100 protein-coding genes (1 of these 100 running past the window's edge) are annotated in these 115343 nt (G+C 73.0%); 50 read left to right on the plus strand and 50 right to left on the minus strand.

Annotated features, from left to right (window positions below):
• The coding region (locus QUV83_RS11285) for an endo-1,4-beta-xylanase (protein WP_289564617.1) at nt 1–989 on the minus strand (989 nt) is incomplete at its 3' end.
• A 1152-nt stretch (nt 990–2141) separates the two neighbouring features.
• Between QUV83_RS11285 and QUV83_RS11290 the strand changes: the two genes are divergently transcribed.
• Entirely contained in the window at nt 2142–3341 is a 1200-nt protein-coding gene (locus QUV83_RS11290) for a class-III pyridoxal-phosphate-dependent aminotransferase (protein WP_289564618.1), read from the plus strand.
• A 49-nt stretch (nt 3342–3390) separates the two neighbouring features.
• On the opposite strand, the gene QUV83_RS11295 is transcribed toward QUV83_RS11290, so the two are convergent.
• The 4 genes from QUV83_RS11295 to QUV83_RS11310 form a co-directional block, all read right to left on the minus strand.
• Nucleotides 3391–3903 carry a hypothetical protein gene (locus QUV83_RS11295; RefSeq protein WP_289564619.1) on the minus strand — a complete coding sequence of 171 codons (513 nt, stop codon included), beginning with the start codon at nt 3901–3903 and terminating at the stop codon, nt 3391–3393.
• Nucleotides 3904–3918: 15 nt separating this feature from the next.
• Nucleotides 3919–4416: a GNAT family N-acetyltransferase gene (locus QUV83_RS11300; protein ID WP_289564620.1), complete on the minus strand. Its 498-nt coding sequence runs from the start codon at nt 4414–4416 to the stop codon at nt 3919–3921.
• A 361-nt stretch (nt 4417–4777) separates the two neighbouring features.
• Nucleotides 4778–5440 (minus strand): MBL fold metallo-hydrolase, encoded by a 663-nt coding sequence (locus tag QUV83_RS11305; protein WP_289564621.1) that lies wholly within the window; start codon nt 5438–5440, stop codon nt 4778–4780.
• 73 nt (nt 5441–5513) lie between these two features.
• A complete protein-coding gene (locus tag QUV83_RS11310; RefSeq protein ID WP_289564622.1) occupies nt 5514–8915 on the minus strand; it encodes a pyruvate carboxylase in 3402 nt (1133 codons plus the stop codon).
• A gap of 169 nt (nt 8916–9084) precedes the next feature.
• Here QUV83_RS11310 and QUV83_RS11315 point away from each other — a divergent pair, with 169 nt between their 5' ends.
• Nucleotides 9085–9861: a ParA family protein gene (locus QUV83_RS11315; protein ID WP_289564623.1), complete on the plus strand. Its 777-nt coding sequence runs from the start codon at nt 9085–9087 to the stop codon at nt 9859–9861.
• Nucleotides 9862–9905: 44 nt separating this feature from the next.
• Here the strand turns inward: QUV83_RS11315 and QUV83_RS11320 are convergent, their stop codons facing one another.
• The 8 genes from QUV83_RS11320 to QUV83_RS11355 form a co-directional block, all read right to left on the minus strand.
• Nucleotides 9906–10487 carry a MerR family transcriptional regulator gene (locus tag QUV83_RS11320; RefSeq protein WP_289564624.1) on the minus strand — a complete coding sequence of 194 codons (582 nt, stop codon included), beginning with the start codon at nt 10485–10487 and terminating at the stop codon, nt 9906–9908.
• Between the two features lie 185 nt (nt 10488–10672).
• Complete coding sequence (locus QUV83_RS11325; RefSeq protein ID WP_289564625.1) at nt 10673–11185, minus strand: bifunctional nuclease family protein; 513 nt, start codon at nt 11183–11185, stop codon at nt 10673–10675.
• 77 nt (nt 11186–11262) lie between these two features.
• The gene (gene ftsR, locus QUV83_RS11330; protein ID WP_289564626.1) at nt 11263–12075 is read right to left on the minus strand and encodes a transcriptional regulator FtsR; all 813 of its coding nucleotides are present in this window, start codon (nt 12073–12075) and stop codon (nt 11263–11265) included.
• 14 nt (nt 12076–12089) lie between these two features.
• A complete protein-coding gene (locus QUV83_RS11335) occupies nt 12090–12611 on the minus strand; it encodes an FHA domain-containing protein (RefSeq protein WP_289564627.1) in 522 nt (173 codons plus the stop codon).
• Nucleotides 12612–12732: 121 nt separating this feature from the next.
• The gene (locus tag QUV83_RS11340) at nt 12733–13590 is read right to left on the minus strand and encodes a DUF881 domain-containing protein (RefSeq protein ID WP_289564628.1); all 858 of its coding nucleotides are present in this window, start codon (nt 13588–13590) and stop codon (nt 12733–12735) included.
• Nucleotides 13587–13919, minus strand: a complete 333-nt coding sequence (locus QUV83_RS11345; protein ID WP_289564629.1) for a small basic family protein — start codon at nt 13917–13919, stop codon at nt 13587–13589. Before QUV83_RS11345 ends, QUV83_RS11340 begins: the two co-directional genes overlap by 4 nt.
• Nucleotides 13916–14956, minus strand: coding sequence for a DUF881 domain-containing protein (locus QUV83_RS11350; protein WP_289564630.1), 1041 nt, complete (start codon nt 14954–14956; stop codon nt 13916–13918). Before QUV83_RS11350 ends, QUV83_RS11345 begins: the two co-directional genes overlap by 4 nt.
• A complete protein-coding gene (locus tag QUV83_RS11355) occupies nt 14953–15579 on the minus strand; it encodes a CDP-alcohol phosphatidyltransferase family protein (RefSeq protein WP_289564631.1) in 627 nt (208 codons plus the stop codon). Before QUV83_RS11355 ends, QUV83_RS11350 begins: the two co-directional genes overlap by 4 nt.
• A gap of 144 nt (nt 15580–15723) precedes the next feature.
• On the opposite strand from QUV83_RS11355, the gene QUV83_RS11360 reads away from it, so the two are divergent.
• The 3 genes from QUV83_RS11360 to QUV83_RS11370 all read left to right on the plus strand — a co-directional run bounded on the left by QUV83_RS11360 (nt 15724) and on the right by QUV83_RS11370 (nt 18433).
• On the plus strand, nt 15724–15897 hold the full coding sequence (locus QUV83_RS11360; protein ID WP_289564632.1) for a CsbD family protein: 174 nt from the start codon (nt 15724–15726) through the stop codon (nt 15895–15897).
• Between the two features lie 44 nt (nt 15898–15941).
• A complete protein-coding gene (locus QUV83_RS11365; RefSeq protein WP_289564633.1) occupies nt 15942–16361 on the plus strand; it encodes a CoA-binding protein in 420 nt (139 codons plus the stop codon).
• Nucleotides 16362–16594: 233 nt separating this feature from the next.
• The gene (locus tag QUV83_RS11370) at nt 16595–18433 is read left to right on the plus strand and encodes a DEAD/DEAH box helicase (protein ID WP_289564634.1); all 1839 of its coding nucleotides are present in this window, start codon (nt 16595–16597) and stop codon (nt 18431–18433) included.
• Nucleotides 18434–18482: 49 nt separating this feature from the next.
• Here the strand turns inward: QUV83_RS11370 and QUV83_RS11375 are convergent, their stop codons facing one another.
• Nucleotides 18483–21125: a substrate-binding domain-containing protein gene (locus tag QUV83_RS11375; RefSeq protein WP_289564635.1), complete on the minus strand. Its 2643-nt coding sequence runs from the start codon at nt 21123–21125 to the stop codon at nt 18483–18485.
• Nucleotides 21126–21255: 130 nt separating this feature from the next.
• Between QUV83_RS11375 and QUV83_RS11380 the strand changes: the two genes are divergently transcribed.
• Complete coding sequence (locus tag QUV83_RS11380) at nt 21256–22302, plus strand: LacI family DNA-binding transcriptional regulator (protein WP_289564636.1); 1047 nt, start codon at nt 21256–21258, stop codon at nt 22300–22302.
• A 207-nt stretch (nt 22303–22509) separates the two neighbouring features.
• Nucleotides 22510–24282, plus strand: a complete 1773-nt coding sequence (locus QUV83_RS11385) for a glycoside hydrolase family 6 protein (RefSeq protein ID WP_436231907.1) — start codon at nt 22510–22512, stop codon at nt 24280–24282.
• Between the two features lie 144 nt (nt 24283–24426).
• On the opposite strand, the gene QUV83_RS11390 is transcribed toward QUV83_RS11385, so the two are convergent.
• From QUV83_RS11390 to QUV83_RS11410, 5 genes are all read right to left on the minus strand, one after another.
• Nucleotides 24427–25485 carry a threonine aldolase family protein gene (locus tag QUV83_RS11390; RefSeq protein WP_289564637.1) on the minus strand — a complete coding sequence of 353 codons (1059 nt, stop codon included), beginning with the start codon at nt 25483–25485 and terminating at the stop codon, nt 24427–24429.
• A 38-nt stretch (nt 25486–25523) separates the two neighbouring features.
• Complete coding sequence (locus tag QUV83_RS11395; protein WP_289564638.1) at nt 25524–25973, minus strand: Fur family transcriptional regulator; 450 nt, start codon at nt 25971–25973, stop codon at nt 25524–25526.
• Nucleotides 25974–26199: 226 nt separating this feature from the next.
• Nucleotides 26200–26484, minus strand: a complete 285-nt coding sequence (locus tag QUV83_RS11400) for an HU family DNA-binding protein (protein ID WP_066588874.1) — start codon at nt 26482–26484, stop codon at nt 26200–26202.
• 166 nt (nt 26485–26650) lie between these two features.
• On the minus strand, nt 26651–27700 hold the full coding sequence (locus QUV83_RS11405; RefSeq protein WP_289564639.1) for a PHP domain-containing protein: 1050 nt from the start codon (nt 27698–27700) through the stop codon (nt 26651–26653).
• 6 nt (nt 27701–27706) lie between these two features.
• On the minus strand, nt 27707–28795 hold the full coding sequence (locus QUV83_RS11410) for a Ku protein (protein ID WP_289564640.1): 1089 nt from the start codon (nt 28793–28795) through the stop codon (nt 27707–27709).
• 99 nt (nt 28796–28894) lie between these two features.
• On the opposite strand from QUV83_RS11410, the gene QUV83_RS11415 reads away from it, so the two are divergent.
• From QUV83_RS11415 to QUV83_RS11430, 4 genes are read left to right on the plus strand one after another with little or no spacing between them, the layout of a single operon-like run.
• Nucleotides 28895–29821, plus strand: coding sequence for an ATP-dependent DNA ligase (locus QUV83_RS11415; protein ID WP_354003943.1), 927 nt, complete (start codon nt 28895–28897; stop codon nt 29819–29821).
• On the plus strand, nt 29818–30702 hold the full coding sequence (gene ligD, locus QUV83_RS11420) for a non-homologous end-joining DNA ligase (RefSeq protein WP_289564642.1): 885 nt from the start codon (nt 29818–29820) through the stop codon (nt 30700–30702). Before QUV83_RS11415 ends, ligD begins: the two co-directional genes overlap by 4 nt.
• A gap of 54 nt (nt 30703–30756) precedes the next feature.
• The gene (locus tag QUV83_RS11425; protein WP_289564643.1) at nt 30757–31413 is read left to right on the plus strand and encodes a DUF4126 domain-containing protein; all 657 of its coding nucleotides are present in this window, start codon (nt 30757–30759) and stop codon (nt 31411–31413) included.
• 35 nt (nt 31414–31448) lie between these two features.
• Nucleotides 31449–32021: a Dps family protein gene (locus QUV83_RS11430; protein ID WP_289564644.1), complete on the plus strand. Its 573-nt coding sequence runs from the start codon at nt 31449–31451 to the stop codon at nt 32019–32021.
• Nucleotides 32022–32140: 119 nt separating this feature from the next.
• On the opposite strand, the gene QUV83_RS11435 is transcribed toward QUV83_RS11430, so the two are convergent.
• Nucleotides 32141–32350, minus strand: a complete 210-nt coding sequence (locus QUV83_RS11435; RefSeq protein WP_289564645.1) for a hypothetical protein — start codon at nt 32348–32350, stop codon at nt 32141–32143.
• A gap of 184 nt (nt 32351–32534) precedes the next feature.
• On the opposite strand from QUV83_RS11435, the gene QUV83_RS11440 reads away from it, so the two are divergent.
• Entirely contained in the window at nt 32535–35279 is a 2745-nt protein-coding gene (locus QUV83_RS11440; RefSeq protein WP_289564646.1) for a cellulose binding domain-containing protein, read from the plus strand.
• Between the two features lie 110 nt (nt 35280–35389).
• On the plus strand, nt 35390–36358 hold the full coding sequence (locus tag QUV83_RS11445; RefSeq protein WP_436231908.1) for a pirin family protein: 969 nt from the start codon (nt 35390–35392) through the stop codon (nt 36356–36358).
• Nucleotides 36359–36400: 42 nt separating this feature from the next.
• Here the strand turns inward: QUV83_RS11445 and QUV83_RS11450 are convergent, their stop codons facing one another.
• From QUV83_RS11450 to QUV83_RS11465, 4 genes are all read right to left on the minus strand, one after another.
• Nucleotides 36401–37477, minus strand: a complete 1077-nt coding sequence (locus QUV83_RS11450; protein ID WP_289564647.1) for a sulfate/molybdate ABC transporter ATP-binding protein — start codon at nt 37475–37477, stop codon at nt 36401–36403.
• Entirely contained in the window at nt 37474–38340 is an 867-nt protein-coding gene (locus QUV83_RS11455) for an ABC transporter permease (protein WP_289564648.1), read from the minus strand. Before QUV83_RS11455 ends, QUV83_RS11450 begins: the two co-directional genes overlap by 4 nt.
• On the minus strand, nt 38337–39203 hold the full coding sequence (gene modA / locus QUV83_RS11460) for a molybdate ABC transporter substrate-binding protein (protein ID WP_289564649.1): 867 nt from the start codon (nt 39201–39203) through the stop codon (nt 38337–38339). The genes QUV83_RS11455 and modA overlap by 4 nt, the downstream gene beginning before the upstream one ends.
• Before the next feature lie 125 nt (nt 39204–39328).
• Nucleotides 39329–40507 (minus strand): glycosyltransferase family 4 protein, encoded by a 1179-nt coding sequence (locus QUV83_RS11465; protein ID WP_289564650.1) that lies wholly within the window; start codon nt 40505–40507, stop codon nt 39329–39331.
• A gap of 141 nt (nt 40508–40648) precedes the next feature.
• On the opposite strand from QUV83_RS11465, the gene glgX reads away from it, so the two are divergent.
• The 3 genes from glgX to treZ are packed head-to-tail and all read left to right on the plus strand — an operon-like array spanning nt 40649 to nt 47231.
• A complete protein-coding gene (gene glgX, locus QUV83_RS11470) occupies nt 40649–42841 on the plus strand; it encodes a glycogen debranching protein GlgX (RefSeq protein WP_289564651.1) in 2193 nt (730 codons plus the stop codon).
• Nucleotides 42838–45438, plus strand: a complete 2601-nt coding sequence (treY, locus tag QUV83_RS11475) for a malto-oligosyltrehalose synthase (protein ID WP_289564652.1) — start codon at nt 42838–42840, stop codon at nt 45436–45438. Before glgX ends, treY begins: the two co-directional genes overlap by 4 nt.
• A complete protein-coding gene (gene treZ, locus QUV83_RS11480) occupies nt 45438–47231 on the plus strand; it encodes a malto-oligosyltrehalose trehalohydrolase (protein WP_289564653.1) in 1794 nt (597 codons plus the stop codon). The genes treY and treZ overlap by 1 nt, the downstream gene beginning before the upstream one ends.
• Nucleotides 47232–47283: 52 nt before the next feature.
• Here treZ and zapE read toward each other — a convergent pair whose 3' ends face one another.
• Nucleotides 47284–48318: a cell division protein ZapE gene (gene zapE / locus QUV83_RS11485; protein ID WP_289564654.1), complete on the minus strand. Its 1035-nt coding sequence runs from the start codon at nt 48316–48318 to the stop codon at nt 47284–47286.
• 376 nt (nt 48319–48694) lie between these two features.
• On the opposite strand from zapE, the gene QUV83_RS11490 reads away from it, so the two are divergent.
• The 11 genes from QUV83_RS11490 to QUV83_RS11540 all read left to right on the plus strand — a co-directional run bounded on the left by QUV83_RS11490 (nt 48695) and on the right by QUV83_RS11540 (nt 59025).
• Nucleotides 48695–50353 (plus strand): nitrite/sulfite reductase, encoded by a 1659-nt coding sequence (locus QUV83_RS11490; protein WP_289564655.1) that lies wholly within the window; start codon nt 48695–48697, stop codon nt 50351–50353.
• Entirely contained in the window at nt 50350–50514 is a 165-nt protein-coding gene (locus QUV83_RS11495) for a hypothetical protein (RefSeq protein ID WP_289564656.1), read from the plus strand. Before QUV83_RS11490 ends, QUV83_RS11495 begins: the two co-directional genes overlap by 4 nt.
• Nucleotides 50511–51236: a phosphoadenylyl-sulfate reductase gene (locus tag QUV83_RS11500; protein ID WP_289564657.1), complete on the plus strand. Its 726-nt coding sequence runs from the start codon at nt 50511–50513 to the stop codon at nt 51234–51236. Before QUV83_RS11495 ends, QUV83_RS11500 begins: the two co-directional genes overlap by 4 nt.
• Nucleotides 51233–52186, plus strand: coding sequence for a sulfate adenylyltransferase subunit CysD (gene cysD / locus QUV83_RS11505; RefSeq protein WP_289564658.1), 954 nt, complete (start codon nt 51233–51235; stop codon nt 52184–52186). Before QUV83_RS11500 ends, cysD begins: the two co-directional genes overlap by 4 nt.
• Nucleotides 52186–53544, plus strand: a complete 1359-nt coding sequence (locus tag QUV83_RS11510) for a sulfate adenylyltransferase subunit 1 (RefSeq protein ID WP_289564659.1) — start codon at nt 52186–52188, stop codon at nt 53542–53544. Before cysD ends, QUV83_RS11510 begins: the two co-directional genes overlap by 1 nt.
• Before the next feature lie 36 nt (nt 53545–53580).
• The gene (locus QUV83_RS11515) at nt 53581–54705 is read left to right on the plus strand and encodes an ABC transporter substrate-binding protein (protein ID WP_289564660.1); all 1125 of its coding nucleotides are present in this window, start codon (nt 53581–53583) and stop codon (nt 54703–54705) included.
• Nucleotides 54706–54776: 71 nt separating this feature from the next.
• Nucleotides 54777–55508 (plus strand): ABC transporter ATP-binding protein, encoded by a 732-nt coding sequence (locus QUV83_RS11520; protein WP_436231911.1) that lies wholly within the window; start codon nt 54777–54779, stop codon nt 55506–55508.
• Complete coding sequence (locus QUV83_RS11525; protein ID WP_289564661.1) at nt 55498–56418, plus strand: ABC transporter permease; 921 nt, start codon at nt 55498–55500, stop codon at nt 56416–56418. Before QUV83_RS11520 ends, QUV83_RS11525 begins: the two co-directional genes overlap by 11 nt.
• Before the next feature lie 4 nt (nt 56419–56422).
• Nucleotides 56423–57718 carry a uroporphyrinogen-III C-methyltransferase gene (gene cobA, locus QUV83_RS11530; protein WP_289564662.1) on the plus strand — a complete coding sequence of 432 codons (1296 nt, stop codon included), beginning with the start codon at nt 56423–56425 and terminating at the stop codon, nt 57716–57718.
• Between the two features lie 9 nt (nt 57719–57727).
• Nucleotides 57728–58540 carry a dihydrofolate reductase family protein gene (locus tag QUV83_RS11535; RefSeq protein ID WP_289564663.1) on the plus strand — a complete coding sequence of 271 codons (813 nt, stop codon included), beginning with the start codon at nt 57728–57730 and terminating at the stop codon, nt 58538–58540.
• Nucleotides 58537–59025, plus strand: a complete 489-nt coding sequence (locus tag QUV83_RS11540; protein ID WP_289564664.1) for a hypothetical protein — start codon at nt 58537–58539, stop codon at nt 59023–59025. The genes QUV83_RS11535 and QUV83_RS11540 overlap by 4 nt, the downstream gene beginning before the upstream one ends.
• A gap of 66 nt (nt 59026–59091) precedes the next feature.
• Here QUV83_RS11540 and QUV83_RS11545 read toward each other — a convergent pair whose 3' ends face one another.
• Entirely contained in the window at nt 59092–60330 is a 1239-nt protein-coding gene (locus QUV83_RS11545) for a carboxylate--amine ligase (RefSeq protein ID WP_289564665.1), read from the minus strand.
• On the minus strand, nt 60327–61784 hold the full coding sequence (gndA, locus tag QUV83_RS11550; protein ID WP_289564666.1) for an NADP-dependent phosphogluconate dehydrogenase: 1458 nt from the start codon (nt 61782–61784) through the stop codon (nt 60327–60329). The genes QUV83_RS11545 and gndA overlap by 4 nt, the downstream gene beginning before the upstream one ends.
• A gap of 152 nt (nt 61785–61936) precedes the next feature.
• On the opposite strand from gndA, the gene QUV83_RS11555 reads away from it, so the two are divergent.
• From QUV83_RS11555 to QUV83_RS11575, 5 genes are all read left to right on the plus strand, one after another.
• Nucleotides 61937–62521, plus strand: a complete 585-nt coding sequence (locus QUV83_RS11555; RefSeq protein WP_289564667.1) for a DUF3000 domain-containing protein — start codon at nt 61937–61939, stop codon at nt 62519–62521.
• 168 nt (nt 62522–62689) lie between these two features.
• Complete coding sequence (locus QUV83_RS11560) at nt 62690–63217, plus strand: helix-turn-helix transcriptional regulator (protein ID WP_289564668.1); 528 nt, start codon at nt 62690–62692, stop codon at nt 63215–63217.
• A 92-nt stretch (nt 63218–63309) separates the two neighbouring features.
• Nucleotides 63310–64626 carry a ribonuclease D gene (locus QUV83_RS11565; protein WP_289564669.1) on the plus strand — a complete coding sequence of 439 codons (1317 nt, stop codon included), beginning with the start codon at nt 63310–63312 and terminating at the stop codon, nt 64624–64626.
• A gap of 128 nt (nt 64627–64754) precedes the next feature.
• Nucleotides 64755–66002, plus strand: a complete 1248-nt coding sequence (locus QUV83_RS11570) for a thiolase family protein (protein WP_289564670.1) — start codon at nt 64755–64757, stop codon at nt 66000–66002.
• Nucleotides 65999–68119 carry a 3-hydroxyacyl-CoA dehydrogenase NAD-binding domain-containing protein gene (locus QUV83_RS11575; protein WP_289564671.1) on the plus strand — a complete coding sequence of 707 codons (2121 nt, stop codon included), beginning with the start codon at nt 65999–66001 and terminating at the stop codon, nt 68117–68119. Before QUV83_RS11570 ends, QUV83_RS11575 begins: the two co-directional genes overlap by 4 nt.
• A gap of 102 nt (nt 68120–68221) precedes the next feature.
• Here the strand turns inward: QUV83_RS11575 and pflA are convergent, their stop codons facing one another.
• From pflA to dxs, 3 genes are all read right to left on the minus strand, one after another.
• Nucleotides 68222–69115, minus strand: coding sequence for a pyruvate formate-lyase-activating protein (gene pflA / locus QUV83_RS11580; protein WP_289564672.1), 894 nt, complete (start codon nt 69113–69115; stop codon nt 68222–68224).
• Between the two features lie 85 nt (nt 69116–69200).
• Nucleotides 69201–71468: a formate C-acetyltransferase gene (pflB, locus tag QUV83_RS11585; RefSeq protein ID WP_289564673.1), complete on the minus strand. Its 2268-nt coding sequence runs from the start codon at nt 71466–71468 to the stop codon at nt 69201–69203.
• 158 nt (nt 71469–71626) lie between these two features.
• Complete coding sequence (dxs, locus tag QUV83_RS11590) at nt 71627–73510, minus strand: 1-deoxy-D-xylulose-5-phosphate synthase (protein ID WP_289564674.1); 1884 nt, start codon at nt 73508–73510, stop codon at nt 71627–71629.
• Between the two features lie 171 nt (nt 73511–73681).
• Between dxs and QUV83_RS11595 the strand changes: the two genes are divergently transcribed.
• The 7 genes from QUV83_RS11595 (at nt 73682) to QUV83_RS11625 (ending at nt 80640) form a co-directional block, all read left to right on the plus strand.
• The gene (locus QUV83_RS11595; RefSeq protein ID WP_289564744.1) at nt 73682–75136 is read left to right on the plus strand and encodes a GuaB1 family IMP dehydrogenase-related protein; all 1455 of its coding nucleotides are present in this window, start codon (nt 73682–73684) and stop codon (nt 75134–75136) included.
• 38 nt (nt 75137–75174) lie between these two features.
• The gene (locus QUV83_RS11600) at nt 75175–75855 is read left to right on the plus strand and encodes an NUDIX hydrolase (protein WP_289564675.1); all 681 of its coding nucleotides are present in this window, start codon (nt 75175–75177) and stop codon (nt 75853–75855) included.
• A gap of 70 nt (nt 75856–75925) precedes the next feature.
• A complete protein-coding gene (locus QUV83_RS11605; RefSeq protein ID WP_289564676.1) occupies nt 75926–76822 on the plus strand; it encodes an aminoglycoside phosphotransferase family protein in 897 nt (298 codons plus the stop codon).
• A complete protein-coding gene (locus QUV83_RS11610) occupies nt 76761–77360 on the plus strand; it encodes an NADH:flavin oxidoreductase/NADH oxidase (RefSeq protein ID WP_289564677.1) in 600 nt (199 codons plus the stop codon). Before QUV83_RS11605 ends, QUV83_RS11610 begins: the two co-directional genes overlap by 62 nt.
• Nucleotides 77361–77644: 284 nt before the next feature.
• Nucleotides 77645–78526, plus strand: a complete 882-nt coding sequence (locus QUV83_RS11615; protein ID WP_289564678.1) for a site-specific integrase — start codon at nt 77645–77647, stop codon at nt 78524–78526.
• A 231-nt stretch (nt 78527–78757) separates the two neighbouring features.
• Nucleotides 78758–79393: a hypothetical protein gene (locus tag QUV83_RS11620; protein WP_289564679.1), complete on the plus strand. Its 636-nt coding sequence runs from the start codon at nt 78758–78760 to the stop codon at nt 79391–79393.
• A 68-nt stretch (nt 79394–79461) separates the two neighbouring features.
• Nucleotides 79462–80640: an RtcB family protein gene (locus QUV83_RS11625; protein ID WP_289564680.1), complete on the plus strand. Its 1179-nt coding sequence runs from the start codon at nt 79462–79464 to the stop codon at nt 80638–80640.
• Nucleotides 80641–80694: 54 nt separating this feature from the next.
• On the opposite strand, the gene QUV83_RS11630 is transcribed toward QUV83_RS11625, so the two are convergent.
• Both QUV83_RS11630 and QUV83_RS11635 read right to left on the minus strand, forming a co-directional pair.
• Nucleotides 80695–83514 (minus strand): aconitate hydratase, encoded by a 2820-nt coding sequence (locus QUV83_RS11630; protein WP_289564681.1) that lies wholly within the window; start codon nt 83512–83514, stop codon nt 80695–80697.
• A 203-nt stretch (nt 83515–83717) separates the two neighbouring features.
• Complete coding sequence (locus tag QUV83_RS11635; protein ID WP_289564682.1) at nt 83718–83897, minus strand: translation initiation factor 2; 180 nt, start codon at nt 83895–83897, stop codon at nt 83718–83720.
• Nucleotides 83898–84071: 174 nt separating this feature from the next.
• On the opposite strand from QUV83_RS11635, the gene QUV83_RS11640 reads away from it, so the two are divergent.
• Nucleotides 84072–85019 (plus strand): DUF4349 domain-containing protein, encoded by a 948-nt coding sequence (locus QUV83_RS11640; RefSeq protein ID WP_289564683.1) that lies wholly within the window; start codon nt 84072–84074, stop codon nt 85017–85019.
• A gap of 142 nt (nt 85020–85161) precedes the next feature.
• A complete protein-coding gene (locus QUV83_RS11645; RefSeq protein ID WP_289564684.1) occupies nt 85162–87081 on the plus strand; it encodes a glycoside hydrolase family 127 protein in 1920 nt (639 codons plus the stop codon).
• Here QUV83_RS11645 and QUV83_RS11650 read toward each other — a convergent pair.
• The gene (locus tag QUV83_RS11650) at nt 87078–87779 is read right to left on the minus strand and encodes a helix-turn-helix transcriptional regulator (protein ID WP_289564685.1); all 702 of its coding nucleotides are present in this window, start codon (nt 87777–87779) and stop codon (nt 87078–87080) included. The two genes, QUV83_RS11645 and QUV83_RS11650, sit on opposite strands and share 4 nt — an antisense overlap.
• 187 nt (nt 87780–87966) lie before the next feature.
• Here QUV83_RS11650 and QUV83_RS11655 point away from each other — a divergent pair, with 187 nt between their 5' ends.
• The 3 genes from QUV83_RS11655 (at nt 87967) to QUV83_RS11665 (ending at nt 91534) form a co-directional block, all read left to right on the plus strand.
• Entirely contained in the window at nt 87967–89343 is a 1377-nt protein-coding gene (locus QUV83_RS11655; protein ID WP_289564686.1) for a tryptophanase, read from the plus strand.
• 110 nt (nt 89344–89453) lie between these two features.
• A complete protein-coding gene (locus QUV83_RS11660) occupies nt 89454–90899 on the plus strand; it encodes an amino acid permease (RefSeq protein ID WP_289564687.1) in 1446 nt (481 codons plus the stop codon).
• 101 nt (nt 90900–91000) lie between these two features.
• Nucleotides 91001–91534, plus strand: coding sequence for a RidA family protein (locus QUV83_RS11665; RefSeq protein WP_289564688.1), 534 nt, complete (start codon nt 91001–91003; stop codon nt 91532–91534).
• A gap of 60 nt (nt 91535–91594) precedes the next feature.
• Here the strand turns inward: QUV83_RS11665 and QUV83_RS11670 are convergent, their stop codons facing one another.
• The gene (locus QUV83_RS11670; protein ID WP_289564745.1) at nt 91595–92842 is read right to left on the minus strand and encodes a class I SAM-dependent RNA methyltransferase; all 1248 of its coding nucleotides are present in this window, start codon (nt 92840–92842) and stop codon (nt 91595–91597) included.
• A 10-nt stretch (nt 92843–92852) separates the two neighbouring features.
• Nucleotides 92853–94856: an APC family permease gene (locus tag QUV83_RS11675; RefSeq protein ID WP_289564689.1), complete on the minus strand. Its 2004-nt coding sequence runs from the start codon at nt 94854–94856 to the stop codon at nt 92853–92855.
• A gap of 135 nt (nt 94857–94991) precedes the next feature.
• On the opposite strand from QUV83_RS11675, the gene QUV83_RS11680 reads away from it, so the two are divergent.
• The gene (locus QUV83_RS11680; RefSeq protein WP_289564746.1) at nt 94992–95642 is read left to right on the plus strand and encodes a potassium channel family protein; all 651 of its coding nucleotides are present in this window, start codon (nt 94992–94994) and stop codon (nt 95640–95642) included.
• A complete protein-coding gene (locus tag QUV83_RS11685) occupies nt 95639–96313 on the plus strand; it encodes a potassium channel family protein (RefSeq protein WP_289564690.1) in 675 nt (224 codons plus the stop codon). Before QUV83_RS11680 ends, QUV83_RS11685 begins: the two co-directional genes overlap by 4 nt.
• Here QUV83_RS11685 and QUV83_RS11690 read toward each other — a convergent pair.
• From QUV83_RS11690 to dut, 4 genes are all read right to left on the minus strand, one after another.
• The gene (locus QUV83_RS11690) at nt 96246–96995 is read right to left on the minus strand and encodes a DUF3159 domain-containing protein (RefSeq protein ID WP_354003942.1); all 750 of its coding nucleotides are present in this window, start codon (nt 96993–96995) and stop codon (nt 96246–96248) included. The genes QUV83_RS11685 and QUV83_RS11690 overlap by 68 nt on opposite strands.
• Nucleotides 96988–97356, minus strand: coding sequence for an OB-fold nucleic acid binding domain-containing protein (locus QUV83_RS11695; RefSeq protein ID WP_289564691.1), 369 nt, complete (start codon nt 97354–97356; stop codon nt 96988–96990). The genes QUV83_RS11690 and QUV83_RS11695 overlap by 8 nt, the downstream gene beginning before the upstream one ends.
• The gene (locus QUV83_RS11700; protein ID WP_436231909.1) at nt 97353–98075 is read right to left on the minus strand and encodes a DUF3710 domain-containing protein; all 723 of its coding nucleotides are present in this window, start codon (nt 98073–98075) and stop codon (nt 97353–97355) included. The genes QUV83_RS11695 and QUV83_RS11700 overlap by 4 nt, the downstream gene beginning before the upstream one ends.
• Nucleotides 98076–98168: 93 nt before the next feature.
• Nucleotides 98169–98645 carry a dUTP diphosphatase gene (gene dut / locus QUV83_RS11705; protein ID WP_289564693.1) on the minus strand — a complete coding sequence of 159 codons (477 nt, stop codon included), beginning with the start codon at nt 98643–98645 and terminating at the stop codon, nt 98169–98171.
• Nucleotides 98646–98714: 69 nt separating this feature from the next.
• Here dut and QUV83_RS11710 point away from each other — a divergent pair, with 69 nt between their 5' ends.
• Nucleotides 98715–99182 carry a DUF3093 domain-containing protein gene (locus tag QUV83_RS11710; RefSeq protein WP_289564694.1) on the plus strand — a complete coding sequence of 156 codons (468 nt, stop codon included), beginning with the start codon at nt 98715–98717 and terminating at the stop codon, nt 99180–99182.
• Between the two features lie 172 nt (nt 99183–99354).
• Here the strand turns inward: QUV83_RS11710 and QUV83_RS11715 are convergent, their stop codons facing one another.
• The 3 genes from QUV83_RS11715 to QUV83_RS11725 all read right to left on the minus strand — a co-directional run bounded on the left by QUV83_RS11715 (nt 99355) and on the right by QUV83_RS11725 (nt 101356).
• Complete coding sequence (locus QUV83_RS11715) at nt 99355–99654, minus strand: DUF4193 domain-containing protein (protein ID WP_066589715.1); 300 nt, start codon at nt 99652–99654, stop codon at nt 99355–99357.
• A 160-nt stretch (nt 99655–99814) separates the two neighbouring features.
• Nucleotides 99815–100624: an inositol monophosphatase family protein gene (locus QUV83_RS11720; RefSeq protein ID WP_289564748.1), complete on the minus strand. Its 810-nt coding sequence runs from the start codon at nt 100622–100624 to the stop codon at nt 99815–99817.
• A gap of 93 nt (nt 100625–100717) precedes the next feature.
• Nucleotides 100718–101356 carry a trimeric intracellular cation channel family protein gene (locus QUV83_RS11725; RefSeq protein WP_289564695.1) on the minus strand — a complete coding sequence of 213 codons (639 nt, stop codon included), beginning with the start codon at nt 101354–101356 and terminating at the stop codon, nt 100718–100720.
• A gap of 110 nt (nt 101357–101466) precedes the next feature.
• Here QUV83_RS11725 and sepH point away from each other — a divergent pair, with 110 nt between their 5' ends.
• Nucleotides 101467–102639, plus strand: a complete 1173-nt coding sequence (gene sepH, locus QUV83_RS11730; RefSeq protein WP_289564696.1) for a septation protein SepH — start codon at nt 101467–101469, stop codon at nt 102637–102639.
• A gap of 8 nt (nt 102640–102647) precedes the next feature.
• Here the strand turns inward: sepH and QUV83_RS11735 are convergent, their stop codons facing one another.
• Genes QUV83_RS11735 through QUV83_RS11750 form a run of 4 tightly spaced genes read right to left on the minus strand, consistent with a single transcriptional unit; the run spans nt 102648 to nt 107896 of the window.
• A complete protein-coding gene (locus tag QUV83_RS11735) occupies nt 102648–103325 on the minus strand; it encodes a thymidine kinase (protein WP_289564697.1) in 678 nt (225 codons plus the stop codon).
• Nucleotides 103326–103344: 19 nt separating this feature from the next.
• A complete protein-coding gene (locus tag QUV83_RS11740) occupies nt 103345–104559 on the minus strand; it encodes an alkaline phosphatase family protein (RefSeq protein WP_289564698.1) in 1215 nt (404 codons plus the stop codon).
• Entirely contained in the window at nt 104556–105131 is a 576-nt protein-coding gene (locus tag QUV83_RS11745) for a DUF5998 family protein (protein ID WP_289564699.1), read from the minus strand. Before QUV83_RS11745 ends, QUV83_RS11740 begins: the two co-directional genes overlap by 4 nt.
• Nucleotides 105132–105160: 29 nt before the next feature.
• A complete protein-coding gene (locus QUV83_RS11750; protein WP_289564700.1) occupies nt 105161–107896 on the minus strand; it encodes a bifunctional acetate--CoA ligase family protein/GNAT family N-acetyltransferase in 2736 nt (911 codons plus the stop codon).
• Between the two features lie 180 nt (nt 107897–108076).
• On the opposite strand from QUV83_RS11750, the gene QUV83_RS11755 reads away from it, so the two are divergent.
• Nucleotides 108077–110542 (plus strand): DNA gyrase/topoisomerase IV subunit A, encoded by a 2466-nt coding sequence (locus tag QUV83_RS11755; protein ID WP_289564701.1) that lies wholly within the window; start codon nt 108077–108079, stop codon nt 110540–110542.
• A gap of 19 nt (nt 110543–110561) precedes the next feature.
• On the opposite strand, the gene QUV83_RS11760 is transcribed toward QUV83_RS11755, so the two are convergent.
• The 3 genes from QUV83_RS11760 to QUV83_RS11770 form a co-directional block, all read right to left on the minus strand.
• Complete coding sequence (locus QUV83_RS11760; RefSeq protein ID WP_289564702.1) at nt 110562–111317, minus strand: lysoplasmalogenase; 756 nt, start codon at nt 111315–111317, stop codon at nt 110562–110564.
• A gap of 86 nt (nt 111318–111403) precedes the next feature.
• On the minus strand, nt 111404–112435 hold the full coding sequence (locus tag QUV83_RS11765; protein WP_289564703.1) for a GNAT family N-acetyltransferase: 1032 nt from the start codon (nt 112433–112435) through the stop codon (nt 111404–111406).
• 51 nt (nt 112436–112486) lie between these two features.
• Nucleotides 112487–114613, minus strand: a complete 2127-nt coding sequence (locus tag QUV83_RS11770; protein ID WP_289564704.1) for a DNA gyrase/topoisomerase IV subunit B — start codon at nt 114611–114613, stop codon at nt 112487–112489.
• Between the two features lie 141 nt (nt 114614–114754).
• Between QUV83_RS11770 and QUV83_RS11775 the strand changes: the two genes are divergently transcribed.
• Nucleotides 114755–114976 (plus strand): DUF7455 domain-containing protein, encoded by a 222-nt coding sequence (locus QUV83_RS11775; protein WP_066589011.1) that lies wholly within the window; start codon nt 114755–114757, stop codon nt 114974–114976.
• A gap of 80 nt (nt 114977–115056) precedes the next feature.
• Here the strand turns inward: QUV83_RS11775 and QUV83_RS11780 are convergent, their stop codons facing one another.
• Nucleotides 115057–115343 carry the 3' portion of a hypothetical protein gene (locus QUV83_RS11780; RefSeq protein WP_289564705.1) on the minus strand. Its footprint extends 58 nt past the window's final position, so only the last 287 of its 345 coding nucleotides appear in the window; its start codon lies beyond the right edge, outside the window — the gene reads right to left on this strand; the stop codon is at nt 115057–115059.

Raw genomic sequence — 115343 nt, forward strand, 5'->3', positions numbered from 1 at the left:
GCCGCCTTCTTGTTGCCCGACCCGTCGAACAGCAGCGGCGTTCCCGAGGCGCGCCAGGAGTCGGTGTCGCGCACGCCCCACACCGTGACGCCGGTGCAGCGCGCCACCGAGAGGCAGGCCTGGATGACGCCCTGGTACTGCTGCGCTTGCGAGCTCCCAGAGCCCTCGATGTCGAGTTCGGTGATCTGCACGTCGACACCGAGGTCGGCGAAGTTCTGCAGGGTCGTGTGGTAGTTCGACGGCACCGGGTTGCCCGAGTTGAAGTGCGCCTGGAAGCCGACGCAGTCGATCGGCACGCCGCGGGCCTTGAAGTCGCGGACCATGTTGTAGACCCCTTGGGTCTTGGCGTGCGACCAGTTGTCGGTGTTGTAGTCGTTGTAGCAGAGCTTCGCGTTCGGGTCGGCGGCGCGGGCCGCGCGGAACGCGGCCTCGATCCAGTCGTTGCCAGTGCGCTGCAGGTTCGAGTCCCGGCGTCCACCCGACGAGCCGTCGGCGAACGCCTCGTTGACGACGTCCCACGAGTGGATCTTGCCCTTGTAGTACGTCGCCACCTGGGTGACGTGGTTGAGCATCGCGTTGCGCAGGGCCGTCCCGGACATGTTCTGCATCCAGCCGGGCTGCTGGGAGTGCCAGGCGAGGGCATGGCCGCGCACCTGCTTGCCGTTCTGCCGGGCCCAGTTGACGATCCGGTCGCCGTTCGCGTAGTTGAACTGATTCTGGGATGGCTCCAGAGCGTCCATCTTCATCTCGTTCTCGGCCGTGATCATGTTGAACTCGCGGTTCGCGATGGTCGTGTAGGCCGAGTCGCTCAACCGGCTGGCGGCGATCGCGGTGCCGAAATACCGCCCGGTCTCAGCGGCGGCGGCTTGCAGCGTGCTGCCCGCCGCAGTCGCCGGCACGGCGAGCGTCACAGCCAGGACAGCAGCGGACAGGCCGCCCGTCGCGGCGGCAAGGCGTCCGCGGCTGCTCCTCAGTCGTGGGGTCGTCATTGATCCCTCCTCATGATGGATATGTCGGCGTTCATCGCCGGCAAGCCACCCTCAGGTGACGCCACAACGGACGTCAAGACCTCTGGGGGTCCTGATAGTTTCGAAGGTGAATTCGAAACGTTTCACCACCTTTTCGGGGAGTTCCCCGCGGGTGGTCTGCACCATTCGGGCACCCTCCCGGAGGTCGCCTTGCCTGTCGCCAGCCGAGACTCATCGCAACTTTCGGTCGTGCGAGGGCGCCTGACCCTGAGATCATCCCGTCAGCGAAGAGCTGGGACGCGCCGGAAGCACAGCGGCTCAGGCAGCCGGGGGATCGATCGGGGCGGTCGTTTCTCACCAATGCCCGCGGCGAGCCTGACGGCGACGCGTGGCTGCATCCGGCGCGCTGATGTGTGCTCGATGCCGCCCATGACGATGCGACAAGTGACAGGCGACAGGCGGCGGAGGTCGATGCGCCGAGACGGGCATCGTGCCGCGAGGGCCACATGACGACGATTCCGCTCCAGGCGCCGCAGACGCAGACGCAGAGCCGGGCCCAAAACCCCTCGTCGCCACTGAACTCGCATCGCCGATAATGTACATTATGTCATTTCGTCGGAGCGAGAGGGTCGGTCGACGCTCCCCGCACCCTGCAGGCCTGCTGGTCGCCGCCCGACCGGCCAGCGCCACACAGCCCACACCGCCCCCGACGCACGCGACGCAGCGCTGCACGGGCGAGCGCCAGCCGCCGCGATTGGCTGATGAGCTCCAGAATCCGCAGCACATCTCGCGCATCGACCAATATCTATGCGATATACGACATGTCCGATCTGCGCCGACGGACGCTCCGATACGACGGCTCGTCACCGCGACGCCTGGGCCATAAGCACCGCCTCGACCTCAAGCCGACTCCCCTGCCTACGCCCTACTCCCCCACGCTCTCGTGCCGAGTTGTTGGCTCCCCAGCGCGCCAGCCCTTGAACGGCCCGCACCACGCGTCTGCGGACAGCGAAACCGCAGGTCACGTGCCGCTCCAGCCTCCTGACGACCAAGCCACGGGCGGGGACCGAGGTCCCCTGGGGGCGGGGTGCGGGCTGCCTACGGTGGGCGAGGACGCACGAGCCCGCTCGCCGGCGGCTTCCGGCCCGTATTCGAAGGTTCTGGGTGATTCAGATGGCAGCGATGCAGGCGCCGACCGCGGCGAGCCTCACCAGCCTCCGCGCGGAGGCTCCCATCACGTCGCGGATTCCGCTGTCGGGTCTGCCCGTGGAGGTCCCTGACGTGGTCGGGGCGTCCGGATGCGTGCTGCGGACGGTCGACGGCCGGGAGCTCATCGACTTCGAGTCGGGGGTGTGGTGCGCGAACCTCGGGCACGGGCACCCAGCGGTGACGGCCGCCCTGGTCAAGCAGGCTGTCGCGGTGACGCATGTGGGCTACCGCTGGGCCCATCCGGTGATCGCCGAGGCTCACGCGAGGCTGTGCGAGGTGACGGGGTTGGCGGACGGCCGGGCGGTGCTGCTCGCCTCCGGCAGCGAGGCAGTCGAGCTGGGCATCCGGATCGCGTCGTCGGTGACCGGCCGGGACGCTGTGCTGCGGTTCTCGGGTCACTACCTGTCCGCGTACGGGGCGGCCGGGGCGCCGGGAACAGGTCGGCAGGTCACTGTCGAGGAGCTCGACGCGATGGACAGCCGGCAACGGAGAGACGCGCTCGCGCGCATCGCCGCCGTCGTGCTCGAGCCGGGCAACGCCTCCGGCCTCGTCCGCCTCCCCGACGCCGAGCGGGTCGCCCGCGTCGTCGACGAGGTGCGAGCCGCCGGCGGGCTGCTCGTCGTGGACGAGGTGACGACCGGCTTCGGGCGGACCGGGCGATGGTTCGGGTTCCAGCACGTGGGCGTGCGGCCGGACATCGTCGCGGTGGGCAAGGGGGCAGGCAATGGCTACCCGGTCAGCGCTGTCGTCGTCGCTCGCGAGGTCGCGGATCGGACCACGCGGGCGGGACTGCGCTATGCGCAATCGCACCAGGACGACCCGCTCGGCGCCGCCGTCCTGCTCGCGGTCATCGAGGCCATCGAAGCCGAGGGTCTTCTCTCAGCCGCTGTCGCCCGCGGCGCGCAGTTGACTTCCGGACTGGCCGCGCTCGCCGCATCCGGCCTGGGTGTGCGGGCGGTGCGCGGCCGCGGCCTGATGTGCGCGTTCGACGTCGCGTCCGGCGCTGCCGCCCGGACCCAGTCGTCGCTACTCGACCACGGCTACCTCGTCGGCGCCCACCTGGCGCGGGACACAATCCGCGTGTACCCGCCGCTGGTGGTCACCCCCGCGCAGATCGAAGGGTTCCTGGCGGCCGCACGGGCGACTCTGTCAGCCGTCGGATAGCCCGCCCACGGACGACTCCCCCATGTTCGAGGGCGGGCGTCGCGATCCTCTAGCCGACGCCTGCCCATGCCTCGTCGTCGAGGAACGTGCGCAGCGAGGCCATGAGGATGCCGTCGCCCACTTGGGCCAGATGCCACCCGTCAAGTGGCAGCACGAGAACCAGCCGCACTCCCGCGCCGGCCAACGATGCCCCGCGGCGGTGCAGCAGAGGCGCGTTCTGGGCGTCGGCGAACAACGCAGCGCTGATGACCAACTCGCGGTGGCGCCGAACCCACTCCTGCCCCGCGGCGAGATCCTCTGGGGCCGCGAGCAACTCGGGCAGCCATCCGGGGGCGACGAGGGCGCCGGGCTGCCGCAGGCGGTCCATCACCTCGTCATGGCGCTGCTGCCAGCGGGTCTCCGCGTCGATCGGGGCAGGCCTCGCTGCGGGTGGCGAGACGATGGGCGGCACGTCATGGAGGACGTCCAGGCCGTGCCACGCACGGGCATACAGGAGCTCGAGAACCGCCGCCGGCACGTCGAAGGCGATGCGCGGTGATGGCTGGGGGGTCGCCTTCCGCATCGCACTCCCCCGTCGTCAGGCCCGCATGAGGCCGCACTCGAAACGCAGCTCCGAGCGGGCGGCGTCGCGCGGATGCGGCTGGCTCGCCCCTGTGGCGGCGAAGCCGAAGCCCTCGTACAGGGCCCGGGCCGCGTCGTTGTCATCGGCCACCCACAATGACAGCGTGGTGGCACCGACATCGGACGCCTCGTCGGCGACACGCTGGAGCAGCGCCCGGCCGATTCCTTGGCTTCGGTGGTCCGGGTCGACCCACAGGCTCACGACATGCCGGTCGTCCACAGGCGAGCCGGGCTCGGCGATCATGCACACGAGCCCCACGGGTTCCTGGCCCAGCCCTGGCCGGGCCACGAACCACTGGCTGGAGCGCAGCCGCATCCGCCAGTGCTGCTCCTGGAAGCGCTGGTCCCGCGCCAGCGACGCGCCGAACGCCTGAGGGCTCTGCCACAGCGCTCGCAGACGGATGTCACGGAGCACCTGCCACTCGTCCTCGGACAACTGCTCGACTCTGACCATCGGGTCAGCATGCCCGACGCTGCACCGCGGCCCATCACGCGACTCGCCGACGGATCGCACCGCCACCCGGCCCGGGAGCGGCTCAGATCCCGTCGGTGTCTAGCAGATCAGGGTCGGCGAGCGGGCGGCCGTCGGCGGCCAGGTCGGGGAGGCCCTCCGAGCGCCGAGACGATCCGAGCCGGTGTTGGTCAGGCGGCTCGGAGCCAGGAGCACCCTCGTCGGGCTGGTCCTCGTCAGGCGCGGATGGCTGGACTGGGCGATCTGGGGCCGCATCCGGGTCGAGCGGTTCGGGAATCGTCATCACTCACCTCCGCATACTGGAGAACAGCTCAACGGAACGCTCGGGACACCGCCCGCGGGGTCAGGCCATGCTCAACGGCAGCACGTCGGCAGTGGGCAGCCGGACGTACTCCACATCGGGGCAGAGCTGTCGCATCAGGCGATCGACCAGGGCCTTGCCGGGCAGGCTCAGCGTCGCGTCGTGGATGGGCAGCACGAGCCGGGGCGCGATGGCGTGGATGAAGTCGACGGTCTCAGCGATCTTCAGCCACGGCCCCGACACGGGGGCCAGGACGGACTTCACCGGGCGCCCGGCGGGGACGGTGAAGGAGTCCCCCGGATGAAGCAGGGACCCGTCGATCAGGTAGGCGACGTTCACCACCCGAGGGATCGAGGGGTAGGCGAGGGCATGCCACTCCCCCAGCACCTCGACGTCGAAGCCGACGGCGTCGAACCGGTCGCCGGCCGTGACCCCGTGCAGCCGGTTGTCGCCCACCGTGCCGTCGGAGAGCTCGATGACCACTGCTGGCGGTCCCCAGACCTCGAGTGCTGGGTCCACGTCGAGCGCCTGGCGAAGTTGCGGGGCGTGGACGTGATCGCTGTGCTCATGCGTGATCAGTACTCCCGCGGCCCCCGTGAGGGCGTCCGGGACGCTGAGGATCCCGGGATCGATCACGAGCCGACGGCCGTCGCGCTCGAGTCGCACGCACGAGTGCCCCCAGGCCGTCAGCTCCGTCGTCGTCATCTCCCCAGCATCAGGGGGCGACGACCACCGCGCCAGTGCGCCGAGGGCGTCCTGGCGCGGTGGGATCGACAGGTCAGGAGATGACCATCACCAGGTCGCCGCCCTCGAGCTGCTGCACCGCGCCGATCGCGAGGCGCTGCACCTTGCCGGCGACGGGGGTCGTGATGGCGGCCTCCATCTTCATGGCCTCCACAGTCGCCACCGTCTGGCCGGCCTCGACGGACTGGCCCTCCTGGACCACCGGCGTCACGGCGCCGGCGAACGGCGCCGCGATCTGGCCGGGGTTGCCCGGGTCGGCCTTCTCGGCGGCCGCGCTGTCGACCTCGACGGTGCGGTCGCGCACCTGGATGGGCCGGATCTGGCCGTTGAGCGTGAACATGACGGTCCGCATGCCCCGCACGTCCGGCTCGCCGACGGCCTCGAGGCCCACCAGCAGGCGCACGCCCTTGCCAAGCTCGATGTCCACCTCGTCGCCGTTGGTCATGCCATAGAGGTAGCGCGTGGTGTCGAGCACGCTCACGTCGCCGTAGGAGCCCCGGAACGCCTGGAACTCCTTGGTCGGACCGGCGAATAGCAGGTGGTTCAACCGGTCGCGACGGGTCGCCGAGTCGGCGCCTAGGTCCTGGAGGTCCTGGTCGGACAACGGGGTGATCGGGTTGCGGACCGTGCGGCCCGCGAGGGCCTTGGAGCGGAACGGCTCCGGCCAGCCGCCGGGCGGGTCGCCCAACTCGCCGGACAGGAACCCGACGACGGAGTCCGGGATGTCGTAGGCCTGCGGGTTCTCGGCGAAGTCCGCCGGGTCGGCCTGACGTGCGACCAGGTGCAGGGCGAGGTCGCCGACCACCTTGGACGACGGGGTGACCTTCACCAGGCGGCCGAGGATGCGGTCCGCGGCGGCGTACGTCTCCTCGATCTGCTCGAACTGGCCGCCGAGGCCCAGCGCGATGGCCTGCTGGCGCAGGTTGGAGAGCTGCCCGCCGGGGATCTCGTGGTCGTACACGCGGCCGGTGGGGCCGGGCAGGCCCGACTCGAACGGCCGGTACAGGCGCCGCACGGCCTCCCAGTACGGCTCGAGGTCGCAGACGGCCCGCAGGTCGAGCCCGGTGTCGCGGGGCGTGTGCTCGAGCCCGGCGACGAGGGCCGACATCGGCGGCTGGCTGGTGGTCCCGGCCATCGCCGCGCTCGCCGCGTCGACAGCGTCCACCCCGGCCTCGACGGCGGCGAAGAGCGTCGCCATCTGGCCACCGGTGGTGTCGTGCGTGTGCAGGTGCACCGGCAGGTCGAACCGCTCACGCAGCGCCGTGACGAGCTTGGTCGCCGCGGCAGGCCGCAGCAGTCCCGCCATGTCCTTGATCGCCAGCACGTGCGCGCCCGCCTCGACGATCTTGTCGGCGAGCCGCAGGTAGTAGTCGAGCGTGTACAGGTCCTCCGCCGGGTTCAGCAGGTTGCCCGTGTAGCACAGCGCGACCTCGGCGATCGGGGTGCCGGCCTCGCGGACGGCGTCGATCGCCGGGCGCATCTGCTCGACGTCGTTGAGCGCGTCGAAGATGCGGAAGATGTCGATGCCGGTGGCGGTCGCCTCGCGAACGAACGCCTCGGTGACCTCCGTCGGGTACGGGGTGTAGCCGACGGTGTTGCGCCCGCGCAGCAGCATCTGCAGCGCGAGGTTCGGCATCGCCTCGCGCAGCGACGCGAGCCGCTCCCACGGGTCCTCGCCGAGGAACCGGAGCGCGACGTCGTAGGTCGCGCCGCCCCAGGCCTCCACCGAGAGGAGCTGCGGCAGCAGCCGTGCCTCGGTGGCGCTGACCGCCAGGAGGTCGTGCGTGCGGACACGCGTCGCGAGCAGCGACTGGTGGGCGTCGCGGAACGTGGTGTCGGTGACGGCCACGGCGGTCTGCTCGCGCAGCGCCCGGGCGAATCCCTCGGGGCCGAGCTCGAGCAGCCGCTGCCGGCTGCCGGCCGGAGCCGGGCTGGCCAGGTCCGTGGCGGGGAGCTTCAGTCGCGGGTCGACGGCGTCGCTCGGGCGGATCCCGTGCGGCCGGTTGACCGTGACATCGCCCAGGTACGACAGCAGCCGGGTCCCGCGGTCGGCGCTCTCCCGTGCGGCGAGCAGCTCCGGGCGCTCGTCGATGAACGAGGTGGAGATGTTCCCCGAGGCGAACTCCGGGTCGGCGAGCACAGCCTGCAGGAACGGGATGTTGGTGCGGATGCCGCGGATGCGGAACTCGGCGAGGGCGCGACGCGCGCGCCGCACCGCCGTCGGGTAGTCCCGGCCACGGCACGTGAGCTTCACCAGCATCGAGTCGAAGTGGCCCGAGATGTCCGAGCCGGCCGAAGCCGTCGCGCCGTCGAGGCGCACCCCCGCGCCGCCCGGCGAGCGGTACGCGATGATCCGGCCCGTGTCGGGGCGGAAGCCGTTGGACGGGTCCTCGGTGGTGATGCGGGTCTGCAGCGCCGAGCCGTTGATGCGGATCGAGTCCTGCTCGATGCCCAGGTCCGCGAGGGTCTCGCCCGCCGCGATGCGCATCTGGGAGGACACGAGGTCGATGTCGGTGACCTCCTCGGTCACCGTGTGCTCGACCTGGATGCGCGGGTTCATCTCGATGAACACGTGCTCGCCGGCGCGCTCGCCCACAGTGTCGAGTAGGAACTCGACGGTGCCGGCGTTCTGGTAGCCGATGCTCTTCGCGAACTTCACCGCGTCACGGCACAGCGCGTCGCGGATCTCGGGGTCGAGGTTCGGCGCGGGCGCGATCTCGACGACCTTCTGGTGGCGGCGCTGCAACGAGCAGTCGCGCTCGTACAGGTGCACCACATTGCCCTCGCCGTCGGCGAGGATCTGCACCTCGATGTGGCGGGGGCGCAGCACGGCCCGCTCGAGGAACACCGTCGGGTCGCCGAACGCCGCGTCGGCCTCGCGCATCGCGGCGGACAGCGCCTCGGGCAGCTCGGCGGGTGTGGACACACGGCGCATGCCGCGCCCGCCACCGCCTGCGACGGCCTTGACGAAGATGGGGAACCCCACCTCGTCGGCGGCCGCGAGGAGCTCGTCGACGTTCGAGGACGGGGCCGAGGACGGCAGCACGGGGATGCCCGCGTCACGCGCGGCCTGCAGCGCTCGCACCTTGTTGCCGGCCAGCTCGAGCACCTCGGGCGGCGGCCCGATGAACGTCAGGCCCGCGTCGACGGCCGCCCGGGCGAAGTCCGGGTTCTCCGAGAGGAACCCGTAGCCCGGGTAGATCGCGTCCGCGCCCGAGTCGAGGGCGACCCGGATGATCTCCTGGATGTCGAGGTAGGCGCGCACCGGGTGGCCCGCGGTCCCGATCGGGTAGGCCTCGTCGGCCTTCAACCGGTGCTCGGAGTTGCGATCCTCCTGCGGGAAGACCGCGACGGTGCGCGCGCCCAACTCATAGGCAGCACGGAAAGCCCGCACCGCGATCTCAGCGCGGTTCGCGACGAGCACTTTCGAGAACACGACTCACCCCATCCGTTTGATTCGGGAGCACCGTAGCGGCTGGCGTCCACGCAGGTCGTCGCCAACCGCATGCCGAACGACCCCCCGGTCTCCCCTCCGCAGATCTTGCCATGCCGCATTTGGTGCGCCGCTTTTCGTGCACGGGCTGGGCGCCGCTACCGTGAGCCCCGTGCTGGTCCTGGGTGTGTGCAGTCTCAAGGGTGGAGTGGGCAAGACGTCGGTGACGCTGGGGTTGGCCTCAGCGGCTCTGGAACGCGGTCTGCGCACTCTCGTCGTCGACCTCGACCCGCAGGGCGACAGCACGCTGGCGCTGGGCATCGCGCCCGGCGACCACGTCGACGTCGCCGCCGTGCTGGACGACCCGTCAGCGGAGACGGTGCGCGCCGCCACCGTGACCAGCGGCTGGGCCGACGACGGGCTCGACGTGCTGGTGGGATCGGACAGGTCTGCGCGGCATGACGGCCTGGACGCGACGGGCAGCGATGTGGACCGACTGCGCTTCGCGTTGTCGTGGGTGAGCGGTTACGACCTCGTCCTGCTCGACTGCCCGCCGTCGCTGGGCGGGCTGACCCGCGCCGGGCTGACCGCATGCGACCGGGCCTTGGTCGTCACGGAGCCCGGCCTGTTCTCCGTCATGGCGGTGGGCCGTGCCATGCGCACGATCGACGAGCTGCGACGCGGGCCCGCCCCGTCGTTGCAGCCACTGGGCGTGGTGGTCAACAGGGTGCGCGCGCGCTCTGTCGAGCAGGCGTTCCGGCTGGAGGAGCTGCGGGCGCTGTACGGCCCGTTGATCCTGAGCCCGATGCTCCCCGAGCGTGCCGCCCTCCAGCAGGCGCAGGGCGCCGCCCAGCCCGTCCACGCATGGCCGGGGGCCGCGGCCGGTGAGCTGGCGGACGCTTTCGACCTCCTGCTGGAGCGCGCGCTGCGGGCCCCGGCCACGCGCTGATCGAGGTGGGGCACGCCGAGGTCGCGCGCCCGGCCCGGTAGGGCTCAGCCGGCGTTGCGGGCCCGTCGGCGCGCCGCGAGCTCGTCGTCCGCGCCCGGCTCGGCGCCGTCGTCCATGCGCTCCGTGGGCAACTGCGCGAGCGTGCCCTCGACCTCGCGCCACACCCGGCCGACGGCGATGCCGAAGACGCCCTGGCCGCCCTGCACGAGGTCGATGACCTCGTCCGCGGACGTGCACTCGTAGACACTGGCGCCGTCGGACATGAGCGTGATCTGGGCGAGGTCGTCGACCCCCCGCTCCCGCAGGTGGCTCACCGCGGTGCGGATCTGCTGGAGCGAGACGCCGGTGTCGAGCAGGCGCTTGACGACCTTGAGCACCAAGATGTCCCGGAAGCTGTAGAGCCGCTGCGTGCCGGAGCCGGTGGCCGGCCGGATGGTCGGCTCCACGAGCCCGGTGCGCGCCCAGTAGTCGAGTTGGCGGTACGTGATCCCGGCCGCGCGGCAGGCTGTGGGCCCGCGGTAGCCGGTCGTCGTGTCGAGGTCGGGAAGCTCGTCCCCGAAGAGCAGGCCTTGGGCGCGCTGGGGGACGCCACCAGCAGCCTCCACGCTGTCACCGGTGCCGCTCACAGGTCCTCCACTCGCTGCCTCATCCGCCGTGTCGGCGCCCTCAGAGGTATGTGGCCTCGGGCTCTCGGATGTCCATCGGTCACGCTAGGCCTGGGGCGCCGGAGCGTCAACGACGTCGCCCGGCGCGCCGCGGCGGAGTGTTTCGAGGGCCGGCCCCACGTTCCGCCTGAGATCGAATCCCCTGGTCACCGGCCCTCCGGCCCCTGGTCGTGGCCGGTGTCGAAGTCCTCGGGCGTGACCTGCTCGAGGAACTCCCGGAAACGCTCGACCTCTTGCTCCGCAGGGCCGCTGGAGGCCTCGACCCCGGCGATCGCCACGACCTCCGCCGAGCACAGCACGGGGCAGCCCACCCGGACCGCCACCGCGATCGCGTCCGAGGCGCGCGAGTCGACCCGCCCGCCCGAGCCGAGCACGAGGGCGGCGTGGAACACCCCGTGCTCCAGGCTGGTGATCTCGACGCGCCGCAGGCTCGCGCCCACCGCGGTGATCACATCGCAGAGCAGGTCGTGGGTCATCGGCCGGCGCGGCACGATCCCGGCCTGCGCCGAGGCGATCGCGCTGCCCTCGCTGGGGCCGATGACGATGGGCACGAACAACTCGGAGGCCGGGTCCAGCAACAGGACGACGATCTCCTCGTCGACCAGGTGCTGTCGCACGCCGACCACCTCGACCGGAACCAGCTCTTCGTCCTCACCCACGTGACCACGCTACGTCGGGCGCGCCCCGTCGGCTGCGTGAGAGCGACGGCTTTTCACCCGGCCGGGGAACGCCGAGGTCAGGGCGCGAGCTCGGACACCGCGCCGCGCACGAGCGCGGTGTGGAGCTGAGTGCACAACTCCCCCACCTCGGCTGCGAGCGTGCCCGCCCGAGCCCGCGATGAGGGCGCGTTACGGCCGCGCCACGGCGCCACGATCTGCTCGACGAGGTCGGCCTGCCGATCCGCCGCGGCGCGGAAGACCCGCAGGTGCCGCGAGTCGATCCCGTGCTCGCCGAGCGCCACGGCGAGCTGCACGACGTCGCGCGCCCAGGGATCGAAATGCCCCGACGCCGTGGCGCGGAGCACGCCGCCCGCGACCAGGTCTGCGACCACATCGACGCCGACCCCGGCCTCACGGGCCAGCGCGGCGGCCGTCAGCCGGGCTCCCGACGTCGACGTCTGCCGCACGCCGTCCTGGGTGGCGAGCTGCGCGCGCGCGGCGGGCTCGTCCTCGACGCCCGAGTCGAGCGCCGCGAGCTGCTCCCCGATGACCTTGAGCGGGACGTACCGGTCCCGCTGCTGGCGCAGCACATAGCGCAGCCGCTCGATGTCGGCGGGGCTGTACTGGCGGTACCCGGCCGGCGTCCGCACCGGGAGCACCAGCCCTTGCTCCTCGAGGAAGCGCAGCTTGGAGTTCGTCACCGCGGGGAACTCGATCTGCAGGGCCGCGAGGACGTCGGAGATCCGCATCGTCGCCTGGCGGGAGATCCCGCGGGGCCACGGCTCGACGGCCGCGGGCTCGGCGCCGCGCGGATCCTCCTCCGAGTCGGCCAGGCCCGCCGACGAGCGCTCGACAGCGCGTGCGCTCGCCCCGCTCGCCGACCCCCGCATCGAGTGCTCCGACCTCACGGCAGGGGGTGGGCGGCCGGCTCGCCACCCGCGGCACGCGCGGGGCTCGGGTGGAACGTCATCCGGTACTTGCCGATCTGCACCTCGTCGCCCGGGCGGAGCAACGCGGCGTCGATCCGGTTCCGGTTCACATACGTGCCGTTCAGCGAGCCGATGTCGCGCACCACGAAGTCGTCGCCCTCACGGACGAACTCCGCGTGCTTGCGGGACACCGTCACGTCGTCCAGGAAGATGTCCGCGTCGGGGCTGCGCCCGGCTATCGTCCGCTCGGCGTCCAGGAGGAACCTGGCGCCCACGCTCGGGCCGCGCTGCATGACGAGGAGCGCCGAGGTGCGCGGCAGTGCCTGCACCGCGGCGCGGACCTCGCTGCTCAGACCGGCTGGCGCGACGATCTCCAACTCGGTCGAGTCGATGCTGGTGAACACCGTGGTGTCGGACGCCGAGGGGATGTACCCCGACTGTCCGTGGTGCTGCTGCGCGCTCCGCCCCTGCTCCGGTAGCTGCCGATCGTCGCTCATGCCGCCTCCCGGGCCTGCTGTGACTGCGACCCGCCTTCGAGGTCACGACTGGTACACCAGCCTATGCGGATGCGCGCCGATGTTGTAGCACCGCGCCGTGGCGCCGCCGGACTGCCTGCGCTCACCCTGTCGGCGCAGGCTGCGGTGTCGCGTACTGCGGGACTGTCGGCTCGCGCGTCGCGGTGACCTCCACCAGGGCCTCGCTCGCCACGATCGCCTTGCCTCCCGCGTTCCGGATGACCGCGAGGGCGCCGCCATGCATGTCCAGCGCGGTGGACATCGTGTCGGGGTTGCCGATCACACGCCAGACGTACGGGGCCCGGATCAGCACGCCGTCGACGACCACGCCGTCATCCGCTGGCGCGAAGTAGCTCGACGCGGTCAGTCGCAGGTCGTTGAGCTGCACCGCCTCCGCGCCCGCGTTGCGGAGCTCCTCGAGCATGTTGAGCATGTGCTCATAGCGGATCGTGCCCGTCGCCTGGGTGAGCGTCACGGTGATCCCCGGCCCCTCGGCGGGGAGGCGCCCGGTGAGGATGCCCTGCACGGCGGCGCTGCGGGTCGCGGCGTCCAACGCCGCCTGGCGGCTGTCCGTGCCCGACTCCAGCTCGGCGCGCGTGCGCTCGAGCTCGGCGATCTCGCGCTGCAGGTCGTCGCCCTGGCGGGTGGTCTGGTCGAGGATCCCCACGAGCTCGGACTGCCGGAGGTTGGCGAGCCCGTCGTCGCGGGTCTGCCGGAGCTGGGCCACGACCGCGAAGCCGAGCAGCGCGCACAGCACGGCGATCAGGATCTGCGCGCGGGTCGCGCGCGGGCGGAGCAGGCCGCGCAACGTCGCCCACCCGTCGCGGCGGGGCTCCTCGGCGGCCGGCTCGGCCGGGTCAACCGCGTCGACGGTGTCGGGCGTGTCGATGGAGTCGGCGGTGTCGTCCACACCGTCCACATCGACCACGTCGTCCGCGCGGTCGGGGTCCAGCGCGCTCATGCCTTGAACAAGTGCCGGCGGATCGACGCGGCGTTCGAGAAGATGCGGATGCCGAGCACGACCACCACGCCCGTGGAGAGCTGGCTGCCGACGCCCAGCTGGTCGCCCAGGAAGACGATGAGGGCGGCGACGACGACGTTCGACAGGAACGAGACCAGGAAGACGCGGTCGTCGAAGATCCCGTCGAGCATCGCCCGCAGGCCGCCGAACAACGCGTCGAGGGCCGCCACCACCGCGATCGGGAGGTACGGCTGGAGGAACACGGGCACGACGGGTTGCACCAGCAGCCCTGTCACGACACCGATCACCAGGCCGATCACTGCGATCACGTGCGACCACTCCTCTCGCTCGTCGTCGGCCATGACCCTGCCACATCCGCGGACGCGGCCAGCGCCAGAGCGCGCTCCCGCTGGTCGGCGAGCAGGTCCGAGCGCCCCGGATCACCCGGACGGTGGACATCGGCCCCGGAGATGGACCGGCCGCTGCGCGGCGCCAGCGGCGTCCCGGCCGGCACCGTGGCCGAGCGCAGGGTGACTCGCGCGGCGGAGGGCAGCTCGAGGGCGGGCTGGGAGCTCGTGTCGACCCCGACGCCGACCGTGTTGCGCAGCCACGTCAGGTAATCGCCGGCCCGCGCCCGCGCCAGGCCGGTCTGCAGCCCTTGCGGGTCCCCCACCGCCTCGATCGTGTACGGGCCGATGATCGGCACCAGGTCGATCAGGATCGCGCTGCCGGCACTGCGGATAGAGGTCGTCGCTGTGAGCCGCTGGTCGTTGACGGCCACGGCCTCCGCGCCGGCCTGCCAGAGGCCGTTGACGATCATCTGCAGATCGCCGTCGAACACCCGCGCCGTGGGGTCCTCGGTGGCGCCGTCGCCCACAGCGGGGTCGCTCAGTGTGATCCGCAGGCCCGGACCTGTCACGGCCGTGGCGCCCGACGCGAGCGAGTCGGCCTCGAGCTGCTCCACGAGCGAGGAGTTGCTGGCGGCCAGGGCCGAGGCGTGAAGCTGGTCGATGTCGGCGTTGAGCGTCTGGGCCCGATCGCGGAGCTGCTCGACGTCGGCCGTGCGGTCGCGGATCTGCTCCTCGAGGAGCAGCCGCGCGGCCATGACGCTCGGCTGTGGGGCGCGCAACGACATGGTCGCGGCGGTGACGCCCAATCCGAGGACCATCGCCGACACCAGGACGAGGGCGGTGCGACGCACGGTGGGCGGGCGGGAGCCCTCGAGGGCCCGGCGCTCCGCGGCGAGCCGGTAGCCGGGGTCCAAGGGCTTGCGGGTGACCTCGTTGAGCAGCGTCATCGACGCGTCGAGGGCGCCGCGCGCACGCGCGCCTTCCGGCGCCTGGTCGACGCGATCGTCCGGGCTCACACCGCGGCCGACGTGGGCGGGGCCTGAGTGGCGCTCGCGAGGAGCACCCGGCGGGCTTGGAGCACGTAGAGCCCCCCGGCGAACCAGTAGAGCGCCACGCCCCACCAGGCGCATGCCCACCCGAGCACTAGGGCGATGGAGCCGATGGGGTCGGGCCACTCGGCCAGGAGGAGCAGCGGGAAGGCGTAGAGCAGCGCGAAGGTGCCTGCCTTGCCGGCCAGGTGGACCGGCAGGGGGCCGTACCCGAACCGGGCCAGCACCGCGAGCAGCCCGAGGAGCAGCAGGTCCCGCAGGACGAGCACGAGCACCAGCCACCAGGGCACCACGTCACGCCAGGCGAGCCCCACCAGGGTGACCAGGATGAACAGGCGGTCTGCGGCGGGGTCGAGCATCTGCCCGAGCTTCGACACCTGCCCGAGGCGTCGGGCGAGGACCCCGTCGAGCCAGTCGCTGGCGCCGGACACCGCGAGGACGAGCAGCGCCCAGCCGTCCTCACCCGCCCCGATGAGCACCGCGAACACGGGCACCAGGAGGAGCCGCGCCAGGCTGATGACGTTGGGGACCGTGAGCACGCGGTCTGAGACGGCGACCTTCTCCGCCACGGCCTCCCCTGTCGTCGACACTGTGCTGACCCTCCATAGCCTGCTGACCCTCGATCTTAGGCGTCGTTCAGGGCGTCTGGGTCCCTCGCCGGGCGGGTCGCGCGCACCTGTCATACGGTCGAACGTCAACTGAGTCCCGCTGATGACAGGAAGAGGTGCGTCGAGATGGGCATTGACGACAAGGCGAAGAACGCCGCCGAGGACCTGACAGGCAAGGGCAAGGAGGCCGCCGGCAAGGCGACCGGCGACGAGCAGCTCGAGGCCGAGGGCCGCGGCGACCAGGTCAAGGCCGACCTCAAGAAGGCCGGCGAGAAGATCAAGGACGCCTTCAAGCACTGAGCAGGCGCGCGGGCGTGGTTCCGGGGGTGTGGTTCGCTGGGCAGATGTCCCACGTGAACGACCCCGAGGTGATCCGCCGGCTGCTGTCCACCCCCGCCCGCTGGGCTGTGGTGGGGCTGTCGGCGAACCGCGCCCGCGCGGCCTGGGGTGTGGCGGCCTACCTGCGGGACACGCTCGGGCACGAGGTGGTGCCGGTGCATCCCCGAGCAGAGGCCGTGGCGGGCGTCCCCGGCCACCCGGACCTCGCGTCGGCCCCTCAGCCGATCGACGTGGTCGACGTCTTCGTGAACTCCCGACGCGCGGGCCCCGTGGTCGACGCCGCGATCGCCGTGGGCGCGGGGGCCGTCTGGCTGCAGCTCGGAGTGATCGACGAGGACGCCGCGGCACGCGCCCGCGACGCGGGCCTGGACGTCGTGATGGACACCTGCCCCGCCATCGAAGGGCCTCGCTTCGGCCTGTTCTGAGGTGTTTCTGAGGCGTTTCTGAGCCGTGCTCGACGGGTGCTGTGTGCAGCGTCACCACATGGCAGCCCCGGCCAGCCGGTAGACTCGTCCAGAACCTGGAGTTCGTCGCGCCTCCCTCGTGCCTGTGTACCGGCGTCACCGCCGTGGATGTGTTCGGGAATGCGACCTTCGGGACGGCCCCCCTGGCCGGCCCGCACGCGACTCCTCAGCAATCCGAACGGTGCCATTCACACATGACGTCCTTGCCTTCTGCTGCCCTGCCCACGACCGAGTCGTCAGACGCAGCGGCCCCCACCATCACGTTCGCCGAGCTCGGCCTGCCGGAGCCCTTGGCCCGCGCAGTGGCGGACCTCGGCTTCGAGATCCCCTCGGCGATCCAGGCCGAGGCCATCCCCGCGCTCCTCGCGGGCCGCGACATCACCGGCGTCGCCCAGACCGGCACCGGCAAGACCGCCGCGTTCGGGCTGCCGCTCCTCGCCGCCGTCGACCCCGAGCTGCGCGAGGTCCAGGCGCTGGTCCTGACCCCGACCCGCGAGCTGGCCATGCAGGTCGCCGAGGCGATCGAGACGTTCGCCAAGCACCTGCCCGGCATCGAGGTCATCGCGGTGTACGGCGGCTCGCCGTTCCTGCCGCAGCAGCGGGCGCTGGCCCGCGGCGCGCAGATCGTCGTCGGCACCCCGGGCCGTGTGATCGACCACCTCGAGCGCCGCACGCTGCGCCCCGACAACGTCCGCTTCCTCGTGCTCGACGAGGCTGACGAGATGCTGCGGATGGGCTTCGCCGAGGACGTCGACAAGATCTTCAACACCACGCCCACCGACCGCCAGGTGGCGCTGTTCTCCGCGACCATGCCCCCGGCGATCCGCCGCGTGGCCGGCCAGCACCTGAACAACCCGGTCGAGGTCGCGGTCTCCCGCCAGTCGTCGACCGTCACCAGCGTCAACCAGACGTACGCCGTGGTGCCCTACCGCCACAAGGCCGGCGCGCTGGCCCGTGTGCTCGCGGTCTCCGACGCCGATGCGGCGATCGTCTTCGTCCGCACCCGTGGCGCGGCCGAGGAGGTCGGCAGCGCGCTGATCGAGCGCGGCATCTCCGCCGCGTACATCTCCGGTGATGTGGCCCAGGGCGAGCGCGAGAAGATCGTCGAGCGCCTGCGCAGCGGCGCCCTCAACGTGCTGGTCGCCACCGACGTCGCGGCCCGTGGGCTGGACGTCGACCGGATCGGCCTGGTCGTGAACTTCGACGCGCCGAGCGAGCCTGAGGCCTACGTGCACCGCATCGGCCGCACGGGACGCGCGGGCCGCTCGGGCGAGGCGTTGACCTTCGTCACGCCGAGCGAGCAGCACCGCCTGCGCGCGATCGAGCGGACGACGCGCCAGAAGCTCGAGGAGATCTCGATCCCCTCCCCCGCCGACGTCTCCGCGCACCGTGTGCAGAAGCTGCTGCGCGACGTCGCCACGCGCGCCGAGGCCGGCCGCCTGGACCTCTACCGCACGGCGGTGACGGCCTACCTCGCCGAGAACCCGTCGGTGGACCCGATCGAGCTCGCCTCCGTGGTGGCCGCGCTCGCCGTCGGCGACACCGGCCCCGCGCCGCGTCCCACGCACGGTGACGACCTGGATGACGCGCTCAGCCGCGCGCACCTGTCGGACCGCGGCGACCGGAACGAGCGCTCGGCCCGCCCGTCCTCCGACGGTCCCCGCCGCGCCACGCACCGCACCGAGGGCGGCCTCCGGTACCGCATCGCGGTGGGCCACACCCATGGCGCGCAGGCCGGCGCCATCGTGGGCGCGCTGACCAACGAGGGCGGCCTGACCGGCAAGGACCTGGGCAAGATCGACATCTTCCCCAGCTTCTCCCTGGTGGAGATCCCCGCCGGGCTGAGCCCTGAGGCCTTCGACCGGATCGGCCGCGCCCGCGTCGCCGGGCGCCCGCTGCGCATCCGCGTCGACGAGGGCCCCGGCCCCCGCACCGGACAGGGCGCGTCGCGTCCCACCGGCGCGCACCGTCCCGAGGGCCGCGACCGCGCGGAGTCGCGGGACCGCCGGCCCCGTCACACGGTGGGTCGCTGACCGACTGCGGCGACATCCGCCACTGACTGACGCGTAGGCGCTCGGCCCTCTATCTGAGGGCTGAGCGCCTACGCGCTTCTGGTTGGGACTGCGCCCGCAGCAGGGCGATGTCCGCCTCCCGCAGCGCGTCGTCGGCGTCGTGGTAGCGCTGCACGCTGGGCAGCACGCCGGTCGCCAAGTCCGCGCCCAGGTCGATCTGCAGGTGCGTGAGGAGCTCGTCGACGCGGAGCGGGTCGCCGCCCACGCCCACGTCGTCCAGCAGCACCGCGAACTCGTCCTGGCCGAGCCGCGCCGCTGTGTCCCCCTCGCGCACCGCGCGACGCAGCCGGCGCACGACCTCGCCGCGCGCCACCGCGTCGTCGTCCACCGGCTCCTCGCCACGCGACCCGTGGCCGCTGGCGAACTCGAGCCGCAGCAGCACCACCGAGCAGTCGTAGTCCTCCGAGCGCCGCGCCCGCTTCACCGCCGCGCCCAGCCGCTCCAGGAAGAGCATCCGGTTCGCCAGGCCCGTCTCCGGGTCGCGCAGGGCGTTGCGCCGCAGCGCCAGCTCCTGCTCTTTGCGCTCCGTCATGTCGACCAGCGCGCCGACAAGCCGCGCGGGGCAGCCCGCGTCGTCGAGCACGGTGACCGCCCGGCACATCATCCACCGGTAGTCGCCGGTGGAGGTGCGCACCCGGTGCTCGAGCTCCAGCGGCACACGCGCCCCGCCGAGTTGGGCGGCGATCGCTGCGGAGAGCTCGTCCCGGTCGTCGGGATGGACCCGCTCGAGCCACTCCGTGGGCGAGGAGCTGATGTCGTCGTCCTGGTACCCGAGCACCTGCTTCCACCGCGGCGAGTAGTACACGGTGCCCGCGCTGACGTCCCAGTCCCAGGTGCCGTCCTGCGCGGCCATCGACGCGAGGGCGTATCGCTCCTCGCTGGCGCGGACCTTGTCCGCGAGGGCGCGCTCGCGTGCGGCCGCCTGCTCCAGCGCCCGGCGCTGCTCGCGCAGCGAGCCGAGCAGGCGCTCCTGGTCGAGGGCCACCGCGAGCAGGGCCGCCCAGTGGTTGTACTTGTCCCGCGCGCTGGTCATGCGGGCCTCGACGACTCCGTCGATCGCCAGCAGCCCCCAGTCGCTGCCGGCGAAGGTCACCGGCACGACGAACGTCACGTCACTCCCGCCGACCCCGCTCGAACGGGTCAGGGCGGGCGGGGGGAACTGGCTCGCGGGGCTGCGGGAGCCGATCAGGCGGGTCATCGTGCCGCTGGTGTCGTACACCCCGACGATCTCGACCTCCCGGTCACCGGGCGCGCGCTCGCGGCCGACCCACAGGCCGAGGCATGCGGGTCCGCGCACCGCCCGGGGCAGCCAGGTCAGGGCCCGCGGGCTCGCGCCCTTGCCCCGGAGCAGGTCCATGTCGACCTCGTACTGGTCGGCGATGGTGCGCTCGAGGTTGCCGCTGCGCGCGAGCAATGGGCGCACACAGCCCTTGGTGAGGGCCAGCAGCAACTCGGTGGCGACCCTGCGCACGGCAGCCGCGTGTGGCGAGTCCGGCGCCAGGGCGTCCAACGCCTCTGCCTCGAGGTCTCGCACCACTCCGACGAGCTGCTCCAACGCCTCGGGGTGCGGCTGGAGGGCGGAGGTCAGGTCCGCGAGCCGGGTCAGCGTGGTCGGGGTCGGGATGGCGCCGCGCTCGGCTGCCGCCACCAGCGGGTCCAGGACGCCATGGCACCAGGTGGTGCGGGCGTCGTCCGTGGGCCTGCGCCCATTCCCTGAGACGGGCGACCCGCCGTACGCGACGTCGGCGAGCAGGCGCAGCCGTTTGCGGGCGGCGCTGGCGCCGAGGTGCGAGGCCTCCGCCTCCTCGGGAGCCACGGCGGCGGTCTCCCCGCAGCCGCAGGACTCGCGGGTCAGCAACGTGGCGGGGGTGCGGTGCACGATCGGCTCCACGTCCTCGCCCCGCATCCGCGCCAGGAGCAGCGCCACGGCGAGCTCGCCCAGCCGATCGTGGTGGGGGTCGACCGTCGACAGCCGAGGTGACAGCCGTGCCCCGCTGTCGGTGTGGTCGAAGCCGATGACGGCCTGGTCGCGTGGCAGCACGAGCCCGCTGGCCCGCAGCGTGCGCGTGAAGCCGATCGCGTTGCGGTCGGTCACGGCGAACATCGCCGTGGTCGGGGACCCGGCTGCCAGGAAGCGGCCGGCCGCGTCGGCGCCGCCCTGCTCGTGGTTGTCGGCGGTGTCGAAGAACCACTCGGGCCGGGGCTCGATGCCGTGCTCCGACAGCGTCTCGCGGTAAGCCGCGTAGCGTTCGCGCAGGTCACGCTGCATGACGTTGCCCACGAATCCGATCTTGGTGTGCCCGTGCTCCACGAGGTGGGTCACCGCGGCCCGCACCCCGCCGGCGTTGTCGGGCACGACCACGGGGACGGGCAGGCTCGTCTCGTCCTCGCTGATGAGCACCAACGGCCGGCCCCACTCCTGCACCGAGGCGAGCCGGTCGTGCCGCACGGCCTTGGCGATCACGACGATCCCGTCGACGGCGCCCAGGGCGACGGGCACCTCGAGCAGCGGCTCGTCCGGGTACCGCTCGCGGTCGAGACCCGCGGGGTAGGTCTGCACCGCGACCACGCGGTGGCCGGCATTGCGCGCCGCACGGACCACGCCCGCGATGAGCCCGCCGAAGTAGAAGCCGCCGACAACCGGCGACAGCACACCGATCGTGCGTCGTGCGCTGAGCGGTACATGACCGCGCCGGACGGTGGCCACCATTGCCCACACCTCGCCTACGTCGTCGGAGCCGAGACGATACGTTGGCACGCATCGGGCGACAGACTAGGTGATCATGGACATACCCGCAGCAGACGGTCTCGGATCTCTCACACGCCGACCGACGATCTCCGACGTCGCCAGAGCCGCCGGCGTCTCGATCGCGGTCGTCTCCTACGCGCTGAACGGCAGGCCAGGCGTCTCCGCGGCGACCCGCGAGCGGGTGCTGCGGGTGGCCGACGAGTTCGGGTGGCGCCCGAGCGCGGCGGCCCGCTCGATGCGCACCGGCCCGCGGGCCGTGGGCCTGGTGCTGGGCCGTGACGCGGACGCGACGGCCCACGCGACGTCGTTCCTCGACTTCGTGATGGCGACCCAGGAGGTGGTCGCGGCACGGGGGCTCGCCCTGGTGCTGCAGATCGTGGGCTCCGCCGAGGAGGCTGTGTCCACCTATCGGACGTGGTGGGCGGAGCGGCGGTTCGACGTGATGGTGGTGGCCGACCCGCTGACCCAGGATCCGCGCGTCGAGGCCCTGGCCCGGATGCGGGCGCCTGCCGTCGTGCTCGGCCCACCCCAGGTGGCCCATGGGCTGGCGACCGTGTGGCTCGACGACCAGGAGTCGTTCACGCGCGTCGGCACGTACCTGCTCGAGCTGGGGCACCGCGAGGTGGCGCTGGTCACCGGGCCGGCGGCGCTGCACCGGTCCCGGGTGCGGCTGGACGCCTTGGGGGCCGCACTCGGGCGCGCCGGTGGGAGCGTGGTCCATGAGCCCACGAGCGCCACCGCCGAGGAGGCCGCCGCGGCGACGCGTCGCCTGCTGACCTCCCCGACGCCGCCGTCGGCGATCGTCTACGACTCGGACCAGATGGCCGTCGCGGCATTGGACGTGGCGCGTCGCACCGGCCTCGAGGTGCCTTGGGACTTGTCGATCCTGGCGGGTAGCGACTCTGCCCTGTGCCGGTTGGCCACCCCGTCGATCACGACGCTGCCGTCACCGTTGACGGCACTCGGGACCGCTGTGGGAGAGGCCGTCCTGGCTGTCCTCGATGGGGACCAGGATGCGAGCCGCATGGTCCCGGTGGGTGGGATCGCAGTGCGAGGGAGCACCGGCCCACGCGCGAGGTGACCGGTCAGCACGCGCCCGGCGGCGCCTCAGCGCGACTCACCGGTTGATCACGATCAGGTAACGGCGAAGGCCCTAAAGGTTTCGCGGCGTCCCGGCGCCGCGCACCGTCATGCCACCTTCCCCGGTAGTCGCCGCGGACTTGTTGCAGGCGACTGTCGCCTGGGCGGATCGGCCGGGGCGGCGTGCCGATCCCACCCGGAGGACCGTGTGTCCAAGATCCCCAAGCGGCTCAAAGCAGCCGCCGCAGCCGCGACGGCGACAGCGCTCGTCGCCCTGCCCCTGACGTTGATGTCGACGGGGGCCAGCGCCGCCCCCACCCACGTCGACAACCCGTACGCCGGCGCGACGCAGTACGTGAACCCCACCTGGTCGGCGTCGGTCGAGGCCGCCGCCGGCCGTGCGGGCGACGCGACCCTCGCCGCGAAGATGCGCGCGATCAAGAACCAGCCCACAGCGGTGTGGATGGACCGGATCAGCGCCATCGCCGGCAACGCCGACGGCAACGGCCTGAAGTTCCACCTGGACCAGGCGCTCGCGCAGAAGCAGGGCAGCACGCCCATCGTGTTCAACGTGGTCATCTACGACCTGCCGGGGCGTGACTGCTACGCCCTGGCGTCGAACGGCGAGCTGCCCGCCACCGACGCGGGCATGGCCCGGTACAAGACCGAGTACATCGACCCGATCGCCGCCCTGCTCGGCGACCCGAAGTACCAGGACATCCGGATCTCGGCGACCATCGAGCCCGACTCGCTGCCGAACCTCATCACCAACTCGTCTGAGGCCGCCTGCCAGCAGGCCGCGCCCTACTACCGCGAGGGCGTGAAGTACGCGCTCGACAAGCTGCACGCCATCCCGAACGTGTACACGTACATCGACGCCGCGCACGGCGGCTGGCTGGGGTGGCCGTCCAACGCCGCTCCGGCGGCGAAGCTCTTCGCCGACGTCGCGCGCACCACGCAGGCGGGCCTGGCCTCGGTGGACGGCTTCGTCACCAACACCGCGAACTCCACGCCGCTCGTCGAGCCCTTCCTGACGAGCCCGACCCTCCAGGTCGGCGGCAACCCGGTGAAGTCGAGCAGCTTCTACGAGTGGAACGACGACTTCGACGAGATCGACTGGACCGCCCACCTGCACTCGCTGCTCGTGGCCGAGGGCTTCCCGGCCAGCACCGGCATGCTCATCGACACCTCGCGCAACGGGTGGGGCGGCTCCGCGCGGCCCACGGCCGTCTCGACCAGCACGACTCTCAACACCTACGTCGACCAGTCCCGCGTGGACAAGCGCGTGCACCGCGGCGCGTGGTGCAACCCGCTGGGCGCCGGCATCGGCGAGCGGCCGCAGGCCACCCCGTCGGGCTACGCGAGCTCGCACCTCGACGCCTTCGTCTGGATCAAGCCCCCGGGCGAGTCCGACGGCGCCTCCTCGGAGATCCCGAACGACCAGGGCAAGCGATTCGACCGGATGTGCGACCCCACGTTCGTCTCGCCGAAGCTGGCCAACCAGCTCACCGGCGCCACGCCGAACGCGCCGCTCGCCGGCCAGTGGTTCGAGGCGCAGTTCCGCACCCTGGTGCAGAACGCCTACCCGGTGATCTCCACGACCAACCCCACGACGCCGCCGCCGACCACCCCGCCGCCGACGACGCCCCCGCCCACCAGCGCTGGCGCCTGCGCGGTCAAGTACACGGCGAACGGCTGGAACACGGGCTTCACGGGATCGATCCGCATCACCAACACGGGCGGCTCGGCTCTCAACACCTGGCGGCTGACGTTCTCCTTCCCCTCGGGCCAGCAGGTCACGCAGGGCTGGAGCGCCACCTGGTCGCAGTCGGGCTCGGCTGTGACCGCAGCGAACGCTGCCTGGAACGGCACGCTGGCGGCTGGCGCCAGCGTGGACATCGGCTTCAACGGCTCCCACTCGGGGACCAACACGGCGCCGACGGCGTTCTCGCTCAACGGGCAGGCCTGCTCGGTGAGCTGACCCGCCACGCGTGAGCCGGTGGCCCGCCCCTCATGGAGCGGGCCACCGTGCTGAGCACGGCACAACCCCCTCAGCACAGGTGCGGGGAGTGACGGATCGCTCCCCGCACCTGTTTCCACCTGCGCGGGCCCGCTGACCCTGGCGTCAGCGGCGCTCGGCCGCGACAGCGCCCCGCAGGGCCTCGATGAAGTCGTCGACGTCCTGCGGGGTGGTGTCGAACGCGCACATCCAGCGGACCTCGCCAGTGGCGGGGTCCCAGTCGTAGAAGCGCCGGTGCTCGCGGAGCCGGTCCGCGGCGCCCGCCGGCAGCGCGGCGAACACGGCGTTGGCCTGTGTCGGGTGGGTGATCCGCACCCCGTCGACGGTCTCGGCGCCGGCGCGCAGCCGCGCGGCCATGGCGTTCGCGTGAGCGGCCGAGCGCCGCCACAAGTCGCCCTCGAACAACGCCACGAGCTGCGCGGAGACGAACCGCATCTTCGAGGCGAGCTGCATGTCGACCTTGCGCAGGTAGTCGATGCCCGTGACGGCCTCGGGGTCGAGCACCACGACGGCCTCCCCCATCATCAGCCCGTTCTTCGTGCCGCCCAGCGACAGCACGTCGACGCCCACGTCGGTGGTGAGGGCGCGCAGCGGCAGGTCGAGCGACGCGGCCGCGTTGGACAGGCGCGAGCCGTCCAGGTGCAGGCGCATCCCCAGCCCGTGCGCCTGGTCGGCGAGGTCGCGGATCTCCTGCGGGGTGTACACGGTGCCGAGCTCGGTGGCCTGGGTGATCGAGACGACGCCCGGCTGCGCCCGGTGGGCGTCACCCCAGCCCCACGCCTGCCGGGCCACGAGCTCGGGGGTGAGCTTGCCGTCGGGCGACGGGGTGGTGAGGAGCTTCAGGCCGCCGACGCGTTCGGGGGCGCCGTTCTCGTCGGTGTTGATGTGGGCGCTGTCCGCGCAGATGACCGCACCCCAGCGGGGCAGCATCGACTGCAGGGCGAGCACGTTCGCGCCGGTGCCGTTGAACACCGGGTACCCGACGGCCGTGGGGCCGAACTGCCGCCGGAGCACGTCCTGAAGGCGCGCGGTCCACTCATCGTCGCCGTACGCGACTTGATGGCCGCCGTTCGCCTCGGCCAAGGCGGCCAGCACCTCGGGGTGCACCCCCGCGTAGTTGTCGGAGGCGAAGTCGCGTCGGGCGGTGTCGTGGGTCGCGGTCACCGGGTCATTCTGCCGGAGACCAGGCCCGGCGAGGCGCCTCAGCCCTGGTCGTCGGCCGCCTGGTGCTGCGCTGCCCGCGCGCGAGCCTCGGCCTCCGCCGCGCGGCACTCCGCGCAGGTCCCGACCAGCTCGATGGTGTGCTCCACGTCCGCGAAGTCGTAGGACGCCGCGACCTGGTCCGCCCACGCCTCAGTGCCCGGGCCGTCGATCTCCACCGCGCGGCCGCAGTGCCGGCAGACCAGGTGGTGATGGTGGCTGCGGCGCTCGCACCGCCGATACACGGCCTCGCCGTCCGCCGACCGCAGGACGTCCACCTCGCCGCTCTCGCTCAGCGTCTGCACGGCGCGGTAGACCGTCGCCAAGCCGACGCTCGACCCCCGCTCGCGCAGCATCTCGTGAAGCTGCTGCGCGCTGCGGAACTCGTCAAGCCCGTCAAGAAGTGCGATCACCTCGGCGCGCTGCCGCGTGTTGCGCTGCACCACCGCCATCAGTCCTCCGCTCCCCCACTGCTCCATGCACGAGTTCCCGTGCGCTGCTCCGCGCGCGGTCGAATCTCGTCCGCCTCGCCTAGCGTCACAACCGCTCGGCGCGCCCGCGCATGCCCGGCCAGTCTAGGCGACGGGCCCCTGCCGTCCGAGGGCGGGCCCGGCGGCGAGCCCGGCATGACGAAGCCCCCCACCGCGGCTGCGATCGGGGGCCTCGTCAGATTGCTGCCTACTTGGCGGCGACGGCGCGCTTGAGGGCGCTGCCCGCGGTGAGCTTCACGCGGAAGCCGGCGGGGATCTCGAGCTTCTCACCCGTCTGCGGGTTGATGCCCGTGCGCGCGGCACGGTCGGCACGCGACACCGCGAGCAGGCCGGGGATGGTGACGCTCTCGCCGGCGGCAAGCTGCTCGACCAGGACCTCCTGGAAGGCCTTGAGCGCCGCGTCGGCGGCGGTGTTGGTCAGGCCAGCCTTGGCGGCGATCGCCTGGACGAGCTCGGTGCGGTTGACGCTCACGGGTTTGTGCTCCTTGTCGGTCGGGACGTGCGTGCCCGGGTGAGTTCCCCGGGCGACGGCGGAGACGGAAGGTCGACGAGTCCGGAGCCTCGTTGACGCGTGTCCACCGCGGATGACCCTAGTGGCCCGCGCCGGGTGCTCGCTGCCACGGCGCGCCTGCAGAACCTCACATCCGCGCGTCGAGCCGGCCCAGGAGGTCCTCCAGCGGCCACGCGTCGATGACCTGATCGGCCCCCACGCCGTGCGCGGCGGCGCGGTCGCAGCCCGCGATCTGCCAGTCGAGCTCGCCGGGCGCGTGCGCGTCGGAGTCGATGGAGAACACGCAGCCCAGCTCCACCGCGATGTCGAACAGGGCGTGCGGCGGGTCGAGACGGTCGGGCCGGCAGTTGACCTCGACGGCCACGCCGTTCTCGGCGCAGGCCGACAAGACGGCATCCGGGTCGAACTCGCTGGCCGGGCGCTGGCGGCGCCCGGTGAGCTGGCGGCCGGTGAGGTGCCCGAGCACGTCGACGTGCGGGTTGCGCACCGCGGCGAGCATCCTGCGGGTCATCGCCGGGCGGTCCATCCGCAGCTTGGAGTGCACCGACGCGACCACCACGTCGAGCTCGGCGAGCAACTCGGGATCCTGGTCGAGGGCGCCGTCGTCGAGGATGTCCACCTCGATGCCCGTGAGCACCCGGAAGGGCGCCACCGCGCGGTTGAGGGCGGCGATCTGATCGATCTGCGCCCGCAGGCGGGCGGCGGAGAGGCCGTTGGCGACGGTCAGGCGGGGCGAGTGGTCGGTGACGGCCATGTACTCGTGGCCGAGCTCGATCGCGGCGAGGACCAACTCCTGCAGCGGGCTGCCGCCGTCGCTGGCGTCGGTGTGCGTGTGCAGGTCGCCTCGCAACTGGGCGCGCAGGGCGTCGCCGGGCCGCGGCCCACGGCTCGCCGCGTCCTCGGCCTCCAGCCTCTCGAGGTACTCCTGGGGCTCGTGGCGCACGGCGGCGGCGGCGATCGACGCGGTGCGCTCGCCGACGCCGGGCAGATCGGTCAACGACTGCGCGTCGACCCGGGCCAGCAGCTCGTCGGGGTCCAGCTGCTCGAGCGTGCGCGCGGCGTGGCGGAACGCGTCGCTGCGGTAGGCGCTCGCCTCGGCGCGCTCGAGCAGGAAGGCGACGCGGCGCAGCGTGCTCACCGCGTCAGCCTGCGCCGTCGCAGCCTGGGAGGACGTCATGGCTGGTCAGGAGGCCCGGCGGCGCGGCCGGCTCTTGGGGGCCGATCCGCTGGCCTCGTCGTCCTGGGGCTTGGCCTTGCCCTTGGCCCCGGTGGTCCCCGTGGCACCCTTGGCCGCCGTGCGCTCGGGCGCCGCGGCAGCGGCCTTCCGGCTCCCCCGGGCGCCCCGCGCGGGGGGCGTGTCATCCGTCCCGGTGCGCCGCCCGGCGTCGGCCTCCGCCTCCGGAGCCGTCGACCGGGACCCTCTCGCTCGGCCGCCCGGCTTCGACGCGCCGCCCTGCTTCGCCGCGCCTGCGGACTGCTGCCCCCGGGCCTTCTCCACGCTGCGCTGCAGCGCTGCGAGCAGGTCGACCACCTCGGCGCCCTCGCCCTCGCCGCGCCCGGCCGTGCCCAGCGCCTCCGGGACGCCCTGCGTGCCGCCCGCCGCCACCTTCGCCTCGATCAGGCTCTCCAGCGCCCCCTGGTAGGAGTCCTCGAAACCCGACGGGTCGAAGTCGGCCGCCAGGGACTCCACAAGTGACGACGCCATCGCCAACTCCTGCGGCCTGACCTGCACCTCGGTGTCCAGGACCGGGAAGTCGGCCGCGCGCACCTCGTCGGGCCACAGCAACGTCTGCAGGCAGATCACGTCATCGCGCACCCGCAGCACCGCCATCGACTCCCGCTGCCGCAGCGCGACCTTCACCACCGCCATGCGCTCGGTCGTCGCCAACGCCTCACGCAGCAGCGCGTACGGCTTCACGGCGGTGCGCTCCGGCTCCAGGTAGTACGTCTTGGCCAGCAGGATCGGGTCGACCTGGTCTTGGGGGACGAACTCCACCACGGCGATCTCCCGCTCGGTGGCCAGGGGGAGCTGCGCCATGTCCTCGTCGGTGAGGATCACCAGCTCGCCGTCGGCCGTCTCATACCCCTTGGCGATATCCGCCATCTCCACCGACTCGCCGCACACGCTGCACGTCTTGCGGTACCGGATACGCCCCCCGTCGGTGCGGTGCACCTGGTGCAACGGCACCTCATGCTCCCCGGTGGCGGCGTACAACTTGACCGGGACGTTGACCAGCCCGAAGGCGACCGCGCCCTTCCAGATCGCCCGCACCGGCGACCACCTCCCCTCGCCCAGCCAGGCGACCGCGCCATCGACGGCCCGAACGCGCGGCGTTCTGGGTCATCTGGGCAGGATGGACCCGTGCAGCCCATGCTCGCCACCGGAGCCGACCCACAGGCTGGTCTGCCCACGGGGCCAGCGTGGGCGTTCGAGGTGAAATGGGATGGCGTGCGGGTGCTCGCCGACACCACCCGCGGCGTCCTCCGGCTGCTCAGCAGGACCGGCCGCGACGTCACCGTCGCCTACCCCGAGCTCGGCGCGCTCGCGGACGTGCAGGGCGCCGTGCTGGACGGGGAGGTCGTGGCGATGTCCGGTGGGAGGCCGTCCTTCGAGGCCCTCGCCGAGCGCATGCACGTGCGCGACCCGGCCCGCGCGCGACGCCTGGCGGAGGTGTCGCCCGTGTCCTATCTCGTGTTCGACGTGCTGATGCTCTACGGGGTGGATGTGACGCGCCGGTCGTTCGACGAGCGGCGCGCGACCCTCGAACGGCTCACCCTCCCGCCGCCCGCCCAGCTCTCCCCCGTCTACGACGACGGCCCGGAGTTGTGGCAGGTGACCCGCGAGCACGGCCTCGAGGGCGTCGTCGCCAAGAGGAGGTCCTCGACCTACCAGCCGGGGCGGCGGTCGCGCGACTGGATCAAGGCGGCGCACCGCACCACCCGCACCGCCCTCGTCGGCGGATGGCGCGCGCCCACCGCCGGGACCGGCGCCATCGGGGCCGTGTTGCTGGGCGCCCCCGACCACCACGGCCGGCTGCGCTACCTGGGGCGGGCCGGCAGCGGCATCGCGGGGCCGCTCGACCGGCGCCTCGCCCGCCTGCTCGGCCCCGTGCGGCGACCCGACAACCCCTTCGACGACGAGGTCCCCCCGGTCGACGCGCAGGGCGCCACGTGGTGCGATCCGGTGGTGGCCCTGGACGTCGCGTACCTGCACCGCACCGCCGCGGGACGGCTGCGGCACCCCGTCGTGCGAGGCGTGCGCGACGACGCCGACATCGACCTCTGGGAGGACCTGTGAGCCCCGCCGACGACGCGCAGACCGTCGACGTCGACGGCCAGCGCGTGCGGCTGACGCACCTTGACCGGGTCATGTACCCCTCCGTCGGGATGACGAAGGCCGAGGTCATCCACTACGTCACCCAGGTCGCGCCCGCGTTCCTCGCCCAGCTCCAGGACCGCCCGGTGACCCGCATCCGCTTCCCGGAGGGCGTCGGCGGCGAGCGGTTCTTCGAGAAGAACATCCCCGCGGGGGCGCCGTCCTGGGTGCGCCGGCGCACGCTGCCCGCCGCCCCCGGCGCCGAGGACGAGGGCAAGGACCTGACGTACCCGTTCATCGACAGCCTCGCCGGACTCGTCTGGTCGGCGAACCAGGGCGCCCTGGAGCTGCACACACCGCAGTGGCGCGTCGGGCCGCGCGGCGCGATCCACCGCCCCGACCGGCTGGTCGTCGACCTCGACCCCGGGGCCCCCGCCGGCCTCGACGAGTGCGCCCGCGTGGCGCACCTGGTCGCCGACCGGCTCGCCGACGACGGACTCCAGACGGTCCCCGTCACCTCCGGGAGCAAGGGGATGCAGCTCTACGCCCCGCTCCCCGGCCGTCGCACCGCGATGGAGGTGCGCGAATACGCCAAGGGCCTCGCCCAGGAGCTCGCCCACGCCCACCCGGCACTGGTCGTGGCCCTCCAGCGCAAGGACCTGCGCGGCGGCAAGGTGCTCCTCGATTGGTCCCAGAACCACCCCGCCAAGACCACCATCACCCCCTACTCGCTACGCGGCCGGGAGCAGCCCGCGGTCGCGGCGCCCCGGCACTGGGACGAGATCGGGCCCGGGCTCGCACAGCTCGGACCTGCCGAGGTCGCCCGGCGCCTCGAGCAGGACGGCGACCTCTTCCACCTGTGAGCCGCCCCGCGGCGGTCCCCTGGGGGGTCGTCGCCGCCTGCCATGCTGGCCGCCATGTTCGAGATCCTGGCGGGAACCGGCCTCGCGGCGGCGGCGGGCCTCAACGCCTACGTGCCGCTGCTGGCCCTCGGCGCGCTAGCCCGGTGGACAGACCTCATCTCCACCCCGGCGGGCTGGGAATGGCTCACCGACGGCTGGGTGCTCACCGTGCTGGGAGTCCTCCTGCTGCTCGAGATCGTCGCCGACAAGATCCCCGGGGTGGACCACGTCAACGACGTGGTCCAGACGATCGTGCGCCCCGGGGCCGGGGGCATCGCGTTCGGCGCGGGCGTCGGCACCCAGGACCCGGGCGCCGCCCAGGCGGTGGTGAGGGACCCGGCCGCCTTCGTCAGCTCCGGCCAGTGGGCGCCGGTGCTGGTCGGGGTGCTGCTGGCGCTCGCGGTCCACGCCGCGAAGGCGCTGGCGCGCCCAGTGGTCAACGCCGCGACCTTCGGGCTCGGGGCCCCGCTGCTCAGCGCCGCGGAGGACGCCACCAGCGTGACGCTGTCGCTCGCCGCGCTCCTGGCGCCGCTGCTCGTGGTGGGCATGCTCCTCGTCTTGGGGGCGGTGTGGTGGCGGTGGCGCAGGGGCCGCCGGCGCCACTCCGGGGCATCACCGGATGCGGTGTCTGCGCAGGTGCGGCAACGTGGAGGCCGCACGACGCCGCCATAGGCGGACACCGAGAACGCGAAGGAAGGAACGTCATGATGGCCCGCGCAGAGCTGCCGAAGTACACAGTCCCCGGTCTCACGCCCCAGCAGGGCTCCGAGGTGGCCGCGATTTTGCAGGAGCGGCTCAACTCCCTGAACGACCTGGCCCTGACGCTGAAGCACATCCACTGGAACGTGGTCGGGCCGCAGTTCATCGCCGTGCACGAGATGCTCGACCCGCAGGTCGACGCGGTGCGCGAGATGGTCGACGAGGCTGCCGAGCGGATCGCCACGCTCGGAGTCGCGCCCTACGGCACTCCCGGCTACATCGTGAAGAACCGCACCTGGGACGACTACGGGATCGGCCGCGCTGGGGCGATCGACCACCTGGGCGCCCTGGACGAGGTCTACGACGGTGTCATCGAGTCCCACCGCAAGGCGATGAAGGCGACGGAGGGGGTGGACGACGTCACGAACGACCTCATCATCGGCCAGCTCCGACAGCTCGAGCTGTTCCAGTGGTTCGTGCGCGCGCACCTGGAGTCCGCTGGGGGGCGTCTGAGCACGCAGGGCGCGGAGACCGAGAAGCAGGCGGCGAGCAAGGCTGGAGCAGCCGCGAAGAAGGCCTGATCTCGCACTGACGACGAAGGCCCGGCGCCTCAAGGGCACACCTCACGGGTGGCCGCCTGAGGCGCCGGGCCTTCGTCATGCGCTCGAGCCTCGTGGCGGGCGGCGCCGGGGGCGCGGGGTCACAAACGCTCGGGATCGTCCCAATCATCGTTGCTGGAGATCGCCTCGTCGTCGGGGATCAACTCCGTGGCATGCAGCGACCGCGGCGCCGCGGCGGCGTCCCCACCGGACCGGGCGTCCTCCGCGCGCACCTCGTCGTCCGACAGGCGCCGCGCCGCGATCAGCTCGGCGGCGGGGTCGGAGGTCAGGTCTCTGTGCTCGCGCGTCATGCACCGGTTCTACCGCGTGGTCCTGGTGGCCGCATCCGGGCGGGCTTCGGCGCGGGCGGCGCCGTCGGCGTGAATGAAACGTTTTGCCCCCTGGATCAACGTCGAAGCGCTTCGATACGGTCGGCTGCCGCTTCAGCGCGACCACCCGCGGCGACCCCACCGTTCCCACAAAGGAGTGAAGCGGATGCGCGTCCTACCAGTGATGGCTCCCCTGACCGCGATCGGGCTGCTCGCCGCGATCACCGTCGGGGTGAGCACAGCAGCCGTCTCGACAGCACCCGAGGCCGCTGCGGCGGAGACCGGATACAGCTGGAAGAACGTCGAGATCGTCGGCGGCGGCTTCGTGCCGGCCATCATCTTCAACCAGAAGGAGAAGAACCTCGTCTACGCGCGCACCGACATCGGCGGCGCGTACCGGCTCGACGCCGCGACCAACCGATGGGTACCGCTGCTCGACCACGTCGGCTGGGACGACTGGAGTCACAGCGGCGTGCTCAGCCTCGCCACCGACCCCGTGCAGACCAATCGCGTGTACGTGGCGGCCGGCACCTACACCAACAGCTGGGACCCGCAGAACGGCGCGATCCTGCGGTCCACCGACAAGGGCGCGACCTGGCAGAAGACCGTCCTGCCGTTCAAGGTCGGCGGCAACATGCCGGGCCGCGGCATGGGCGAGCGCCTGCAGATCGACCCGAACAAGAACTCCGTCCTGTACTACGGCGCCGAGAGCGGCAACGGGCTGTGGCGCAGCACCGACTACGGCGTCACCTGGGCCAAGGTGACCAGCTTCCCCAACGCGGGCAACTACGTGCAGGACCCGAGCTACGACTACACGGCCGACAACCAGGGCGTCGTGTGGGTCACCTTCGACCCGACCAGCTCGGCTGCGGGGCAGGCGACGAAGACGATCTACGTGGGCGTCGCGGACAAGGAGAACTCCGTCTACCGCTCCACCGACGCCGGAGTCACCTGGCAGCGCGTGGCAGGGCAGCCCACCGGGTTCCTGCCGCACAAGGGCGTCTTCGACGCGGTGGGCAAGCAGCTCTACATCGCGACCTCCGACACGGGCGGCCCGTACGACGGCGGGGCGGGCGCGATCTGGCGCCTCGACGCCGCCACCGGAGCCTGGACGAACATCACCCCCGACCGCGGCGGCGACTTCGCCTACGGCTTCAGCGGGCTGACCATCGACCGGCAGGACCCGGACACCCTCATGGCCACCTCGCAGATGTCCTGGTGGCCCGACGCGCAGATCTTCCGCAGCACCGACCGCGGCGCCACCTGGACCCGGGCCTGGGACTTCACCAGCTACCCCGAGCGGAGCCTGCGCTACAACCTCGACATCTCCGGCGCCCCGTGGCTGACCTTCGGCAAGGCGGCCAACCCGCCCGAGCCGAGCCCCAAGCTGGGCTGGATGATGGAGTCCTTCGAGATCGACCCGTTCAACTCCAACCGGGCGTTCTACGGCACGGGGGCCACCGTCTATGGCACGGACAACCTCACCCAGTGGGACGCCGGCGGCAAGATCGACCTCAAGGTCCGCGCCCAGGGCATCGAGGAGACCGCGGTGCTCGACCTCGCGGCTCCCCCGGGATCGGTGCAGCTCGTCTCCGGGCTCGGCGACATCGGCGGGTTCGTGCACACCGACATCACCAAGGTCCCGTCCCAGATGTTCACGCAGCCCTACCAGGGCACGGTGCGCGGGGTGGACTTCGCGGAGAAGTCGCCCGCGACGATGGTCCGCGTCGGCGAGGCCGTCGACGGCGCCGTCGAGTCGCACATCGGCATCTCCACCAGCTCCGGCAGCTCGTGGTGGGCGGGCCAGCAGCCCGCTGGCGTGACGGGGGCCGGCACGGTGGCCATGTCCGCCGATGGATCGCGGATCGTGTGGAGCCCGGCTGGGGCCGGCGTGCACGTCTCCACGACCCTCGGCTCGTCCTGGACGGCGTCCACGGGCGTCCCCGCGGGAGCCCAGGTGGAGGCCGACCGGGTCAACCCGCTGAAGTTCTACGCGTTCGCCGCGGGGACCTTCTACGTCTCCACCAACGGCGGCGCGTCGTTCACCGCGGCGGCGACAGGGCTCCCGGCCACGGGCAACGTGCGCTTCGCGGCAGTTCCCGGGGCAGAGGGCGACGTGTGGCTGGCAGGCGGCGCCACTGGGTCGACCTACGGCATGTGGCGGTCGACCAACTCCGGGGCGTCGTTCACGAAGCTGGCGGCGGTCACCGAGGGCGACAGCATCGGCTTCGGCAAGGCCGCGCCGGGCAAGACGTACCCGACCGTCTACACCTCGTCCAAGGTGAACGGCGTCCGGGGAGTCTTCCGCTCGGAGGACGCGGGGGCCACGTGGATCCGCGTCAACGACGACCAGCACCAGTGGGCGTGGACGGGATCGGCCATCACCGGCGACCCCGACGTGCACGGGCGGGTGTACGTCGGCACCAACGGGCGCGGCGTCATCGTGGGCGATGTGACCGGGACGGTCCCGACGACCACCCCCACGCCCACCCCCACCGTCACGGTGACCCCGACTCCCACGCCGACCATCACGCCGACTCCGACCGTCACCCCGACGCCGACGGCGAGCCCCACGGCGACGTCGAACCCGGTCGGGACATGTGCGGTGAAGTACACGACCAACGACTGGAACACCGGCTTCACGGCCTCGGTGCGGATCACGAACACCAGCGCCCAACCGCTCACGTCCTGGCGGCTCGCGTTCACGTTCCCGGCCGGGCAGACGGTGACCAACGGGTGGTCTGCCGCCTTCAGCCAGACCGGCGCCAACGTGACGGCGTCCAACGCGGCGTGGAACGGCACGCTCGCGGCGGGGGCCAGCACGGACATCGGCTTCAACGGCTCCCACACGGGCGTCAACACGCGGCCGAGCGCGTTCACGTTGAACGGGACGGCCTGCGCGGTCTCCTGACCCGAGGCACGGCGCCTGCGGCCCACCTGCCAGCCTGGCGGGTGGGCCGCAGGCATGTCGAAGCCGACGGGTGATTCGGCGGCGCCCGGGCGCGGTGGCACAGTGGACGGGTGACGAACCTCGAGACGCGGCCCCGGGAGGCCGAGCTCCACCCAGAGCCGCATGACGTCGACGACGGCTCCCGCAGCCTGCTCCTGGAGCCGCGGGATGTGCCGCTCGGCGGGCTCCGCGCGATGCATGTGCGCCGGACGCTGCCGCAGCGCGGCCTGCCGATGGTGGGCGCCTGGTGCTTCCTCGACGAGTTCGGGCCCGCCGACGTGGACATGCGCGTGCTGCCGCACCCCCACACCGGATTGCAGACCGTCACCTGGCCCCTCGTCGGGGAGATCCACCACCGTGACAGCGTCGGCAGCGATGTGGTGGTGCGGCCCGGCCAGCTCAACTTGATGACGGCAGGACGCGGGGTCGCGCACTCCGAGATGTCGCTCGGCGACGGGCCACTGCTGCACGGCGTCCAGCTCTGGGTCGCGCTGCCCGCCGGCGCCGCGGACATCGAGCCGCGGTTCGAGCAGCACACCGAGCTGCCGGTGGTCGCCCGTGACGGCCTGCGCGCGACGGTGCTGGTCGGCGAGCTCGAGGGCGCGCGCTCGGCGGCGCAGGTGCACAGCCCGCTGCTCGGCGCCGAGCTGGCCCTCGAGGCGGGGACGTCCATCACGCTGCCGTTGCGGCCCGAGTTCGAGCATGCGTTGCTCGTGCTCGACGGCGCCGTCGAGGTGGGCGGGGCGCCGCAGCAGCCGGGCCCGCTCCGCTACCTGGCGCCCGGCTCCGAGCGGCTGTCACTGCGCAGCGTGCACGGCGCCAGGGCACTGCTCATCGGCGGCGAGCCCTTCGCCGAGGACCTGGTGATGTGGTGGAACTTCCTGGGGCGCAGCCACGCCGACATCCTGCAGGCGCGGGAGGACTGGGAGCATCACCGCGAGGAGAGGTTCGGTGTGGTGGCCGGGCATGGCGACGCCCGGATCCCGGCGCCCGAGCTGCCGAACGTCCGCCTCACCCCGCGCCGGAGGCGCCGCCCCTGACACCCCAGCAGTGCGCCGCTCGGCGCCTCAGCCCGAGATCGCTCAGCGGCGGTGCAGCCCCACCTCTGTCGCCTTCACCGACAGCCACACCTCGGTGCCCTCGCCCAACCCCAGCTCGGCCACAGCGGCGGCCGTGAGGTCGGCGACGATCTCGGGGCGGCCCGCTGTGCGCACCCGGATCACCGCGTGGCCGGGCTCCAGCGCGACCACGTGGGTGCGCCACACGTTGCGCGGGCTGCCCCCGGCGGGCGCGCTGGTGTGCACGGCCACCGCTGACGGCGCGAAGACGGCGGCCGCCTGGCCGCCCGGCTCCACGGGCTCGCGTCCGACGACGTGCCGGCCGTCCGGGGCCCGCACCCCGCCGTCCCGCGCCTCGCCGACCACCAGGTTCACCCCGGCCATCGTCGCGGTGAACGGGTCGCGGGGCGCCGCGAGGACGTGCGCGGTGGGCCCCTCGTCGACCACCGCTCCCCCGTCGAGCACGAGCACGCGGTCAGCGAGGACCACCGCGTCGAGCACGTCGTGGGTGACCAGGACGGTCGTGGTGCCGGTGCGCGCGACCTGCTCGCGCAGGAGCTGGCGCAGTTGCGGGGCCACGCCGACGTCGAGCGCCGCGAGGGGCTCGTCGAGCAGCAGCACCTGGGGCTCGGCGGCCAGGGCGCGCGCCAGGGCGACGCGCTGGCGCTGACCGCCGGAGAGCTCGGCGGGCCGGCGCGCCGCGAGGTCGGCCAAGCCCACGGCCTCGAGCCACCCGGCGGCGTGGCGGCTCGCCTCGGCCCGGCGCATGCCTGCCGAGCGTGGGCCGAAGGCGACGTTCTCCAGGGCTGTGAGGTGTGGGAAGACGAGGCCGTCCTGGCCTAGGAGCCCCACCGCCCGTTGCTCGGGCGCCACCAGGCGCGCCCTGCCCTGCGCGGGCACGTCCGTGAGCAGGCGGTCGCCCACCCGCACGAACCCCGAGCTGGGGCGCAGCAGGCCCGCGAGGACTGCGAGGAGGGTGGACTTGCCGGCGCCGTTGGGGCCGAGGACGGCGAGGACCTCGCCCTGCGCGGCGGAGAGGCCGAGGTCCAGCGCGAAGTCGCCGCGTCGCACGGTGAAGCGGGCCTCCAGGAAGTCGCTCATGCGCGGCCCCCCGGCTTCCAGGCCCGCGCGAGCACGAGGATCACCACGGCGACGGCCACCAGCAGCAGCGACAACGCCACCGCCGAGTCCTGCGTGACGCCCGCGCCGTTGAACGCGGTGTAGATGGCCAGCGGCATGGTGCGGGTCACCCCGGCGCTGTTGCCCGCGAACAGCGCCGTGGCGCCAAACTCCCCGAGCGCCCGTGCGAAGCACAGCACCGTGCCGCTCACCAGGCCAGGTCCCACCAGTGGCAGTGTGATGCGCCGCAGCACCGTCCAGCGCCCGGCGCCGAGCGTCGCCGCGACGACCTCATAGCGGTCGCCGGCGCTGCGCAGCGCGCCCTCGACGGCGATCACCAGGAACGGCAGCGCGACGAAGGCCTGCGCGATCACCACCGCGGTGGTGGTGAAGGGGATGCGGATGCCGAACAGCAGGTCGAGCTGCTCCCCCACCAGGCCGCGCCGGCCCAGCAGGTAGAGCAGCGCGATGCCGCCGACCGTGGGCGGAAGCACCAGCGGCAGCGTCACGAGCGCGCGGACCACGTCGGCGACCCGCGCGGACGTCCGCGCGAGCACCACCGCCAGCGGCACCCCCAGCAGCAAGCACAGGACTGTCGCCGCGAGGGCTGTGCGCAGCGACAGCCCCAGCGCCGACAGGGCCTCCGGCGAGGTGATGGCCGCGGGGACCCCCGGCCAGTCGGCCCGCACCAGCAGCGCGAGCACCGGCAGCGTCAGCAGGCCGAGGCCGATGACCGCGAAGACGTACAGCAGGCGCGGCACGCCGACGGTGACCGGCCGCGGCGCTGCGGTGGTGCGCGGAGCGGCGGCTGCGTCGATCGTGGCGCGGCGCTCCGTGAGGGTCATGCCGGGCCGAACCCGTACGTCGCCAGGACCTTCTGGCCGGTCGGGGACAGGACGAAGTCGACGAACGCCTGCGCGGCGGGGCTGGACGTGCCGTCGAGGGCTCCGATGAGGTAGCTGTTGACCGCGGCCGTGGACTCGGCGAACGTGACGCCGTCCACCCCGCCGGCGGAGATCTGCACGTCGGTGGCGTAGACGAGCCCGGCGTCGGCCTCGCCCAGCGTGACCTTCTTGAGCACGGCCGTGACGTTCTGCTCCTCGCTGGCCGGGGTCACGCTCACCCCGGCTGCGGTGAGCGCTTTGGCGGACGCGGCGCCGCAGGGCACCTCGGGCGCGCACAGCACCACCTGCAGCGCGGGGTCGGCCAGGTCGGCGAGGGACTCGATGCCCGCGGGGTTGCCGGGCGCCACCGCGATCTGCAGCACATTCGTCGCGAAGGTGGACGGCGTGCCGCGCATGAGCCCCGCGTCGACGGCCTTGGTCATGTTCGCCTGGTCGGCGGAGGCGAAGACCTCGGCCTCGGCGCCCTCGGCGAGCTGGGTGACGAGCGTGGACGAGCCGTCGTAGGTGACGACGGGCGCGTCGACGTCCGGGTTCTCCGCGACGAACGACTCCACCAGCTCGTCGAAGGCAGCCGCCAGGGAGGCCGCCGCCATGATGCGCAGCTCGCCGGTGACCCCCGCCGTCTCCTGGGTGGCCTCGGGGGTGGATTCCGGGGGCCCGCCGGCCGAGTCGGCCGGCTGGCCCGCGCATCCCGCCAGGGCCAGGGCCAGCGCCCCGACGGCCACGACCACACGCCCGCGCCGTCGCCCCCGGCCCGTGAGGGCGGTCGAGCGGACAGTGCTGGGGGTGGTCGTCGTTCGCATGGATCGGACGCTAGCAGCCGCCCCCGAACGGAGCGCGGGACGATCAGCCCACCGGATCCGCCCAAGCAGCCTCACAGCGCGCCGGGTCGGACGAGCCCCATCGGAGGCGTCCGGGCAGGCCGGGGTCAGCGCGCAGGCCGCGCGGGCTCGGCGCCCGACGTCGAGCGGCGCCCCGCCGCGTCCAGCGCCCGCGCGTAATGCCCGAGCACCGCCTGGCCGACGACCTCGACGTCGAACTGCTCGGCTGCGGCGGACTGGCGCTCGCTGGCCGCACGGCGGGCGGCGGGGTCGGCCAGGCGCGCGGCCAGGGCCGCAGCGAACGCGGGGGTGTCCTGCGGATCGACGAGCTGGTCGGTGAGCCCGTCCATCACCGAGCGGTACCCGGGGTTGTCCCCCGCGAGCACCACGCCGCGGCTGGCGGCGAGGGCCTCCACGACGCTGATGCCGAAACTCTCGCCGCCCAGGCTGGGCAGCGCGACGATGTCGGCGGAGGCCAGCAGCGCCGCCTTGTCCTCCTCTGCGACGAACCCGGGGAACGTGACGACGTCGCCGAGCCCGTGCTCCTGCGCGGAGCGCATCAGCCGGTCGCGCTGCGGGCCCGTGCCCGCGAGGACCACCTCGAGGCCCGAGGGCAGCGTGCCCTGGCCCGCGAGCAGCCCGAGAGCGTCGAGCAGGGCGCCGGCGCCCTTGCGCTCGACGAGCCTGCCGAGGAAGACCACGCGTGGCGCGTCGTCGGGGCTCGCCGCGGCCAGGGCGGCACGCCGGGCCGCGCGGAACGGCTCGAGGCCCACCGGGTTCGGCGCCACCTGCCCGGCCACGCCGAACGCGCCCCGCATGAACTCCTCGGCCGCGCCAGAGACCGCGAGCACCGCGTCGATCCGCCGCATCTGCCGCCGCTGGACGAGCCCCAGCGCATGCGTCGCGGCCCGCGCGGCGACCGTCAGCGGCAGGATGTGGAACGTCACCACCACGGCCGTGCCACGCGGGGCCCGGCGGATCACCCGGCCCGCCAGCAGCGGGCTGTAGGGCATCTGCACGTGCAGCACGTCGAAGCCCAGCGCGAGCGCCTCGTCGATGGCCCGCGCGGGCGCCCGGCCGGGTGTGCTCAGCCGGTTGCCGTTGAAGCGGACGCTGACGTTGCGCGCCAGGTTGTGCACCTGGGCGAGGTCGGGGCGCGTCGTCGTGGACGTCAAGTAGTGGACGTCATGCCCCTGGGAGGCGAGCCAGCGGCCGAGGGTCAGCACGTTCTGCTGCACCCCGTCAGGCCGGTCCAGGGAGTCGTCGATGACCAAGCCGACGCGCAACGGGCGCGACAGCGGAGCGGGGTTCAGAGGCGAGGCGGCGATGCGCCGATGCTAGCAACAGCCCTCCGACGAGCAGATCCGCGCGAATGGGCGCCCCGCGTCATCCTGCGCGGTGGAACGCACGCTGGCACTCTTGGGCGCATGCAGATCTGGCCAGGGCGCCCCTACCCCCTCGGCGCGACCTTCGACGGCACGGGGACGAACTTCACGCTGTTCTCCGAGGTGGCCGAGCGGGTGGAGCTGTGCCTGCTCGACGCCGACGGGGTGGAGACCCGGGTGGACCTCCCCGAGGTCGACGCCTTCGTCTGGCACGGGTACGTGCCGGGGCTGCAACCGGGGCAGCGCTACGGGTTCCGTGTGCACGGCCCGTACGAGCCCGCCGAGGGCCACCGCTGCAACCCGGCGAAGCTGCTGCTAGACCCGTACGCCAAGGCGATCGACGGGCAGGTCGACGGCGACCCGTCGCTGTTCTCCTACCGCTTCGGCGCCGAGGGCGAGCGCAATGACGACGACTCCGCGGCGCACACGATGACGTCGGTGGTGGTGAACCCGTTCTTCGACTGGGGCCACGACCGCCCGCCCCGGCACGAGTACCACGACTCCGTCATCTACGAGGCGCATGTGCGGGGCCTGACCCAGCAGCACCCAGCGGTGCCAGAAGAGCTGCGGGGCACCTACAGCGCGATAGGCCATCCAGCCATCATCGAGCACCTCACCACCCTGGGCGTCACGGCCGTGGAGCTGATGCCGGTGCACCAGTTCGTCATCGACCCGGGCCTGGTGGACAAGGGGCTGAGCAACTACTGGGGCTACAACACCATCGGGTTCTTCGCACCGCACAACGGCTACGCCGCCTATCCCGAGGCGGGCCAGCAGGTGCAGGAGTTCAAGCAGATGGTCAAGGCGCTGCATGAGGCGGGCATCGAGGTGATCCTCGACGTGGTGTACAACCACACCGCCGAGGGCAACCACCTGGGACCGACCCTGAGCTTCCGGGGCATCGACAACGCCAACTACTACCGCCTGGTCGACGACGACCCGACCCACTACTTCGACACCACCGGCACGGGCAACTCCCTGCTGATGCGCTCCCCCCATGTGCTGCAGCTCGTCATGGACTCGCTGCGCTACTGGGTGCAGGAGATGCACGTCGACGGGTTCCGCTTCGACCTGGCCGCCACCCTGGCCCGCCAGTTCCACGAGGTCGACAGGCTGTCGGCGTTCTTCGACATCGTGCAGCAGGACCCGGTCATCTCCCAGGTCAAGCTCATCGCCGAGCCGTGGGACCTGGGCGACGGCGGCTACCAGGTGGGCGGGTTCCCGCCGCTGTGGTCGGAGTGGAACGGCAAGTACCGCGACACCGTCCGCGACTTCTGGCGCGGCGAGCCGTCCACCCTCGGGGAGTTCGCGAGCCGCCTGTCCGGCTCCTCCGACCTGTACGAGCACACCGGCCGCCGGCCCATCGCGTCGGTGAACTTCATCACCGCCCACGACGGTTTCACCCTCGCCGACCTGGTCTCCTACAACGACAAGCACAACGAGGCGAACGGCGAGGGCAATCGCGACGGGGAGAGCCACAACCGTTCCTGGAACTGCGGCGTCGAGGGCCCCACGTCCGACAAGGACATCCTGGACCTGCGCGCCCGGCAGCAGCGCAACTTCCTCACCACGCTGCTGCTGTCCCAGGGCGTGCCGATGATCTCCCACGGGGACGAGCTCGGCCGCACCCAGCAGGGCAACAACAACGTGTACTGCCAGGACTCGCCGCTGTCCTGGGTGGACTGGGACCTGGACCCGCAGCGCACCGCACTGCTCGACTTCACCCGCCAACTCGTCAAGCTGCGCCGCGAGCACCCCGTGCTGCGCCGCAGACGGTTCTTCGCGGGCGCTGCCGAGCACGGCGGCGAGTCCGACCTGCGGGACATCGCCTGGCTCACCCCCTCCGGCGGGCACATGGAGGAGTCCGCGTGGCAGGCGGACCAGGCGCGGGCCGTGACGGTCTTCCTCAACGGCGAGGCCATCGCCGAGCCGGACGTGCGCGGCGAGGAGATCATCGACGACAGCTTCCTGGTGCTGTTCAACGCCCAGGCGCAGCCGATGACGTTCACGCTCCCGCCCGACGAGTACGGGCCCACCTGGACGGTGGTCGTCAACACCGGGGGCCGATCCGACGAGGGCGCGGCCGTCGCGGCGGGCACGAGCATGGAGGTGGCGGCCCGCTCCGTCGTGCTGCTCACCCGCCCGCCGGTCGCCGAGACGCTCAGCGCCGAGGGCCAGGGCTTGGCGGCCAAGGCGAGCGCCGACGCCCGCACCGCACGGCGGCGACGCGCATGAACACCGCGGCGACGCGCATGAACACCGCGGCGACGCGCATGAGCACCGCCGGGCCGACGCGCAGGGGAGCCTCGGATCCCGCCGACGCGGAGCCCTGGGCCGGCACCCCCGCCCGCCACCTCCCGGCGCCCGGGCGCCCCGTGCCCGTCTCCACGTACCGCCTGCAGCTCGGGCCCGCCCTCACCTTCGCCGACGCCGCCGCGCAGGTCCCCTACCTCGCCTCCCTCGGCGTGACCCACCTGTACCTGTCCCCTGTGCTGTCCGCCGCGCCGGGCTCCGCGCACGGCTACGACGTGGTGGACCACAGCACCGTCTCCGCGGTGCTCGGCGGGATCGAGGGGCTGCGGGCGCTCGCGGCCACCGCGCGGGCAGCGGGGCTGGGCTTGGTGCTGGACATCGTGCCGAACCACATGGCGGTGCCGACCCCCGCGTGGCACAACTCGGCGCTGTGGTCCGTGCTGGCCGAGGGGCCTGGCTCGCCGTACGCGCGGTGGTTCGACGTGGATTGGACGGCCGGCGAGGGCGCGCTGCTCATGCCCGTGCTGGGCGACCGCATCGGCGCCGTCATCGCCCGGGGCGAGTTGGCGTTGGACGACGTCGACGTGCCCGGATCGGGGCCGCAACGGGTGCTGCGGTACTACGACCACGTCTTCCCGCTGCGGCCGGGCACGGAGCACCTGTCCCTGGCGGAGCTGGTGGAGCGGCAGCACTACCGCCTGGCGTACTGGCGGGTGGCGGATGAGGAGCTCAACTACCGGCGTTTCTTCGACATCGACACCCTCGCCGCGGTGCGTGTCGAGGACCCGGAGGTCTTCGATGCCACGCACGCCCTGATCCTCGAGCTCGTCGCGGATGGGACCGTGGACGGGCTGCGGGTGGACCACCCCGACGGGCTCGCCGACCCGGCGGGCTACCTGGAGCGGCTGCGGGAGCGCACCGGCGGCGCCTGGGTGGTCGTCGAGAAGATCCTGGAGGGCGACGAGGAGGTCCCCGCGGGGTGGGCCACGGCGGGGACCACCGGCTACGAGACGCTGTGGCGCGTGCAGCAGGCGTTCGTGGATCCCGGCGGCGCCGCCGAGCTGGGCGCCCTCATGCACCGCCTGGCGGGCGACACGTCCGACGCGCTGCCCGCCATCATCGAGGAGTCCAAGCGCGAGGTCGTCGCCGGCCCCCTGTACGCCGAGGTGCACCGCATCACGGACTTGGCGGCGGACATCTGCCACGACGACCTGCGGCTGCGCGACCACACGTGGCGCGCGCTGCACGACTGCCTCGCCGAGCTGCTGGTCGCATTCGACAGGTACCGGGCGTACGTGGTCCCCGGCCAACCGGCGGACGACGCGTCGCTGCAGGCGATGGAGGCCGCCGCGCGCCTCGCCGCCGAGCGGCTGCCCGCGGAGCGCGCCCCCACCCTGGAGGTCGTGGTCGAGCTCCTGCTGGGGCGGGAGGCGGGCAGCGCGGGACGCACCCGGGAGGCGCAGCGCGACGAGCTCGTCGTGCGCTTCCAGCAGACCTGCGGGGCGGTGATGGCCAAGGGCGTGGAGGACACCGCCTACTACCGCTGGACGCAGCTCGTGTCGCTGTGCGAGGTCGGCGGGGAGCCTGAGCGCTTCTCGCTGGCGCCCTCCGAGCTCGCGTCGTGGGCCGCGCGCGCCGGGCGCTGGACCCCGCTGGGCATGACGGCCTCGACGACGCATGACACCAAGCGCACCGAGGACACCCGCACCCGCATCGACGTCCTGTCGGAGCTGCCGCATGAGTGGGCGGCCCTCGTCGAGGAGCTGCGGGAGCGTTCCGCGCCGTACCGCAGCGCGCTGCTCGACGGGCGCACCGAGAACCTGCTGTGGCAGACGCTCGCGGGCACCTGGACCGAGGACGGCCCGATCGCGGCCGACCGGCTCACGGACTACCTGCTCAAGGCCGTGCGGGAGGCCAAGACGCACACGTCGTGGGTGGACCCGGACGCCGAGTACGAGGACGCCATCGTGGTCACGGCCCGCGCGGCGCGCGCCGACCCGGCCGTGGGGGTGCTGCTCACGGGGTGGGAGGAGCGCACCCGGTCGGCGGTGCGCGCCGCCACCCTCGGCGCGAAGCTCGCGCAGTTGACCCTGCCTGGCGTCGCGGACGTGTACCAGGGCACTGAGGCTCCCGTGGTGGCGCTCGTCGACCCCGACAACCGCAGGCCAGTGCCCGCCGCGGAGCTCGCCGAGCGCCTGCGCCGGCTCGACTCGGGCGCCGGGCCGCGGGATCTCGCCGACGAGAAGCTGTGGGTGACCGCACAGGCCCTGCGCACCCGACGCGACCTGGCCGACGCGTTCACCGGGCCGCACTCCGGGTTCGTGCCGCTCGCGCACTCCTCCGACCACGCCCTGACGTTCGCGCGCACCACCGCCGGCGACGCCCGGGCCGTCGTCGTCGCGACCAGGCTCGCGGCCTCCCTGGACCGGCTCGGCGGCTGGGGCGAGCACACGGTGGCCCTGCCCGAGGGGCGCTGGCGCGACGTCCTCACCGACCGGGCCGCCGAAGGCGGGCTGCGCCGCGTCGCCGACCTGCTGCAGCGGCTGCCCGTCGCGCTGCTGGTCCGGGCGGAGGACTAGTGCGGCCGCGGGTGTGGGCGCCCCGGGCGGGCCAGGTGGAGCTCGACCTGCCGCGCGAAGGCCGCCGGGTCCCGCTGCGCCGGGTCGGCGACGGCTGGTGGGACGCCGACCTGCACCTCGCCCCCGGCACGCCGCACGCCTACGCGGTGGACGGCGCTCCCCCGCATGCCGACCCCCGCGCCGAGCGGCTCCCCGACGGCGTGCACGGCCCGGCCGAGGCCTTCGACGCCACGGACTTCGCCTGGACCGACGCGGGCTGGCTGGGCCTCGACGCGCGTGGCGCGGTGCTCTACGAGCTGCACGTCGGCACCTTCACCGCACAGGGCACGCTCGACGCCGCGATCGAGCATCTCGACGACCTCGTCGCGCTGGGCGTCGACATGGTGGAGCTCATGCCGCTCGCCTCGTTCAACGGGACGCACGGCTGGGGCTACGACGGCGTCTCGCTGTACTCGGTGCACGAGCCCTACGGCGGCCCGCGCGCGCTGCAACGCTTCGTGGACGCCGCCCACGCCCGCGGGATGGGCGTGTGCCTGGACGTGGTGCACAACCACCTGGGGCCTTCAGGCAACTACCTCGACGTGTTCGGGCCCTACCTCACCGACGCCCACCACACCCCGTGGGGCGCCGCGGTCAACCTCGACCAGGACGGCTCCCCCGAGGTGCGGCGCTGGATCTGCGACAGCGCGCTGCGGTGGTTCCGCGACTTCCACCTCGACGCGCTGCGACTCGACGCCGTGCACGCACTCGTGGACGACTCGCCCCAGCACCTGCTCGCCCAACTCTCCCTCGAGGTCGCCGACCTCGGCGCCGAGCTGGGACGCCCGCTGTCGCTCATCGCCGAGAGCGACCTCAACGACCCCGTCGCGATCCGGCCCGTGGCGCAGGGCGGCTGGGGCATGACGGCGCAGTGGGCCGACGACGTGCACCACGCCATCCACGCCCTCGTCACCGGCGAGCGGCACGGCTACTACGTCGACTTCGGCTCCCCGCAGACCCTGCGCAAGGCCCTCACCCAGGTGTTCGTGCACGACGGCGGCTGGTCGGCCTTCCGCGGGCGCCCCTGGGGACGGCCGCTGCCACCGGGCACCGACGGCCACCAGTTCGTCGTGTCCGCCTCCAACCACGACCAGGTCGGCAACCGCGCGCTCGGCGACAGGCCCTCCGCGCGGCTGGACCCGGGGGCGCTCGCGGTCGAGGCCGCGTTGGTGCTGCTGTCCCCGTTCACGCCCATGCTCTTCATGGGCGAGGAGTGGGGCGCCCGCACCCCGTGGCTGTTCTTCACCGACCACCCGGAGCCCGACCTCGCGGAGGCGGTCCGCTCGGGTCGGCGGGCGGAGTTCGGCGGACACGGCTGGGAGGAGTTGTACGGGGGCGTCGTGGAGCCGCCCGACCCGCAGGCGCGGTCCACGTTCGAGGCCAGCCGCCTGGACCGCGGCGAGTTGCGGCAGGAGGGCCATGCGCGGCTGTGGGACTGGCACCGGCAGCTGATCGCCCTCCGCCGCGCGGAGCCCGACCTGTCCTCCGGGGACCTCGCGGCCACCCGGGTGCGGTTCGAGGACGCTCCGGCAGAACAGACGTCGTCAGGCTGGCGTGGCTGGCTCGTGGTCGAGCGCGGCGACGCGCGCGTGGTGGTGAACCTGGCCGACGACGAGCGGCGCGTCCCACTCCGAACGGGCCGCCCACTCGACGTGCGCGCGGCGTGGTCGCCGGTGCGCGTGGAGCCGCCAGGCGTCGACGAGGAGTCCGGCCACGTGGTGCTGCCCGGGCGCAGCGTCGTCGTCCTGGCGTAAGCGCGGCATCCTCGGGCTACCGGCGTCCTCCGGCTACAGCAGCGTCCTCGGGTTACAGCAGCGCGCGGCCGGCCTCGGCCAGCGAACCGAGCCGTGACAGGGCGCGGTGGTACTTCTTGCGGTAGCCGCCGCTGAGCATCTCCGGGGTGAACAGCTGCTCGGCCCCGCCGCCGCCGAGCAGCACGGGCACGTCCCGGTCGTAGAGGCGGTCCACGAGCACGACGAGGCGCAGTGCCACGTCCTGCGCCTGCACGGGGCCGACGCCGGTGACGGCGACCAGCCGCACGCCGTCGAGCAGCGCGCCGTAGCGGCTGGGGTGCACGGTGGCGAGGTGGGCCACGAGGCCGGCGAACTCGTCGAGGGTGGCCCCGGGCTCCGAGGCGGCGGCCCGACGCACCTCGGCGTCGGTCAGGCCGGGGCCGCCGGTGGACAGGGCACGGTGGCGGTAGTCCTCGCCGTCGACGCGCAGCACCTCGAACCGGTCGGCCAAGGCCTGGATCTCGCGCAGGAAGTCGTCGGCGGCGAACCGCCCCTCGCCCAACGATCCCGGCAGCGTGTTGGAGGTGGCCGCCAGCGCGACGCCCCGGTCGGCGAGCTCGCGCAACAGCCGGGCCATGAGCACCGTGTCGCCCGGGTCGTCGAGCTCGAACTCGTCGATGCACACCAGGCGCCGCTTGGCGAGCGCCTCGACCGTGGGCAGGAACCCCAGGGCGCCCACGAGGTTCGTGTACTCCACGAAGGTGCCGTACGCGGTCGGCCCGCCCACGGCGTGCGCGAGCGAGGCCAGGAGGTGGGTCTTGCCGACGCCGAAGCCGCCGTCCAGGTAGACCGCCGGCGGGGCGCTGGCCCTGCGGCGCCGCCACCAGGAGCCGGCGCGGGCGCCGGTGAGCTCGTCGGCGACGTCGCGCAGCCGGTCGAGGGCGGCCTGCTGGCTGGGGTGGCCGGCGTCGGGGCGGTAGGTGGCGAAGGACTCGTCGGCGAAGTGGCGCGGGGGCACGAGCTCGGCGAGGAGCCTGTCGACGGGGACCTGTGGCCGGCGTGCCACGAGGCTCGCCGGCTGGGTGGCGGGGGCGTCCGTCGCTGTCACGAGCGCTGAGCCTACGGGGGACGGCGGGACGCGCGAGCCAGCGCCCACCCGGAGCCGGGTGCGGCGCCGCGACGGCCACAGGGGCCGGGCCAGGCGTGTCGTCCCGGCAGCCGGGCGCCTGGTCTCACGATGCGGTCACGGGCTGCCATCTGCCGCCTGGCTCTGTCAGCCTCATATGGTGCATTCGTCCCTGTGTGTCCCGCAGCGCCGCCTTCGTGGCGACGCTGCGGCGTGCTGTCGGGCCCTGTGCTGTCTGGGCGTCTGCCCCCGGAGCGCGTGACTCGCTCGTCCCTGTTGTCGGGCGCGCGGCGCCCGCACCGCCACCCACGGGTGGCCGACGAGCCTGCACGTCCTCGAACCCCGGAGGTGGCGCCAGATGGCGCAGACACGGATCGCCCCACCGGCGACCAGAGACGAGGGCCAGTGGGCCTTCGGCTCGCATGAGCCCCAGAACGCCAACGAGCGGTTCAAGCAGGAGGACGACGGGCTCAACGTCCGCCGCCGCATCGAGCAGGTGTACTCCCAGCAGGGCTTCGCCTCGATCTCCCCCGACGACCTGCGCGGGCGGATGCGCTGGTGGGGCCTGTACACCCAGCGCCGGCCGGGCATCGACGGCGGCCGCACCGCCACGTTGGAGCCGCATGAGCTCGACGACGAGTACTTCATGCTGCGGGTCCGCTGCGACGGCGGCGCGCTGACCACCGAGCAGCTTCGGACCATCGCGGAGATCTCCCTCGAGCACGCGCGCGGCACCGCGGACATCACCGACCGGCAGAACTTGCAGCTGCACTGGGTGCGCATCGAGGATGTGCCGGCCATCTGGCGCCGGCTGGAGGCTGTGGGGCTCAGCACCCAGGAGGCGTGCGGGGACACCCCCCGCGTGATCCTCGGCTCCCCCGTGGCGGGGGTGGCCGCCGACGAGATCATCGACGGCACCCCCGCGGTCGAGGCCGTGAGCGCCCGTTTCGTGGGGAACCCGGAGTTCTCCAACCTGCCGCGCAAGTTCAAGACGGCCATCAGCGGCTCCCCGCACCAGGACGTGGCCCACGAGATCAACGACGTGTCCTTCGTCGGCGTGCTGCACCCCGAGCTCGGCCCCGGCTTCGACCTGTGGGTGGGCGGCGGGCTGTCCACGAACCCCCGGCTCGCGGTCCGCCTGGGCGCCTTCGTCACCCTGGAGCAGATCCCCGACGTGTGGGCGGGAGTCGCCGGGATCTTCCGGGACTACGGCTACCGCCGCCTGCGCTCGCGGGCGCGCCTGAAGTTCCTCGTCGCCGACTGGGGCCCCGAGGTGTTCCGCCAGGTGCTGGAGGGCGAGTACCTGGACTACACGCTGCCCGACGGCCCCGCCCCGCCTCCGCCGCCCTTCGCACGGCGCGACCACGTGGGCGTGCACCCGCAGAACGACGGCCGGTTCTACGTCGGCGCCGCGCCGCTCGTCGGACGCACCCCCGGCGCCGTGCTCGCCGCCGTGGCCGACCTCGCCGAGTTGTGCGGGTCCACCCGGGTGCGGCTCACCGCCGAGCAGAAGATCGTCGTCCTCGACGTCGCCGCCGACCAGGTCGACCCGCTCGTCGAGGGCCTGGAGCGCCTCGGCCTCCTGGTGCGCGGGGCGTCCACGTTCCGGCGCGGCACCATGGCGTGCACCGGCATCGAGTTCTGCAAGCTCGCCATCGTCGAGACGAAGGCCCGCGGCGCCGAGCTCGTCGCCAGCCTCGACGAGCGGCTGCCCACGTTCGACCATCCCCTGACCATCAACCTCAACGGCTGCCCGAACTCCTGCGCCCGCATCCAAGTCGCCGACATCGGCCTCAAGGGCGCGCTCGCGGGCGGCGAGGACGGGTACCAGGTGCACCTCGGGGGCGGGCTGGGGCTCACCAGCGGCATGGGCCGCACACTGCGCGGCCTGCGGGTGCCCGCCGAGGAGCTCGCCGACTACGTCGAGCGCGTGGCGCGGCGCTTCGACGCCCAACGCCACGAGGACGAGCTCTTCGCGCAGTGGGCCCTGCGCGCCGACGACGAGGACCTGCGATGAGCACCGGCCTGGACGCGGGCCAGCGGGCCGTGCCGTACTACTGCCCGTTCTGCGCCGGCGAGGACCTGCGCCCGGCCGGCGAGCGGCACGGCGAGTGGGAGTGCCGCACGTGCGCGCGCGTCTTCGCGGTGCGCTTCGTCGCCTTGGCGGTGGGCCGATGAGCGCCGCCACGCCACCCTCGGCAACGGGCGCGCCGGACACTGCCGCGCTGCGCGACACGGCCCTCACCGCGGGCGCAGAGCTCGAGGGCGCCCACCCCCTCGACGTGCTCGCCTGGGCGCATGCGGCCTTCGGCGCAGGGCTGGTCGTCGCCTCGTCGATGGCCGACGAGGTGCTGGTGCACCTCGCGTCGCGGGCCGCGCCCGGCGTGGACGTGCTGTTCATCGACACGGGCTACCACTTCGCCGAGACGATCGGCACCCGCGACGCGTTCGCGGCGACCGCGCCGATCACTGTGCGCACCGTCGTGCCGCGGCAGACCGTCGCCGAGCAGGACGCCGAGCACGGCGCCCGCCTGCACGAGCGACGACCCGACCTGTGCTGCGCCCTGCGCAAGGTGGAGCCGCTCGAGCGCGGACTGCTCCCCTACCGGGCGTGGGTGACGGGCATGCGCCGTGAGGACGCGCCGACCCGCACCGACATCCCGGTGGTCGGCTGGGACGAGCGCCGATCCAAGGTGAAGCTCAACCCGCTCGCGGCCTGGACGCAGGACGACGTCGACGCCTACGCCGCCGAGCACCAGGTGCTGCTCAACCCCCTGCGGCAGATCGGGTACACGTCCATCGGCTGCGCGCCGTGCACCAGGGCGGTGGCGCCCGGCGAGGACGCCCGCGCCGGGCGATGGTCAGGCCACGAGAAGACGGAATGCGGGTTGCACCTATGACGTCCACGACATCCATCCCGACGGCCCCGGCGCCCCCGGCTGCGGCGAGGGCCCCACACGCCCTGAGCCAGCTCGACGTGCTCGAGTCCGAGGCCGTGCACATCTTCCGCGAGGTCGCCGGCGAGCTCGAGCGCCCCGTGCTGCTGTTCAGCGGCGGCAAGGACTCCATCGTCATGCTGCACCTGGCCCGGAAGGCGTTCTGGCCGGCGCCCGTGCCCTTCCCCGTCATGCACGTCGACACCGGCCACAACTTCCCCGAGGTCATCGCCTACCGCGACGACACCGTCGCCCAGCACCGCCTGCGGCTGGTCGTCGCGAGCGTGCAGGAGGCGATCGACTCCAGCCGGGTGCGCGAGCTGCCCGGCGGGTCCCGCAACCCCCTGCAGACCGTCCCGCTGCTCGACGCCATCACCACCCACCGCTTCGACGCGGTGTTCGGCGGCGGCCGGCGCGACGAGGAGAAGGCCCGCGCCAAGGAGCGCGTGTTCAGCCTGCGCGACGCGCTCGGCCAATGGGACCCGCGCCGCCAGCGACCCGAGCTCTGGGACCTGTACAACGGCCGCCACAGCCCCGGCGAGCACGTGCGCGTGTTCCCGCTGTCGAACTGGACCGAGCTCGACGTGTGGCGGTACATCGAGCGCGAGCAGATCGAGCTGCCGTCCATCTACTACGCGCATGAGCGCGACGTGTTCGCCCGGGACGGCATGTGGCTCACCGCCGGCGACTGGGGCGGCCCGCTCCCCCACGAGCCCGTGGAGCGCCGCACCATCCGCTACCGCACCGTCGGCGACATGAGCTGCACCGGCGCCGTCGACTCCACGGCCCGGACCGTCGCGGACGTGATCGTCGAGGTGGCCGCCAGCCGGCTCACCGAGCGCGGCGCCACCCGGGCCGACGACCGCGCCTCGGAGGCCGCCATGGAGGACCGCAAACGCGAGGGGTATTTCTGATGGGCACGCAGACCACCACCCAGCACGCCCCCAGCCTCCCGGCCCCGCCCGGCGGGCATCGGGAGCGCGACCTGCTGCGCCTGGCCACCGCCGGCTCGGTGGACGACGGCAAGAGCACCCTCATCGGGCGGCTGCTCTACGACACCAAGTCGGTGCTCGCCGACCAGCTCGCCGCCGTCGAGCGGGCCAGCCACGCCCGCGGCGGGGAGGCCGTCGACCTGGCGCTCCTCACCGACGGCCTGCGCGCCGAGCGCGAGCAGGGCATCACCATCGACGTCGCCTACCGGTACTTCTCGACCGCCACCCGCGCGTTCGTGCTCGCCGACACCCCCGGGCACGTGCAGTACACGCGCAACATGGTCACCGGCGCCTCGACCGCCGAGCTCGCCGTCGTCCTCGTCGACGCGCGCCGCGGCGTGCTCGAGCAGACCCGGCGGCACGCCGCGATCGCGGCGCTGCTGCGCGTGCCGCACCTCGTCCTGGCCGTCAACAAGATGGACCTGGTCGACTACGCGGAAGACGCCTTCACGGCGATCGCCGACGAGTTCGCCGCCTACGCCGCGCGGCTGGGCGTCACCGGAGTGCGGGCCATCCCAGTCTCGGCGCTCGCGGGCGACAACGTCGTCGAGCGCTCGGCCCGGATGCCGTGGCACACCGGCCCCACTCTGCTCGAGCACCTGGAGCAGGTCCCCGTGCTGCGCGACGCGGCCGCCGAGCCGCTGCGCTTCCCTGTGCAGTACGTCATCCGGCCGCGCACCCCGGAGCACCCCGACTACCGCGGCTACGCGGGCCGCATCAGCGCGGGCGCGGTGGCCGTCGGCGACGAGGTCGTCACGGCGCCGGGGGGCGGGCGCAGCCGGGTGGCGGGCATCGACACGTTCGATGGCCCACTGGACGTGGCCCACGCCCCGCAGTCCGTGACGCTGCTGCTCGAGGACGACCTCGACGTGGCGCGCGGTGACGTGCTGGTGGCCGCGGACGCGCCGACGACAGTGGGCACGGACCTGCGCGGGACGGTGTGCTGGCTCGCGCAGCAGCCGGGCGTGGCTGGCACGCGGGTGCTGGTCCGCACCGGGACGCGCACGGTGCGCGGCGTGCTGCAGGAGGTCGGCGCGCGCTTCGACGTCGACACTCTCGAGTTGGAGCCCTCGTCGGGCTCGCTAACCCTCAACGCGATCGGGACCGTGCGGGTGCTCCTCGCCGAGCCGGTGCTGCTCGACGACTTCGCCGAGCACCGCCGCACCGGCACGTTCCTGCTGGTCGACCCGCTGGACGGGGCCACGCTCGCGGCGGGGATGGTGGGCCGCTCGCCCTTGGCGGACGCCGTCGAGCTGTCGGGGCGATGTCGGGAGCAGTGACCTGCTCCCACATCCATGCCCTCGAGAGGACCTGACATGCCCACGACCCCGCACGCCCGCACCCGAGCCCTCCGCCCCAGAGCCCGCCGCACCGCGCTCTCCGCAGTCCTGATCGCCTCGGCCGCCGCGCTGGCCGGCGCCTGCGCGGCACTCGACACCCCAGCCGACCAGGGCGCCGAGGCCGCCGCCACGAGCGGTGAGGCCACCGAGCTGCGCCTGGGCTACTTCGCGAACATCACCCACGCGATCCCCCTGATCGGGGTGGCCGACGGGACGTACGCCGAGGCGCTGGGCGACACCACGCTCACCACCGAGATCTTCAACGCCGGCCCGGCGGCGGTGGAGGCCCTGTTCGCCGATGGGCTGGACGCGACGTACATCGGCCCGAACCCGGCCATCAACGCGTTCGCCAAATCTGACGGGGAGGCGGTGCGGATCATCGCCGGCGCGACCTCCGGCGGCGCCCAACTGGTGGTGCGGGAGGGCATCGACTCCGTCGAGGACCTGCGCGGCGCGACGCTCGCCACTCCGCAGGTCGGCAACACCCAGGATGTGGCGCTGCGCGCCTGGCTGCTGGAGAACGGCCTGCGGACGTCGGTGACGGGCGGCGAGAACGACGTGCTGATCGCCCCGCAGGAGAACGCCCAGACGCTCGACCTGTTCAAGCAGGGCTCACTCGACGGCGCCTGGATTCCGGAGCCCTGGGCGTCGCGCCTGGTGGTCGAGGGCGGGGCGAAGGTGCTGCTCGACGAGAAGGAGCTGTGGCCGGACGGCGACTTCGTCACCACGCACCTCATCGTGCGCACCGAGTTCCTGGAGCAGCACCCCGAGACGGTCGCCAAGCTGCTCGAGGCGCATGTGTCCACCGGCGAGTGGATCGCCGAGCACGACCAGGAGGCGGCGCAGGCGGCCAACACCGCCATCGAGTCGCTCACCAGCAAGAAGCTCGGCGACGACGTGCTGCTGCGCGCCTGGTCGAACCTGCGCCCCACGAACGACCCGGTGGCGGGGTCCCTGCAGACGTCGGCCGACCATGCGGCCGAGGTCGGTGTCTCGGACAAGGTCGACCTGAAGGGCATCTACGTCCTCGGCCCGCTCAACGCGATCCTCGCCGAGCGCGGGCAGGAGCCCGTCTCGGCCGCGGGGCTCGGGACGGAATGAGCGTGCGCGAGGTCCAGGCGCCCACCCTCGCCCCGGCGCGTCCTGCGCCGGGGCGCCCGGCCCGGCCCCCGGTGCGGCTCACCCAGGTGAGCCACCACTTCGGCGACACCACGCGGCCACCGGTGCTCGACCGCATCGACCTGGTCGTGGAGCCCGGCGAGTTCGTGTGCCTGCTCGGGGCGTCCGGCTGCGGGAAGTCCACCCTGCTCTCCCTCATCGCGGGGCTCGACTCCCCCACCGGGGGGACGGTGGAGGTGGGCGCCCGCCGCCCGGCGCTGATGTTCCAGGAGCCCGCGCTCTACCCGTGGCTCAGCGCCGGGCGGAACATCGAGCTCGCCCTGCGGCTGCGGGGCGTGCCACGCGCCGCGCGCCGCGCGGAGGCCGAGCGGCTACTGAGCCTCGTGCACCTGGACGGGGCCCACGCCCGGCGGGTGCACGAGCTGTCCGGGGGCATGCGCCAACGCGTGGCCCTCGCCCGCGCCCTGGCGCAGGAGGGCGAGGTGCTGCTCATGGACGAGCCCTTCGCCGCCCTCGACGCCATCACCCGCGACGTCATGCACTCCGAGCTCACCCGGATCTGGCAGGAGACGGGCCGGTCGGTCGTGTTCGTCACCCACAACGTGCGCGAGGCCGTGCGGCTCGGGCAGCGGGTCGTGCTGCTGTCCTCGCGTCCCGGCCGGATCGTGCGGGAGTGGACGGTGCCGATCCCGCAGCCGCGCCGCATCGAGGACCACGCCGTGGCCGAGCTCTCCGTGGAGATCACGGACCACCTGCGAGCGGAGATCGCCAGCCATGCCCGCTGACCCGTCCACCTCCACCACTACGCCGCCGGCGCCGGGCTCGCCGGCCACCGTCGCGCGCGATCTCGAAGCGGGTCTCGACGCCCTGGAGACAGCCGTCGAGGCCACTCGCACGCCGTGGTGGGCCGCCGCCTGGCGCGCCTTCTGGCCCACCGCCGCGGCCCTCCTCGTCCTGCTCGGCGCCTGGCAGGTCCTCGCGGCGTCCGGGATCAAGCCCTCCTACGCGCTGCCACGACCCCTCGACGTGTGGCACACCCTCGTCGAGGCGACCCAGGACGGGTCCGCGATCCGGGCGGCCAGCCTGAGCGTGCAGCGCGGCGGCCTCGGCTTCCTGGCGTCGGTGGTCGTCGGGGTCGCCCTCGGCACCGCGATGGCCACCCTGCCGTTGCTGCGCCGCGCTCTCGGCCCCCTCATCACCGGCCTGCAGTCGCTGCCGTCCATCGCGTGGGTGCCGGCCGCGATCATCTGGTTCCAGCTCAGCAACGCCGCCATCTTCACGGTGGTGCTGCTGGGCGCCGTGCCCTCCATCGTGAACGGCCTGCTCGCGGGGGTCGACCAGGTGCCGCCGCTGTACCTGCGCGTGGGCCGGGTGCTGGGCGCCAGCGGGTGGAGCCGCATCCGCCACGTCCTGCTCCCCGCCGCGCTGCCGGGCTTCCTGGGCGGCCTCAAGCAGGGCTGGGCGTTCGCGTGGCGCTCCCTCATGGCCGCCGAGCTCATCACCAACACCCCGCGCCTGGGCGCCGGGCTCGGCCAGCTCCTGAACCTGGGCCGCGACACCAGTGACATGTCACTGGTCATCGCTGCCATCCTGTTGATCTTCGCGGTGGGCATCCTCATCGAGCTCGCCGTGTTCACCCCGCTGGAGCGTCGCATCCTGCACGCCCGCGGCCTGACCGGTCTGAGCGGAGGCTGATCCGATGCCCGCACCCGACGATCCCCCGATGCGCCACGCGGTGCTGCTGGACCTGCGCGGCCGTGACGTGCTGGTGGTGGGGGGCGGCCCGGTGGCCGCGCGCCGCACGGCCACCCTGGTGCAGGAGGGGGCCAGGGTGCGGGTCGTCGCGCCGCAGCTCTGCGAGGACCTCGAAGCCCTCGCGGCAGCCGGCGCCGTGCGCCACGAGCGCCGCGGCTACCAGCCCGGGGATGTCGCCGGCGCCTGGTTCGTGCACACCGCCACCGGGGACCGCGCCACTGACGCGGCCGTCGCCGCCGAGGCCGAGGCGGCCCGCGTGTGGTGCGTGCACGCGGGCGACGCCGCCCGGTCGACCGCCTGGACCCCCGCCGTCGCCCGCGCCGGGGATGTCACGGTGGCCGTCAGCGCCGGCGGCGACCCCCGCCGTGCCGCCGCCCTGCGCTCCGCCATCTCCACCCTGCTCGACAGCGGCGACCTGCCGCTGCGCCGCCACCGGCCCAGCCCTGGCCACGTCGCGCTCATCGGCGGCGGCCCCGGCGACCCCGACCTCATCACCGTGCGCGGACGCCGCCTCCTCGCCGAGGCCGACGTCGTCGTCACCGACCGGCTCGGCCCCCGGGCCCTGCTCGACGGGCTCCCCCACGACGTCGAGGTCATCGAGGCCGGCAAGGCGCCCCATGCGCACACCCTCACCCAGGCGCAGATCAACGAGCTGCTCGTCGAGCGCGCCACCGCGGGCCAACGCGTCGTGCGCCTCAAGGGCGGCGACCCCTACCTGCTCGGCCGCGGCGGCGAGGAGGCACTCGCCTGCCGCGACGCCGGCCTCCCCGTCGAGGTCGTCCCCGGGGTCACCAGCGCGTTCGCCGTCCCCGCCGCCGCCGGCATCCCCGTCACCCACCGCGGCCTCGCCCGCCAGGTCACCGTCGTCTCCGCCCACGACGACGCCACCGACTGGGCGGCCCTCGCCCGCCTCGACGGCACCCTCGTGCTGCTGATGGGCGTCGCCCAACTCGCCGAGCACACCGCCGCGCTCATCAGCCACGGCCGGAGCCCGCGCACACCCGTGGCCGTCGTCGAGCGCGGCACCCTCGCCGAGCAGCGCACCACCCTGGGCACACTCGCCGACATCGCGGACCGGGCCACCGCCGGCGGCGTGACGTCTCCCGCCGTGGTGGTGGTCGGCGAGGTGGTGGCGCTCGCAAGTGAACTGGGCGGCAGCGCGGGCGCACCCGTCGGGGAGCGTGAGGACGCGGGCGAGCCCGTCGACCAGCCCGCTGGCGGCCCGCCCCCACATCGCTAGCCTGGCCAGATGCCCGATCCCACGCCCACGCTCGACGTCCTGCTGCCGCTCGACCGGGCGGGCGAACGGCTCCCACCAGCCGACGACGAGCCGGCGCTCAGCGCGCTGTACGCCCACCCCCTGCCCTCCTCCGGCGCGTATGTGCGCGCCAACATGGTCTCCACCCTGGACGGCTCGGCCACCGGCGCCGACCACGTGTCCGGGTCGATCAACAACCCGGCCGACTTCCGCGCGTTCACCGTGCAGCGGGCGTGGGCCGATGTCGTGCTGATCGGCGCGGGCACTGCCCGGGCCGAGCGGTACCGGGCGCTGTCGGTCCCGGCTGGCCTGGCCCCGGCGCGCGCCGCCCGGGGCCAGCGCCCGGAGCTCGAACTGGCCGTGGTGACAGCGTTCGGGGAGCTGCCCGAGGTCCTGTTCGACTCCCCGCGCGCTCCCCTGATCATCACCGTGGCGGATCGGCCTGGGCTCGACGACCTCCGCCGGCGTGTGGGCGCCGACAGGGTGATCGTCGCCGGGAGCGGCCGGGTCGATCCCGCTTCCGCGGTCACGCAGCTCGCTGATCGGGGCCTGTGCCGGGTGCTCGCCGAGGGCGGCCCGCATCTCCTCGCCGAGCTGGTCGCCCGCGGCGTCGTGGACGAGCTCTGCCTGACGACGAGCCCGCTGTTGGTGGGCGGGGACGCCCCCCGCGTGCTGGCCGGCGCGCCCTGGCTGGCGCCCCCTGTCGACGCCGTCCCGGCGCACCTGTTGCACGCCGACGGGACGCTGCTCGGCAGATGGTTGCTGAGCGCGCCGTCGGGGCCGCCACTAGGCTCGCAGCCGTGACAGACACCGTTCTCGTCCTCACGGAGGACTCCCTCGCTCCCGTCGACGTGGAGCACATCCTGCAACTGCACCAGGACGAGCAGTTCGCCTACCGGGTGCTCGTGCCCGCGGACACGGAGCGCAACCTGCTGGTGTCCCTGGTGGACAACCTGAGCATGGGCGAGCTGCGCGAGGCGCTCGACGTGGTGCTCGGCCGGGAGCCGTCGCCCACGCAGGCGAAGGCCACCGCCGCCGAGCAGCTCGCCACGAGCCTGGCGGCGTTCGCCGACGCCGGCCGTGACGCCACCGGCACGGTCGTCGAGGACGACCCGCTGCCGGCGCTGCGGGCCGCCGTGAACGCCGGCGGTGTGCGGGAGATCGTCGTCGTCACGTACCCGCACGCGCTGGAGGACACGTTCCGCCGCGACTGGGCCTCCCGGGCGCGCGAGGAGCTGAAGGTGCCGGTGCTGCACCTGTACTCGGGCACCAGCGAGATCGTCGACTGACGCAGACAAAGGCCGGGTCGCTTGCCGCGACCCGGCCTGTGTCACGCCTCGGTGGGAGGCGTGTCGTCAGAAGCCGGTGCCCGTGACCTCCGGGTAGTACCGGCGGAACTTGCGCACCTGGTTGAGCAGCGCGGCCGCGACGTACGCGAGGCGGCGCGGTGACCCGTCCTTGGCGTAGCGCAGCGGGTGCACGACCTTGCCCGAGCGGATCAGCCCCTGCACCTTCGCCCGCAGCGCGGGGTCGAGCACGTACTTCAACAGGAGGCTGTTCGGCAGGATCGAGTAGAGCACCTCTTCGTCGACGATCATCGGCTCGACGGCACGCCCCTCGACGCGGTCCGCGACGAGGAACCGCATGGGGTTGGCCCCTGCGGCGGTCACGTAGTAGTTGTTCCGGCCGATCCGGGGGTTCACCTCGAAGAAGCGGAACGAGCCGTCTCGCGGGTCGACCTTGACGTCGAAGTTCGCGAACCCGATGTAGCCCGTCGACTTCAGGAAGTGCCGGGCCTGGTCGAGCATCGGATCGATCCGGGTGGTGACCATCGCGGCCGGGTTCCCGAGCCCGGACGGCGTGTGCTCCTCCACCAGGACGTGCGCCGAGCACAGCAGCGTCGTCGAGCCGCGGCTGTCCACGTACGCGGTGATGGAGCGCATCTGTGTGTCGTCGCCCGGGATGAGCTCCTGCACCACGAACCGGCCACGGAACCCGGCGCCGCGCAGTGAGGCCCACAGCTCGTCGAGCTCGGCGGCCGTCTGGATCTCGAAGACCTTCTTCTTGCCGACGAACTCCACGTCCTGGTAGTCGGCGCTGCTCGCGGCCTTGGCGATGAGCGGGTAGGCGATGTCCACCGGCTCCGGCTTCCAGTCGTCCTCCCCTGCCCCTGCGAAGTCCTGCACGAGGGTGCGGGGCGCCGAGATGCCGAGGTCCTGGCAGATCTCCGCGAACGTCGCCTTGTCGGAGATGCGCTCGAGCAGGTCAGCGGAGAGGAAGGGCACGACGTAGTGCGGCTCGAGCTCAGCCCGGTGCTGCACCACGACGCGGACCAGCCAGTCCGAGTTGGCCATGAGCACCAGGCGCTTGTCGGGGTGCTCGGCGGCCACGCTCAGCAGCCGGTCGACGAGCTGCCGCGGGTCGTGCCCGTCCTCGACGAGGACGTTGTCGATGATCTGCGAGTGCGCGATGGGGCCGAGCGCGGCCCCGCTCACGACGATGGACCGCACGCCGTAGGCCTCGTGGAAGGACCGCGCGAGCGCGTAGACGCCGATGTCGGCGCCCAGGATGACGGGCTGGATCTGCTCGCTCACGCGTCGTGCTCGGCGCGGTCGCCGGACCACTCGGTGTGGAACGTGCCGTCCTTGTCGGTGCGCCGGTAGGTGTGCGCGCCGAAGAAGTCGCGCTGCGCCTGGATGAGCGAGGCGGGCAGCCGCTCGGCGCGCACCCCGTCGTAGTAGGCCAGCGAGGACGAGAACGCGGGCGTGGGCACCCCGGCCAGGGCGGCCTGGGACACCACCCGGCGCCAGGCGGCCACGCCGTTGCCGACAGCGCCCGCGAAGTACGGGTCGGCCAGCAGCAGCGGCAGCTCGGCGTCGCGCTCGTACGCCTCGGTGATGCGGTTGAGGAACCGGGCGCGGATGATGCAGCCGCCCCGCCAGATGCGGGCCATGGCGCCGCGGTCGATGTCCCAGCCGAACTCGGCGCTGGCCGCGGCGATCTGGTCGAAGCCCTGCGAGTACGCGACGACCTTCGAGGCGTACAGCGCGAGGCGCACGTCCTCGATGAACGCGTCGCGGTCCGTCACCTCGAACGGCGTCGTCTCGGCGGGCAGCACGCCGGCGGCGGCGGTGCGCTGCGGCACCGAGCCGGACAGGGCGCGTGCGAACGTCGCCTCGGCGATGCCGGTGATCGGCACGCCCAGGTCGAGGGCGTTCTGCACGGTCCAGCGGCCGGTGCCCTTCTGCTCGGCCTGGTCGAGCACGATGTCGACGAACGCCTTGCCGGTCTCGGCGTCGACGTGGCTCAGCACATCGGCCGTGATCTCGATGAGGAAGGACTCGAGGTCGCCCTCGTTCCAGGCGCGGAAGATCTCGCCGATCTCGGCGGCGGAGGCGCCCAGCCCCTGCTTGAGCAGGTCGTAGGCCTCGGCGATGAGCTGCATGTCGGCGTACTCGATGCCGTTGTGCACCATCTTGACGAAGTGGCCGGCGCCGTCGGGGCCGACGTAGGTGCAGCACGGCGTGCCGTCGACCTTCGCGGAGATGTCCTCCAGGATCGGGCCGAGCACCTCGTAGGAGTCGCGCGAGCCGCCGGGCATGATCGACGGCCCGAGCAGCGCGCCCTCCTCGCCGCCGGAGACGCCGGTGCCGACGAAGTGCAGCCCGTGCTCCTTGAGCTCGGCCTCGCGACGGCGCGTGTCAGGGAAGTGCGCGTTGCCGGCGTCGATGACGATGTCGCCCTCGTCGAGCAGCGGGATCAGCTCGGAGATGACCGCGTCGGTGGGGCCGCCGGCCTTGACCATGATGACGACCTTGCGGGGCCGCTCGAGGGAGGCCACGAAGTCGGCCATCGACTCCGACGGCACGAAGGCGCCCTCGTCGCCGTTCTCCTCGATCAGCGACTGGGTCTTCGCGTAGGAGCGGTTGTGCACGGCGACCGTGTAGCCGTGGCGCGCGAAGTTCCGCGCGAGGTTGCGCCCCATCACTGCCAGCCCGGTCACACCGATCTGGGCTGTTCCTGCGGGGGCGGTTCCTGCTGCCGTCATGCGCGGTTGCTCCACTTCGTCGCCTGCCGCCCGCCTGATCGGGCGGCGCGTTGGGGGGTTCCTGCCGGGTGCAAGCCTAGCCGCGCGTGAAGTGGCACGACGCGGCGTGCCGTACCGCAAGACCACGGGGGCGCCCCCGTACGCTCGCAGGCGTGATCCCCCCTGGTCCGGACGAGGCCCCCATCGAGTTCGTCCGAGCATTGAGGTCGCTGCGCGGTGTGCGGATGCGACCCGAGATCGAGCTCGACGAGGTCCCCGGCCCGGCGCGCGTCGCCCCTTTCAGCGCCGCCTTGACCGCCGAGGTTCGCGCGGCGCGACGCGATCCGGAGGGCGCCGAGCTCGCCACGGGCCGGTTCGTCGTGCTGCACGACCCAGACGGCCAGGAGGCGTGGGATGGCCGTTTCCGCCTGGTGACGCTGGTGCGGGCCTCGCTCGAGGCGGAGGTCGGATCCGACCCGATGCTCGCGGAGGTCGCCTGGAGCTGGTTCCGGGAGTCGTTCACGGGTGTCGGAGCCCGCGCGCACGCCGCCGGCGGCACGGTGACGCGTGTGCTGTCCCAGAGTTTCGGCGCCCTCGCTGAGCGCCCCGATCAGGTCGACTTGGAGCTCCGGTTCAGCTGGACCGCCCAGGAGGACGACCTGGCGCCGCACCTGCGGGCGTGGAGCGCGCTGCTGTGCAGCGCCGCGGGGCTGCCGCCGATGCCCGCCGGGGTCGTGCCGCTGCCACGGCGCCGCTGAGCCCCCACGCGCCCCTGACGGGCGCGACGTGACGTGTGCGACTCCTGGTCGCATGTGTCAGCACCACAGTGACGAGTTCCTGTGACGAGCTGCGGCTGAAGCCTCAAGGTCGGCCCACGCGCTGCCGATGGCTGGGTTACGTCCCACTCTCGTCGCCAGGAGACCCACGTGAGCATCGAGCCGTTGCGCAGGACTTCGACAGTCGTGCGCGGTGCGCCGCCGGTTGCGCGCCGGTCGCCTGTGGCCGCGCCCGAGCAGCCCCAGGGCCGTCGCGGCTTCGGCCAGATGTGCGTGGTCGTCACCGACCTCGCGGACGGCGACGGCCAGATCTTGGTGCGCAATGTGCGGCGCCGTGGCTCGGGTCGGGTGATCCTGCTCGCGCGGCGGGCGGCACGGCGCGAGCTCGTCGGGCTGCTGTCCGGCGGCCTGCGCGGCGCCGTGGCCGGCGAGGCGCACCCGTCCGTTCCGCAGCCCGCTCCCGTGGTGGTCGCGCCGGTGCGCGCCGACCTCACGGCACGCGAGCTCGGGGTGCTGGCCCTGGTGGCGGACGGCTGCAGCAACCGACGGATCGGCGAGCACTTGGGCCTGTCGGCCCTGACCGTCAAGAGCCACCTCGCGCGCATCTCGCGCAAGCTCGGCACCGGGGACCGCGCCGCCCTGGTGGCCCTCGCGATCCGCTCGGGCCTCATCCCCTGAGCACCGGATCCGGCCACTCCGACGGCCCGTCCCACCGCAGGTCACGCGCGGCGTGCGCCGCGCGACCTCGTCAAGCGCCTACGGTGGAGGTCATGCTCCCCGATCCACCAGGCGCCGGCGGCGCCACGCACGACCCCGCATCGTCCGAGCCGGCGGAGGACGTCCTCCCGGAGCTGACCCTGGACCAGGACGTGCCGGCCCCCGTCGAGGTCGTCCCCCTCACTGAGCCCGCCGAGGGCATCCCTCCCGTGATCGACACCCCGCAGGCCCTGGCCCGCGCGGTGGAGGCCTTCGGCGCGGGCACTGGCCCGGTCGCCGTGGACGCCGAGCGCGCCTCGGGCTACCGCTACGGGCAGCGCACGTACCTGGTGCAGCTGCGCCGCGAGGGCGCCGGCACCGCGCTCATCGACCCCATCGCGCTCCCTGACCTGTCGGCGATGTCGCAGGCGCTCGTCGGGGTGGAGTGGGTGCTGCACGCGGCGTCGCAGGACCTCCCCGGGCTCGCCGAGCAGAACCTGCGCCCGTCGCGCATCTTCGACACCGAGTTGGCGGCGAGGCTGCTGGGCCTCGAGCGCGTGGGCCTGGCGGCCGTCGTCGCGGAGCTCCTCGGGCTGGGGCTCGCGAAGGAGCACTCGGCGGTGGACTGGTCGACGCGCCCGTTGCCGGAGCAGTGGCTGCGCTATGCGGCCCTCGACGTCGAGGTGCTCGTCGAGCTGCGCGAGATCTTGGCCGAGCGGCTCGCCGTGGCGGGCAAGGCGGAGTGGGCCGCCCAGGAGTTCGAGGCGGTGCGGCTCGCGCCGCCTCCCGCGCCCCGGGTCGAGCCGTGGCGCCGGGTCTCCGGCCTGCACGCGATCCGCGACGCCCGGCGCCTCGCGGTGGTGCGCGAGCTGTGGGAGACCCGCGACGAGAACGCACGCCAGCGGGACATCTCCCCGGGCCGGGTGCTGCCGGACCACGCGATCGTGGCGGCCGCCCAGGCGCTGCCGAGGTCGGTCCCCCAACTCGTGGCGCTGCCTGCGTTCTCCGGCAAGGGGACCCGCAGGCGCGCCGTGCTGTGGCAGCACGCGATCGACAAGGGCCTGGCGTTGCCGGACGCGGAGCTCCCCTCGGTGCGGGGCCCGAAGTCCGATGGGCCGCCGCCGCCGCGCGCGTGGGCCGATCGCGACCCGGCTGCGGCCGCCCGCCTGGCCGTGGCGCGCGATGTCGTGGGCGCCCTGTCGCAGGAGCACTCGCTGCCAACGGAGAACCTGCTGCAGCCCGACCTGCTGCGCCGGCTGTGCTGGACGCCGCCGGCGCCACTGGACGAGGAGCACATCGCGGAGTTCCTGACGGCTGGCGGGGCGCGCGAGTGGCAGGTCTCCCTCGTCGCGCCCGCGTTGGCGGGGGCGTTCGCGGCGGCGGAGGGCTGAGTTCGGCCCTCGGGTGTTACTCACGAGTAACTTGGGGCTAGTGCGGGACCTTCGTCCCGGGTACGGTCGGTTGTGGCGTGTCTGTCCAGACCGCCGCCCGGACAACGCCGTCCCCGCCTGGAGGTCCGATGCCCAGCGCATCCGCCCGTGCAGTTCGCCCTGTCGTCTTCGTCGAAGGCGTGCGCACCCCGTTCGGGCGCGCCCGTGACGACGGACTGTACGCCCACACCCGTGCCGACGACCTCGCCGTCAAAACGATCCGCGAGATCCTCCGCCGCCACCCCGAGCTCCCGCCCGAACGGGTCGACGAGGTGGCCATCGCCGCGACGACCCAGCAGGGCGACCAGGGGCTGACCCTGGGGCGGACCGTGGCCATGCTCGCGGGCCTGCCGCGCACCGTCCCCGGGTACGCGATCGACCGGATGTGCGCGGGCGCGATGACGGCCGTGACGTCCACCGCCGCCGCGATCGGCTTCGGCGCGCAGGACGTGGCGATCGCGGGCGGCGTGGAGCACATGGGCCGGCACCCCATGGGCTTCGACGCCGACCCGAACCCGCGCTTCCTGGCCGAGCGCCTGGTCAGCACCGACGCGCTCAACATGGGCGTCACCGCCGAGAACCTGCACGACAGGTTCCCGGCCCTGACGCGCGAGCGCGCGGACGCCTACGGGGTGGCCAGCCAGGCCAAGTACGCCGCCGCGCTGGCAGCCGGCAAGATCACGCCCGACCTGGTGTACGTCGCGCTGCGCGACCCGGAGAACGGGTGGGGCCTGGCCACCGCCGACGAGCCGCCCCGGCCCGGCACGACCCTGGAGGGCGTCGCGGGCCTGCCGACGCCGTTCCGCGCGGGCGGGCGGGTGACCGCCGGCACGTCGGCCCCGCTGACCGACGGCGCGGCCTCCTGCCTGCTCGCCGCCGAGGAGACGGCCCTCGAGCTCGGCCTGGCGCCCCGCATGCGCATGGTGACGTTCGCCTACGCGGGTGTGGAGCCCGAGGTGATGGGCATCGGCCCCGTGCCGGCGACGCGCAAGGCGTTGGAGCGGTCCGGCCTGAGCATCGACGACATCGGCCTGTTCGAGGTCAACGAGGCGTTCGCGGTGCAGGTGCTCGCGTTCCTCGACGCGTTCGACATCAAGGACGACGACCCGCGCGTCAACGCGTACGGCGGCGCGATCGCCGTGGGACACCCCCTGGCGTCGTCCGGGGTGCGGCTCATGACCCAGCTCGCGCGGCAGTTCGCCGAGCGGCCCGACGTCCGGTACGGGCTCACCACGATGTGCGTGGGCCTGGGCCAGGGGGGCACGGTGATCTGGGAGAACCCGCACCACCCCGACTACGAGCCCACCGCCACGACGACTGACGGGAGCGACCGATGACCGCCACCACCGCTGGGCCCCGCCCGGAGCGCGTCAGCCATGCCCTGGTGCGGGACATCCCGCTGCCGGGCGGTGTGGGCACGCTCGCGCTGGTCACCATCGACAACGGCTTCGACCACACCAAGCCGACGACCCTGGGGCCGCTGGGCCTCACCGAGCTGCACGTCGCGCTGAGCAGGCTCCAGGACCGTGCCGCCGCGGGCGAGGTGGTCGCCGTGGGCGTCACCGGCAAGCCGTACTACCTGGCGGCGGGCGCGGACCTGACCGCGGTGACGCACATCGTCGACGAGGCGGACGCGCGGCACATCGCCGAGCTGGGGCATGCGACGTACCGGATGCTCGGCGAGATGGCCGTGCCGACGTTCGCGTACGTGAACGGCGCGGCGCTGGGCGGCGGCTTCGAGCTGGCGCTCAACTGCACCTACCGCACCGTGGCCGCGGATGTGACGGCCCTCGCGCTGCCGGAGGCCTTCCTGGGCCTGGTGCCCGGCTGGGGCGGCTGCTACCTGCTGCCGCAGCTCGTGGGAGTGCGCGGCGCGCTCGAGGTCATCCTCAACCGCCCGCTCGCCAACAACCGGATGACCAAGGCGGCGGAGGCGGTGCGCCTGGGGCTGATGGACGCGCTGTTCGAGCCCGCCGACTTCCTCGAGCGGTCACTCGCGTGGACGGCCGACGTGCTCACGGGCGCGGAGGTCGTCGAGCGCCGGGAGATCGAGGGCGCGGACGAATGGGCGGCGGTGATCGCGGGGGCCCGGCAGCAGCTCGACCAGCGGCTGCACGGGGCGCGGCAGGCGCCGTACCGCGCGCTCGACCTGGTCGCGGCCGCGCGGGACGCCGATCGGGACGCCGCCTTCGCGGCCGAGGACGACGCGCTGACCGACCTCATCATGTCCGACGAGTTGCGTGCGGGCCTATACGCCTTCGACCTGACCACGCGGAAGGCCCGCAAGCCCGCGGGGGCGCCGGACCCGTCGCTGGCGCGGCCGGTCCGCACCGTGGGGATCGTGGGCGCGGGCCTGATGGCCGGGCAGCTCGCGGTGCTCATCGCCCGGCGCCTGAAGGTGCCGGTGGTGATGCGCGAGATCGACGACGAGCGTGTCGCCGCCGGCCTCGCGGGCATCCGCTCGATGGTCGAGGCGCAGGCGGCCAAGGGACGCCTCAGCCCGGACGAGGCGAACCGGGTCCTCGGGTCCATCAGCGTGAGCACGGACCTGGGGACGCTCGCGGGCGCGGACCTGGTCATCGAGGCGGTCACCGAGGTGATGTCCCTCAAGCAGCGGGTCTTCGCCGAGCTCGAGGACGTCATCGCGCCGGACGCGGTCCTCGCGACGAACACGTCGGCGCTGTCGGTCACGGAGATGTCCGCGGGCCTGCGCCACCCCGAGCGGGTGGTGGGGATCCACTTCTTCAACCCGGTGGCGCAGATGCCCCTGATCGAGGTGGTGCGCACGCAGGCGTCCGACGACGCGGCTGTCGCCACGGCGTTCGCCCTCGCGAAGAACCTCGGCAAGACGGCTGTCGGCGTCGCGGACCGGCCGGGCTTCGTGGTGAACCGGCTGCTGCTGCGGATGCTCGCCGAGGTCGCGGCAGCCGTCGAGGGCGGGACGCCGGTGCAGGTCGCGGACGCGGCGCTGCGGCCGCTCGGGCTGCCGATGGGCTCGTTCGCGCTCATCCAGCTCGTGGGGCTGCCCGTCGCGCTGCACGTCCTCGGCTCGCTGCACGCCGACCTGGGCGATCGGTACCCGCTCTCCCCCGGGCTCGAGGCCCTGGCGGCCGACGGGCGGCGCGTGGTCCCCGAGCCCGACGGCCGGGGCGCCGAACTCGATGTGGACCCGGCGATCCAGGACGCCTTCGACGCGCCGCCCAGCGGGTCGCCGCTGGACGGCGCCGGGGTGCTCGACGCCGTGCTGTCGGGGCTCGCCGAGGAGATCGGGCTGATGCTCGACGAGGGCGTGGTCGACGGACCCGAGCAGATCGACCTCTGCATGATCCTCGGCGCGGGATGGCCGTTCCACCTGGGCGGCATCACCCCGTACCTGGATCGCACGGGGTACTCCGCGAAGGTCCTGGGACGCCGGCTGCTGGCCGACGGGGTGGCCAACGTGCCGGGTCGCTGACCTCGGCGACCTGAGCGGCGCAGTGGTCTAGCGCAGTGGCATGGCGAGGGCCGCAGCACATCTGGTGTGCTGCGGCCCTTGTCGCGTGTGGGGAGGCTCCGCCTAGTAGACGGTGAGCCCGCGCTCGCGGAACTGCTCGCGCACCCGGGCGACGAGCTCGGGCGACGGCGGCTGGGTGTCCTCGAGCTCGTATTTCAGCCCCAGGGTCTCCCACTTGTCGCGCCCCATCTGGTGGAACGGGAGCACCTCGACGCGGCTGACTGTGGACAGGGTGGCCACGTAGTCGGCGACGGCCTCGACGTTCTCGGGGGCGTCGGTCAGGCCGGGGACGAGCACGAACCGCACCCAGATCTCGGTGCCGCGCGCGGCGAGTCGGCGCCCGAAGTCGAGGGTGGGCTGCAGGTCGCGGCCGGTGACCTTGCGGTAGGTGTCGGGGATGCCGGACTTCACGTCCAGCAGCACCAGGTCGATGTCGTCGAGCATCTCGTCGGTGCAGTGGGCGCCGAGGTAGCCGGACGTGTCGACGGCGGTGCGGATGCCCATCTCCTTGGCGCCGCGCAGCAGGCGGGCCACGAAGGCGGGCTGCATGAGCGGCTCTCCGCCGGAGATGGTGAGGCCGCCGCCGGTCACCTCGAAGATGGGCCGGTACCGGGCGACGCGGGCGAGGAGCTCGTCGGCGCTGATCGGCTCACCACGCCGCATCTCCATGGTGTCGGGGTTGTGGCAGTAGAGGCAGCGCAGCGGGCAGCCGGACAGGAACGCTGTGAGGCGGGTGCCAGGGCCGTCGACGGCGGTGACGAGCTCCCAGGAGTGCAGGGAGCCCAGCTCGCCGGCGCGCATCTGGGCGAAGCGCTCGCTGCGGGTGGCGTCGGTGGTGTCGAGCCCCGCGGTGCCCGCGGAGGAGCGCTGGTGGGATCCGCCGATGAGGGGCACGCCGAGCTCGACGACCGGCGCGCCGCAGTCGGTGTCGTGCGGTGCGGTGCTGGTCGCGTTCATGGCGTGCTCCTCAAAGGCTGACGAGACGGCGGATTGTGGGCCGCGACGGACGGTGCTGGGTTCCGTCCGTCGCGGCCCGTGCCGGTCAGAGGCTGCCGTGGAAGGTCCGCGAGAGCACGTCGAGCTGCTGCTCGCGCGTCAGGCGGGTGAAGTTCACGGCGTAGCCCGAGACTCGGATGGTGAGCTGCGGGTAGTTCTCGGGGTGCTCCATGGCGTCCTCGAGGGTCTCCCGGTTCAGCACGTTGATGTTGACGTGGAAGCCGGAGGAGACGTTGTACCCGTCGAGCAGGCCGACCAGGTTGGCGATCTGCTCCTCGCGCGTGCGGCCGAGGCCCGAGGGCACGACCGTGGAGGTGAGCGAGATGCCGTCCATCGACTCGGAGTACGGCAGCTTGGCCACCGACAGCGCCGAGGCGAGCATCCCGTGGGTGTCGCGCCCGTTCATGGGGTTGGCGCCCGGTGCGAACGGCTCGCCCTGGCGGCGGCCGTCGGGGGTGTTGCCCGTGGCCTTGCCGTAGACGACGTTCGACGTGATGGTCAGCACCGACTGGGTGTGCAGCGAGTCGCGGTAGGTCTTCTGCGCGCGGATCTTCTCCATGAAGGAGCGCACGATGGCCACGGCGATGTCGTCGGCGCGGTCGTCGTCGTTGCCGTAGGTCGGGAAGTCGCCCTCGGTCACGTAGTCCGTCACGAGGCCGGTCTCGTCGCGCACGGGGCGGACGGTCGCGTACTTGATGGCGGAGAGCGAGTCGGCGACGACCGACAGGCCGGCGATGCCGCACGCCATGGTCCGCAGGATGGCCTGGTCGTGCAGGGCCATCTCGAGGCGCTCGTAGGCGTACTTGTCGTGCATGTAGTGCACGCAGTTGAGCGCGTCGACGTAGGTCTCGGCGAGCCAGTCGAGCAGGGTGTCGAACTTCGCGCTGACGTCGTCGTAGTCGAGGACGTCGCCCTCGACGGGGGCGCTGACGGGCGCGACCTGCTTGCCGGTGATCTCGTCGCGGCCGCCGTTGATCGCGTAGAGCAGCGACTTGGCGAGGTTGACGCGGGCGCCGAAGAACTGCATCTGCTTGCCGACCCGCATCGCGGAGACGCAGCACGCGATGGCCGCGTCGTCGCCCCAGGCCTGGCGGATGAGCTCGTCGGACTCGTACTGGATCGCGGAGGTGTCGATGGACACCTGCGCGCAGAACTTCTTGAACCCGTCGGGCAGGCGGTTGCTCCACAGCACCGTCAGGTTCGGCTCGGGGGCCGGGCCCAGGTTGTAGAGCGTCTGCAGGAATCGGAACGACGTCTTGGTGACGAGCGGGCGGCCGTCCTCGCCGATGCCGCCGATCGACTCGGTGACCCAGGTCGGGTCGCCGGAGAACAGGGCGTCGTACTCGGGGGTCCGCAGGAAGCGGACGATGCGGAGCTTGATGACGAGGTCGTCGATGAGCTCCTGCGCCTGCTCCTCGGTGATGACGCCCTCGGCGAGGTCGCGCTCGAGGTAGACGTCGAGGAACGTGGAGGTGCGGCCCAGCGACATGGCCGCGCCGTTCTGCTCCTTCACGGCGCCGAGGTAGGCGAAGTAGAGCCACTGCACGGCTTCGCGGGCGTTGGCCGCGGGCCGGGAGATGTCGTACCCGTAGGAGGCGGCCATGGCCTTGAGCTCCTGCAGGGCGCGGATCTGCTCGGAGTTCTCCTCGCGGTCGCGGATGACGTCCTCGGTGGAGCGGTCCATGTCGAGGGCGGCGCGCTCGAGCTTCTTCGCGGCGATCAGCGCGTCGATGCCGTAGAGGGCGACCCGGCGGTAGTCGCCGATGATGCGGCCGCGGCCGTAGGCGTCGGGCAGGCCGGTGATGATGTGCGAGGAGCGGGCCGCGCGGACGTTCGGCGGGTACACGTCGAAGACGCCCTGGTTGTGGGTCTTGCGGTACTCCGTGAAGATCTTCTTGACGTTCTCGTCCGGCTCGTAGCCGTAGGTCTTGAGGGCGCCCTCGACCATGCGCCAGCCGCCGTTGGGGATGATCGCGCGCTTCAGCGGGGCGTCGGTCTGCAGGCCGACGATGAGCTCGTTGGCCTGGTCGATGTAGCCGGGGGCGTGCGACGTGATGGTCGACGGCGTCGAGGGGTCGACGTCGTAGATCCCGCGCTCGCGCTCCTCGGGGAACATCTTGGTGAGTTTCGTCCACACGCCAGTGGTCCGCTCGGTGGGACCCGCGAGGAACGACGCGTCACCCGTGTACGGGGTGTAGTTGCGCTGGATGAAGTCGCGGACGTCGATGGCGTCGCTCCAGGGTCCGGCGACGAACGCGCGCCAGGCGGACGCTGTGGCGTCGACGGCCGGCTGCGGGACAGCTGTGGTGGACATCGTGTGCTCCTCGGTGAGGTCTGGTACCTGTGACGCTACGGATCAAGTCATGGGATGTCTTGGGACCTTGGGCCTTCCCGCGTCAGAAGCGACGTGAGCCTGGTCACCCTCCGCGAGGACGCCTGCGCGCGCCCCGGCCACGACGCCGGGGCGCGGCGTCACGAACGGGTGTCGAACCAGGTCAGGACGTCTCGCGCGATGTCCTGCGGGTGCAGCCGCAGGGTGGTGACGAGCTGGTCGCGGCTCGCGTGGTCCAAGAACGCCAACGGGATGCCGACGGACTGCACAGTGGTGGACAGCCCGGCCTCCTGGGCGCGCTGGGCGATGGCGGACCCGATGCCGCCATCGGCCACGCCGTCCTCGATGGTGACGACGTGGTCGTGCTCCCCCACCAGCTTGGTGACGGCCGCCGGGACGGGCAACGCCCACCGGGGATCCACGACTGTGACGCGCAGGCGGTGCGCCGCGAGCAGCTCGCCGGTCTCCAGCGCGGTGGCCGCCATCGCGCCCACGGCGACGACGAGCACGGACCGCTCGGCGCCGGCCGGGTCGTGCCGGGCGAGCACGTCGACGCCGTCGACCTCGTCCACCGCCGGGATCGGGTCGCCGACGGCGCCCTTCGGGTAGCGGACCACGCTCGGCGCGTCGTCGATGTCCACGGCCGTGCGCAGCGCCGCGCGCAGTGTGGGCTCGTCGCGCGGGGCGGCCAGGCGCAGGCCGGGCACGCCGCGCAGCATCGCCAGGTCCCACATGCCGTTGTGGCTGGCGCCGTCGTCGCCGGTGAGGCCCGCGCGGTCCAGCACGAAGGTGACGCCGGCGCGGTGCAGGGCCACGTCCATGAGCACCTGGTCGAAGGCGCGGTTGAGGAACGTCGCGTACACGGCCACCACAGGGTGCAGCCCGGCGAATGCCATGCCCGCGGCCGACGTCGCCGCGTGCTGCTCGGCGATGCCCACGTCGAAGGTGCGCTCGGGGAACTCCTGGGCGAACGGCGCCAGGCCCACCGGGGCGAGCATCGCGGCGGTGATGGCCACGACGTCCGGGCGGCGGCGGCCGATCCGCACGATCTCGTCGGCGAACACGCTGGTCCAGCCGAACCGGGACGGCGCCAGCGGCAGGCCCGTCTCCGGGTGGATCTTGCCCACCGCGTGGAAGCGGTCGGCGACGTCCTGCTCGGCGGGGGTGTACCCGCGGCCCTTCTCGGTGATGACGTGCACCAGCACCGGGCCGCCGAAGGCCTTCGCCCGGGCCAGCGCCCGCTCCACCGCCGGGGCGTCATGCCCGTCGACGGGGCCGACGTACTTCAGGCCGAGGTCCTCGAACAGGCCCTGCGGGGCCACGACGTCCTTGATGCCCTTCTTCAACCCGTGCAGCGCCTCGTACGCGAAGCGCCCGGGCGGGCCGGAGCGGTGCAGGGTGCGCTTGCCCCAGCTCAGCACCGTCTCGTAGCCCTGCGTCGTGCGCAGCACGTCCAGGTGGTGCGCCAGCCCGCCGATGGTCGGCGCGTAGGAGCGGCCGTTGTCGTTGACCACGATCACCAGGCGCCGGTCGCGGCCGGCCGCGATGTTGTTGAGGGCCTCCCAGGCCATCCCGCCGGTCAGCGCGCCGTCGCCGATGACGGCCACCACATGCCTGTCGCCCTGCCCGCGGACCTCGTTCGCCTTCGCGATGCCGTCCGCCCAGCTCAGCGCCGTCGACGCGTGGGAGTTCTCCACCACGTCGTGCTCCGACTCGGCGCGGCTCGGGTACCCGGACATGCCGCCGCGCTTGCGCAGGTCGGAGAAGTCCTGACGGCCGGTGAGCAGCTTGTGCACGTACGCCTGGTGCCCGGTGTCGAACACGATCGTGTCGCGCGGCGACTCGAAGACCCGGTGGATCGCGATCGTCAGCTCGACGACGCCCAGGTTCGGGCCCAGATGGCCCCCGGTGCGCGAGACCGACTGCACGAGGAACTCACGGATCTCCGCGGCCAACGACGCCACCTGCCGGTGGGTGAGCCGTCGCACGTCCGCTGGCGTCTTGATGCGAGCGAGCAGACCCACGCGACACCGTCCTCCTCCGCTATGTGCGCATGGCGAGGGCGCCACACGTCGGGGATCACTCTAAGCGGCGCAGCCCTCCCGCGCCCTCGCGTCCAGGCGCCCGACCTGTGCGGGAACAGGGGTCCCACTGTGAGGGCCCCGACGCCTACGATGAGGAGGAAAGGGGTGACCATGCGCTTCGTCCCAGGTCAGAGTCCTGCCCACGACCTCACATACGGTGACGTGTTCCTCGTCCCAGGACGGTCGGACGTCACCTCGCGGTTCGACGTCGACCTCTCCACGGACGACGGCACGGGCACCACCATCCCGATCGTCGTCGCGAACATGACAGCCGTCGCCGGCCGCCGCATGGCCGAGACAGTGGCCCGCCGGGGTGGGCTCGCCGTGCTCCCCCAAGACGTGCCCACCGATGTCGTCGCCGACGTCGTCAGCTCCGTCAAGGCCCGCCACCCGGTGATCGAGACCGCCGTCGTCGTCACCCCGCACGACACCGTGCACACCGCCCTCACCCTCATCGGCAAGCGCGCGCACGGCGCGGCGGTGGTCGTGGAGGGGAACCGGCCCGTCGGCGTCGTCACCGAGGCCGACTGCGGCGGCGTGGACAGGTTCACCCAGGTCGGCTCCGTGATGACCGCCGACCCGACCGTCGTGCCCCTCGACGTCGTCACCGGCGCCGGGCCCCGCGGCCTCGAAGCCGCCTTCGAGACCCTGCACCGCTCACGACGCAAGTTCTCCCCCGTCGTGCACGGCGACGAGCTCGTGGGCGTCATCACCCAAGTCGGCGCCCTGCGCTCCTCCATCTACACCCCCGCCCTCGACGACCAGGGACGCCTGCGCGTCAGCGCCGCCGTCGGCATCAACGGCGACGTCAAGGCCAAGGCCGCCGACCTGCTCGCCGCCGGTGTCGACGTCCTCGTCGTCGACACCGCCCACGGCCACCAGCGCAAGATGCTCGAGGCCCTCGCCGCCGTCCGCAGCCTCGACCCGCAGGTCCCCGTCGTCGCGGGGAACGTCGTCACCGCCGAGGGGGTCCGCGACCTCGTCGAGGCAGGCGCCGACATCGTCAAGGTCGGCGTCGGCCCCGGCGCCATGTGCACCACCCGCATGATGACCGCCGTCGGGCGGCCCCAGCTCTCCGCCGTCCTCGAGTGCGCCGCCGAGGCACGGCGGCTCGGCGCCCACGTCTGGGCCGACGGCGGCGTCCGCCACCCCCGCGACGTGGCACTGGCGCTCGCGGCCGGCGCGTCGCAGGTCATGGTGGGCTCCTGGTTCGCCGGGACCCACGAGTCCCCCGGCGACCTGCACGACGACGGCACGGGGCGGCTGTACAAGGAGAGCTTCGGCATGGCCTCCGCCCGCGCCGTCGCCGCCCGCACCGCCAGCGGCTCCGCCTACGAGCGCGCGCGCAAGGCCCTGTACGAGGAGGGGATCTCCTCCTCGCGGATGTACCTCGATCCCCGCCGCCCCGGCGTCGAGGACCTGATCGACCACATCACCGCGGGCGTCCGCTCCGCCTGCGCCTACGTGGGCGCCACCACCATCGCGGAATTCGCCGAACGTGCGGTCATGGGCATCCAGTCCACTGCGGGGTACGACGAGGGGCGGCCACTCCCCGACGGATGGTGAGCCGCGACTCCCATGGTCAGGCGCCTAGGGTGGGGCGCATGAGCGAACCCGAGGCCAGGAGGCAGCTCGCCGCGCTGTGCGCCACCGGCGGGGAGCGCTGGGCGCAGGCCGGCGTCCGCGCGTTGCGGCAGACGCCCTCGACAGGACGCCCCGCCGCTGTGCTCGTGCTCTTCGGCGTGCTCGACCACGCGCCCGCGCTCGAGACCGTGTCGTCGGTGGGCAGCGACCTCGACGTCCTGCTGACCCGCCGCTCCGCGACGCTCGGCCACCACCCCGGCCAGGTCTCCTTCCCCGGTGGGCGCCTGGACCCCGGGGACCGCACCCCCGCCGAGGCCGCGCTGCGGGAGGCCCGCGAGGAGACCGGGCTCGATCCCGCAGGTGTCGACATCCTCGGGACGCTGCCCCAGGTGCCCGTCACCGTGAGCCGCCACCTCGTCACACCAGTCGTGGGCTGGTGGACCCGCCCGTCACCCGTCGTCGCCGTCGACCACGCCGAGACCGCCGACGTCTTCCGGGTCCCCGTCGCGGATCTCCTGCACCCCGCGAACCGCCGCACGGCCACCCTCACCCGTGGCGCCCGCACGTACTCCTCCCCCGCATTCCTCGCCGGCGAGCACGTCGTGTGGGGGTTCACCGCACTGGTGCTGGACGCGATGTTCGACACCCTGGGCTGGAACGTGCCGTGGGACGCCACCCGGACGGTCCCCGCGCCCGCCTAGCGTGTGCGGCCCGCCCGCCGCATCATTCGTGGTCCCCGCCCTCGCCTCCGCTGAGCCCCCAGGAGCATCCGTGGCCGTCCGCCCCGTCGCCGAGCTCGACATCACGCCCGCGCTCGCGGCCCGGCTCGTCTCCGAGCAGCACCCCGACCTGGCCGGCCTCCCGGTGCGGCTCGTGACGAGCGGCTGGGACAACGCCGTGCTGCGCCTCGGCGACGACCTCGCCATCCGGATGCCGCGCCGGGCCCGCGCCGCCCAGCTCCTCCTGAACGAGCAGCGCTGGCTGCCGCACCTCGCGCAGGTGCTCGCGGGCGCCGGGCACGTCGGCCTGCCCCTGCCCACGCGGATCGGCGTCCCGTCGCCGGAGTACCCGTGGGCGTGGAGCATCGTCCCGTGGTTCGCCGGCCAGTCAGCAGTCACCGTGTCACCACACGATCGGGCCGCCTTCGCGGAGCCGCTCTCCGACGCGCTCGCCCGCCTGCACGTCCCAGCGCCCGACGACGCGCCGGTCAACACCGTCCGGGGCGTCCCGTTGGCCACCCGCGACGCCGCGGTCCGCGAACGCCTCGCCACCGGCCCGATCCCCGACGCCGACCGGCTCGCCGCGCTCTGGGAGGACCTGGCCCGCACCCCCCACTGGGCCGGTCCGCCACTGTGGCTCCACGGCGACGTGCACCCCGGCAACCTGGTGGTCGACGGCGGCCGACTCGAAGCCCTCGTCGACTTCGGCGACGTCACCTCAGGAGACCCCGCCACCGACCTCGCAACCGCCTGGCTCACCTTCGACGCCGAGGGACGCAGGCGCTTCCGCCACCGCATGGACGCGCTCCGGGGCCATGACGCCGACACGTGGCGCCGCGCTCGCGGGTGGGCGCTCTGCATGGGGACCTCATTGGCCGCGCACTCAGATGACTCCCCTGAGTACGCGGAACTCGGGTCGCACACCCTGCGGCAGGTCCTCGAAGGGTGACCTGCTGCACTCGTTCCTCTCACCGCTGTCGAACCAGCGCACGGACGAGTACGGAGGCGACCTGGCCGGCCGCGCCAGGATCGTGCTGGAGACGATCGACGCGGTGCGCGACGTCTGGCCCGACGAGCTGCCGGTCATGCTGCGGGTCTCGACGACCGACTGGGTGGCCGAGGATCCCGAGGACGACCGCGCCGCCTGGACCGTCGAGGACACGATCGAGCTCACCCGGCTGGCCACCGCGCGCGGGGTGGACCTGATCGACGCCTCCAGCGGCGGCCTCGTCCGGGCGCGCATCCCCCACGACCGCGACTACCAGACTCACTATGCCGGCCAGATCCGTCGCGCCACAGGCGCCACAGTGGCCGCAGTCGGGCGCATCGACGACCCGGCATGGGCCACTCACCTTCTCGAGGACGGGGAGGCCGACGCCGTCTTCCTCGGGCGGGCGCTGCTGCGCGACCCGTCGTGGGCGAACGCTGCGGCTGGCGCGGTCGGTGGCAAGCCCAGGTACCTCGAGCAGTACGCCTACGCCGTGTGACCCCGTGGCCCGGCGGCTTCGACGAGTCCGGCTCGGAGCCGCCGAGCCTCCGTCCGCAGGGGAACGCGTCACCGCTGACGCGCGATCCGAGGCGTTCTCACGCTGCGCTCCTCTACGGCCGGCCCCAACGACCTGAGCCTGGGCGTCGCGTCCCTCCGTCGTCATTGCCGCTCTTGCTGTGAAGGGTCGGACTCCCCCGGCGGCGTGACCCCATCGGCCAACCCTTGGCGTGTGGGCCTGTTATCTCTTCGTCAGAAGAGTGCGCCCCGTGCTAGACCTAGCCCGTGGACGAGCGCGAGGACCCTGACGACCTGGACGGACGACTGCGCGCCCTCGCGGTGCGCGCGGCCGAGGGACACTCCCCCGCACGCGCCCGCCAACTCGTCTGGGTCGCTGGCGAACTGACACGCTTCGCGGCACACCGCACTCCCCCGCCCACGCTTGCCGACCTGCTCGGCGCCGAAGTCGGGCTCCAGTACCTCGAGCTCGCCGGCGCCGGAGCCCTGCGCGCGCGCGGCGGGGGCGCCCAGGCCTCCACAGCCGCGAGCAACCGGACTCGCAGGGCCTGCCTGCTCCTGCTCGCACGAGCAGCCGGCCTCCCCGAGCCCGACCTCGACCGGCTACCGCTCCCCCCGCTCGCGATCCGGATCAGCGCGGCCAGCACCCGGCAGGCAGGCGCCGAGCTCGCCACAGAGTCGCTGCGCGGCAGGCAGCTGCCCACCTGGGTGCGGCACGCCCTGGTGGTCGAGCTCATCGCCGACACCGGCATGCGGGTTGGGGAGCTCGCCGCGCTCGAGGTCGGCGACGTGGACCTCACCGCCAAGACAGTCACCTACGTCCCGCGGCCGCCAGCCGCTCGCAGCCCGCAACCGCCGCGCACCGTCGCCCTGTCACCCGCCGCACTGCGCGCCGTGCGGGCATGGCTGCCAGTCCGCGCGCGGCTCACCGAGCTGACGCCCCGCACCTCCGCCCTCCTGGTGTCCGTGCACGGCAACCACGACGGGGACGGGGTGCGCCGCCCTCCGGGGCTCCCACTTCAACCACGCGGACTCGCCCGCGCCCACCGCCGGGCCGTCGCGACGCTCAACGCCCGACGCGCCACCGCGGAGCTGGTCCCCGGCACGCTCGGCCTGTTGCGACCCGCGGACCAACTCCCACATCCGTGACGCTGCCGGATCGATCCAGGGCGGCGGACCCCACCACACGACGGCATCAACTGCGGCTCGGTGAGCGCGGCAAGGCGAGCGACCACGGGTCCGTGTGCTTGTCGGCCGGGCTGTCGCCTGCCAGGCTCGCCGACCACGAACCACTCCAGCGGAGGCCGCATGCGTCCACCTGTCGGTCACCGAGCGCGCCGACTGGCCGCCGTCCTCGGGCCAGCGCTTGTCGTCGTCGGGATGGTCGCCACCGCGGTCGGCCTGTATCAGTGGCTCGAGCCGACGAGGAATGTGATGGGCGAGGTGGCCGTGCCGATGAGGCTCCACTCCTCAGACGGCATCGGAGCCTGGCTCGTGCTGGAGGTGGGCCTCGTGCCGTACACCGCCGTGGAGGTGAGCGGTGTGCCGACCGGCGGCTTGCCTGACTTCGACCACCGATCCGAACCACTGGGGATCGTCGTGGTCCACGCACCCGACGCCTCGCTCACCGAGCAGTTCCTCGCGCGCGCGGACGTGCTGGTCCGCGGAATCGCCCTCCTCGTCGCCGCGGTGGCGCTCCTCCCCGTGCTCCGCTCGATCGCCGCGGGGTCGCCGTTCCGGCCCGGGCATGGGCGTCGGCTATGGGTCGTGGCGGTCTGCGTGGTCGCCGGCGCGTATGTGGGCCCTCTGCTGCCGTGGCGGGCGAGCGCTCTGGTGCTGGATCGGCTCCCGGAGCCCTTCGGCATGACGGCGAGCCCGCCCCACCACGTCGAGGCGTTCGTCGTCGCGGCACTCGTCGTGCTCATCGGCGAGGTCCTTCGCGCCGGGCCATCTGACCGACTTCGGTCATCACCCGTCACCCCGTGGCGACGTCCCTCCGACGACCTCGATCCGTGACTCGTGCACCGGGCCTCCGCGGGTAATCCCCGTGCTGTCCACGTCACGGCCTGCCAGGATCGCCGACCATGACCACAGAGCACCTGTCCAAGCGGCTGATCAACTGGGCGTCCGTCCTGGACGATCGCGCCCGCGAGCAGGCCATCGCGACGTCGACCCTGCCGTTTGTCTACCCCCACGTCGCCCTGATGCCCGACGCGCACCTCGGGAAGGGGGCCACCGTCGGGTCCGTGATCCCGACGCTCGGCGCGATCATCCCCGCAGCGGTGGGCGTCGACATCGGGTGCGGCATGATCGCGGTCCGGACGCAGTGGGCCGAGGAGCAGGTGCGCGCCGCCGGGCCGCTGTCCGGGCTGCGCGAGTCCATCGAGGCGCGCATCCCGCTGTCTGTCGGCGCGTACAACGCCCGGCTGACGGAGACGGCCGCCGCCCGGGTCTCGGACCTCGAGGCCAAGGCCCAGCGCGCCGGGTTCGACCCCGACCGCTACGGGCCGAACTGGCGGTTGCAGCTCGGCAGCCTGGGCTCGGGGAACCACTTCATCGAGGTGTCGGTCGACGAGCTGGGCCGGGTGTGGCTGTTCCTGCACTCGGGCTCGCGGGGCGTGGGCAACAAGATCGCCCAGCGGCACATCGCCATCGCCGCCGACCTGTGCAAGCGGTGGTGGATCGATCTGCCGGACCCGGACCTCGCGTACCTGGCCGAGGGCACTGACGAGTTCTGGGCCTACATCCGCGAGCTGCGGTGGGCGCAGGACTTCGCCGCGGCGAACCGCGAGGAGATGATGGACCGCGTCGTCTCTGCCATCGGCGAGCACATGGGCGCCCCGGTCGAGGAGGCCGAGCGCGTCAACTGCCACCACAACTTCACCGAGCAGGAGACGCACTTCGGCAAGAAGGTGTGGGTGTCCCGCAAGGGCGCCATCCGTGCCGGAGCCGGAGAGCCGGGGCTGATCCCCGGGTCGATGGGCACCGCGTCCTACGTGGTGGCCGGCAAGGGCGACGCGCTCTCGCTGTGCTCGTCGCCGCATGGCGCGGGCCGCAGCCTCTCGCGGTCGGCGGCGAGGCGGCAGTACACGGTCGACCAGCTCCGGGAGGCGATGGCCGGCATCGAGTACCGGGACACGGACGCGTTCATCGACGAGATCCCCGCGGCGTACAAGGACATCGACCAGGTGATGGCCGACGCCGCCGACCTGGTCGAGATCCGCCATGTGCTGCGGCAGATCGTCAACGTGAAGGGCGACTGACGTGACGAGACCGGCCCCCGCCGCAGCGGGGAGCCGGCCTCGTGACACGTTGTGTCAGCTCGCGACGAGCGAGCGCAGCACGTACTGCAGGATGCCGCCGTTGCGGTAGTAGTCCGCCTCGCCGGGGGTGTCGATGCGCAGCACCGCGTCGAACTCGACGACGGAGCCGTCGCCCTTGGTCGCGGTGACCTTGAGCGTGCGGGGCGTGACGCCCTCGTTGAGCTCGGTGACGCCGGCGATGTCGAAGGTCTCCGTGCCGTCCAGGCCCAGGGACTCGGCGGTCTCGCCTGCGGGGAACTGCAACGGCAGCACGCCCATCCCGATGAGGTTGGAGCGGTGGATCCGCTCGAAGCTCTCCGTGATGACGGCCTTGACGCCCAGCAGCGCGGTGCCCTTGGCGGCCCAGTCGCGCGAGGACCCCGAGCCGTACTCCTTGCCACCCAGGATCACGAGCGGGATGCCCGCGGCGGCGTAGGACTGCGCGGCGTCGTAGATCGTGGTCTGCTCGCCGGTGAGGTGGTCGACGGTGAAGCCGCCCTCGACGCCGGGCACGAGCTGGTTGCGCAGGCGGATGTTCGCGAACGTGCCGCGGATCATCACCTCGTGGTTCCCGCGGCGCGAGCCGTAGGAGTTGAAGTCGCGGCGCTCGATGCCGTGCTCGGCGAGGTACCGGCCCGCGGGGCTGTCGGGCTTGATGGCGCCCGCGGGGCTGATGTGGTCGGTGGTGACCGAGTCGCCGAGCTTCGCGAGCACCCGGGCGCCGGTGACGTCCCGCACCGGGGCCGGCTCATGCGTCATGCCCTCGAAGTACGGGGGCTTGCGCACGTACGTCGAGTCGGCGTCCCACTCGAAGGTGTCGCCCACCGGCGTGGGCAGGCCCTGCCAGCGCTCGTCGCCCGCGAAGACGTCGGCGTAGTCCTTGGTGAACATGCCGCGGTCGATGGCCTGGTCGATGGTCGACTGGACCTCCTCCGGGGAGGGCCAGATGTCCGCGAGGAACACCGGCGTGCCGTCCTCGGCGTGCCCGAGCGGCTCGTTGACGAAGTCGAAGTCCATCGTCCCGGCGAGGGCGTACGCGATGACCAGCGGCGGCGAGGCCAGGTAGTTCATCTTGACGTCGGGGTTGATGCGGCCCTCGAAGTTGCGGTTGCCGGAGAGCACGGAGACGACCGACAGGTCGTGCTCGTTGACGGCCTCGGAGACCTCCTCGGGCAGCGGGCCCGAGTTGCCGATGCAGGTCGCGCAGCCGTAGCCGACGAGGTGGAAGCCGAGCTTCTCGAGGTAGGGCCACAGCTGGGCCTTCTCGTAGTAGTCGGTGACGACCTTCGAGCCCGGGGCCATGGACGTCTTGACCCACGGCTTCGCGGACAGGCCCTTCTCGACGGCCTTCTTGGCGACGAGTGCGGCGGCGAGCATCACCGAGGGGTTCGAGGTGTTGGTGCACGACGTGATCGAGGCGATCACGACGGAGCCGTGGTCGATCTCGGTCTGGGTGCCGTCGGCCAGGGTCACCGGGACGCGCTTGTGGGGGCGCGCGGCGGTGTTGTCGTAGGCGACGTGCGTCGGGCGGCCCGAGGCGTCGTCGTGGTCGGCCGCGATGGGGTCGGAGGCCGGGAACGTCTCGTCGACCGACTCGTCGAGCGCGGTCAGCGGCGCGACGTAGGGCGCCGCCTCGTTCTCGGGGACGTAGTCGAGGATCGTCGTCGCGAAGGACTTCTTGGCGTCCGTGAGCTCGATGCGGTCCTGCGGGCGCTTGGGGCCGGCGATGGACGGGACCACGGTGCCGAGGTCCAGCTCGAGGTACTCGGAGAACACCGGCTCCTGGGCCGGGTCGTGCCACAGGCCCTGCTCCTTGGCGTACGCCTCGACGAGCGCGACCTGCTCGTCGGCGCGGCCGGTGAGGCGCAGGTAGTCGAGCGTGACGTCGTCGATCGGGAAGATCGCGCAGGTGGAGCCGAACTCGGGGCTCATGTTGCCGATGGTGGCGCGGTTCGCGAGCGGCACGGCGGCGACGCCATCGCCGTAGAACTCGACGAACTTGCCGACCACGCCGTGCTCGCGCAGCTGCTGCGTGATCGTGAGGACGACGTCCGTGGCGGTCACGCCCGAGGGGATGGACCCCGAGAGCTTGAAGCCGACGACGCGCGGGATGAGCATCGACACGGGCTGGCCCAGCATGGCCGCCTCGGCCTCGATGCCGCCGACGCCCCAGCCCAGCACGCCCAGGCCGTTGACCATCGTGGTGTGCGAGTCGGTGCCCACGCAGGTGTCGGGGTACGCGCGCAGCACGCCGCCGACCTCGCGGGTCATGACGGTGCGGGCCAGGTACTCGATGTTGACCTGGTGGACGATGCCGGTGCCGGGCGGGACGACCTTGAAGTCGTCGAAGGCCGTCTGGCCCCAGCGCAGGAACTGGTAGCGCTCGAAGTTGCGCTCGTACTCGAACGCGACGTTGCGCTCGAAGGCGTCGGGGCGGCCGGCGACGTCGATCTGCACGGAGTGGTCGATGACCAGCTCGGCGGGCGCCAGCGGGTTGATCCGGCTGGGGTCTCCCCCGAGCTCGGCGACGGCCTCGCGCATGGTGGCCAGGTCGACGATGCACGGGACGCCGGTGAAGTCCTGCATGATCACGCGGGCGGGCGTGAACTGGATCTCGGTGTCGGGCTCCGCCTGGGGGTCCCACTCCGCGAGGGCGCGCACGTGGTCGGCGGTGATGTTGGCGCCGTCCTCAGTGCGCAGCAGGTTCTCGGCGAGCACCTTCAGGCTGTACGGCAGGCGCTCGACGCCGGGCACGGCGGCGAGTCGGTAGATCTCGTAGGAGGCGTCACCGACCTCGAGGGTGCCTTTCGACCTAAAGCTGTCGACGCTGCTCACTGGGGCTCCTCTTCGCTGGGCGGTCTTGCGGCGGCTGGGTGGCCGTTCGCGGTGGTCCTGGGGCTGCCGCCAGCCTACGCGGCGGGGTCAGCCTGGATATCTCGACGTCAAGATACATCCTAGCGCCCCGACGCCCGCCCAGCGACACTCCGCCCCACACCACCTCAGCCGACACGACGCCCTCGACGGCGCGCCGCCTCGGCTCAGCCCTGGGCCTCGCGCTCCGCCGCGACCGCCTCCGCCGCCTTGCGCTCCGCCTCGACCGCGCGCTGATGAGCGCGCTGGTCGTACTCGGGCGTGCCCTGCTTGTGCAGCTCGATCGTGGCCGCCCTGCTCGCCTCGGCCAGCCGTCGCGCCGCTGCGCTCTCCCCCGCACCCGTCATGAGCCCATCTCCCCTCCCGGCCACCCGTGGGCCGGCGACATCCCAGGCTATGACTCCCCCGCCGCGCGCGCGAGGGAGTGGCGGGCCCCGCCGACCGGCACGATCGGATGACGACCCGGTCACGTTCGCGTCACTTCGCCGCCGCGCCCCATGCGCGCCGCCTAGGTTGCGGACATGAGGCCTGACATGCGACGACGCGTCCTGATCACGAGCTCGATCCTGCTGGTCGCGCTGGTGGCGGCCTGCTCGGCGAGCGGCGACTCCGCGGTCGGCGGCGCGAGCGCCGAGTTCGGCTCAGGGATGACCATGACGCAGGAGCAGGCCGGCGGTGGCGACGGCGGCGGCAGTGACGCGGCCGCCGACGAGTCGCTCGCCCTGGGATCGGTCGCCGACACGTCAGCCAGCCCCCGGGAGGTCATCACGCGGGGTGAGGTCACCCTCGCCGCCGAGGACCCCCGGGCCGCCGCGGCCGCGGTGGTGGCGCTCGTCGAGCGCGACGGAGGCCGGGTGGACGCGCGCTCGGAGAGTGCCGGCGCCGACGGGCAGGAGGCAGTCGCCTGGCTGACGGTGCGCATCCCGTCCGACGACATGACCTCGACGCTCACGGCGCTCGAGGACATCGGCGAGGTCCGCCGAGTCGACCTCACCGCGGAGGACGTGACGGGCGACGTCCAGGACCTCGACGCGCGGATCCGCGCGATGCGGCTCTCCGCGTCGCGGATGGAGGAGCTGCTGTCACGCGCCACGACGAACTCGGACATCATCTCCGCCGAGAACGCCCTCGCGGAGCGGCAGGCGACCTTGGAGAGCATGCAGACCCAGCGCGCCCGGATCGCCGAGGAGGTCGCGCTGTCCACGTTGACGATCCAGATCTCCACGACGCCGCTCGTCGAGGCGGGGCCGCCGTCCACCGGGGGGTTCCTGGGCGGGCTGCAGGCCGGGTGGAACGCGCTCGTGACGGTGCTCGGCGGCCTGCTGGTGGTCGTCGGCGCACTGCTCCCCTGGGCCGCGCTGGGCGGAGTCCTCGCGGTGGCGGCCGTCGCCGTGGTGCGGGCCGCCCGCCGGCGCCGCTCGGCGGCGGAGGTGTCGGCGTCGGCCGATGGCGCTGGCGGCGCGATGTGAGGCAGCGCATGCTCGCCGCAGCGCTTGCTCACGGCGCTTGCCCACGGCCGCACCGTGGCCGCGGGGCGCACTCCTTGACAACGTTGTAAAGCGCGGCGAGGGTACGTCGAACGACGTTGTCCCCCGCACGGCAAGGAAGCCCATGCGCACCCCCTCCCCCCACAGCGGCCCGGTGGCCCCCCGCGCCGCCGAGCGGCTCGCCCAGCAGCCGCTGCCGGCCAGCTCCATCCGCCTCGACCCCGACGGACACCTGGGCGCCTGGCAGCGCCTCAACGCCGCGGCGACCATCCCGCACTGCGTCGAGATGCTGGAGGACAGCGGCGCCCTCGACAACCTGCGGCGTGTGGTCGGCCGCGCCGACGGGCCGCATGTCGGCTACAACTTCGCGGACTCCGACGTCTACAAGGTGCTCGAGGCGATCGGCTGGGAGATCGGCCGCACCGGGACGGCGGAGTGGGACGGCTTCCTCGACGCGACCCTCGAGCTGCTCGCCGCCGTGCAAGACGCCGACGGCTACCTCAACTCGTGGGTGCAGGGGACGCGTCCAGACGAGCGGTTCAGCGATCTGCGGTGGTCGCATGAGCTGTACTGCACGGGCCACCTGGTGCAGGCGGCCATCGCCCTGCACCGCGGCGCCGGGCGCACCGACTTCCTGGACCTGGCCCGGCGCGCGGCCGACCTCCTGGTGCGCCGCTTCGGTCCCGACGGGCAGATCGGGGTGTGCGGCCACCCGGAGATCGAGACCGCGCTCGTCGAGCTGTACCGCACCACGGCCCACGACCCCTACCTGGACCTCGCCCGGCGCATGGTCGACGCGCGCGGCCAGGGCCTGCTGGGACCCGACCGGCTCGGCCCGCACTACTTCCAGGACCATGCCCCGGTGCGCGCCTCGCGCGAGGCGACCGGGCACGCGGTGCGCCAGGTGTACCTCAACGCCGGGGTGACGGACGTCTACACCGAGCAGGGCGACCCGAGCCTGCTGGGCGCCATGCGCGATCAGTGGGCCTCCGCCCATGAGCAGAAGATGCACCTCACCGGCGCCCTGGGGTCACGGCACTTCGACGAGTCCTTCGGCGACCCGTACGAGCTGCCGCCGGACCGCGCGTACGCGGAGACCTGCGCGGCCATCGGCGACGTGATGTGGGGCCACCGCATGCTGCTGGTGGAGGGCGGCTCGAGGCACGCCGACGCGATGGAGCGCGCGCTGCTCAACGCGATCGCGGCCGCCGTCGGCGAGGACGGGCGCGCGTTCTTCTACTCGAACCCGCTGCACCTGCGCGCAGGGCACCGCGAGGAGGAGAACGCCCCATCGCGCCGCACCCCCTGGTACGCCTGCGCGTGCTGCCCGCCGAACATCGCGCGCCTTGTCGCGTCGCTGCACGCCTACGTGAGCACCCGCGACGAGGACACGCTCTACGTGCACCTGCTCACCGCCGCCGAGATCGACCTCCCCCCGGGCCTGGGCCAGGGCACGCTGCGCGTCACGACCGACTACCCGGCGAGCGGCGTCGTCCACGTGGAGCTCGACGGGCGGCTCGCGGACGGCGCGGCGATCGCCCTGAGGACACCCGGTTGGGCCACACAGTGGAGCCTGGCCGTCGACGGGATCGAGGTGGGCGAGCCGGAGGTCCGCGACGGCTACGTCGTCGTGCGGGGCAGCGCATCGGCCCGGCTGCGGGTCGACCTCGAGCTGGCGATGGAGCCTCGGCTGGTGGCGGCCCACCCACGGGTCGACGCGGTGCGCGGCACGCGAGCGGTGCTGCGCGGGCCCGTCGTCTACTGCGTCGAGCAGGCCGACCATCCCGGCCAGGGCTCGATCGAGGACCTCGTCCTGCTGCCGGGCGCGGAGATCGGGGTGACGCCCGGGGCGCCGGGCTCGCTCCCGACGTTGCGCCTGGCAGCCGTCACCCGGCCTGCCGGCGATGCCGGGCTGTACGCCACGGCGCCTGCTGGGGAGCGGGACGTGGCGGCCTGCGAGTGGGTCGAGGCCACAGCGATCCCGTACGCGCGGTGGGGCAACCGGGAGCCGGGCCCGATGCGGGTGTGGCTCCCCCTGGCCTAGGCCCCGTCCTCCTCGTTGCCGAGCTCGTTGAGGTAGTTGTAGATCGTGAACCGGGTGACCTGGAGCGCCTGGGCGGCGATCTCCACGCTCTCCTTGAGCAGGAAGAAGCCCCGGTCCTTGAGGTCGCTGACGACTGTGAGCTTGTGCTTCTTCTGCATGAGCTCGACGGGCACGCCGCAGGCGCCGATGGCCTCGGTCAGGAGGTGCTGGGCGAGCTCGTCGATGTCGCGGACGAAGTTCTCCGCGGGCGGCTCGGCCTGCGCCTCGCTGTCGGAGGCAGGGCTGGCGCCGGGGAGCATGGCCTCGGCGATCGCCTTGACGGCCTGCCAGATCATGACGTCGGCGTTGACGCAGAGCGCGGCGACGGGCGTGTCGTTGCTGTCGCGGATGACGATGGTGGTCGAGCGCAGCACACGGCCGTCAGGCAGGCGCGTCTCGTAGCCGACGGTGGTCGCCAGGGTCCCCTCGGCGGCCTTGCGCAGCAGCATGTCGGTGGAGGGGCTCCCGACGCTGCGGCCGGTGACGTCCCCGGCGATGGCCACGATCGAGTTGGGCAGCCGGCGCAGGTCGTGCAGGACGACCTCGGCGTCGCCGGGCAGCGTGCCCGCCAGCGGCTCGACGAGGGCCGAGAGCACCGCGAGCACGTGCTCCGCCTCGGGTGTCGAAGGTCCTGCGTCGGGTGCGGTTCGCTTTGTCATCCTCATGACCCTCTCAACTATGTGAAGACCATCATGACACGATGTTGATTAACTCAAATGCCTGTTGAAGTCTTCAAAGGTTGCCGCTACGCTCCCGACAGGCGTTGAGGCTTTCAACGAAGAGTTGAAGTTCTGACGCACCTGGAGCCGGAGCCCCCCGCCCGGCTGCGACATGAGGAGAGGCGCCATGCGGTACATGCCCGAGCCGTTCAAGATCAAGATGGTCGAACCGATCAAGATGACCACCCGCGCAGAGCGCGAGGCCTTCATCCGGGACGCCCACTACAACGCGTTCTCGCTCTCGGCCGAGGACGTCTACATCGACCTCCAGACGGACAGCGGCACGGGCTCCATGAGCGACTCCCAATGGGGCGCGATCATGCGGGGCGACGAGTCGTACTCCGGCGGCCGCAGCTACTACCGGCTCATCGAGGCCGGCAAGGAGATCTTCGGCTACGACTACGTCCAGCCCGTCCACCAGGGCCGCGCTGCGGAGAAGGTCCTCTTCCCGCTGATCGTCACGCCCGGCCAGTACGTCATCTCCAACATGTTCTTCGACACCACGCGGGCCCACGTCGGCCTCGCCGGCGGCCGCGCGATCGACTGCGTGTGCCCCGAGGGCCTCGACTCCGGCGCCTACTTCGACTTCAAGGGCAACATGGACGTGCCCCGCCTGCGGTCGCTGATCGCCGAGCACGGCGCGGAGAACATCGCCGCGATCGTCATGACGATCACCAACAACAGCGTCGGCGGCCAGCCCGTCTCGATGGCCAACATGCGCGAGACCGCCGCGCTGGCCAAGGAGCACGGCATCCTCGTCGTCATCGACGCGGCGCGGTACGCCGAGAACGCGTTCTTCATCAAGGAGCGCGAGGCCGAGTTCGCCGACGCCACGCCGCTGGAGATCACGCGCGAGATGTTCAGCCACGGCGACGTCTTCACCATGAGCGCCAAGAAGGACGCGCTGGTCAACATGGGCGGCATGCTCGCCGTGCGCGAGGACGGGCCGCTCGTCGACGCCATCAAGACGCGCGTCATCTCCTTCGAGGGCTACCTCACCTACGGCGGGCTCGCGGGCCGCGACCTCGAGGCCATGACCACGGGCCTCTACGAGGGCCTGGACTACGACTACCTGCGCTACCGCATCGGCCAGATGCAGTACCTCGGGGCGCGGCTCGAGGAGGCGGGCATCCCGTTCCAGAACCCCGTCGGCGGCCACGCCGTCTTCATCGACGCCGGCAAGCTCCTCCCGCACATCCCGTACGACGAGTTCCCCGGCCAGGCCCTCACCGTCGAGTTGTACATCGAGGCCGGCATCCGCGGCTGCGACATCGGCTCCTACATGATGGACAGGGACCCCGAGACGGGCGAGCAGCAGCGCGCGCCGTTCGAGTTCACCCGGCTGGCCATCCCGCGCCGCGTCTACACCCAGGCCCACCTCGACGTGGTCGCCGACGCCCTCATCGCCATCCGGGACCGCGCCGCCGGCATCAAGGGCTACCAGATCACCTGGGAGCCCAAGGTCCTGCGCCACTTCACCTCGCACCTCAAGCCGGTCGACTGACCGCATCCCCCCACCACCGGACACCGGTGGCGGACGAGGGCCGTCGTCACGAGCGCCGGCCCTCGTCCTGGCCTCGGCCGCCTTTCAACGACGAAGGGACCTGAACGATCATGAGCACAGAGGCACGCGAGGGAACGGCCAGCGCCGATCCGTCCGTCGCTCCGACCGGCGGTGAGGATGCCCCCACCACGGAGGGCGGCCTGCGGAGAGGGCTGAAGAACCGCCATATCCAGATGATCGCGCTGGGCGGCGCGATCGGCACCGGGCTGTTCTACGGCTCGGCGTCCAGCATCGGCATGGCCGGCCCGTCCATCACGCTGGCGTACCTGATCGGCGGCGCGGTGATCTTCCTGATCATGCGCGCCCTCGGCGAGATGTCGTGGCACACCCCGGTCTCCGGGGCGTTCAGCCACTACGCCTTCACCAACTGGGGACGCTTCGCCGGGTTCTTCTCCGGCTGGAACTACTGGTTCAACTACATCGCCGTGAGCATGGCCGAGCTGGCCGTGGTGGGGATCTACGTCAACTTCTGGCTCCCCGACGTCCCGACCTGGGTGTCCGCCGCGATCTTCCTGCTGATCGTCACGTGCGTGAACCTGGTCAGCGTCAAGGCCTACGGCGAGTTCGAGTTCTGGTTCGCGATCGTCAAGGTCGTCGCGATCATCGCGATGATCGCCCTCGGCGCCGTGATCGTGTTCTTCGGCGTCGGCCAGACGAGCTCCACCGGGATCTCCAACCTCTGGGAGCACGGCGGCTACTTCCCGAACGGCCTGTGGGGCATGGCCACCGCGCTCGTCGTGGTGATGTTCTCCTTCGGGGGCGTCGAGCTCATCGGCATCACCGCCGGCGAGGCGGAGAACCCGCGCCGCAGCATCCCCAAGGCGATCAACCAGGTTGTCTACCGGATCCTCATCTTCTACGTCGGCGCGATCCTCGTGATGCTCTGCATCTTCCCGTGGGACCAGATCGGCGAGGGCGGCAGCCCGTTCGTCATCATCTTCGACAACATCGGCATCGCGGGCGCCGCGGCGCTGCTCAACGTGGTGGTCCTCACCGCGGCGGTGTCCGCGTACAACAGCGGCCTCTACAGCAACGGGCGCATGCTCTACAGCCTCGCGCAGCAGGGCAACGCCCCGAAGTACCTGGGCAAGCTCAACCGCAACGGCTCCCCGATGGCCGGGGTGCTGACCTCCTCGGCCGTCACCGCGCTGGCCGTGGTGCTCAACTTCCTGGTCCCCGGGAAGGTGTTCCTCTACACGATGGCCGTCGCGCTCATCGCCGGCGTCTTCAACTGGACGATGGTCGTCATCACGCAGATGAAGTTCCGCAAGCGCATCGGCGCCGCCGAGGTCGAGAAGCTCGGCTTCAAGATGCCGTTCTACCCCGTGTCGAACTACATCGTGCTCGTGTTCCTGGCCGGGGTCGTCGTCCTCATGGCCTTCCTGCCGGACTTCCGGTACGCGCTGTACGTCGGCCCCGTCTGGGTCGGCATCCTGTACGTCGCCTTCCGGTTCAAGACGAGGTCCGAGCGCCGGCCCGCCCCCGTCGAGAGCTGACCGGCCGGGCGCCTCCGTCAGCGACGCCGCTGACGGGGGCCGCCCACCCACCCTCACCGACGGACGTCGCCGCGCCCGCCGTCGAACCACCTGGAGCACCCATGCCCACCACCACACCGCCTGCCGAGCCCGACGCCAGCGGCGCGCACTCGGCCCGGCTCGCCCGCCACGGCCTCGTCCTCCCCGTCGTCGCCTCGCCTGTCGCCGCCTACGAGCCCGCCGTCCGCTCCGGGGCCTGGGTCTGGACGTCAGGCCAACTGCCACTGGTCGACGGCCGGCTCGACGAGCGCGGCAAGGTGGGCGACGGCCCCGGCTGCGTCACCCCCGAGGCGGCCACGCTGCTGGCCCGGACGGCCGCCCTCAACGCGATCGCCGCCGCCGCCGCACAGGCCGGGGGCATCGACCGCATCCGGCGCGTGGTGAAGCTGGTGGGGTTCGTCGCGAGCGACCCGGGCTTCACCGGGCAGCCCGCAGTGGTCAACGGCGCCAGCGAGGTGCTGCACGCCGTCTTCGGGGCCGCCGGGGCGCATGCGCGCAGCGCGGTCGGCGTGGCCGCGCTCCCCCTCGACGCCCCGGTCGAGATCGAGCTCGTCGTCGAGGTCGAGGCCGACGAGAGGGTCGTCACAGGCGGCTGAGCCCGCCCGGGCCGGCGGCGGGAGGATGGGCGCACCCGTCCTCCCGCTGCCGGCTGACGGCTAGCGGGTCAGAACCGCGACTGCCTCGACGTGGTGCGTCATCGGGAACAGGTCGAAAGCCCGCAGGCCGTCGAGCCGGTAGCCGTGCTCGGCGAAGTACGCCAGGTCGCGGGCCAGCGCGGCCGGGTCGCACGCGACGTAGACCACGCGCTCGGGCCGCAGCCCGGCGATGGCCTCGACGACCTTGCGCCCGGCGCCGACGCGCGGCGGGTCCAGGACGACGGCGTCGGCGTGCACGATGCTGCCCTCGGCGTCCTCGAGCATCACGCGGCCGACGTCGCCGGCGTGCAGCTCCACGTTCGACCTGTCATGCAGGTTGCGCCGCGCGTCCCGCAGCGCCTGCGGGTCGCCCTCGACGGCCACGACCGCCCCAGCGGGGCCGACCGCGTCGGACAGCGGAGCCGTGAACAGCCCGGCGCCCGCGTACAGGTCCAGCACCGTCCAGCCGTCCACGTCGCCCAGGCCGTCGAGCACCGCCTGCGCGAGCAGCGCCGGGGCCTCGCGGTGCACCTGCCAGAACCCGGAGGCCGCCACGCGGTACGTGTAGTCCTTCCCGGCGACATGCACGTTCTCGCGGACCGAGGTCCGCGCGTTCGGGCGCGCGTCGACCCGGCCGCGGCGCAGGTCGAAGGGCTCGCCGTCGACGAGCACCACCGGCGCGTCACCGCCCGCGGGTGCGACGACCTCGATGCGGGACCCGGCCTTCCAGGTCCGCTCGAACAGCCCGAGCTCCGCGATGGCCTCGTGCGCCAGCGGCATCGAGTCCAGCGCGTGCACGTCATGCGAGCGGAAGCCCGACATGCCCGCGCGGCCGCTGCCGTCCACCACCAGGTCGATGCGGGTGCGCCAGCCCAGGCCGCCGCGCTCCTCGTCGCCGGGGGCCGCCTCGACCTCCACCTCGCGCTCCAGGTGGGCGAGCCGCTGCAGCTGCTCGGCCAGCACCGCCGCCTTCCAGGCCCGCTGCCCGGCCAGCGACACATGCGCCAGCTCGCCGCCGCCCACACCGCCCGGTCCGGCCTCGGGCCACGCTGAGGGCACGCGGTCCGGCGAGGGCTCGAGGATCTCGACCGCGTCGGCCCGCCAGAACGAGGACTTCTCCCCCGTCTCCGTCAGGCGCGCGCGCACCCGCTCGCCGGGCAGCGTGTGCCGGACGAAGACGACCCGGCCCCCGCGGCCGTCCGCGTCGGCCCCGATCCGCGCGACGCAATGGCCGCCATGGGCCACCGGGCCGATCTCGAGCTCGACCATGTCGCCGACGTCAGTAACCACGCGTCACCGTTCCTCGCACTGTGTCCTCCATGCCTGTCTGTCCGTGAGTGGAGGCCAGCTGCCACGGCACGGACGCCACGACGACGCCAGGTGTGAACAGCAGCCTTCCCTTGAGCCGCAGCGCGCTCTGGTTGTGCAGCAGCTGCTCCCACCAGTGTCCGACGACGTACTCGGGGATGTAGACCACCACGATGTCTCGTGGGCTCTCCCGACGGATCGATCGGACGTACGTGAGCACGGGCCGGGTGATCTCGCGGAAGGGCGAGTCGAGCACCTTCAGCGGCACCGGTAGGTCCAGAGCCTCCCATGTCTCGCGCAGCCGTGCGACATCCTCGGCGTCCACCCCCACCGTCACGGCCTCCAGCACCTGGGGCCGCGCGGCCCGCGCATAGGCGATGGCGCGCATCGTGGGACGGTGCAACTGGGAGACCAGCACGATGGCGTGCACGCGGCTGGGCAGGGCGCGCGCCTCGTCGACGTCGTCCCCCAGGGCGAGCTCGGCACGCACCCGGTCGTAATGCGCGCGGATCCCGCGCATCAGCATGAACACCACGCCCATGGCGAGGATGGCGATCCACGCCCCATGCGTGAGCTTGGTCACCAGCACGATGAGCAGCACCGTGGCCGTCATCGCCAGGCCCACGCTGTTCACCACCCGCGAGCGCCGCATCCGTCGCCGGGTGGCCGGGTCGGCGACGGTGCGCAGCTCGCGGGTCCAGTGCTTGACCATGCCGAGCTGGCTGAGGGTGAAGGAGACGAACACGCCGACGATGTAGAGCTGGATGAGCCGGGTGACTTGGGCGTCGAACGCCCAGATCAGCGCGACGGCGGCAGCCGCGAGGGTGAGGATGCCGTTGGAGAACGCGAGCCGGTCCCCGCGGGTGTGGAGCTGGCGGGGCAGGTAGCCGTCGCGGGCGAGGATCGAGCCGAGCACGGGGAACCCGTTGAACGCCGTGTTGGCGGCGAGCACCAGGATGAGCCCGGTGACGACGGAGACGGCGATGAACAGCGCGGGCACGCCGTCGAAGACCGTCTCGGCGAGCTGGCCGATGACGGGGTGCTGCACGTAGTCCTCGCCGACGGGGACGCCGTCGCGCAGCAGCTGTGACGCGGGGTCCTCGACGTAGTGCACGCCCGTGGCGCGGGCCAGCAGCAGGATCGACAGGAGCGACGCGCCGGAGATCCCGCCGAGCAGGGCGAGCGTCGTGGCGGCGTTCTTCGACTTCGGCTTGCGGAAGGCGGGCACGCCGTTGCTGATGGCCTCGACGCCGGTCAGGGCGGCGGACCCGGAGGCGAAGGCCCGCAGCACGAGGAACACCCCGGCGATGCCCATCAACCCCTGGTCGAGGTCGGACTGCGGGACGATCTCGAGCGCCGAGCTGGCGGCCTGCGGCAGGTTGCCGCTCAGGTAGCGCACCAGCCCGGTGGCGGCGATGGCGCCGATGGCCAGCATGTACAGGTACACCGGCGCCGCGAATGCCCGCCCGGACTCCTTCACCCCGCGCAGGTTCGCGATGGCCAGGAGCGTCACCAGGCCCACCGCGAATGTCGCCTCGTGGCCGCGCAGCTCGGGCAGCGCCGACGCGGCGTACTGCGCCCCGGCGGAGATGGACACGGCGACGGTGAGCACGTAGTCGACGAGCAGGGCGCTGGCGACGGTGAGCCCGGCGCGGGGCCCCAAGTTGACGGTGGCGACCTCGTAGTCGCCGCCGCCCGACGGGTACGCGTGCACGTTCTGCCGGTAGGACGCGATGACCGTCAACATCACCACCACGACGCCCACACCCACCCACGGCGAGATGACCGTGGCGGCGAGGCCGGCGGCGGCGAGGGTCAGCAGCACCTCGTCGGGCGCGTAGGCGACGGAGGAGAGGGCGTCCGAGGCGAAGACCGGGAGTGCGATCCGCTTGGGCAGGAGGGTATGGCCGAGCCGGTCGCTGCGGACGGGTCGTCCGAGCACCAGGCGTTTGGCGGCATCCGCGATGTCCGACACGGGAGCCCATGCTAGGCCTGTCAGGTTCCCCCCGTGCACCGTCCCTGCGCCCCACCCCGCGCGATCCCCACCGCCGGGGGCCGCGGCGCCCACGTCGCCGGGGGTATAGCGTGGCCGGTTGTGCACTTCGTGATCATGGGCTGCGGCCGAGTCGGCGCGACCCTCGCCCAGTCGCTCGAGAACCACGGCCACTCCGTGGCCGTCATCGACCAGAACCCCGACGCGTTCCGGCGCCTCGACGCCGACTTCGGGGGCAAGAAGGTCACCGGCCTCGGCTTCGACCGCGACACGCTCGTCCAGGCGGGCATCGACGACGCCTACGGCTTCGCGGCCGTCTCGGACGGGGACAACTCCAACATCCTCGCCGCCCGCGTGGTCCGCGAGACCTACGGCGTCGGCACCGTCGTGGCGCGCATCTACGACCCGCATCGCGCCGAGATCTACCAGCGCCTCGGCATCCCCACCGTCGCGACCGTGCGGTGGACGTCCGACCAGGTGCTGCGCCGGCTGCTGCCCATGGGCGCCACGAGCGAGTACCACGACGCGTCCGGCCAGATCGTCCTCGCCGAGGTCGACGTGCACCCGGGCTGGGTGGGCCGCCCAGTGCGGAGCCTGGAGCTGCTCAGCGGGGCGCGGGTCGCCTACCTGACCCGCTATGGCGACGGCATGCTGCCCACCGGCGACAGCGTGCTCCAAGAGGACGACACGGTGCACGTGCTCGCGCGCGCCGACGACCTCTCCGACGTGGAGCGCGCCCTCACCAACGCCCCCGAGGAGACAGCATGAGGGTCGTCATCGCCGGAGCCGGCTCGGTGGGCCGCTCGATCGCCCGCGAGCTGCTGGGGCACGGCCACGAGGTCACCCTCGTGGACCGCCAGCCGTCCGCGATGCGCGTCGCGCAGGTCTCCGAGGCGGACTGGCTGCTCGCCGACGCCTGCGAGCTGTCCACGCTCACCGAGGCCAAGGTCGACGAGTGCGACGTGGTGGTCGCCGCCACCGGCGACGACAAGGCCAACCTGGTCATCTCGCTGCTCGCCAAGACGGAGTACGGCGTGCCGCGCACCGTCGCCCGGGTGAACAACCCGAAGAACGAGTGGATGTTCGACGAGGCGTGGGGCGTGGACGTGGCTGTCTCGACGCCGCGCATCATGACGGCGATGGTCGAGGAGGCCGTCGCGGTCGGCGACCTGGTCCGCATCTTCACGTTCCACCAGTCGGGCGCGGGCATCCTCGGGCTGACGCTGCCCGCCGACTCCCCGCTGGTCGGCAGCCGCGTCGGTCAGGTCGTGTGGCCCACCGACATCGTGCTGGCGTGCATCGTGCGCGACGACCGGCCGATCACCCCGAGCCCGGACGACACCATCGAGGGCCGCGACGAGCTCCTGTTCGTCACGAGCCGGGACGCGGACGAGCAGGCGTTGGAGCGGATCCTGAACCGCGGACCAGAAGCCAGCTGAACCACAGCACGAGCGCCGTCAGCGGCACGCCCATCGCGAGCTTCGCGGTGCCCAGCCACGCCACCTGCCCGGCGAGGTACAGCGGCACCTGCACCGCGAGCCGGGCGGCGAACATGCCCGCCCAGGACCAGGTCGCCCACATGTACCGGCGGCGCAGCGCGCGGTCGGAGCGCCAGGCGCCGACCTTCGACCAGGCGCCGCCGCCCAGCGGCCCGTCGGAGCTCAGCAGGCCCACCACGACGCCGACCACGGGCCAGCGCGCGACCAGCGACGCCACGAACCCGACGAGGTACGCGATGTTGGTCAGGATCCCGACCAGGAAGTAGTCCTCGGCCTGGCCGGAGCGCCACGCCCAGACCACGCCGATGGCGACGCCGAGCATCCCCGAGAACGCCTGGGTGGCGGGAGTGCGCTGCACCAGCCGCGCTAGCACCGCGACGACGGCGGCGCCGCCCGCGGCCACCAGCGCCGGGGTGAGCTGCTGCCCGGCCACGAGGTAGACCACGACGAACAGCAGCCCGGGCGCCACGGACTCGATGAGGCCGCGCACCCCGCCCACAGCCTCGGACAGCGAGAACTGGTCGGCGGTGATCACCCGCATGCCGCGGGCGCCGCCCTCCTCGGGCTGCGTCAGGTCGTCGAGCGCGGCGACCTCGTCCGCCGGATCGCGGGCGTCACTCACCGGACCGCGGCCGCAGCTCGTAGCGGGGGTTGTAGATCGTCGGGCGGCCCTCGAGCGAGCACACCAGGCCCTCGGCCCGCAGCCGGCGCCCGGGCTCCACGCCGCCGATGGACCGCCGGCCCAGCCACACGAGGTCGACGGTGCCGCTCCCGTCGTACAACTCGGCCTCCAGCGCGGGCACGCCCTCGCGGGGCCGCAGGGTCACCGAGCGCAGCACGCCGGAGACGCTGGCGCGGCGCCGGTCGGCCACGGACGCCACCGGGACGCACCCGGTGGAGCGCAGCGCGTGCTCGCGCTCCTCGTCCGCCTCGACCTGCTCCTGCGAGGCGACAGCCTTGTGCAGGGCGTCGCGAAGGCTCATCGGATCTCCGTGATCTCGGGGCCACGCGTCGGGGGCTCGAACTTCGGCGCCGCCGGGCCGGGGACCACGTTCTGGTCCTGGCCGGGCAGGCGCAGCGCGAGCAGGTCGCGCGGGGGCCGGGCCTCGTCGCCGCGCACCACCACGATGTCGGCGAACACCTGCTCGAGCGTCTGTGCCGCCTCGGGGTCGACGGCGGCCTTGCCGGTGAGGACCCCGCGCAGGAACCAGCGCGGCCCGTCCCAGCCGATGAACCGGGCCGGGCGGTGCCCGGTGCGGCCCTCCGCGGTGCGGACGGGAAGCCGGGCCAGCAGCTCGCGGCCGAACGGCCCGGGCAGGTCGTCGGCCGATCCGCCCTGCTTCGTGACCGACTCGGCGATCTCCTCGCGGATCTCATCCCAGATGCCCTCGGTGCGCGGCGCGGCGAAGGCCTGCACCTGCAGCGAGGATCCGTCCAGGTTGACCTGCGCGGCCGAGACCACGGACGTCGACTTGTCGATCTCCATCCGCAGCTCCATGCCGGGCACGCCGGGCAGCAGGATCGCGCCCAGGTCCACCCGCGGACCCGACTCGGGCGCCTCGGCGGCGTCCCACGGGCCACGCCCGCGCTCGGCCGGGCTCGCGTCGTCCACCTCGCTGGAGGCGTCCGGGGCCGTTGTCACGTCGTCCGCCACCGCATCCTCGGTGTCGTTCGAACGCGCGTCACGCCGGAAAAGGCCCACCGGAACTTCCCTTCTCACTGGAGGCCACCAGAGGCCTCCACCTCGACACTAATCCGCTCGCGGCGTCCGACCTAGTGTCGGGCGCGCGGCATGTCACACGGAGGGGGCAGCCGCAGCGAGCCATCCGCCGCTTGAGCCGAATCCACCCTCGCCACGGTCGGAGCCGGGCAGCCGCTCGACCTCCACGAAGCGCGCCCGCTCGACGCGCTGGATCACGAGCTGCGCGATGCGGTCGCCGCGCCGCAGCTCGATCGGCTCGCTCACGTCGGTGTTCAGCAAGGTCACGGCGATCTCGCCGCGGTACCCGGCGTCGACGGTGCCGGGCGCGTTGACGATCGTCAGCCCATGCCGGGCGGCCAGGCCCGAGCGCGGGTGCACGAACGCCGCGTAGCCGTCCGGCAGCGCGATCGCGACCCCGGTGGGGACCGTGGCGCGGCCCTGCGGGGGGATCGTCACGTCCTCGCGGGCCACGAGATCGGCGCCTGCGTCGCCCGGGTGCGCGTAGGAGGGCGCCGGGAGCGCGTCGTCGAGCCGGAGGAGGAGGACCTCGAGGGTGGTGTCAGCCGTCACGGTGGCAGACCTTACCGCTCCCACCTCGGACGGGGACGCCGCGCCGCGTGGGGATGGGATGCTGGTCGCATGCACGACGACGTCTCCCGCCCTGTCCGCAGCGCCTACTCCGAGCGGGTGCTGCCCGGGCCCCTCGGCTGGTTCCTCACCGTGGCCGCCGGTGGCGTGATGGCCGCCGTCTTCTACCCGGTGAGCACGGCCCTCGCCCTGGCGGCCGGCGTGGTGACGTTCGTCGCCGCCGTGGTGTTCGCCCTGCGGACCTCTCCCCTGGTGCGCGTCGCCGACGACGAGCTGTGGGTGGGCGAAGCGCACATCCCCCTCGCGTTGCTCGCCTCGCCGAGGGCGCTCGACCGCGAGCAGACCCGCCACGAGACCGGGCCCGGCTACGACCCGCGCGCCCATGTCGTGCTGCGGGCCTGGGCGGGCACGGCTGTGCGGGTCGAGGTCGTCGACCCCGCCGACCCGACGCCCTACTGGCTCGTCTCGACGCGGCAGCCCGAGCGGCTCGCCGCGGCGATCGGCGCCGGCAGCCGCTGACCGCGCGCGCCCGCACCAGTTGTCACGACCTGCACGGCGGGCACGACCGGGCACTGCCGGGCGCTGCCGGACGCGGGCATGCGTGAGGCCGGCAGGCCGGGGTGGAACCCCCGGCCTGCCGGCCTTCGCGTCGGGCGTCTGTCAGGCGCCGTGGTGGCGCGCCGAGCAGTGGTCAGGCAGCGCACTCCGAGCAGACGGGCTGGCCGTTCTTCTCGAACGCCAGCTGGCTGCGGTGGTGCACGAGGAAGCAGCGCGTGCAGGTGAACTCGTCCGCCTGCCGCGGGAGCACGCGCACCGAGAGCTCTTCTGAGGAGAGGTCGGCGCCCGGGAGCTCGAAACCTTCCGCTGCCTCGGTCTCGTCCTCATCCACCACGCCCGAGTTCTTGTCGGAGCGCCGAGCCTGGAGCTCCTGCAGCGAGTCTTCGCTGAGGTCCTCCTCGGTCTTGCGCGGGGCGTCGTAGTCGGTTGCCATGAGCTGGGTCACACTCCGTGTCGTCGGCGGATCTTCCTATGCGGGCTCAATGCGTCAGCCTCGACGTTTGTTCCCGTAGCGCTGCGGATTCTGCACTATTTCTCTTGGCCGTGCACACACGGACAAATGACCAACTTCGGACAGTTGGTGGAAGACGCTTTCATTCGTCGCTCGCGGCGCCCATCCGTTCCAGGATCTCCACAAGCTCCGCCACTGTCCCCGCAGGTCCGGCCACTGTCATCTCGGCATCCGCCTTTCGCCCGTCCAGGCCGGTCAGCACGGCCCCCGCCTCCTGTGCGACCAGCCCGCCCGCAGCCAGGTCCCACGGGTTGAGACCTCGCTCGTAGTACAGGTCCAGACCACCAGAGGCGATCGAGCAGAGGTCCAACGCCGCCGACCCGATGCGACGAATATCACGCACCTGGGGAAGTACTTCTGCGACGATACGCGCCTGTGCGCGGCGCCGCTGGGCAACGTATCCGAATCCCGTGCCGACCAACGACGTCGCGAGGTCCGGCGCGGCATTGATCTGCAGGCGCCGCCCGTCGAGGCGCGCGCCCAGGCCCCGGCCCGCGGTGTACGTGCGCCCATCCGACACCGACTGCACGCAGCCGGCCACCGCGGTCCACTCCTGCGGGTCGGGCTCCCCCGCGACCACAGCGACCGAGATCGCGTAGGCCGGGATGCCGTAGAGGTAGTTCACGGTCCCGTCGATGGGGTCCAGGACCCACGTCAGCCCCGTCGTCCCCGGGACGTAGCCCTCCTCCTCCCCCAGCACGCCGTCGTCCGGCCGGTGCTCGGCGAGCATCTCGCGCAGCAGCGCCTCGGACGCGAGGTCCATCGCCGTGACGACGTCGATCGGGCTGGACTTCGTGGCCGCGACGTCCACGCGATCAGGCCGGCCGTCGTGGACGAGCCGGCCGGCGGCCCGCGCCAGCGTCTCCGCGAGGGCGACGAGCTCTTGGGTCATTGCGGCGTCAGGCAGCGCTGCGTCAGGCAGGGGATCCGGTGTCGTGTTCACCCGTCCATCGTGCCCGACGGGGCCCACCGGCCGCGCCGCGGCTCACACGGCCCTGCGGAACCCCTCCCACGGCCCGGGCGCGTTGAGGTGGAAGCGCATCGCCAGCAGCCGCAGCACGAACACCACGGCGACCACGAGCGCCGCGGTGACGCTCGTCAGCACACCCGTCCCCCAGAGGAGGGCCGTCGAGGCGGCGCCCACGAGCGCGGGGACCGCGTACAGCTCGCGATGATGGAGCACGGCGGGGACCTCGGCGGTCAGCAGGTCGCGCAGCACGCCGCCCCCGACGCCGGTGATCGTCCCCACGAAGACGGCGGCGACCACGCCCACGTCGAACTGCAGCCCCTTGACGGTCCCGACCACGGCGAACAGCGCCAGTGCGCCCGCGTCGAGCACCGCGATCGTGCGCCGCGCGCGGACCAGTCGCGGGTGGAAGAAGTACATCGCCACACCGCCGGCGAGCGCGGTGACGATGAACCGCCAGTCCGCGATCGCCACCGGGGGGATGGCGCCGATGAGGACGTCGCGCATCAACCCGCCGCCGAGGCCCGCGGCCCAGGCGAGGACGAGCACCCCGAACAGGTCGAATCTCTTGCGGACCGCCGCGAGGCCTCCGGAGAGCGCGCCCACGAAGATCCCCACCAACTCCATGACGGGCTCGAAGGGCAGCTCCGGCAGCATGCGACGATCATCGCAGGGCGCGGCGCGTCCGCCGCGCGGCGCACCGGGCCGCTTACCGCCGAACGGGCGACATCGGTGGGAGGCTCTTCGGTGAGCTACAGGGAGGTCTAATGGGTGAGCTCGAGCTGGTGGGCCTGCACGACGACGGCGAGCACCTGGTGCTCGCCACGTCCGACGGGCAGCGCTTCCGCCTGCGCATCGACGAGCCGTTGCGCGCCGCCGTGCGCCGCGACCGGCCACAGCTCGAGCAGCTGCGGTCCGCGCAGGCCGGCGCGCTGAGCCCCCGCGAGATCCAAACCGCCATCCGCGCCGGGCGCACAGCCCAGGAGGTGGCGGACGACGCGGGCCTCCAGGTCGAGCATGTGCGGCGCTACGAGGGCCCCGTGCTCGCCGAGCGCGCGTTCATCGCGGACCAGGCACGGGCCACCCGGGTGGGCCGCGACGCGGGCGCGCCCGAGCTCGGCGACCTGGTCACAGACCGGCTCGCCGCCCGCGGCGTCGCACTGGCCACCCTCGCGTGGGACGCGCACCGCCTGCAGTCCGGCCCCTGGGTCGTCGTCGCGCGCTTCATGGTGGGCGACGCGCCGCGTGAGGCCCGATGGACCTTCGACCCGGCCAAGCGCGTGGTCCTGGCCGACGAGGACGAGGCGCGCTGGCTCTCCGAGACGGAGATCGCCGACGAGCCCATCGCCCGGCGTCACCTCGCGGCGGTGCGCGACGTCGTCTTCGATGTCGAGGCCGACGGCACGCTGCGCCCAGCCGCCGGCGCCCCCGTCGAGCCCGAGCCCGAGCCCGAGGACAAGACCGCTGCCCTGCTCGACGACCTCAGCTCCCGTCGCGGGGTGCGCCAGCAGCTCGACCTCGACGACGACGAGGAGTGGGAGGGCTTCGGCCCCCCGCACGCCTTCGACTTCGAGTCGAGCGTGCCCGGCGCGCATCCGGTGGACGCCGACCCGGCCGCCGAGGCGAAGGTGCTGACCCCCGCGCCCGTCCCCGCGGGCGACGTGCCGGCATTGCCGTCGCTGCCCGGCAGCGGGGCTGGGCATGAGCGGGCAGCCCGCCCAGAGCGGGCCGCTGCGGCGCCCCAGCTGGCCGACCGCGTCTCGAGCGCGGCGTCCTCAGTGCGTGACGCCCATCCCGCCGGCAGCCGCCGGCCCGCCGCCGACGTCGCGGTGGCTCCCGCGCAGGACGACGCTCCGGCGTCCGAGCGCCCCAAGGCGCGCAAGGGCCGCGCGAAGGTGCCGAGCTGGGACGAGATCGTCTTCGGGGCCAAGCCCGAGTAAGCGGGGGCTCAGACGGCCTCGGGCTCGGGCGACTCCGCCAGCAGCCCCAGCGTCTGGGGCGACGGAGCCGCGGCCTGCGCGGTGCGCGCCGTCTGGCGGCGCACGTGGTGGCGCCGGCACAGCACCTCGTAGCCGACCTCGTCGCCCTCATGGGCGGTGTCGACGTCGCCGACCACGACCTGCTCGCCCTCGACCACCATCACCCCGCCCACCGTCCTGGCGTTGTGGGTGGCCCGGGCGCCGCACCAGCACAGCGCCTGCACCTGCAGCACCTCGACCCGGTCGGCCATCGCGAACAGCCGCGCGGACCCGGGGAACAGCCGGGCGCGGAAGTCGGTGGCGATGCCGAACGCGAACACGTCCGCCCCGAGGTCGTCCACCACCCGCGCCAACTGGTCCACCTGCTCGGCTGTGTAGAACTGCGCCTCGTCGCAGATGAGGTAGTCCACCGCGCGGCCACGGGTGCGCCGCTCGACGACCTCAGCCCAGAAGTCGGTGGCGGGGGTCACCTCCTGCGCGGGGACGCTCAGGCCCAGGCGCGAGGACAGCCGCGCCTCGCCCGAGCGATCGTGCGACGTGAACAGCAGGCCGTCACGCCCGCGGGCGGCGTGGTTGTGGTGCATCTGCAACGCCAGTGTCGACTTGCCGGAGTCCATCGTGCCTGAGAAGAAGGCCAGCTCAGCCATGCGGGTGGTCCTCCGGTGGTCAGGCGTGGACGGTGAGGAACGGCACGGACATCTCGATGGGGGTGAGGGATCCGTGCACCCCCACCAGGTCCATCGACCCCTGGCTCTGGGTGCGCGAGTCCACCACTGTGGCGCGGCCGCGCATCGCGACGACCACGTCACCGATGAGGGGCCGCACGTGCTCGGCGACGGGACCGAACCAGCCGGCCTCGACGGCGTGGTCGCCCAGGACCACGAACGCCGCGTCCCCGAGGGTCTCGCGCCAGCGCAGCGCCACGCCCTCAGCCCGCTCCCGGGCGTCCGGCCCGGGCGCCACGTGCACGTGCAGGGCGCGGGGCTCGCCCGCCACGAGCTGCACGCCCTCGGCGAGGGCCGGGGTCCGCGCGACGTCCCAGCGCCGCGAGCGGTCCACGTCCACCATCCCGTGGTCGGCCGTGACGATCAGGGTCGTGCCGGTGGGCAGCGAGCGGGCCAGCCGGCCCAGCTCGCGGTCCAGCGCCGACAGCGCGTCGCCCCACTGCCGCGACCCCCACCCGTGATGGTGTCCGACCTTGTCGACGTCACCCCAGTACAGGTACACGAGCGCCGGCCCCATGAGCTCGAAGAGGGCCACGTCCACCCGGTCGGCGAGCGCCTCGGCCGCACGGTAGTCGCCCCCGCGCAGCGCGGCCTCGGTGAGCCCCGAGCCAGCGAACCGGGCGGGCCCCACGCTGGTCACCGGGACGCCCGCCGCGGCGACGCTCTCGAAGACCGTCGTCTCGCGCTGCCACTCGCGCGCGGGCCCGGCCCCGTCCCACGACACCAGGTTGGCCAGCGCGCCGGTGCGCGGGTTGCGGGCCGTGTAGCCCACCATCCCGGTGCGCCCCGGGGCCGCGCCCGTGCCGAAGGAGCCGAGCGACGCGGCGGTGGTCGAGGGATAGCCGGCGCTCAACGGCGCGGACGCGCCGAGCAGCGAGCGCAGGAACGGGGCGTGGCCCGCGCGCTCCGTGAGGTTGTGCTGCCCCAGGCCGTCCACCAGCACGACGCACGCGCGCTGCTGCCGGGGCAGGCCGAGCCGTGCGCGGGCCGCGGCCCCGCCGGGAACAGGCACGCCGAGGGCGTCCGCCACGGCCGGGAGCACACCGCCGAGGTGGCTCCCCGCGTAATCGGGCGCCACGAGGCCCGCGGCCGCGAGCTCGCCGGAGGTCGGCGGGGCCAGTGCCGGGCGGGCAGGAGTCAAGGGGTCGGTGCTCATCGTCCGCGAGCGCTCGCGGCGGAGAGCTGCCGGGCGAAGGAGGCGGCGGCCCGCACGGCGTCCTGGCCCTCGGCGACGGCGCTGACCCGCACGACGACGTCGTCGGGGGTCAAGGTCCCGGTCAGGCCGTGGTCGGCGTCGCAGTTCGGGTCGGCGCAGGAGGCGGGCTCGAGGTCCACCCGCGAGACGGCGCCCCATCCGACGGCGAGCGTGAGCTCGGCCGCGAGGTCGCCGGCGCGGTGCTGCTCGGGGCTCGCCATGACGTGCGTGAGGGCCACCGAGCGGAGCTCGGCGAGTGGCACGGACTCGGTGGTCGCGGCAGCGCTGGCTGACGGGTTCTCGCTGTCGGCGGGGTGGTCGTCGACGTGCGCGACGACCAGGCGGGTCGGCGTGAGGACCAGCACTGTGACGTGGCGGCGCACCTCGGCCGCGTCGAACGTCGTCTCGGGGTGGACCAGGTGGGCGACGACCGGCTCGTCTGCGACTGCGATGTCGAGGACGTCGGCGACTAGCTCGGGGTAGTAGCCCGCCCGGTGGAGGTCCTGGCGGAGGTCGGTGAATGCAGGGGGCACCTCACCATCCTCCCACCTCTGGGCTGGGCTCAGGTCGGCAGCGCGCGGCGCGTCCCGTCGGCCCTGTCCGCCACGGCGAGGTGGGCGCGCGCGCCGAGCACGATGGCTCCGCGCTCGGAGACGACGACGGGGTTGAGCTCCAGGCTCCTCAACTCGGGCAGGTCCTCGGCGAGCACTGACACGCGGGCGATGACGTCCTCGAGGGCGGCGACGTCCAGCGCCGGCAGGCCCCGGTAGCCGAACAGCCGGGGGGCGGCCCGGGCTGAGCGGACGAGCTCGGCGACGTCGACGTCCGTCAGCGGCGGCACGCCGTAACTCACGTCGCCGAGCAGGTCGGACGCGTCGCCCGAGAGGCCGAAGCTGATCACCGGCCCGAACAGCGGGTCCTCGACTGAGCGCACGACGCATGAGGCCCCGCGCGGCACCATGGCCTGCACCTCGAGCGGCGCGCGGCCTGGCTCGGGCGGGTGGCTCGCGGCGAGTTCGAGGACTTGTGCGGCGTCGGCCCGCAGCTCCGCCTCGTCGTGCACGTCGAGCCGGACGCCGCCCAGGTCGGCGCGGTGCCGCAGCGTCGGGGCCGTGGTCTTGAGGGCGACGGGCCAGCCGATGCGGCGCGCGGCGTCGACGGCCTCCTGCGGGGTGGACGCCGGGGCTGACTCGAGGATGTCGATGCCGACGCAGCCGAGTAGCGCGGTGGTGCGCTCCTGGTCGAGCACGAGGTCCGCCCCGGGGCCGGCGTCGGCGAGCCATGCGGTGACGAGGCGGCGGGCCGCCCGCGTGTCGGCGCGCGCGGGGTGGACGGGCGACCCGCGCTCGGCGGCGCGCCAGGCGGAGTACCGGGCCGCCTGCCCGAGGGCGAGCACCGCGTCCTCGGGGGTCGTGTAGGCCGGGACGGTCCACGCCCTGCCGTCGGCGTCCTGGGCGGTGAGGTCGGCGGTGGCGCCGTGCAGCCCGGCGACGCAGGCCACCGTCGCCCGCCCCGATCCGGCCGCTGCCCGGGCCACGGCGCGCGCGACGCGGGACTCCGAGCTGCCCACCGTCGGGACGTGCACCACGACGACGACGTCGGTGTCGGGGTCGGCGTAGAGCTCGGCGAGGGAGAGCTCGACGGCCTCGTCGTCGGCGTCCTCGCCGAGGATGACCGCCTGCCCGCCCACGGCGAGCCCGGCCGCCGCCCCGGCCTCGGCCACCAGCACCGCCATCGGCGCAGAGCTGGCCACGATCGCGGCGCGCCGGCCGCTGGGCAGCGGCTGCAGGGCCAGGAGCTGGGCGACCTCGAGGAGCTGGTGGGTGTTCTCGACCCGGATCACCCCCGACTGGCGCATGACCTCCTCGAGGGTGCGGCGGGGCGCGTGGGTGGCCCGGACGGCGTGGCCTGGCGGGACGACCTGGCCGGAGCGCCCGGCGGTGACCACGACGACGGGCTTGACCGCGGCGAGCCTGCGGGCCACCCGGGAGAACTTGCGCGGGTTGCCGATGGACTCCAGGTACAGGCACGCGACGTCGGTGGACTCGTCGTCATGCCAGAACTGCATGAGGTCGTTGCCGGAGACGTCGGCGCGGTGGCCTGCCGAGACGAAGCAGGACAGGCCCAGGTCGCGCCGCCGCACCGACCCGAGCAGCGCCACCGCCATGGGCGCGGACTGGCAGAACAGCCCGATCCGGCCCGGGCCGGGTGGCTCGACGGCCAGTGTCGCGTTGAGCGTGCGGCCCTCGGCGTGCGACAGGACGCCGTAGGAGCCGGGGCCGACGACGCGCATCCCGGCGGCGTGCGCGGTGCGCAGCAGGGCTCGCTGCCGCGCGAGCCCCTCGGGTCCCGTCTCGGCGAACCCGGCGGACAGGACGACCACGCCGCGCACGCCGAGCGGCGCGAGGGCCCGCACGGCCGCCACGGACTCCTCGGCCGGGACCGTGAGCACCGCGAGGTCGACGGCGCCGGCCGTGGCGCCCAGCTCGGCCAGGTCGGCCCACACGCGCGCGCCGGCTGGCACGTCCCCCGCGAGCGCCCCGACGCCCACGGCGTGCACGTCGACGCCGCGGCTCGTGCGGGCCAGGTCGTCGAGCACGCGGCGGGTCAGCAGGTCCTCATGCGAGCCCGGGGCCGCGTCCTCGGAGGCCACCACGACCACCGACTGGGCGGTGAGCAGCCCTCGCACGCTCTGCGCCTCGGCGCGGTGCTCGCGGTCGGCCATCACCGCGAGCGATCGGTCGGTGGGGTCGAGGTCGAAGGCCACGGTGACCACGCCGTCCTCGATGGACTGGCGCACCGCGTAGCCCGCCTCGCGGAAGACGCCGATCATCTTGCCGTTCTGCGGCAGCACGTCGGCGGTGAACCGGCGCACACCCCGCTCACGCGCCGCCGCCGCCAGGTGCTCGAGCAGCACCGAGCCGAGGCCGCGCCCGTGGTGCGCGTCCGCGATGTTGAACGCGACCTCGGCCTCGTCGGGCCCCACCCGGTCGTAGCGGGCCACCCCGATGATCTGCTCGTCGGCAGTCACTGCGACGAGCGCGACGCGGTCGTCGTGGTCGACGCGGGTGAACCGGGCGAGGTCGCGCTCGGGCAGCCGCGTGAGGGTCGCGAAGAACCTCAGGTAGGTGGAGCGCTCAGACTGCGCCACGTGGAAGGCCTGCAGGGCGTCGGCGTCCGTGGGCCGGATCGGGCGCACATGCGTGGTCGACCCGTCGCGCAGGACGACGTCCGCCTCCCAGCCGGCGGGGTACGGCACGGACTGCTCCCCCGGTGCGTCGTCAGTGACCTCGGCCATCTGGCCAGGCTAGTGTGCCGCCGTCCGCGCTCCGGCCATCCGGGCCCCGCGGCGGCCAGGAGCCGCGCGCCGTGCACCGGTCACCCCTGCGCGCACGCGACAATGACCCTGCACGGATGCCCGTGCGCCCCACCGAGCAAGCCCCGCGCGGGCCATCAGCACCGAGGAGCCGCATCCCCCATGGCGCGCCGCACCGCGACCCCTGACGTCCCGCCCGAGGACATCGTCGAGCGCATCGTCGACATCGACGTCGCCACCGAGATGGAGGGCTCGTTCCTCGAGTACGCCTACTCGGTCATCTACTCCCGCGCCCTGCCGGACGCCCGCGACGGCCTCAAGCCGGTGCAGCGGCGCATCCTGTTCCAGATGGCGGAGATGGGCCTGCGCCCCGACCGCGCGCACGTGAAGTCCTCGCGCGTCGTCGGCGACGTGATGGGCAAGCTGCACCCGCACGGCGACACGGCCATCTACGACGCGATGGTGCGTATGGCGCAGCCGTTCGCGCTGCGTCTGCCGCTGGTGGACGGCCACGGCAACTTCGGCTCGCTGGACGACGGTCCCGCCGCCCCCCGGTACACCGAGGCCCGCCAGGCGCCGGCCGCCGCGCAGATGACCGCGGGGCTCGACGAGGACGTCGTCAATTTCGTGCCCAACTACGACAACAAGCTCACCCAGCCGGAGGTGCTGCCGGCCGCCATCCCGAACCTGCTGGTCAACGGCGCCACGGGCATCGCCGTCGGCATGGCCACGAACATGGCGCCGCACAACCTCGTCGAGGTCGTCGCCGCCGCGCGCCACCTGGTCGCGCACCCGGACGCCACGCTCGAGGACCTCATGCGGTTCGTGCCCGGCCCCGACCTGCCCACGGGCGGCAAGATCGTCGGGCTCGACGGCGTGCGCGCCGCGTACCGCACGGGACGCGGCGCCTTCCGCACGCGCGCCACGACGCGCATCGAGAACGTCACGGCGCGCCGCAAGGGCATCGTCGTCACCGAGCTGCCCTACGGCGTCGGCCCGGAGAAGGTGATCGAGAAGATCAAGGAGGGCGTGCAGTCCAAGAAGCTCGCCGGGATCTCCAACGCCGTCGACCTGACCGACCGCGCGCACGGCCTGCAGCTCGTCATCGAGATCAAGACGGGCTTCAACCCCGAGGCGGTGCTCGAGCAGCTCTACCGGTACACGCCCCTCGAGGACTCGTTCTCGATCAACAACGTCGCCCTCGTCGAGGGCCAGCCGCGCACCTTGGGGCTGCGCGAGCTGCTCAAGGTGTGGGTGGACCACCGCATCGACGTGGTGCGCCGCCGCAGCCGCCACCGCCTCGCGAAGCGCCTCGAGCGCCTGCACCTGGTCGAGGGCCTGCTCATCGCGATCGTCGACATCGACGAGGTCATCCAGGTCATCCGCACCTCGGACGACTCGGAGGCCGCCCGCGCGCGTCTGCGCACCGTCTTCGACCTGTCCGACCCGCAGGCCGAGTACATCCTCGAGCTGCGCCTGCGCCGCCTGACCAAGTTCTCCCGGATCGAGCTCGAGAAGGAGCAGCAGCAGCTGGCCCTGGAGATCGCCGAGCTGCAGGGGATCCTCGCCGACGAGTCCCTGCTGCGCCTGGTGGTGTCCGACGAGATGGCGGAGGTGGCGGCGACGTACGGCACGCCCCGCCGCACGATCCTGCTCGAGTCCTCCGGCGGCGCCAGCGTCACCGGCGCCGCGGCGGCAGCCCGGTCCGCGACGCCGCTGGAGATCGAGGACACCCCCTGCTGGGCGCTGATGTCCGCCACCGGCCTGCTGGCCCGCACCGCCGGCGAGGAGGCCCCGCCGCGGCCCGATGAGCGACGCGCGAAGCACGACGTGCTGCTGGGCGCTGTCGCCACCACGGCGCGCGGTGAGATCGGCGTCGTCACCTCGCGCGGCCGCCTGGTGCGGCTGTCGGTGCTCGACCTGCCCTCGCTGCCGCCCACCGACGGCGCCCCCGCGCTGTCCGGCGGCGTGCCGCTCAGCGAGGTCGTGAGCCTCGAGCCGGGCGAGCGGGCCGTGGGCCTGGCCTCCCTGGACGCCGACACGGCGCCCCTCGCGCTGGGCACCGCCAGTGGGACCGTCAAGCGCGTCGTCCCGGGCGACGCCCCCGGCAACAAGGACGCCTGGGACGTCATCGCCCTCAAGGACGGCGACGAGGTGGTCGGCAGCGCCCACGCCGACGACACCGACGAGATCGTCTTCGTGAGCTCGGACGCGGCGCTGCTGCACTTCCCCGCGTCGGCAGTCCGTCCGCAAGGGCGCACCGCCGGGGGCATGGCGGGCATCAAGCTGTCCGCGGGCCAGCGGGCCGTGTGGTTCGGCGTGGTGCCCGCAGGGGTCGACGCCGCCGTCGTGACCATCGCCGGGTCGTCCTCGGCCCTGCCCGGCACCCAGGCCGGCTCGGCGAAGACGACGCCCTTCGAGCTCTACCCCGGCAAGGGCCGGGCCACGGGCGGGGTGCGCGCCCACCGGTTCCTGCGCGGCGAGGACACGCTCATCCTCGCGTGGGCGGGCGCCACTCCCCCACGCGCCACTGGGTCGGCCGGTCAGCCGGTGGACCTGCCAGCGCCCGATCCGCGACGGGACGGCTCCGGGGTGGCGCTCGCGGCGCCCGTGCTCGCGATCGGCTGAGCGCGGCTGGTCCACCAGGTCAGGATGCGGGGCGCCCGTCAGGCTCGGGCACGCCCCGCGTCCTGGCGCCGTCGCCCGTGGGCTCGGCCTCCCGCCTCCGCGCCGCGGCCACGCCGACGACGAGCAGCGCCTGCGCCGCGATGTAGGTGGCCATGACCCACAGCCCCTGGCGTGGCAGCGCGAGGCCCGCGAACTCGCCAAGGGCGATGAGCGCGTCCGAGAGGAAGAACAGCGCCCCGCCGATCCCGGCGGCCCGGCTGACGCCGGTGGACAGCACGGACATGGCCAGCAGCAGCAGCCCGTAGACGACCACCGGCGCCAGCAGCGTCCCGGCGGCCGGCGCGCAGGCGGCGACCAGGCTGACGAAGAGCAGCGCGTACGGGGCCAGGAGCCACGGCCTGCGCAGCAGCGGCGACCCCCGCCAGTCCGGCGCGAAGGCCACGACGTACGCGACCTGGGCGAGCATGAAGAACGCCACCATGACGAGGAAGGCCGTCGAGCCGTCCGCCAGGTCGGGCGCCGAGTCGCCCAGCCAGGACAGGCCGAGGCCGACGAGCACGAGCCTGGCGCGGCGGTCCAGGGGCGCGGGCATGAGCACCAGGAGCACCGGCACGAGCGTGGGCATGAGCAGCCACTGCGTGACGTTCGCGACGTCGAGGGCGCCTGCCACCTGGCTCACCAGGTGGACGGCCGCCACCAGCCCGAACACCAGCACCGCGGCCCGGGAGCGCCTGCTCCCACGGCCCTGTGTGATCGCCGCGCGCACCTGGGACACCCGTCACCCGCTCCCCGTCCGGCCCGGGCGCCATCGCCCGAGTTCCCGGCGATGCTAGTGGCAGCGACGCCCGCGAGGCTCCAGGCTCAGATCTCGATGGAGCACATCACCGAGCCGCCATCCACTTCGTAGCCGAGGGCCGCGTACAGGCCGTGCGCGCCCGACGGGTTCGCCGTGTCGACCCCGAGCCTGGCGAACTCCATGCCGTCCGCGCGGTAGGCGCCCATCGCCCAGCCCAGCAACGCCACGGCTAGCCCTCGCCCGCGCCATGGCCGGCGCACGCCGAGCAGGCTCGTGTACCCGAAGGTGTGGCCCAGCACGGGCCAGTCCTGCTCGTAGCGCGCGGACATCAGGTACCCCGCGACCTCGCCCGTGGCGTCCTCGACGACGACCTGGCTCCAGCCGGGCACGAAGGACGCCGAGCGCAGCCCCCACGCCTCGGGGGTCATCGGCTCGCTGCCCCAGTGGTCGGCGAAGGCCTCGTTGTGCGCGCGCCGCACGGCGTCGTCGAGCTCCGGCGTCCAGGGCGCGAGCGAGAAGCCGTCCGCGAGCGTCGTCGTCGGCAGGTCGTCGGCCAGCGACCGCCGCATCTCGGTGTAGTAGCGCCTCGGTGTGAAGCCGGCGCCGGCGAACAGCTCGATCCCCCCGTGATGGTCCGCCTCGAGGTAGGTCAGGAGCCGCGCGGGCAGGTCCTTGCCGGACTCGGCGAGCAGCTGGCGCCCGCGGCCCTCCATCCACGCGACCAGGGCACGGCCCACGCCCCGGCCGCGCGCGTCGGGATGCACCCCGCCCTCGAGGAACGCCCGCACGGTGCCCTCGTCACCGGGGCTGGTCGTCACCTGCCCGAAGGCCAGCATCCGGCCGGACGCGTCGAAGCCCGCGAGCGTGTCCAGCTCCGGACGCTTCCAACTGCCCTCGAACCGCTCGGCCGTCTCCTCGAGGCTGGTCCGGAAGGGGGCCGCGTCGGCGGCCTCGACCGCCCAGCACAACGCCGCGAGGTCCGCGACATCGGCGGCAGTCAACGGGCGCCACGCCAGGCCCAGCGACGCCGGTGGAAGCGTCGGGGCCTGGGGCGGCTGGGCGCGCTCGGCCAGGGGGCGCAGCAGATCACTCGTCATGGCGCCACTGTCCCCCGTGCCGCCCGGAGCCGTCGAGCGAAATGGCCTGCGTCACATGTCGATGCGGCTCCGGTCCAGCCCCTCTGCGCCGGCGATGATGAAGTCCTTGCGCGGCGCCACGTCGGACCCCATGAGCAGCTCGAAGATCTCCTCGGCGCGCTGCGCGCCCTCGACGGTGACCCGGCGCAGCGTGCGGTGGCGCGGGTCCATCGTGGTCTCCGCGAGCTGGTCGGCGTCCATCTCGCCGAGGCCCTTGTAGCGCTGGATGTCGTCCTTGTAGCGCTTGCCGGCCTTGTCGAGCTTCTTCAGCGTCGCGGTGAGCTCGGCCTCGGAGTACGTGTAGACGTACTCGTTCTTGCGGCTGCCCGCGCCGATCACCTCGATGCGGTGCAGCGGCGGGACGGCGGCGTACACCCGCCCGGCCTCGACCATCGGGCGCATGTAGCGGAAGAACAGCGTGAGCAGCAGCGTGCGGATGTGCGCGCCGTCCACGTCGGCGTCCGTCATCAGCACGACCTTGCCGTAGCGAGCGGCCTCGAGGTCGAACGTGCGCCCCGACCCGGCGCCGAGGACCTGGATGATCGCGGCGCACTCGACGTTCTTGAGCATGTCCGTGATGGACGCCTTCTGGACGTTGAGGATCTTGCCGCGGATGGGCAGCAGCGCCTGGAAGTCCGAGGAGCGCGCGAGCTTCGCTGTGCCGAGCGCCGAGTCGCCCTCCACGATGAACAGCTCGCTGCGGGCCACGTCGTCGCTGCGGCAGTCCGCGAGCTTGGCGGGCAGCGTCGAGTTCTCCAGGGCGTTCTTGCGCCGGGAGATCTCCTTCTGCTTGCGTGCCGACAGGCGGGCGCGCATCTCGCCCACGACCTTGTCGAGCAGCAGCGCCGACTGCGCCTTGTGCTCGCGCTTCGTCGAGTTGAGGATCGCGGCCAGCTCGGTGTCGACGACCTTCGCGACGATGCCGCGCACGGGCGCCGTGCCCAGCACCTCCTTGGTCTGCCCCTCGAACTGCGGCTCGGCGAGGCGGACGGTCAGCACCGCGGTGAGGCCCGCGAGCACGTCCTCCTTCTCGATGCGCTCGCCGCCGTCCTTGGTGGACACCTTGAGCTTGCGCGCGTTCGCCTCGACGGCCTTGCGCAACGTGCGCAGCAGTGCCGCCTCGAAGCCGGCGAGGTGGGCGCCGCCCTTGGGGGTGGCGATGATGTTGACGAAGGTGCGCACCTCGGTGTCGTAGCCGGTCCCCCACCGCAGCGCGATGTCGACCTCGCACTCGCGTTCCACGACCCGCGGCTCGAGGTGTCCACGCTCGTCGAGCACCGGGACCGTCTCGGTGAACGTCCCCGTGCCCGTCAGGCTCCACGTGTCCGTCACCGCCGGGTCCGGCGCCAGGTGGTCGACGAAGTCGCGCGTGCCGCCCTCGTGCAGGAACGTCTCCTCGTGCGGGCCGTCGGCGCCCGGGGTCCCCGGCAGGCCGCGCTCGTCGCGCACCGTGATCGCCAGGCCCGGCACCAGGAAACTGGTCTGCCGGGCGCGCGTCACCAACTCGTCGTAGGAGAACACAGCGGTCTTGGGGAACACCTGGCGGTCAGCCCAGTAGCGCACCCGCGACCCGGTGCGCCCCCGCGCGACCTTGCCGACCACCGTGAGCTCGGAGTTGTCGACGAACGGCGTGAACGGCGAGTCGGGGCCGCGCGTGACGCTGTCGTCGAAGATGCCGGGCTCGCCGCGGTGGAACGTCATGCGGTGGGTCTTGCCGCCGCGGTCCACCTCGACGTCCAGGCGCGCGGACAGGGCGTTCACCACGGACGCGCCCACGCCGTGCAGGCCGCCCGAGGCCGCGTAGGAGCCGCCGCCGAACTTGCCGCCCGCGTGCAGCTTGGTGAAGACGACCTCGACGCCCGTCAGGCCCGTCTTCGGCTCGACGTCCACAGGGATGCCGCGGCCGTTGTCGCGGACCTCGACCGAGGAGTCGGCGTGCAGGATGACCTCGATCCGGTCGCCGTGCCCGCCCAGGGCCTCGTCGACCGAGTTGTCGATGACCTCCCACAGGCAGTGCATGAGCCCACGGGAGTCCGTGGACCCGATGTACATGCCCGGGCGCTTGCGGACGGCCTCCAGGCCCTCCAGCACGGAGAGGTGCCGGGCGGTGTAACTGGACTCTGCTGATGCTGTCGACACGAGGCCTGAGCGTAATCGCTCCGACCCACAGCGCCGCGCACGCCGGGCCCGCGTCACGCTCCCGGGTGGGAGAGGTACGCGCGGAGCGAACCTGGCCCTTCCGAGCCGCTGGTTCTCAGCCTCCGATGGTTTGATGGCTAGGTGACTGGGACGACGACTGAACCACTGACCGCAGCCGACCGCTGTGACCGCTGCAACGCGCAGGCCTACGTGCGCGTGCTCCTGCCCGTGGGTGAGCTCCTCTTCTGCGCCCACCACGCGCGCGAGCACGGCCCCAAGCTCTCCGAGATGGCCACGCACGTCCAGGACGAGACCGACCGGCTCCTGGCCGAGCACGGAGCGGGCGCAGGCGCCGCGCGCTGACCCTCACTCCCACGTGCCGACCACCGTCCTGGTGGTCGGCACGTGGCGTTTCTGGGCCTGGCTGACAGACGGGCGCCCGCTCAGGCGCGCGGCCGGGTGCTGACGCCCAGCGCGCTCCGCAGCGCGAATATCAGCTCACGGGCGGCCGCAGCCGCCGCCGGGGACGCCAGGCACGAGTCGAACTGCTGCGCGAGCCCGTAGAACTCCTCCACCGCGTCGACCTCGGCCAGCACCCTGACCACTGCCGATCCCGCGTCGGGCTCGCTCGCCATCGCGCGCCGCAGGTCGATGGCCATCCGCCGCACCGCCTCGGAGACGTCGCCCATCGAGGAGTTCACCCGGTCGAGCATGCCGACCGCGCGGGTGG

Origin of the sequence: Cellulomonas cellasea, from assembly GCF_030372105.1 — a bacterium.
Taxonomy (GTDB): domain Bacteria; phylum Actinomycetota; class Actinomycetes; order Actinomycetales; family Cellulomonadaceae; genus Cellulomonas_A; species Cellulomonas_A cellasea_A.

What these genes read in the sequence shown, in the direction of transcription:
- QUV83_RS11600 (WP_289564675.1), top strand. Translation starts at nt 75,175, where the DNA reads ATGAGCGAACCCGAGGCCAGGAGGCAGCTCGCCGCGCTGTGCGCCACC.
- QUV83_RS11685 (WP_289564690.1), top strand. Translation starts at nt 95,639, where the DNA reads ATGAGGGTCGTCATCGCCGGAGCCGGCTCGGTGGGCCGCTCGATCGCC.
- gndA (WP_289564666.1), bottom strand. Translation starts at nt 61,784, where the DNA reads ATGACGGCAGCAGGAACCGCCCCCGCAGGAACAGCCCAGATCGGTGTG.
- QUV83_RS11525 (WP_289564661.1), top strand. Translation starts at nt 55,498, where the DNA reads ATGCCCGCTGACCCGTCCACCTCCACCACTACGCCGCCGGCGCCGGGC.
- QUV83_RS11565 (WP_289564669.1), top strand. Translation starts at nt 63,310, where the DNA reads ATGCTCCCCGATCCACCAGGCGCCGGCGGCGCCACGCACGACCCCGCA.
- QUV83_RS11595 (WP_289564744.1), top strand. Translation starts at nt 73,682, where the DNA reads ATGCGCTTCGTCCCAGGTCAGAGTCCTGCCCACGACCTCACATACGGT.
- QUV83_RS11365 (WP_289564633.1), top strand. Translation starts at nt 15,942, where the DNA reads ATGTCCCACGTGAACGACCCCGAGGTGATCCGCCGGCTGCTGTCCACC.
- QUV83_RS11575 (WP_289564671.1), top strand. Translation starts at nt 65,999, where the DNA reads ATGACCGCCACCACCGCTGGGCCCCGCCCGGAGCGCGTCAGCCATGCC.
- QUV83_RS11360 (WP_289564632.1), top strand. Translation starts at nt 15,724, where the DNA reads ATGGGCATTGACGACAAGGCGAAGAACGCCGCCGAGGACCTGACAGGC.
- QUV83_RS11725 (WP_289564695.1), bottom strand. Translation starts at nt 101,356, where the DNA reads ATGCTGCCGGAGCTGCCCTTCGAGCCCGTCATGGAGTTGGTGGGGATC.
- QUV83_RS11510 (WP_289564659.1), top strand. Translation starts at nt 52,186, where the DNA reads ATGGGCACGCAGACCACCACCCAGCACGCCCCCAGCCTCCCGGCCCCG.
- QUV83_RS11680 (WP_289564746.1), top strand. Translation starts at nt 94,992, where the DNA reads ATGGGCTGCGGCCGAGTCGGCGCGACCCTCGCCCAGTCGCTCGAGAAC.
- QUV83_RS11570 (WP_289564670.1), top strand. Translation starts at nt 64,755, where the DNA reads ATGCCCAGCGCATCCGCCCGTGCAGTTCGCCCTGTCGTCTTCGTCGAA.
- QUV83_RS11720 (WP_289564748.1), bottom strand. Translation starts at nt 100,624, where the DNA reads ATGACCCAAGAGCTCGTCGCCCTCGCGGAGACGCTGGCGCGGGCCGCC.
- QUV83_RS11710 (WP_289564694.1), top strand. Translation starts at nt 98,715, where the DNA reads ATGCACGACGACGTCTCCCGCCCTGTCCGCAGCGCCTACTCCGAGCGG.
- QUV83_RS11735 (WP_289564697.1), bottom strand. Translation starts at nt 103,325, where the DNA reads ATGGCTGAGCTGGCCTTCTTCTCAGGCACGATGGACTCCGGCAAGTCG.
- QUV83_RS11755 (WP_289564701.1), top strand. Translation starts at nt 108,077, where the DNA reads ATGGCGCGCCGCACCGCGACCCCTGACGTCCCGCCCGAGGACATCGTC.
- QUV83_RS11490 (WP_289564655.1), top strand. Translation starts at nt 48,695, where the DNA reads ATGGCGCAGACACGGATCGCCCCACCGGCGACCAGAGACGAGGGCCAG.
- QUV83_RS11620 (WP_289564679.1), top strand. Translation starts at nt 78,758, where the DNA reads ATGGTCGCCACCGCGGTCGGCCTGTATCAGTGGCTCGAGCCGACGAGG.
- QUV83_RS11740 (WP_289564698.1), bottom strand. Translation starts at nt 104,559, where the DNA reads ATGAGCACCGACCCCTTGACTCCTGCCCGCCCGGCACTGGCCCCGCCG.
- QUV83_RS11290 (WP_289564618.1), top strand. Translation starts at nt 2,142, where the DNA reads ATGGCAGCGATGCAGGCGCCGACCGCGGCGAGCCTCACCAGCCTCCGC.
- QUV83_RS11650 (WP_289564685.1), bottom strand. Translation starts at nt 87,779, where the DNA reads ATGACAAAGCGAACCGCACCCGACGCAGGACCTTCGACACCCGAGGCG.
- QUV83_RS11660 (WP_289564687.1), top strand. Translation starts at nt 89,454, where the DNA reads ATGAGCACAGAGGCACGCGAGGGAACGGCCAGCGCCGATCCGTCCGTC.
- QUV83_RS11430 (WP_289564644.1), top strand. Translation starts at nt 31,449, where the DNA reads ATGGCCCGCGCAGAGCTGCCGAAGTACACAGTCCCCGGTCTCACGCCC.
- QUV83_RS11295 (WP_289564619.1), bottom strand. Translation starts at nt 3,903, where the DNA reads ATGCGGAAGGCGACCCCCCAGCCATCACCGCGCATCGCCTTCGACGTG.
- QUV83_RS11305 (WP_289564621.1), bottom strand. Translation starts at nt 5,440, where the DNA reads ATGACGACGACGGAGCTGACGGCCTGGGGGCACTCGTGCGTGCGACTC.
- QUV83_RS11640 (WP_289564683.1), top strand. Translation starts at nt 84,072, where the DNA reads ATGAGGCCTGACATGCGACGACGCGTCCTGATCACGAGCTCGATCCTG.
- QUV83_RS11395 (WP_289564638.1), bottom strand. Translation starts at nt 25,973, where the DNA reads ATGGCGGTGGTGCAGCGCAACACGCGGCAGCGCGCCGAGGTGATCGCA.
- QUV83_RS11380 (WP_289564636.1), top strand. Translation starts at nt 21,256, where the DNA reads ATGGACATACCCGCAGCAGACGGTCTCGGATCTCTCACACGCCGACCG.
- QUV83_RS11665 (WP_289564688.1), top strand. Translation starts at nt 91,001, where the DNA reads ATGCCCACCACCACACCGCCTGCCGAGCCCGACGCCAGCGGCGCGCAC.
- glgX (WP_289564651.1), top strand. Translation starts at nt 40,649, where the DNA reads ATGCAGATCTGGCCAGGGCGCCCCTACCCCCTCGGCGCGACCTTCGAC.
- QUV83_RS11535 (WP_289564663.1), top strand. Translation starts at nt 57,728, where the DNA reads ATGCCCGATCCCACGCCCACGCTCGACGTCCTGCTGCCGCTCGACCGG.
- ftsR (WP_289564626.1), bottom strand. Translation starts at nt 12,075, where the DNA reads ATGCGGGGGTCGGCGAGCGGGGCGAGCGCACGCGCTGTCGAGCGCTCG.
- modA (WP_289564649.1), bottom strand. Translation starts at nt 39,203, where the DNA reads ATGCGAACGACGACCACCCCCAGCACTGTCCGCTCGACCGCCCTCACG.
- pflA (WP_289564672.1), bottom strand. Translation starts at nt 69,115, where the DNA reads ATGAACGCGACCAGCACCGCACCGCACGACACCGACTGCGGCGCGCCG.
- QUV83_RS11425 (WP_289564643.1), top strand. Translation starts at nt 30,757, where the DNA reads ATGTTCGAGATCCTGGCGGGAACCGGCCTCGCGGCGGCGGCGGGCCTC.
- QUV83_RS11645 (WP_289564684.1), top strand. Translation starts at nt 85,162, where the DNA reads ATGCGCACCCCCTCCCCCCACAGCGGCCCGGTGGCCCCCCGCGCCGCC.
- QUV83_RS11670 (WP_289564745.1), bottom strand. Translation starts at nt 92,842, where the DNA reads ATGGTCGAGCTCGAGATCGGCCCGGTGGCCCATGGCGGCCATTGCGTC.
- QUV83_RS11625 (WP_289564680.1), top strand. Translation starts at nt 79,462, where the DNA reads ATGACCACAGAGCACCTGTCCAAGCGGCTGATCAACTGGGCGTCCGTC.
- QUV83_RS11635 (WP_289564682.1), bottom strand. Translation starts at nt 83,897, where the DNA reads ATGACGGGTGCGGGGGAGAGCGCAGCGGCGCGACGGCTGGCCGAGGCG.
- QUV83_RS11335 (WP_289564627.1), bottom strand. Translation starts at nt 12,611, where the DNA reads ATGAGCGACGATCGGCAGCTACCGGAGCAGGGGCGGAGCGCGCAGCAG.
- QUV83_RS11655 (WP_289564686.1), top strand. Translation starts at nt 87,967, where the DNA reads ATGCGGTACATGCCCGAGCCGTTCAAGATCAAGATGGTCGAACCGATC.
- QUV83_RS11750 (WP_289564700.1), bottom strand. Translation starts at nt 107,896, where the DNA reads ATGGCCGAGGTCACTGACGACGCACCGGGGGAGCAGTCCGTGCCGTAC.
- QUV83_RS11450 (WP_289564647.1), bottom strand. Translation starts at nt 37,477, where the DNA reads ATGAGCGACTTCCTGGAGGCCCGCTTCACCGTGCGACGCGGCGACTTC.
- QUV83_RS11695 (WP_289564691.1), bottom strand. Translation starts at nt 97,356, where the DNA reads ATGAGCCTTCGCGACGCCCTGCACAAGGCTGTCGCCTCGCAGGAGCAG.
- cobA (WP_289564662.1), top strand. Translation starts at nt 56,423, where the DNA reads ATGCCCGCACCCGACGATCCCCCGATGCGCCACGCGGTGCTGCTGGAC.
- QUV83_RS11370 (WP_289564634.1), top strand. Translation starts at nt 16,595, where the DNA reads ATGACGTCCTTGCCTTCTGCTGCCCTGCCCACGACCGAGTCGTCAGAC.
- QUV83_RS11300 (WP_289564620.1), bottom strand. Translation starts at nt 4,416, where the DNA reads ATGGTCAGAGTCGAGCAGTTGTCCGAGGACGAGTGGCAGGTGCTCCGT.
- QUV83_RS11500 (WP_289564657.1), top strand. Translation starts at nt 50,511, where the DNA reads ATGAGCGCCGCCACGCCACCCTCGGCAACGGGCGCGCCGGACACTGCC.
- QUV83_RS11435 (WP_289564645.1), bottom strand. Translation starts at nt 32,350, where the DNA reads ATGACGCGCGAGCACAGAGACCTGACCTCCGACCCCGCCGCCGAGCTG.
- QUV83_RS11715 (WP_066589715.1), bottom strand. Translation starts at nt 99,654, where the DNA reads ATGGCAACCGACTACGACGCCCCGCGCAAGACCGAGGAGGACCTCAGC.
- QUV83_RS11765 (WP_289564703.1), bottom strand. Translation starts at nt 112,435, where the DNA reads ATGACGAGTGATCTGCTGCGCCCCCTGGCCGAGCGCGCCCAGCCGCCC.
- QUV83_RS11610 (WP_289564677.1), top strand. Translation starts at nt 76,761, where the DNA reads ATGACTCCCCTGAGTACGCGGAACTCGGGTCGCACACCCTGCGGCAGG.
- pflB (WP_289564673.1), bottom strand. Translation starts at nt 71,468, where the DNA reads ATGTCCACCACAGCTGTCCCGCAGCCGGCCGTCGACGCCACAGCGTCC.
- sepH (WP_289564696.1), top strand. Translation starts at nt 101,467, where the DNA reads ATGGGTGAGCTCGAGCTGGTGGGCCTGCACGACGACGGCGAGCACCTG.
- QUV83_RS11455 (WP_289564648.1), bottom strand. Translation starts at nt 38,340, where the DNA reads ATGACCCTCACGGAGCGCCGCGCCACGATCGACGCAGCCGCCGCTCCG.
- QUV83_RS11515 (WP_289564660.1), top strand. Translation starts at nt 53,581, where the DNA reads ATGCCCACGACCCCGCACGCCCGCACCCGAGCCCTCCGCCCCAGAGCC.
- QUV83_RS11405 (WP_289564639.1), bottom strand. Translation starts at nt 27,700, where the DNA reads ATGACGTCCTCCCAGGCTGCGACGGCGCAGGCTGACGCGGTGAGCACG.
- treY (WP_289564652.1), top strand. Translation starts at nt 42,838, where the DNA reads ATGAACACCGCGGCGACGCGCATGAACACCGCGGCGACGCGCATGAGC.
- QUV83_RS11340 (WP_289564628.1), bottom strand. Translation starts at nt 13,590, where the DNA reads ATGAGCGCGCTGGACCCCGACCGCGCGGACGACGTGGTCGATGTGGAC.
- QUV83_RS11440 (WP_289564646.1), top strand. Translation starts at nt 32,535, where the DNA reads ATGCGCGTCCTACCAGTGATGGCTCCCCTGACCGCGATCGGGCTGCTC.
- QUV83_RS11415 (WP_354003943.1), top strand. Translation starts at nt 28,895, where the DNA reads ATGCTCGCCACCGGAGCCGACCCACAGGCTGGTCTGCCCACGGGGCCA.
- QUV83_RS11495 (WP_289564656.1), top strand. Translation starts at nt 50,350, where the DNA reads ATGAGCACCGGCCTGGACGCGGGCCAGCGGGCCGTGCCGTACTACTGC.
- cysD (WP_289564658.1), top strand. Translation starts at nt 51,233, where the DNA reads ATGACGTCCACGACATCCATCCCGACGGCCCCGGCGCCCCCGGCTGCG.